Source organism: Pectobacterium punjabense, assembly GCF_012427845.1.
Classification (GTDB): domain Bacteria; phylum Pseudomonadota; class Gammaproteobacteria; order Enterobacterales; family Enterobacteriaceae; genus Pectobacterium; species Pectobacterium punjabense.
Map to the genome: position 1 here is coordinate 173,015 of NZ_CP038498.1, position 115,343 is coordinate 288,357.

General features: G+C 51.5%; 93 protein-coding genes, 9 tRNA genes, 6 rRNA genes and 2 riboswitches (2 of these 110 running past the window's edge). Of the genes, 75 read left to right on the forward strand and 33 right to left on the reverse strand.

All coding sequences use genetic code 11. The features are described 5' to 3' along the window. On the reverse strand, positions 1 to 197 hold the start of the coding sequence (cytR, locus tag E2566_RS00775) for a DNA-binding transcriptional regulator CytR (protein WP_107168696.1). Its footprint begins 847 nt before the window's first position; 197 of the gene's 1,044 nt are visible here — the first part of the coding sequence; it begins with the start codon at positions 195 to 197; its stop codon lies off the left edge, out of view. A gap of 270 nt (positions 198 to 467) precedes the next feature. Beyond that, entirely contained in the window at positions 468 to 2,666 is a 2,199-nt protein-coding gene (gene priA / locus E2566_RS00780) for a primosomal protein N' (RefSeq protein ID WP_107168697.1), read from the reverse strand. Positions 2,667 to 2,938: 272 nt separating this feature from the next. On the opposite strand from priA, the gene rpmE reads away from it, so the two are divergent. Beyond that, a complete protein-coding gene (gene rpmE, locus E2566_RS00785; RefSeq protein ID WP_010281510.1) occupies positions 2,939 to 3,154 on the forward strand; it encodes a 50S ribosomal protein L31 in 216 nt (71 codons plus the stop codon). Between the two features lie 81 nt (positions 3,155 to 3,235). Here the strand turns inward: rpmE and E2566_RS00790 are convergent, their stop codons facing one another. The 6 genes from E2566_RS00790 to metJ all read right to left on the reverse strand — a co-directional run bounded on the left by E2566_RS00790 (position 3,236) and on the right by metJ (position 7,248). Continuing rightward, the gene (locus tag E2566_RS00790) at positions 3,236 to 3,646 is read right to left on the reverse strand and encodes a type II toxin-antitoxin system HicB family antitoxin (RefSeq protein WP_107168698.1); all 411 of its coding nucleotides are present in this window, start codon (positions 3,644 to 3,646) and stop codon (positions 3,236 to 3,238) included. A 27-nt stretch (positions 3,647 to 3,673) separates the two neighbouring features. Next, positions 3,674 to 3,853 (reverse strand): type II toxin-antitoxin system HicA family toxin, encoded by a 180-nt coding sequence (locus E2566_RS00795; RefSeq protein ID WP_010281507.1) that lies wholly within the window; start codon positions 3,851 to 3,853, stop codon positions 3,674 to 3,676. Positions 3,854 to 3,936: 83 nt separating this feature from the next. Continuing rightward, complete coding sequence (locus tag E2566_RS00800; protein ID WP_107168699.1) at positions 3,937 to 4,947, reverse strand: FecCD family ABC transporter permease; 1,011 nt, start codon at positions 4,945 to 4,947, stop codon at positions 3,937 to 3,939. Then, the gene (locus E2566_RS00805) at positions 4,944 to 5,906 is read right to left on the reverse strand and encodes an ABC transporter substrate-binding protein (RefSeq protein ID WP_107168700.1); all 963 of its coding nucleotides are present in this window, start codon (positions 5,904 to 5,906) and stop codon (positions 4,944 to 4,946) included. The genes E2566_RS00800 and E2566_RS00805 overlap by 4 nt, the downstream gene beginning before the upstream one ends. A gap of 9 nt (positions 5,907 to 5,915) precedes the next feature. After that, positions 5,916 to 6,713, reverse strand: a complete 798-nt coding sequence (locus E2566_RS00810; RefSeq protein ID WP_107168701.1) for an ABC transporter ATP-binding protein — start codon at positions 6,711 to 6,713, stop codon at positions 5,916 to 5,918. 217 nt (positions 6,714 to 6,930) lie between these two features. Beyond that, on the reverse strand, positions 6,931 to 7,248 hold the full coding sequence (metJ, locus tag E2566_RS00815; protein WP_005973355.1) for a met regulon transcriptional regulator MetJ: 318 nt from the start codon (positions 7,246 to 7,248) through the stop codon (positions 6,931 to 6,933). Between the two features lie 186 nt (positions 7,249 to 7,434). On the opposite strand from metJ, the gene metB reads away from it, so the two are divergent. The 10 genes from metB to oxyR all read left to right on the forward strand — a co-directional run bounded on the left by metB (position 7,435) and on the right by oxyR (position 20,131). Further along, complete coding sequence (metB, locus tag E2566_RS00820) at positions 7,435 to 8,595, forward strand: cystathionine gamma-synthase (RefSeq protein ID WP_039281157.1); 1,161 nt, start codon at positions 7,435 to 7,437, stop codon at positions 8,593 to 8,595. A 2-nt stretch (positions 8,596 to 8,597) separates the two neighbouring features. Then, a complete protein-coding gene (locus E2566_RS00825) occupies positions 8,598 to 11,033 on the forward strand; it encodes a bifunctional aspartate kinase/homoserine dehydrogenase II (RefSeq protein WP_107168702.1) in 2,436 nt (811 codons plus the stop codon). 359 nt (positions 11,034 to 11,392) lie between these two features. Next, positions 11,393 to 12,559, forward strand: a complete 1,167-nt coding sequence (locus tag E2566_RS00830) for an ABC transporter ATP-binding protein (protein ID WP_107168703.1) — start codon at positions 11,393 to 11,395, stop codon at positions 12,557 to 12,559. A gap of 22 nt (positions 12,560 to 12,581) precedes the next feature. Beyond that, the gene (locus tag E2566_RS00835; RefSeq protein ID WP_107168704.1) at positions 12,582 to 13,715 is read left to right on the forward strand and encodes an extracellular solute-binding protein; all 1,134 of its coding nucleotides are present in this window, start codon (positions 12,582 to 12,584) and stop codon (positions 13,713 to 13,715) included. Positions 13,716 to 13,967: 252 nt separating this feature from the next. Beyond that, a complete protein-coding gene (locus E2566_RS00840; protein ID WP_107168705.1) occupies positions 13,968 to 14,807 on the forward strand; it encodes an ABC transporter permease in 840 nt (279 codons plus the stop codon). After that, a complete protein-coding gene (locus tag E2566_RS00845) occupies positions 14,804 to 15,610 on the forward strand; it encodes an ABC transporter permease (RefSeq protein ID WP_107168706.1) in 807 nt (268 codons plus the stop codon). Before E2566_RS00840 ends, E2566_RS00845 begins: the two co-directional genes overlap by 4 nt. Beyond that, positions 15,607 to 16,611, forward strand: coding sequence for a LacI family DNA-binding transcriptional regulator (locus E2566_RS00850; protein WP_107168707.1), 1,005 nt, complete (start codon positions 15,607 to 15,609; stop codon positions 16,609 to 16,611). Before E2566_RS00845 ends, E2566_RS00850 begins: the two co-directional genes overlap by 4 nt. 48 nt (positions 16,612 to 16,659) lie before the next feature. Continuing rightward, positions 16,660 to 17,421, forward strand: coding sequence for a phosphodiesterase (locus tag E2566_RS00855; protein ID WP_107168708.1), 762 nt, complete (start codon positions 16,660 to 16,662; stop codon positions 17,419 to 17,421). Between the two features lie 411 nt (positions 17,422 to 17,832). Next, positions 17,833 to 18,729, forward strand: a complete 897-nt coding sequence (gene metF / locus E2566_RS00860) for a methylenetetrahydrofolate reductase (protein ID WP_107168709.1) — start codon at positions 17,833 to 17,835, stop codon at positions 18,727 to 18,729. Positions 18,730 to 19,222: 493 nt separating this feature from the next. Further along, on the forward strand, positions 19,223 to 20,131 hold the full coding sequence (gene oxyR / locus E2566_RS00865; protein ID WP_010281486.1) for a DNA-binding transcriptional regulator OxyR: 909 nt from the start codon (positions 19,223 to 19,225) through the stop codon (positions 20,129 to 20,131). On the opposite strand, the gene sthA is transcribed toward oxyR, so the two are convergent. Continuing rightward, positions 20,123 to 21,529, reverse strand: a complete 1,407-nt coding sequence (gene sthA / locus E2566_RS00870; RefSeq protein ID WP_012772922.1) for a Si-specific NAD(P)(+) transhydrogenase — start codon at positions 21,527 to 21,529, stop codon at positions 20,123 to 20,125. The genes oxyR and sthA overlap by 9 nt on opposite strands. Before the next feature lie 210 nt (positions 21,530 to 21,739). Here sthA and fabR point away from each other — a divergent pair, with 210 nt between their 5' ends. Both fabR and E2566_RS00880 read left to right on the forward strand, forming a co-directional pair. Beyond that, complete coding sequence (fabR, locus tag E2566_RS00875; protein ID WP_010308157.1) at positions 21,740 to 22,369, forward strand: HTH-type transcriptional repressor FabR; 630 nt, start codon at positions 21,740 to 21,742, stop codon at positions 22,367 to 22,369. A 32-nt stretch (positions 22,370 to 22,401) separates the two neighbouring features. Then, complete coding sequence (locus E2566_RS00880; RefSeq protein WP_107168710.1) at positions 22,402 to 22,788, forward strand: YijD family membrane protein; 387 nt, start codon at positions 22,402 to 22,404, stop codon at positions 22,786 to 22,788. 40 nt (positions 22,789 to 22,828) lie between these two features. Here E2566_RS00880 and trmA read toward each other — a convergent pair whose 3' ends face one another. Next, on the reverse strand, positions 22,829 to 23,932 hold the full coding sequence (trmA, locus tag E2566_RS00885; RefSeq protein ID WP_107168711.1) for a tRNA (uridine(54)-C5)-methyltransferase TrmA: 1,104 nt from the start codon (positions 23,930 to 23,932) through the stop codon (positions 22,829 to 22,831). Between the two features lie 133 nt (positions 23,933 to 24,065). Continuing rightward, positions 24,066 to 24,296, forward strand: a riboswitch (cobalamin riboswitch). A gap of 66 nt (positions 24,297 to 24,362) precedes the next feature. On the opposite strand from trmA, the gene btuB reads away from it, so the two are divergent. The 12 genes from btuB (at position 24,363) to yjfF (ending at position 37,835) form a co-directional block, all read left to right on the forward strand. Then, on the forward strand, positions 24,363 to 26,240 hold the full coding sequence (btuB, locus tag E2566_RS00890; protein WP_107168712.1) for a TonB-dependent vitamin B12 receptor BtuB: 1,878 nt from the start codon (positions 24,363 to 24,365) through the stop codon (positions 26,238 to 26,240). Beyond that, entirely contained in the window at positions 26,185 to 27,042 is an 858-nt protein-coding gene (gene murI / locus E2566_RS00895; protein WP_107168713.1) for a glutamate racemase, read from the forward strand. Before btuB ends, murI begins: the two co-directional genes overlap by 56 nt. Before the next feature lie 376 nt (positions 27,043 to 27,418). Beyond that, a 16S ribosomal RNA gene (locus tag E2566_RS00900) occupies positions 27,419 to 28,939 on the forward strand. 138 nt (positions 28,940 to 29,077) lie between these two features. Further along, positions 29,078 to 29,151: transfer RNA gene (locus E2566_RS00905), tRNA-Glu, on the forward strand. A gap of 227 nt (positions 29,152 to 29,378) precedes the next feature. Further along, positions 29,379 to 32,264, forward strand: a 23S ribosomal RNA gene (locus E2566_RS00910). A gap of 130 nt (positions 32,265 to 32,394) precedes the next feature. Further along, positions 32,395 to 32,510: ribosomal RNA gene (rrf, locus tag E2566_RS00915) — 5S ribosomal RNA — on the forward strand. Together the 16S, 23S and 5S rRNA genes with 3 tRNA genes alongside form the textbook arrangement of a ribosomal RNA operon. Before the next feature lie 52 nt (positions 32,511 to 32,562). Beyond that, a tRNA-Asp gene (locus E2566_RS00920) sits at positions 32,563 to 32,639 on the forward strand. 54 nt (positions 32,640 to 32,693) lie between these two features. Beyond that, a tRNA-Trp gene (locus E2566_RS00925) sits at positions 32,694 to 32,769 on the forward strand. A gap of 439 nt (positions 32,770 to 33,208) precedes the next feature. Continuing rightward, the gene (gene ytfQ, locus E2566_RS00930; RefSeq protein WP_107168992.1) at positions 33,209 to 34,165 is read left to right on the forward strand and encodes a galactofuranose ABC transporter, galactofuranose-binding protein YtfQ; all 957 of its coding nucleotides are present in this window, start codon (positions 33,209 to 33,211) and stop codon (positions 34,163 to 34,165) included. 190 nt (positions 34,166 to 34,355) lie between these two features. Then, a complete protein-coding gene (gene ytfR / locus E2566_RS00935; RefSeq protein ID WP_107168993.1) occupies positions 34,356 to 35,876 on the forward strand; it encodes a galactofuranose ABC transporter, ATP-binding protein YtfR in 1,521 nt (506 codons plus the stop codon). Beyond that, the gene (gene ytfT / locus E2566_RS00940) at positions 35,863 to 36,873 is read left to right on the forward strand and encodes a galactofuranose ABC transporter, ATP-binding protein YtfT (RefSeq protein WP_107168994.1); all 1,011 of its coding nucleotides are present in this window, start codon (positions 35,863 to 35,865) and stop codon (positions 36,871 to 36,873) included. The genes ytfR and ytfT overlap by 14 nt, the downstream gene beginning before the upstream one ends. Further along, positions 36,873 to 37,835, forward strand: coding sequence for a galactofuranose ABC transporter, permease protein YjfF (gene yjfF, locus E2566_RS00945; protein ID WP_107168995.1), 963 nt, complete (start codon positions 36,873 to 36,875; stop codon positions 37,833 to 37,835). The genes ytfT and yjfF overlap by 1 nt, the downstream gene beginning before the upstream one ends. A 21-nt stretch (positions 37,836 to 37,856) precedes the next feature. Here the strand turns inward: yjfF and hdfR are convergent, their stop codons facing one another. Then, on the reverse strand, positions 37,857 to 38,684 hold the full coding sequence (gene hdfR, locus E2566_RS00950) for an HTH-type transcriptional regulator HdfR (RefSeq protein ID WP_107169025.1): 828 nt from the start codon (positions 38,682 to 38,684) through the stop codon (positions 37,857 to 37,859). A gap of 120 nt (positions 38,685 to 38,804) precedes the next feature. Here hdfR and E2566_RS00955 point away from each other — a divergent pair, with 120 nt between their 5' ends. Next, complete coding sequence (locus E2566_RS00955; protein ID WP_014701822.1) at positions 38,805 to 39,143, forward strand: MaoP family protein; 339 nt, start codon at positions 38,805 to 38,807, stop codon at positions 39,141 to 39,143. 57 nt (positions 39,144 to 39,200) lie between these two features. Here the strand turns inward: E2566_RS00955 and E2566_RS00960 are convergent, their stop codons facing one another. Both E2566_RS00960 and E2566_RS00965 read right to left on the reverse strand, forming a co-directional pair. Further along, positions 39,201 to 40,727 carry a YifB family Mg chelatase-like AAA ATPase gene (locus tag E2566_RS00960; RefSeq protein WP_107168996.1) on the reverse strand — a complete coding sequence of 509 codons (1,527 nt, stop codon included), beginning with the start codon at positions 40,725 to 40,727 and terminating at the stop codon, positions 39,201 to 39,203. Further along, on the reverse strand, positions 40,694 to 41,026 hold the full coding sequence (locus E2566_RS00965; RefSeq protein WP_107168997.1) for a hypothetical protein: 333 nt from the start codon (positions 41,024 to 41,026) through the stop codon (positions 40,694 to 40,696). The genes E2566_RS00960 and E2566_RS00965 overlap by 34 nt, the downstream gene beginning before the upstream one ends. A gap of 106 nt (positions 41,027 to 41,132) precedes the next feature. Here E2566_RS00965 and ilvL point away from each other — a divergent pair, with 106 nt between their 5' ends. The 6 genes from ilvL (at position 41,133) to ilvA (ending at position 47,894) form a co-directional block, all read left to right on the forward strand. Beyond that, positions 41,133 to 41,231, forward strand: coding sequence for an ilv operon leader peptide (ilvL, locus tag E2566_RS00970; RefSeq protein ID WP_071531109.1), 99 nt, complete (start codon positions 41,133 to 41,135; stop codon positions 41,229 to 41,231). Positions 41,232 to 41,371: 140 nt separating this feature from the next. Next, positions 41,372 to 43,018 carry an acetolactate synthase 2 catalytic subunit gene (ilvG, locus tag E2566_RS00975; protein ID WP_107168998.1) on the forward strand — a complete coding sequence of 549 codons (1,647 nt, stop codon included), beginning with the start codon at positions 41,372 to 41,374 and terminating at the stop codon, positions 43,016 to 43,018. A 57-nt stretch (positions 43,019 to 43,075) separates the two neighbouring features. Further along, positions 43,076 to 43,336 (forward strand): acetolactate synthase 2 small subunit, encoded by a 261-nt coding sequence (gene ilvM / locus E2566_RS00980; protein ID WP_005969103.1) that lies wholly within the window; start codon positions 43,076 to 43,078, stop codon positions 43,334 to 43,336. A gap of 24 nt (positions 43,337 to 43,360) precedes the next feature. Continuing rightward, positions 43,361 to 44,287, forward strand: coding sequence for a branched-chain amino acid transaminase (locus E2566_RS00985; protein ID WP_107168999.1), 927 nt, complete (start codon positions 43,361 to 43,363; stop codon positions 44,285 to 44,287). Between the two features lie 206 nt (positions 44,288 to 44,493). Further along, positions 44,494 to 46,344 (forward strand): dihydroxy-acid dehydratase, encoded by a 1,851-nt coding sequence (gene ilvD, locus E2566_RS00990; RefSeq protein WP_107169000.1) that lies wholly within the window; start codon positions 44,494 to 44,496, stop codon positions 46,342 to 46,344. A 5-nt stretch (positions 46,345 to 46,349) separates the two neighbouring features. Then, positions 46,350 to 47,894: a threonine ammonia-lyase, biosynthetic gene (ilvA, locus tag E2566_RS00995; protein ID WP_107169026.1), complete on the forward strand. Its 1,545-nt coding sequence runs from the start codon at positions 46,350 to 46,352 to the stop codon at positions 47,892 to 47,894. Between the two features lie 83 nt (positions 47,895 to 47,977). Here ilvA and E2566_RS01000 read toward each other — a convergent pair whose 3' ends face one another. Further along, positions 47,978 to 49,345 carry a PTS transporter subunit EIIC gene (locus E2566_RS01000; RefSeq protein WP_107169001.1) on the reverse strand — a complete coding sequence of 456 codons (1,368 nt, stop codon included), beginning with the start codon at positions 49,343 to 49,345 and terminating at the stop codon, positions 47,978 to 47,980. Between the two features lie 321 nt (positions 49,346 to 49,666). On the opposite strand from E2566_RS01000, the gene E2566_RS01005 reads away from it, so the two are divergent. Further along, a complete protein-coding gene (locus tag E2566_RS01005) occupies positions 49,667 to 50,866 on the forward strand; it encodes a starvation-sensing protein RspA (protein ID WP_107169027.1) in 1,200 nt (399 codons plus the stop codon). A gap of 6 nt (positions 50,867 to 50,872) precedes the next feature. On the opposite strand, the gene E2566_RS01010 is transcribed toward E2566_RS01005, so the two are convergent. After that, positions 50,873 to 51,586 carry a GntR family transcriptional regulator gene (locus tag E2566_RS01010; RefSeq protein WP_107169002.1) on the reverse strand — a complete coding sequence of 238 codons (714 nt, stop codon included), beginning with the start codon at positions 51,584 to 51,586 and terminating at the stop codon, positions 50,873 to 50,875. 54 nt (positions 51,587 to 51,640) lie between these two features. Beyond that, a complete protein-coding gene (argE, locus tag E2566_RS01015; protein WP_133169854.1) occupies positions 51,641 to 52,792 on the reverse strand; it encodes an acetylornithine deacetylase in 1,152 nt (383 codons plus the stop codon). A gap of 202 nt (positions 52,793 to 52,994) precedes the next feature. Here argE and argC point away from each other — a divergent pair, with 202 nt between their 5' ends. The 12 genes from argC to hemB all read left to right on the forward strand — a co-directional run bounded on the left by argC (position 52,995) and on the right by hemB (position 64,783). Further along, positions 52,995 to 53,999: an N-acetyl-gamma-glutamyl-phosphate reductase gene (argC, locus tag E2566_RS01020; protein ID WP_107169004.1), complete on the forward strand. Its 1,005-nt coding sequence runs from the start codon at positions 52,995 to 52,997 to the stop codon at positions 53,997 to 53,999. Positions 54,000 to 54,036: 37 nt separating this feature from the next. Further along, complete coding sequence (gene argB, locus E2566_RS01025) at positions 54,037 to 54,810, forward strand: acetylglutamate kinase (RefSeq protein WP_005973420.1); 774 nt, start codon at positions 54,037 to 54,039, stop codon at positions 54,808 to 54,810. A 61-nt stretch (positions 54,811 to 54,871) separates the two neighbouring features. Continuing rightward, positions 54,872 to 56,245, forward strand: coding sequence for an argininosuccinate lyase (gene argH, locus E2566_RS01030; RefSeq protein ID WP_039307274.1), 1,374 nt, complete (start codon positions 54,872 to 54,874; stop codon positions 56,243 to 56,245). A gap of 214 nt (positions 56,246 to 56,459) precedes the next feature. Beyond that, the gene (gene rmuC, locus E2566_RS01035) at positions 56,460 to 58,016 is read left to right on the forward strand and encodes a DNA recombination protein RmuC (RefSeq protein WP_107169005.1); all 1,557 of its coding nucleotides are present in this window, start codon (positions 56,460 to 56,462) and stop codon (positions 58,014 to 58,016) included. A gap of 140 nt (positions 58,017 to 58,156) precedes the next feature. Then, positions 58,157 to 58,912 (forward strand): bifunctional demethylmenaquinone methyltransferase/2-methoxy-6-polyprenyl-1,4-benzoquinol methylase UbiE, encoded by a 756-nt coding sequence (gene ubiE / locus E2566_RS01040; RefSeq protein ID WP_102116977.1) that lies wholly within the window; start codon positions 58,157 to 58,159, stop codon positions 58,910 to 58,912. Positions 58,913 to 58,924: 12 nt separating this feature from the next. Continuing rightward, positions 58,925 to 59,548, forward strand: coding sequence for a ubiquinone biosynthesis protein UbiJ (gene ubiJ / locus E2566_RS01045; RefSeq protein WP_107169006.1), 624 nt, complete (start codon positions 58,925 to 58,927; stop codon positions 59,546 to 59,548). Beyond that, complete coding sequence (gene ubiB, locus E2566_RS01050; RefSeq protein WP_107169007.1) at positions 59,545 to 61,185, forward strand: ubiquinone biosynthesis regulatory protein kinase UbiB; 1,641 nt, start codon at positions 59,545 to 59,547, stop codon at positions 61,183 to 61,185. The genes ubiJ and ubiB overlap by 4 nt, the downstream gene beginning before the upstream one ends. An 82-nt stretch (positions 61,186 to 61,267) precedes the next feature. Further along, positions 61,268 to 61,528 carry a Sec-independent protein translocase subunit TatA gene (gene tatA / locus E2566_RS01055; RefSeq protein ID WP_107169008.1) on the forward strand — a complete coding sequence of 87 codons (261 nt, stop codon included), beginning with the start codon at positions 61,268 to 61,270 and terminating at the stop codon, positions 61,526 to 61,528. Between the two features lie 3 nt (positions 61,529 to 61,531). Next, positions 61,532 to 62,125 carry a Sec-independent protein translocase protein TatB gene (gene tatB, locus E2566_RS01060; RefSeq protein WP_107169009.1) on the forward strand — a complete coding sequence of 198 codons (594 nt, stop codon included), beginning with the start codon at positions 61,532 to 61,534 and terminating at the stop codon, positions 62,123 to 62,125. A gap of 3 nt (positions 62,126 to 62,128) precedes the next feature. Continuing rightward, positions 62,129 to 62,881 (forward strand): Sec-independent protein translocase subunit TatC, encoded by a 753-nt coding sequence (gene tatC, locus E2566_RS01065; protein WP_107169010.1) that lies wholly within the window; start codon positions 62,129 to 62,131, stop codon positions 62,879 to 62,881. A 79-nt stretch (positions 62,882 to 62,960) separates the two neighbouring features. Continuing rightward, positions 62,961 to 63,743 carry a 3'-5' ssDNA/RNA exonuclease TatD gene (gene tatD, locus E2566_RS01070; protein ID WP_107169011.1) on the forward strand — a complete coding sequence of 261 codons (783 nt, stop codon included), beginning with the start codon at positions 62,961 to 62,963 and terminating at the stop codon, positions 63,741 to 63,743. Between the two features lie 17 nt (positions 63,744 to 63,760). Beyond that, a complete protein-coding gene (hemB, locus tag E2566_RS01075; protein WP_107169012.1) occupies positions 63,761 to 64,783 on the forward strand; it encodes a porphobilinogen synthase in 1,023 nt (340 codons plus the stop codon). Between the two features lie 57 nt (positions 64,784 to 64,840). On the opposite strand, the gene rfaH is transcribed toward hemB, so the two are convergent. Next, a complete protein-coding gene (gene rfaH, locus E2566_RS01080) occupies positions 64,841 to 65,329 on the reverse strand; it encodes a transcription/translation regulatory transformer protein RfaH (protein WP_107169013.1) in 489 nt (162 codons plus the stop codon). Positions 65,330 to 65,529: 200 nt separating this feature from the next. On the opposite strand from rfaH, the gene ubiD reads away from it, so the two are divergent. Further along, positions 65,530 to 67,026: a 4-hydroxy-3-polyprenylbenzoate decarboxylase gene (ubiD, locus tag E2566_RS01085; protein WP_107169014.1), complete on the forward strand. Its 1,497-nt coding sequence runs from the start codon at positions 65,530 to 65,532 to the stop codon at positions 67,024 to 67,026. 49 nt (positions 67,027 to 67,075) lie between these two features. After that, on the forward strand, positions 67,076 to 67,777 hold the full coding sequence (gene fre / locus E2566_RS01090) for an NAD(P)H-flavin reductase (protein ID WP_107169015.1): 702 nt from the start codon (positions 67,076 to 67,078) through the stop codon (positions 67,775 to 67,777). Positions 67,778 to 67,847: 70 nt separating this feature from the next. Here the strand turns inward: fre and E2566_RS01095 are convergent, their stop codons facing one another. The 7 genes from E2566_RS01095 to fadB form a co-directional block, all read right to left on the reverse strand. Further along, positions 67,848 to 68,276 carry a GNAT family N-acetyltransferase gene (locus E2566_RS01095; protein WP_205942471.1) on the reverse strand — a complete coding sequence of 143 codons (429 nt, stop codon included), beginning with the start codon at positions 68,274 to 68,276 and terminating at the stop codon, positions 67,848 to 67,850. Positions 68,277 to 68,288: 12 nt separating this feature from the next. Further along, the gene (locus E2566_RS01100) at positions 68,289 to 69,047 is read right to left on the reverse strand and encodes an amino acid ABC transporter ATP-binding protein (protein ID WP_107169016.1); all 759 of its coding nucleotides are present in this window, start codon (positions 69,045 to 69,047) and stop codon (positions 68,289 to 68,291) included. Then, positions 69,034 to 69,777: an amino acid ABC transporter permease gene (locus E2566_RS01105; RefSeq protein WP_107169017.1), complete on the reverse strand. Its 744-nt coding sequence runs from the start codon at positions 69,775 to 69,777 to the stop codon at positions 69,034 to 69,036. The genes E2566_RS01100 and E2566_RS01105 overlap by 14 nt, the downstream gene beginning before the upstream one ends. Before the next feature lie 17 nt (positions 69,778 to 69,794). Then, the gene (locus E2566_RS01110; RefSeq protein ID WP_107169018.1) at positions 69,795 to 70,625 is read right to left on the reverse strand and encodes a transporter substrate-binding domain-containing protein; all 831 of its coding nucleotides are present in this window, start codon (positions 70,623 to 70,625) and stop codon (positions 69,795 to 69,797) included. 144 nt (positions 70,626 to 70,769) lie between these two features. Then, positions 70,770 to 71,732, reverse strand: coding sequence for a glutathione S-transferase family protein (locus E2566_RS01115; protein ID WP_107169019.1), 963 nt, complete (start codon positions 71,730 to 71,732; stop codon positions 70,770 to 70,772). A gap of 299 nt (positions 71,733 to 72,031) precedes the next feature. Continuing rightward, positions 72,032 to 73,195, reverse strand: coding sequence for an acetyl-CoA C-acyltransferase FadA (gene fadA / locus E2566_RS01120; RefSeq protein ID WP_107169020.1), 1,164 nt, complete (start codon positions 73,193 to 73,195; stop codon positions 72,032 to 72,034). Between the two features lie 11 nt (positions 73,196 to 73,206). Continuing rightward, entirely contained in the window at positions 73,207 to 75,396 is a 2,190-nt protein-coding gene (gene fadB, locus E2566_RS01125) for a fatty acid oxidation complex subunit alpha FadB (protein ID WP_107169021.1), read from the reverse strand. Positions 75,397 to 75,581: 185 nt separating this feature from the next. On the opposite strand from fadB, the gene pepQ reads away from it, so the two are divergent. The 11 genes from pepQ (at position 75,582) to birA (ending at position 87,439) form a co-directional block, all read left to right on the forward strand. After that, positions 75,582 to 76,913, forward strand: coding sequence for a Xaa-Pro dipeptidase (pepQ, locus tag E2566_RS01130; protein WP_107169022.1), 1,332 nt, complete (start codon positions 75,582 to 75,584; stop codon positions 76,911 to 76,913). Continuing rightward, entirely contained in the window at positions 76,913 to 77,524 is a 612-nt protein-coding gene (locus E2566_RS01135) for an IMPACT family protein (protein WP_107169023.1), read from the forward strand. Before pepQ ends, E2566_RS01135 begins: the two co-directional genes overlap by 1 nt. A gap of 43 nt (positions 77,525 to 77,567) precedes the next feature. Beyond that, positions 77,568 to 79,019, forward strand: a complete 1,452-nt coding sequence (gene trkH, locus E2566_RS01140; RefSeq protein WP_005973457.1) for a Trk system potassium transporter TrkH — start codon at positions 77,568 to 77,570, stop codon at positions 79,017 to 79,019. Positions 79,020 to 79,040: 21 nt separating this feature from the next. Next, on the forward strand, positions 79,041 to 79,580 hold the full coding sequence (hemG, locus tag E2566_RS01145) for a menaquinone-dependent protoporphyrinogen IX dehydrogenase (RefSeq protein ID WP_107169024.1): 540 nt from the start codon (positions 79,041 to 79,043) through the stop codon (positions 79,578 to 79,580). Positions 79,581 to 79,970: 390 nt separating this feature from the next. Continuing rightward, positions 79,971 to 81,506, forward strand: a 16S ribosomal RNA gene (locus E2566_RS01150). A 73-nt stretch (positions 81,507 to 81,579) separates the two neighbouring features. Then, a tRNA-Ile gene (locus E2566_RS01155) sits at positions 81,580 to 81,656 on the forward strand. 42 nt (positions 81,657 to 81,698) lie between these two features. After that, positions 81,699 to 81,774: transfer RNA gene (locus E2566_RS01160), tRNA-Ala, on the forward strand. Between the two features lie 215 nt (positions 81,775 to 81,989). Continuing rightward, positions 81,990 to 84,881: ribosomal RNA gene (locus E2566_RS01165) — 23S ribosomal RNA — on the forward strand. Positions 84,882 to 85,011: 130 nt separating this feature from the next. Then, a 5S ribosomal RNA gene (gene rrf, locus E2566_RS01170) occupies positions 85,012 to 85,127 on the forward strand. A 318-nt stretch (positions 85,128 to 85,445) separates the two neighbouring features. Next, positions 85,446 to 86,483 (forward strand): UDP-N-acetylmuramate dehydrogenase, encoded by a 1,038-nt coding sequence (murB, locus tag E2566_RS01175; RefSeq protein ID WP_107170978.1) that lies wholly within the window; start codon positions 85,446 to 85,448, stop codon positions 86,481 to 86,483. Then, the gene (gene birA / locus E2566_RS01180) at positions 86,480 to 87,439 is read left to right on the forward strand and encodes a bifunctional biotin--[acetyl-CoA-carboxylase] ligase/biotin operon repressor BirA (protein WP_107170959.1); all 960 of its coding nucleotides are present in this window, start codon (positions 86,480 to 86,482) and stop codon (positions 87,437 to 87,439) included. Before murB ends, birA begins: the two co-directional genes overlap by 4 nt. Before the next feature lie 29 nt (positions 87,440 to 87,468). Here the strand turns inward: birA and coaA are convergent, their stop codons facing one another. After that, entirely contained in the window at positions 87,469 to 88,419 is a 951-nt protein-coding gene (gene coaA / locus E2566_RS01185) for a type I pantothenate kinase (RefSeq protein ID WP_107170960.1), read from the reverse strand. Between the two features lie 979 nt (positions 88,420 to 89,398). Here coaA and E2566_RS01190 point away from each other — a divergent pair. The 14 genes from E2566_RS01190 to shiA all read left to right on the forward strand — a co-directional run bounded on the left by E2566_RS01190 (position 89,399) and on the right by shiA (position 105,156). Next, positions 89,399 to 89,474 (forward strand) — tRNA-Thr (locus E2566_RS01190). A 15-nt stretch (positions 89,475 to 89,489) separates the two neighbouring features. Next, a tRNA-Tyr gene (locus E2566_RS01195) sits at positions 89,490 to 89,574 on the forward strand. A 130-nt stretch (positions 89,575 to 89,704) separates the two neighbouring features. Beyond that, a tRNA-Gly gene (locus E2566_RS01200) sits at positions 89,705 to 89,779 on the forward strand. A 6-nt stretch (positions 89,780 to 89,785) separates the two neighbouring features. Continuing rightward, positions 89,786 to 89,861, forward strand: a tRNA-Thr gene (locus E2566_RS01205). A gap of 107 nt (positions 89,862 to 89,968) precedes the next feature. After that, complete coding sequence (tuf, locus tag E2566_RS01210; RefSeq protein WP_014913795.1) at positions 89,969 to 91,153, forward strand: elongation factor Tu; 1,185 nt, start codon at positions 89,969 to 89,971, stop codon at positions 91,151 to 91,153. A gap of 237 nt (positions 91,154 to 91,390) precedes the next feature. Next, positions 91,391 to 91,774, forward strand: coding sequence for a preprotein translocase subunit SecE (gene secE, locus E2566_RS01215; protein WP_010285488.1), 384 nt, complete (start codon positions 91,391 to 91,393; stop codon positions 91,772 to 91,774). A gap of 1 nt (position 91,775) precedes the next feature. Beyond that, a complete protein-coding gene (gene nusG, locus E2566_RS01220) occupies positions 91,776 to 92,321 on the forward strand; it encodes a transcription termination/antitermination protein NusG (RefSeq protein WP_005970339.1) in 546 nt (181 codons plus the stop codon). Positions 92,322 to 92,483: 162 nt separating this feature from the next. Beyond that, the gene (gene rplK, locus E2566_RS01225; protein ID WP_005970337.1) at positions 92,484 to 92,912 is read left to right on the forward strand and encodes a 50S ribosomal protein L11; all 429 of its coding nucleotides are present in this window, start codon (positions 92,484 to 92,486) and stop codon (positions 92,910 to 92,912) included. Between the two features lie 3 nt (positions 92,913 to 92,915). Continuing rightward, a complete protein-coding gene (gene rplA / locus E2566_RS01230) occupies positions 92,916 to 93,620 on the forward strand; it encodes a 50S ribosomal protein L1 (protein WP_010285494.1) in 705 nt (234 codons plus the stop codon). Between the two features lie 317 nt (positions 93,621 to 93,937). Next, positions 93,938 to 94,435, forward strand: coding sequence for a 50S ribosomal protein L10 (gene rplJ, locus E2566_RS01235; protein ID WP_005970333.1), 498 nt, complete (start codon positions 93,938 to 93,940; stop codon positions 94,433 to 94,435). Positions 94,436 to 94,501: 66 nt separating this feature from the next. Then, positions 94,502 to 94,867, forward strand: a complete 366-nt coding sequence (rplL, locus tag E2566_RS01240; RefSeq protein ID WP_010285496.1) for a 50S ribosomal protein L7/L12 — start codon at positions 94,502 to 94,504, stop codon at positions 94,865 to 94,867. Positions 94,868 to 95,193: 326 nt separating this feature from the next. Continuing rightward, positions 95,194 to 99,222 (forward strand): DNA-directed RNA polymerase subunit beta, encoded by a 4,029-nt coding sequence (rpoB, locus tag E2566_RS01245; RefSeq protein ID WP_107170961.1) that lies wholly within the window; start codon positions 95,194 to 95,196, stop codon positions 99,220 to 99,222. 143 nt (positions 99,223 to 99,365) lie between these two features. Continuing rightward, the gene (gene rpoC / locus E2566_RS01250; RefSeq protein ID WP_107170962.1) at positions 99,366 to 103,589 is read left to right on the forward strand and encodes a DNA-directed RNA polymerase subunit beta'; all 4,224 of its coding nucleotides are present in this window, start codon (positions 99,366 to 99,368) and stop codon (positions 103,587 to 103,589) included. 169 nt (positions 103,590 to 103,758) lie between these two features. Further along, on the forward strand, positions 103,759 to 105,156 hold the full coding sequence (gene shiA, locus E2566_RS01255; RefSeq protein WP_107170963.1) for a shikimate transporter: 1,398 nt from the start codon (positions 103,759 to 103,761) through the stop codon (positions 105,154 to 105,156). 67 nt (positions 105,157 to 105,223) lie between these two features. On the opposite strand, the gene E2566_RS01260 is transcribed toward shiA, so the two are convergent. Next, positions 105,224 to 105,415: a DUF1127 domain-containing protein gene (locus E2566_RS01260; RefSeq protein ID WP_107170964.1), complete on the reverse strand. Its 192-nt coding sequence runs from the start codon at positions 105,413 to 105,415 to the stop codon at positions 105,224 to 105,226. Positions 105,416 to 105,588: 173 nt separating this feature from the next. Here E2566_RS01260 and E2566_RS01265 point away from each other — a divergent pair, with 173 nt between their 5' ends. Next, complete coding sequence (locus E2566_RS01265; RefSeq protein WP_107170965.1) at positions 105,589 to 107,025, forward strand: aminotransferase-like domain-containing protein; 1,437 nt, start codon at positions 105,589 to 105,591, stop codon at positions 107,023 to 107,025. A 279-nt stretch (positions 107,026 to 107,304) separates the two neighbouring features. Here the strand turns inward: E2566_RS01265 and thiH are convergent, their stop codons facing one another. The 7 genes from thiH to rsd all read right to left on the reverse strand — a co-directional run bounded on the left by thiH (position 107,305) and on the right by rsd (position 113,653). After that, positions 107,305 to 108,426: a 2-iminoacetate synthase ThiH gene (thiH, locus tag E2566_RS01270; protein ID WP_107170966.1), complete on the reverse strand. Its 1,122-nt coding sequence runs from the start codon at positions 108,424 to 108,426 to the stop codon at positions 107,305 to 107,307. Further along, the gene (locus E2566_RS01275; protein WP_107170967.1) at positions 108,423 to 109,223 is read right to left on the reverse strand and encodes a thiazole synthase; all 801 of its coding nucleotides are present in this window, start codon (positions 109,221 to 109,223) and stop codon (positions 108,423 to 108,425) included. Before E2566_RS01275 ends, thiH begins: the two co-directional genes overlap by 4 nt. 1 nt (position 109,224) lies before the next feature. Then, the gene (thiS, locus tag E2566_RS01280; protein WP_107170968.1) at positions 109,225 to 109,425 is read right to left on the reverse strand and encodes a sulfur carrier protein ThiS; all 201 of its coding nucleotides are present in this window, start codon (positions 109,423 to 109,425) and stop codon (positions 109,225 to 109,227) included. After that, the gene (locus tag E2566_RS01285; protein WP_107170969.1) at positions 109,422 to 110,201 is read right to left on the reverse strand and encodes a HesA/MoeB/ThiF family protein; all 780 of its coding nucleotides are present in this window, start codon (positions 110,199 to 110,201) and stop codon (positions 109,422 to 109,424) included. The genes thiS and E2566_RS01285 overlap by 4 nt, the downstream gene beginning before the upstream one ends. Before the next feature lies 1 nt (position 110,202). Then, positions 110,203 to 110,844, reverse strand: a complete 642-nt coding sequence (thiE, locus tag E2566_RS01290; RefSeq protein ID WP_107170970.1) for a thiamine phosphate synthase — start codon at positions 110,842 to 110,844, stop codon at positions 110,203 to 110,205. Next, the gene (thiC, locus tag E2566_RS01295; RefSeq protein WP_107170971.1) at positions 110,841 to 112,796 is read right to left on the reverse strand and encodes a phosphomethylpyrimidine synthase ThiC; all 1,956 of its coding nucleotides are present in this window, start codon (positions 112,794 to 112,796) and stop codon (positions 110,841 to 110,843) included. Before thiC ends, thiE begins: the two co-directional genes overlap by 4 nt. Positions 112,797 to 112,915: 119 nt before the next feature. Further along, a riboswitch (TPP riboswitch) is annotated at positions 112,916 to 113,069 on the reverse strand. 122 nt (positions 113,070 to 113,191) lie between these two features. After that, the gene (gene rsd / locus E2566_RS01300; RefSeq protein ID WP_107170972.1) at positions 113,192 to 113,653 is read right to left on the reverse strand and encodes a sigma D regulator; all 462 of its coding nucleotides are present in this window, start codon (positions 113,651 to 113,653) and stop codon (positions 113,192 to 113,194) included. 108 nt (positions 113,654 to 113,761) lie between these two features. On the opposite strand from rsd, the gene nudC reads away from it, so the two are divergent. Both nudC and hemE read left to right on the forward strand, forming a co-directional pair. Beyond that, positions 113,762 to 114,544, forward strand: a complete 783-nt coding sequence (nudC, locus tag E2566_RS01305; protein WP_107170973.1) for an NAD(+) diphosphatase — start codon at positions 113,762 to 113,764, stop codon at positions 114,542 to 114,544. Between the two features lie 116 nt (positions 114,545 to 114,660). Further along, positions 114,661 to 115,343, forward strand: partial view of a uroporphyrinogen decarboxylase gene (hemE, locus tag E2566_RS01310; RefSeq protein WP_107170974.1) — the 5' portion only. The gene runs 382 nt beyond the window's last position; 683 of the gene's 1,065 nt are visible here — the first part of the coding sequence; it begins with the start codon at positions 114,661 to 114,663; the stop codon falls past the right edge of the window.

A 115,343-nucleotide genomic window follows, 5' to 3' on the forward strand; every position in this document is an offset into this window, starting at 1 on the left:
TCGTTACGCTTGAGGTTGCGGTTGAGTGCGTGAGGCGAATAGCCAACGGCGATGACAGCCTGCTCGACCTTCCTGCGGGTGGTCGCAGAGACTTTTTCCGGGTTCATTAACGTTCTGGATACGGTGGCGGTGGAAACGCCCGCCTCATCCGCCACGTCTTTCATCGTCGCCGTGGTGACGCCTTTCTTCTGCTTCAACGCTTTTCTCCTTGCGTCAGCGTTAACTGGCGCTGACGGCCAGCAGAATGTTCCTGTCTGCTGACGCTCTATGATTACGGGTAATGCTGTCCGGCACGCATACTAAGGGGATGGTGCCGCGCCTCAGGATACTGCCTGCGCAGACAGTGATAACAGATTGAACGCAGGTTTTGTTGCTTAATTTGCACAGAAAATGTGATGGATATCGTGTTCTCGACGCCGATCGCAAAAATGTGTGGCAAGAAACCTGACATGGCTTAACAGGAAACGCTAACCGTCCGTGGGGTCGACATCCAGCACCCATTTCACTTTACGTGCCTGCGGCAGCGTACCGATTAGCGCCAACGATGTTCTAACCAGTTTCTGTAACAACGCTCTGGAGGGGTGCTGTAGCAGGAGTTGCCAGCGGAAGCGCCCTGCACGTTTGGGCTGTAAAGCAGGCACCGGGCCCAACAGCCAGAGTGATTCATCCCGTAGGGGGCTGGCTTCCAGTAAGTTACGCAATTGCTGGAGAAATAAGGCGGCCTGCTGATTATCATGATCGTCAGCGCGGAAGAGGATATGGCTGGTAAACGGCGGCAGAAAAACACTCTTTCGTTCGGTAAGTGCCTGACTGGCAAAGGCATCGTAGCCTTGGTGCAGCAGCGTCTGTAATAACGGGTGTTCTGGGTGGTGAGTTTGCAGCGCTACTTCGCCCGCCTTGCCTGCACGTCCTGCGCGACCCGCCACCTGAGTATAGAGCTGGGCAAAACGTTCGGCTGCGCGGAAGTCGGCGGAGAATAACGAACCGTCAACGTCCAGCAAGGCAACCAGCGTTACATCAGGGAAATGGTGGCCTTTTGCTAACATCTGTGTACCGATAAGAAGGCGTGCGCCTCCTTGTCTGACCTGCGAGAGCTGCTGCTCAAGCGCACCTTTACGGCTGGTGGTATCACGGTCGATGCGGGTGATTGGGACATCGGGAAAGAGCGGGGCAAGGCTTTGCTCTAACTGCTCGGTGCCCAGACCGACGGGTACCATATTGGTCGAGCCGCAGCCGGGGCACTGTTGTGGAACCGGACGCTGGCTGTCGCAGTGGTGGCAGCGCAACATCTTCTGGTGCTGGTGGTAGGTATAATAGTGATCGCAGCGCTGGCACTCGGCAATCCAACCGCACTCATGGCACATGACTACGGGGGCGAATCCGCGCCGATTAAGGAACAAAATAACCTGATTATCGTTCGTCAGATGGTGACGGATGCGGGTAATCAGCGGCTGAGATAATCCTGCTGTCAGCGGCAAACTTTTCAGATCGATAACGTGTTGTTTGGCTAGTGCGGCGTTGCCCGCTCTTTTGGTCAGGTTTAATCGGCGATACTTGCCGATCTGGACGTTATGCAGCGTTTCCAGTGCGGGCGTCGCTGTTCCCATCACGATCGGAATATCTTCCTCTCTGGCGCGGAAGATGGCCAAATCACGGGCGTGATAGCGCCAGCCTTCCTGCTGTTTATAGGAACTGTCGTGCTCTTCATCGATCACAATCAGCCCTAAACGGGCAAAGGGGGTAAATAGCGCCGATCGCGTCCCGATAACGATCGCGGCTTCACCGCTGCGGGCGCGTAGCCAAACGGCGAGACGTTCGCTGTCGTTGAGTGCCGAGTGCAGTACATCCACCGGGGCGTTAAACCGTTCGCGGAAGCGGGCGATAGTTTGCGGCGTCAGGCCAATTTCCGGCACTAATACCAGCGCCTGTTTGCCCTGTGCCAGTACGTTTTCCAGCACGCTGAGATAGACTTCCGTTTTGCCCGAGCCGGTGATACCCGCGAGCAGCCAGGCGGCAAAGTGGTTATCTTCGCTGCGGATAGCGCCGACGGCGGTGGCTTGTTCAGTATTCAGGCGCAAGCGGTCAGTGGCCAGGCTAAAGCTTTGACGCCAGTCATGAAGCGTTTGCTCTGCGGCCTGTAACTCGCACAGCCCTTTGCTACGCAGCGCCTGCAATGCCGTCTCTGTCAGCCCGATTTCGCTCACCTGATGACGGTAAAGCGGTGATTGAAGTAAGGCCGCCAGCGCCTGCTGCTGCTTGGCGGCGCGTTTGAGCGTGCTGAGCGGCGTCGCCCGGCCTTGCTCGGTGGCAAACCACTGCCAGAGCGGCGCGCGGTGTGCGGGTTTCCCCTGGCGCAGTAATATCGGCAACGCATGAAACAGCACTTCACCAATCGGGTAGTGATAGTACTCGACGGCCCACAGTAAAATACGCCACAGATTGGGGGGAAACAGCGGCTGTTCGTCCAGCACGTCATGCACGGGTTTTAATTGCTCAAGCGGAAGTTCGCTGGTGTCGCTCAGTGCGGTAATAATGCCGATGGCTTTACGGTTACCAAAAGAGACGCTGACGCGAGTGCCAACCTGCGGAGTCACTCCTCCTGTGGGTAGCAAATAATCGAATGTACGTGCCAGTGGCACGGGCAAAGCGACCTGAGCGACAGACATAGCTTCTCCGTGGTAGTCGACGTGATTTGCGTGGCGATCAATGACATAACCGAGCGGTCTGTATCATGCGCGACGCGGGGTGAAAATAACGCAAGGCGCTAGTGTACATGCTGAGAGGGATAATGTGTGGATGCGATTGCATCGGGGTAGCGGATTCTGTATGATCCGCCGCCATTGTGCCGTTTGCATAATGAAACTTACTTATACAACTTTCGTGTGGTGTCTGGCGGAACAGGGCTGGATAGCGACACGGCCTTAACTGAGGTTTCCCCATGAAAAAAGGTATTCACCCGAATTATTCTGCAGTTACTGTAACTTGCTCTTGCGGTAACGTGATCAAAACCCATTCTACCGTGGGTCGTGACCTGAACCTGGACGTTTGTGGCGAATGTCACCCGTTCTACACTGGCAAACAACGTGATGTTGCAACCGGTGGCCGTGTTGACCGCTTCAACAAGCGTTTCTCCGTACCAGGCGCTAAAAAATAAGTTCTACTGGCCAATTGGTACAGTAACTTTCTGCAAAGGCACCAACAGGTGCCTTTGTTGTTTCTGGTGGCTCAGTGCTGTTCATCGGGAAGACGAGATTCGCTCTAATGCCGCCTGCGCGAGAAAACCTGAGCGGCTTTTAAATTCAGGATTACTCGCCACGCAACGATCAATTCGGTCAATCAGTGATTTAGGCAGCGTGACGTTAATTTTTTCTGAACCGCCCATTAAACGCGTCACATCGATATCAACAACCGCCCACGTGTACCCAGTGTATTCTGCGCTTTTTGCCAATTGGCCTACTGACGACACGGTGGGAATATCCTGACCCATCTCGATCAGCAGTTCGATATGTCCGGTAATCGCCTCTTTAGCATTCGCGATGGCATCGTCTAGCGTATCGCCTGCAGAAAAACAGCCCGGTAGATCTGGCACTGTTACACCGTATGCGTGGGTATCGTCGCCTGCTTCAATTGCAATCGGATAAAACATAATTAAGCCTCTTCGAGTCAGCGATGATCATATTCCTGCTTGTTTCCTGATGCTTTTTACCGTGCCTATCGGTAAATCTTTCTTAGGGTGGGGGATTGTGACTAACCCCGGTTTACTAGGATGCATAAAATGGTGGTGGCTTCCGTTCACTCTTATCAGTTCCCACCCATCGGCCTTGATTTCTGCTATTAACGTCCTGCTATCCATCCCTGCACCCCGCTGCCCTTTAATACGATAAAGATAACCCCAATAACTCCAGCTGGCAATATCTCGGAGTTATTGGGGTTATTTCATCCCTGCTGACGTTTTACCAGCATCCCCAGCACGAAGATGCCACCTAATCCTGCCGTAATAATCCCGATGGGCAATTCCTGTGGTGCCAGTAGCTGTCGGCTGAGCCAATCACCGCCGCACAGCAGTATCGCACCCAGCACGGCGGTCAGCGGCAGAAGCTTCTTGTGCAGCACGCCGCTCAGCGGGCGAGCCAGATGGGGAATCATCAGGCCGATAAACCCAATCACGCCGGTCAGCGCGACTAACAGCGACGTGGCGAACGCGCAGCAGATGAAAATTTCCACCCGTACGCGAGACAGATTAACCCCCATTGAGGCCGCGGTTTGTCCGCCAGCCAGCAGCGCGTCGAGCGCACGCCAGCGCAGGGCGGTGAGGCCGAATAGCAGCAGAACGCTGAACACCGCAAAAGGTAACGTGTCCCAACGGGCAAGGCCCAGCCCGCCCAGCGACCAGAAAAGAATCGAGCTGGCGGCCCGCTGATCGCCGGAAAACACTAGATAGTTCGTCAACGCACCGAACAGAAATGAGATCGCCAATCCACAGATGATGAGGCGCTCTGCGCCCCGCGCCTGTTGCAGCAGAAACAGCACGGTCACGGCGACGGCCGATAAGAGTCCGCCACAGAAGGCCGCCATCGGCAGCGCCCAGTCACCGAGCTGCTCACCAAAGCGCGTGATGACGGCGACCGCACCCGCAGAGGCGCCGGCAGACAGGCCGAACAGAAAAGGGTCAGCCAGATCGTTACGGGTTGCCGTTTGCAAAAAGGCACCGACCATCGCTAACCCCGCGCCGCACAACGCTGCCAGCAGGCTGCGGGGAATACGCAGTTCCAGAATGATGCGTGAGGTCATCGGCGAGACGTCAGCTGACGATAACCCCACTACGCTGGCGACCTGCGTAAGAGGGATCGTCGTGCTGCCTGTCGCGATATTTAACAGCATCAGCCCAACCAGTATCAGCAGCGCGATAGCGAAGGTCGCAACATAACGTGAAGACGTTGGGCTCACTTAAAGGCATCCGGGTAAAGGGCGTGTGCCAGTTTATCGACGGCAGTGATATTCGCGGGCCCCGGTGTGAGCTCCGCATATTGCAGCTTCAGATAGCGATGCTGTCGTACGGCTGGGGTAAATTTCATCAGCGGGTGTGATTCCAAAAATTCCCTTAACGCTTCTGCGCCGTTGCCTGTCTGGTAATCCAGCAAAATAATAAAGTCAGGCTCGCGCGCTGCCACGCTTTCCCATGATGTGGAAGCCCAACTCGTTTCCATATCGTCCATCACATTCTTGCCACCCGCAGCCTCAATGATGGCGGTTGGCATGGCGAATTTCCCGCTGGTAAAAGGTTTATCTTCACCCGAGTCATACAGAAAAACTTTCTGTTTTGGCCGATTGCCGATACGGGTTTGCAGGGCGGCAAGGCGCTGTTTCCACGTGTCGATCTGTTCCTGAGCCTGTTCCTGCTTACCGAAGATTTTCCCCAGCTTCAGCAGGTCGCCATAGAGCAGATCCATAGTGGCTTGCGGACGCGGCTGTTGCTGCTCGGTGAACACGCAGCTTTCGCTGAGTACCAGCGTTTGAATACCATATTTTTGCAGCGATTGCGGTGTGACTTCTCCGCCGACTTTCATGCCGTAGTTCCACCCAGCAAAGAAGAAATCCGGATGTACAGCCAGCAGGTTTTCCAACGTCGGGTATTTTGCTGCCAGTTCAGGGATCGTGCCCTGCTGCTTGATAAAGTCTGGCGTTGCCTTATACCAGCCGGTGATTCCGGTCAGCCCGACAATACTTTTTTGCAGCCCAAGCGCAAACGCCATTTCCGCCATATTCAGGTCATGAATCACGGCGCGCTGCGGCGGTTGAGTGAAGGTTAGCGGTTGCCCACAGCTGTCGACCGTGACCGGAAAACCCGAGGCGTGTGCCCAGCACGACGTTAATGCCAGCAGTCCAGACAGAAGCGTTATTTTCATCAGGGTTCCTTAGTGCAGTTCAGGGGCTTCAAAGATGCGAATGGGGGAGCCATTTCGCGGATGCGGTACCGTAAAACTCTCCATCCCAAAGACCGATTTCACACAGTCAGGGTTCTGCGCGTGTGCAGGCGTTCCCCAGCGGAGTAGCGCACCCTGCTGCAAAACGGCGACGCGATCGGCAAAGGGCGTAATCAATGGCAGATCGTGCAATACCGCTAGCGTTGAAATACCGCGTTTTCGTACCAGAGACAGTAGCTGTGCGCGTGCTAACGGATCGAGATGGTTGGTCGGTTCATCTAGCAGCAGGAGCTGCGGCGTTTGGGCAAAAGCGCGTGCCAGCGAGGCGCGTTGACGTTCCCCGCCGGAGAGCGTACCCAGCAGGCGGTGGCGCAGTGGTAATAATCCGGTATCGTCCAGCGCTTCTTCGATGAGTTGGCGATCGTGCGCAGGTGTACTGAATCCATGGTGCGGAATCCGCCCTAAGGCGACATACTCCGCAACCCGCAGGCGCAGATCTGGGGCATCATTTTGCGCCAGAATCGCGATGCGCTTTGCCCGCTCATGACGGCTGAGTGCGTTCAGCGGTTGGCCGTTCAAATGGACATCGCCTGCTGTTGCACTAAGTTCGCTGGTCAGCACGCGTAACAGTGTGGATTTGCCGCTGCCGTTGGGGCCGATGAGTGCCAAACGTTCGCCTGTATGCATGGAAAGTGAAATATCACTGAGCCTAGGAGCCCGATTAGCGTCGGCAACGGAAACATGGTGAAGCTGTAGCAGTACGGGGCTGTTAGAGAGTGGCTCTGTCATGATGCGGCATATCATCGTCATACGTTAAAAATGATATGTTATAACATAACAAATTAAATGCAATCCCGATTCACAACATGAGCGGAAAAGGAAGTGGCTGAAAGAAGATAAGGTGGCGGGTGTTAAAGGTGCAATGGGAGGAATAAGGGTTTTCTACATAGCAAAACCCCGCCGGGAAAGGCGGGGTTTTGCGAGGAAATAGACAGCGCAAACGCGATCAGTATTCCCACGTATCCGGGTCGATGCCCATTTCACGCATGATGATTTTCGCTGCCTCAGGAATTTCATCGCTGCGCTCTTTACGCAGGTCTTCATCATTCGGTAACGGTTGACCTGTGAACGCATGCAGAAACGCTTCGCACAGCAGCTCGCTGTTGGTGGCGTGGCGCAGGTTGTTCACCTGACGACGTGTGCGTTCGTCAGTTAGTATCTTCAATACTTTCAAGGGGATAGATACTGTTATCTTCTTGACCTGTTCGCTTTTTTTACCGTGTTCAGCGTAAGGGCTGACATACTCGCCGTTCCACTCAGCCATGGGATACCTTAAAAATTAATCTAATGAAGACAGCATCTGTCATGAAATGCCACAATTCTAGCGGTTATTATGCTTATGCTCAATCTATACGCAAAGAAGTTTAGATGTCTAGATGTGTTGACGTCCATTAAAACTGCGTTTACTCTTAAGTTCCTATTTTTCAGTCTCCAGCCAGGAAAAGAGCCGATGACGCGTAAACAGGCAACGATCGCAGTCCGCAGTGGGTTAAATGATGACGAGCAGTATGGCTGCGTTGTCCCCCCCATTCACCTTTCCAGCACGTATAACTTTACCGGATTCAACCAGCCACGCGCACACGACTATTCGCGTCGCGGTAACCCTACGCGTGATGTTGTGCAGCGTGCGCTTGCCGAACTGGAAGGCGGTGCGGGTGCGGTAATGACGAGCAGCGGGATGTCGGCGATTATGCTGGTTTGCACGGTATTCCTGCGTCCCGGCGATCTGCTGGTGGCACCGCATGATTGTTACGGTGGCAGCTATCGTCTGTTTGATAGCCTGAGTAAGCGTGGTGCGTTCCGCGTTAAATTTGTCGATCAAAGTGATACCGATGCGCTTAATGCCGCATTGGCAGAAAAACCGAAGCTGGTGCTGGTGGAAAGCCCGAGCAATCCACTGCTGCGCGTCGTGGATATTGCCGCGATTTGTCAGGCCGCACGGGAAGCGGGTGCCGTCAGCGTGGTAGATAACACCTTCCTGAGCCCGGCGTTGCAGAAGCCGCTGGAACTGGGAGCCGATCTGGTCGTGCATTCGTGCACTAAATACCTGAATGGTCACTCTGATGTGGTCGCAGGTGCGGTGATCGCCAAAGATGCCGACACCATTACTGAACTGGCCTGGTGGGCGAACAATATCGGTGTAACGGGGGCGGCGTTCGACAGCTATCTGCTGCTGCGTGGCCTGCGTACTTTATCGCCGCGTATGGCGGCCGCGCAGCGTAATGCGCAACAGGTGGTTGAATTCTTACAGACGCAGCCACTGGTGAAGGCACTGTATCATCCTTCACTGCCGAACAATCCCGGCCATGATATTGCCCGCCGTCAACAATCTGGCTTTGGCGCTATGCTAAGTTTTGAACTGGATGGAGATGAAGACACTCTGCGGCGTTTTCTGGCCTCGCTGGAGCTGTTTACGCTGGCGGAATCGCTAGGTGGCGTTGAGAGCCTCATCTCGCATGCGGCAACGATGACGCATGCGGGTATGGCACCGGAGGCGCGTGCCGCAGCGGGTATCTCTGAAACATTACTGCGTATTTCTACCGGTATTGAAGACGGCGATGATCTGGTTGCCGATCTGGATCGTGCGTTTCAAGCCGCAGCCAAGAGGTAAGAATGAGTGCATTAGGAGTAGCGCCATCGGTAACAGGCCGACAACTGCATAAGTTTGGCGGAAGCAGTCTGGCCGATGTGAAGTGTTACCTGCGCGTAGCCGGTATTATGGCGGAATATAGCCATCCCGGAGATTTGATGGTGGTGTCTGCCGCAGGCAGTACCACAAACCAGCTGATTAGCTGGTTGAAACTGAGCCAGAGCGATCGTCTGTCGGCGCATCAGGTTCAGCAGGCATTACGTCGCTATCACAGTGAACTGATTGCCGGGCTTTTGCCTGTGCAAGAAGCAGAGGCATTGACTGCCCAGTTTATTCGCGATCTGGAGCGTTTGGCTGCGCTGCTGGATGGCAAGATTACGGATGCTGTCTACGCCGAGGTGGTTGGGCACGGTGAAATCTGGTCAGCTCGCCTGATGTCGGCCGTGTTGAATCATCGAGATATGAAAGCCGCGTGGCTGGATGCACGTGATTTTCTCTGCGCGGAACGTGCCGCGCAGCCGCAGGTGGATGAGGGGCGCTCCTGGCCGCTGTTGCAGCAATATCTGACGCAACACGCAGGTCAGCGTTTAGTGGTAACCGGTTTTATCTGCCGCAATGACGCGGGTGAAACGGTACTGCTGGGGCGTAACGGGAGTGACTACTCCGCGACGCAAATCGGTGCGCTGGCTGGGGTTGAACGTGTCACCATCTGGAGCGATGTCGCTGGGGTTTATAGTGCTGACCCGCGCAAAGTAAAAGATGCTTGTTTGCTGCCACTGCTGCGGTTGGATGAAGCCAGCGAACTGGCACGTCTGGCAGCGCCCGTGCTGCATACGCGTACGTTACAGCCCGTTTCCGGCAGTGATATCGACCTGCAACTGCGTTGCAGCTATCAGCCTGAACAAGGGTCGACGCGTATCGAACGTGTGCTGGCCTCAGGTACGGGTGCCAAAATTGTCACCAGTCATGATGATGTGTGCCTGATTGAAGTTCAGGTGCCTTCCGAACACGATTTCGTGCTGCTGCAAAAAGAGGTCGAACAGCTTCTGAACCGTGCGCAGTTGAAACCGCTGGCCATTGGCGCCCATCAGGATCGCAGCCTGCTGCAACTGTGCTACACCTCCGAAGTGGTGGAGAGCGCATTACAGTTGCTGACACAGGCCAACCTGCCAGTGGAGCTCAGCGAGCGTGATGGGTTAGCGATGGTGGCGATGGTCGGGGCGGGCGTAGGCAAAAACCCGCTGCACAGCCACCGTTTCTATCAGCAGTTGAAAGATCAGCCGATTGAATTTGTTCGCCAGGCCGATGATGGCATCAGTCTGGTTGCTGTTCTGCGCGTGGGTCCGACGGAGCATTTGATTCGCGGCTTGCACCATTCGCTGTTCCGCGCCGAAAAACGCATTGGTCTGGTGCTGTTCGGTAAAGGAAATATTGGTTCACGTTGGCTGGAGCTGTTTGCACGTGAGCAGAGCAACCTTTCCGCCCGTACCGGCTTTGAGTTTGTACTGGCTGGCGTGGTAGACAGTACGCGCAGTCTCTTGAACTATGACGGGCTGGATGCCAGCCGCGCATTGGCTTTCTTCGAAAGTGAAGCGCAAGAGCGGGATGGTGAAGATCTGTTCCTGTGGATGCGTGCGCACCCCTTTGATGATTTGGTCGTATTGGATGTGACAGCCAGTGAGTCGGTCGCCGATCTGTATCTGGATTTCGCCAGCTACGGCTTCCATGTCATCAGCGCCAACAAACTGGCGGGAGCATCTGGCGGCAATAACTATCGCCAGATTCGTGATGCCTTCGCTAAAACGGATCGCCACTGGTTGTATAACGCGACGGTGGGCGCAGGTTTGCCGGTCAACTTTGCTGTACGCGATTTACGGGAAAGTGGTGACAGTATTCTGGCGATAAGCGGGATTTTCTCCGGCACGCTTTCCTGGCTGTTTTTGCAGTTCGATGGCACCGTACCGTTCACCGATCTGGTCGATCAGGCGTGTCAGCAAGGGTTGACGGAGCCCGATCCGCGCGTTGACCTGTCTGGTCAGGACGTCATGCGTAAGCTGGTGATTCTGGCGCGTGAGGCGGGATATGATATCGAGCCTAGCCAGGTTCGGGTTGAGTCGCTGGTGCCGCCGGGCTGTGAACAGGGATCTGTCGATTATTTCTTCGAAAACGGCGATTCGCTGAACGAACAGATGTTGCAACGTCTGGAAGCCGCACAGGAAATGGGCTTGGTTCTGCGTCACGTCGCACGCTTCGATAGCAACGGCAAAGCGCGCGTTGGCGTTGAAGCTGTTCGTCCCGATCATCCTTTGGCTTCTCTGTTGCCGGGTGACAACGTGTTTGCGATTGAAAGCCGTTGGTATCGGGATAACCCGCTGGTTATCCGTGGTCCGGGGGCGGGACGTGATGTCACGGCAGGCGCGCTTCAATCTGACCTCAGTCGTTTGGCACAGTTGTTGTAGAACCTGTTGTAAGCGCGACATACCGTTGGCCGTCTCTTAGTCATATTTTTATGCAGACCAAGAGACGGTTTCGTGCGCCACAACCCCGCCATTTTCATGCTACCTCGTAGCAAACGCCCGAAACGGGGCGGCTCATCCTAAGCCCGCTATCTCCTCAGCATAATTTTTTACGCCGGATAGCGGCAAAACCTGCAGGGCTTTCATGTGCTTATGCATAACAGGCGTAAGAGATGGGCGTTAAAGGTATTTCCCTGTCTTCTCACCAGTCGTGTCATTGAAATGTCACGCTGACAACATGCCACTGACACGAACCCACCGCACAATCTGCGCATTGTTTGTTTATCGCGGAATGCACAGCTGTGCAAAAAACAACATCCTCTGCGGCAGCCCCGCACATTGTTATTGATCACCTACATGTTGGATACGGCACGACAGCCGTATTGAACGATATCCATCTGGAGATTGCACAGGGCGAATTCGTTGCGTTACTCGGTTCGTCGGGCTGTGGCAAGACGACGTTATTACGCACGGTTGCGGGATTCTCGTCACCGCGAGCGGGGGCGATTCGCGTTAACGGGCAGGATATGACGCAAGCGCCGCCAGAGAAACGCGGAATGGCGCTGGTATTTCAGAGCTACGCGCTGTGGCCGCATATGACGGTGGCACAGCATATTGCCTACGGACTGCGTTTGCGCCGCGTCCCGCGTGCGGAGATTGCCAGCCGTGTGGCGGAACTGGAAACCATGCTCGGTTTGACTGGCCTGAGCGCCCGTAAACCTGCGGAACTGTCCGGTGGACAGCGCCAGCGGGTTGCCTTGGGGCGCGCACTGGCGGTACGGCCCGATATTCTGCTGCTGGACGAACCGCTCTCCAATCTGGATGCCCGCATTCGCCTACAGCTGCGCGATGAGATTCGAGCGCTGCAACAGCGGCTGGGATTGACCGCGATCCACGTGACGCACGATCGCGAAGAAGCAATGGTGATGGCGGACCGCATCGTGATTTTGAATCAGGGTCGGATCATGCAGGCGGGCAGCCCGCAAGAGGTGTATCACCATCCTGCCAGTTCGTTTGTCGCGGCGTTTATGGGCGCGGAAAATCGGCTTGTGTTGGAAGCGCGCTATGACGGCGAGACGCTGATGATTCCCGGTGATGCCGAGAGTCATTCGCTGGTGCCAGCGAATACGTCGCTACCGCCCGGTGCGATAGAAGCACGTTTTCGTGCGGAAGCCGCTCGCCTTTACGATGCGGCGGACGTCCCGCTTATCCAGCCCGGTATGTTGATGCGCTATGGCACGGTACAAGCACAAAGCTACCCTGGCGGATACTGGCTGCATACGATTTCCAGCGGCACCTGGCGGATACAGGTTCATGCGTCGCACCCCTATGCCATCGGGCAGCGGGTTGCGGTGCAGATCCCTGCCGAGGCGCTATTTCTTTTCCCGCTGGCAGAAGAGACGACATCTTCGACGGCGATACCGGATACCACTTCACGTTATTCCCCGCTTCCCGGCCTGACGGCCTGATCCTGAATTGGAGACAAATGAGATGAAACGCATTTTTGCTGCAACGCTGATGATGAGTACGCCGCTGGCGGCGGTACAGGCACAGGAATTAACAGTGTTGACGGCGGGTGACCAAAACATGGTCGACTATGTCAATGAATATCTGGGGCCGCTGTTTGAGAAGCAGCATCCCGGCGTAAAAGTACGTGCCGTCGGCACCGGGCCGGGTGATGCGGGGTCGCAGAAGATTCTTGAGCGTTTCAATGCACAGCAGGCCGCCGGAGCCAAAGTCTGGGACACCGATGTGGCAGTCGTGCATGAGAAATTTGTCGGCCCTATGGTGCAAAAGGGTGACTTGCTGAAATATCGCGATGATATCGCCAGCGGCAAGCTGGTCAGCATGGCCGCAGCAGATAAAGCCATGGGGACGGATGTGAAAGGCTATGTCATGCCGATGTTCAGTAGCCAGACCGCGCTGGCCTATAACCCTGGTATGGTCGCTAACCCGCCTAAAAGCTATGACGAGATCCAGCAATGGGCAGCCGCGAATCCGAAGATGTTTGGCTATAACGGGATTAAGGGCGGTGCATCGGGCGTCAGTTTTGTGATGGGCTGGATTTACGCTTACGGCGGTGATGCACAGAAGCTGATGAACGGACCGTTTGACGAAGCGGAAGCAAAAAAATGGCAGCCAGCGTTTGAACGCCTGAAAGCCTTTAACAAGAACGTGACGCTGACGCCGGGCAATGCGGGCACGCTCGATATGTTGAGCCGTGGCGAAATCGCCATGGGACCGGTATGGGTCGATATGTTCTATTCCTGGAAAGCGAGTGGACAACTGCCAGACAATTTCAAACTGCTGCTTCCTGCACCGGGTATGCCGGGACAGCCGATGCACTATGTCATCCCTGCGCAGGCACCGAATCGTGAACTGGCTAAACAGTTTGTCGAGCTGGCAACCAGCGCCAAAGTACAAGCGGAAGGAATTGTGGAGCGTTTTAACTGGTATCCAGGGATTGATGCCAAGTACGTTCAGGCCGAGCTGAAGCCCGCTGTCTGGCGGCGCCTTTTCACGGACGTAACGCCCGATGAACTGGCGAGCAAAGGCAAGACGTTCCCTATCGCGCCTTACCACACCGCGATTTTGAACGCCTATGAGCAGGCGATGGCGAAGTAATTATACCCGTCATACTTCAAGCTGCTTGTGCGTTGGCCGCCCTTACTCACCCCAGTCACTTACCTGAGTAAGCTCCTGGGGACTCGTGCGGTTGCCGCGTTACAAGGCCATAAATGGGTCTTGCCCTAAAGGGTCAACGCTTCGCGTTGTTCAAAACGCCAACGTTTTGTCATGCAACTCGAATTATTTAGGGTATATACATTTAGTACCACAGGCGCTCTGGCGGAATGAGGCCAGAGCGCGGAGACCTTCATGTTGCAAGTATCCCAATTCTCTTCCCGACTAGCGGGGATCGCGCTTGTGCTACCCGCGCTGGCGGTGGTGGCTGTCTGTTTTATCGTACCGCTGGGGCTGTCGGTTGGGGGGGCTTTCGTCAGTCAGAATGGCGTGGGCATTGATAATTTTGTCACCGCATTAACGCTCTATCTGCCTGATATCCTGTTTACTCTGCTGATTGTGAGCCTCGCGACGCTGCTGATTGGCCTGCTGTCCGTCATGATCGGCGGCTACCTGACACTGGGGGAAAACCCGCGCATGGTGGCGCTGCTGCGCTGGGTCTATCGCTGGCCGCTGTTTATCCCGTTTATCGTGACCGGGCAAATTTTACGCACGTTTCTGGCCAAGAACGGCTGGTTGAATGGGGCGCTGGATACGCTCGGCATTGTCGATATGGCCAGCGCCAGCAATTGGTTGGACTGGCGCGGCATTGTGTTTGCTTTCGTCTGGAAACAGACGCCGTTTGTGGCGCTGTTGGTTGCGGGCGCGATGGCGTCACTGGATCGCACGATGATCGAATCTGCCCGTAACTTAGGCGCATCGCGCCTGCGTATTTTGTGTGAAATTGTGGTGCCTCAGGTTGGGCAAACGTTGCTCACTGGTCTTATTCTCTCTTTCGTCACCATGATGTCGGTACTCTCCGTGCCGATGATGATCAATGCCCAGTCGCCGACGATGCTCACCGCTAATATTGCCTTCCGCATTAACGCCTACGGCGATTATGGCGTAGCGAACGCGTTGGGAGTGATTTCGTTACTGATGACCGGCCTGTTTGCCGTGATTTATCTCCGGCTGAACATGAGGGAGAAGGCATGAAGAACGTACTGTGGTGGGTTCCGAGAATGCTGATTCTGGGGACGCTGATCTTCTTGATTTTTGGGCCATTGGCTAACCTCCTGCTGTGGTCGGTAGCGGAAAAATGGTTCTATCCTCACCTGCTGCCGAATGACTGGGGTTTTGCCTTCTGGAAGCGCGTGTTTTCGCCGCGTGGTGTGGCTTGGGAAGCGTTGGGAAATAGCGTGCTGGTTGCGGTGTTCACTGTGCTGGCTTCGCTGTCGCTGGCGATTCCGGCTGGGTATGCACTGGCGCGTCTGCCGCTGCCTGCTCGTGGATTGATACTGCTGATATTCCTGATCCCACAGGCGTTTCCGAACCTGACGGTGTACGTCAATATCGCTCGCCTGTTCTATCAATGGGGGTTAAACGGCACGTTGTTGGGGGTTGTGCTGGTTCACACGGTTCATGGATTGGTGTTTGCCGTCTGGATTGCCTCGGCGGCATTCTCGGCTGTGGGGCGTGAAATGGAACAGGCGGCACGGTCGATTGGTGCCGGGCCATGGCGTGCCTTTGTCGATATTACCCTGCCGCTGGCTATACCGGGACTGATGGCATCCGCCATCTTTGTTTTCCTCGAGTCGTTGGATGAGTTTACCGGCAGTTATTTCGTGGGTGCGCCGGATGTACAGATGATGCCGCTGTTGCTCTATACCGCAGGGGCGGGCGGTAACTATCAGATAGCCTCTATTACCGCATTGGTGCTGCTGATTCCTTCCGTTCTGTTCATGCTGGTCGTGGAGCGTTTTTTGAAGGCTGACGTCATGGCAAGGATTGGGAAATGACGGTGGGTAAACCGGGTTATGTCAGTGCACAGGATGTTGCACGTCGAGCAGGTGTATCACGCTCGGCGGTGTCCCGTAGTTTTACCCCCGGCGCAAGCGTGTCGGCTGCTACTTATGCCAAGGTCATGACTGCGGCACAGGAGCTAGGGTATCAGGTTAACGATTTGGCGCGTGGCCTCTTGGCAAACAGTAGCCGTCTGGTAGGGCTGGTGGTGACGCACCCTGAAGTTGGGTTTCGTGCCAATTTGGTTGCGGAGCTGTCGCAGGCGTTAATTCAACGTGGCTCGATTCCTGTTCTGATCAACACCAGCCATGTGCGAGAAGCGATGGCCGCAGCGCGTTCTATTTTGTTTGGCCACCGTGCGGAAGCAACGATTGTGCTTTCTGGTTCGCCGCCGAAAGAATTTGTCGAACTGGCGCAGCTAAACGGCCAGCCGCTGATTGTCATCGGGCGGCATGAACCCGCGTGTGACAGCGTACATATTGATAATGATACCGCCGCAAGGATGGCCGCAGGGCTGTTCGCCTCATCGGGCAGAACGCGTTTGGCTCTGGCTGGCGCGGCTTCGGCAACGCCCAATATCATTGAACGTGAGCAAGCGTTTTGTGATGAGGCGAATAGGTTAGGGTTGCCTGTGACCGTGGTGCGCGGTGGCGATACGGATTATGACGACGGGCTGACGGTGGGACAGACGCTGTTCTCCCTCCCGGAGCCTGCCAGACCGGACGCGGTGTTCTGTGTTAACGATTTAGTGGCGTTTGGCGTGATCGATCGCGCAAAGCAGTGTGGGCTTACCGTGCCGCAGGATCTCATGGTTATCGGCTTTGACGATATTCCGGCCGCAGGATGGGATGCCTATGCGTTGACAACGTTTCGTCAGGACCCGGCAATGATGGCGGCACAGGCGTTGGCGCTGCTTGACCGACGCCAGTCTCAGGTGCAAGAACCTGCGTGCCGAGCGAAAGTGGCTGCCCCGTTAATCCGCCGCCAGTCGGCGTAACGGTATTGTCGGGTGATAGTGCGTGGACAGTAAAAACCGAGGATAACTATGAAACTGATTCAGCTTTCCGACCTTCATTTGACCGCACAGGGCGGCCATTTACACGGTCGCGATCCCGCGCAGCAGTTGAAAGCGGCGATTGCCGATATCAATGCCCATCATCGCGATGCCGATCTGGTGGTCATCTCTGGCGATCTATCCGATGACGGCAGTGCCGCATCCTATGCGTTTCTGGCATCGGCACTGGCTGAACTACAGGTTCCCTGGCGTGTGACGATGGGAAATCACGACGATCGGGACGTGTTTTTGACCCAGTTCCCGACGCTGGTGGATGAAAACGAATTTGTGCAGAGCGTGACGACGGTAGAGGACGATTGCGTCATTCTGCTGGACTCGTTGCATGTAGGTGAAGTGGCTGGAACGCTGTGCTCCGTGCGATTGGCATGGCTTGAGCGACAGCTTCAGGCTGCGAAAGGAAAGAATGTCTTCCTGTTCCTGCACCATCCACCGATGTCGATCGGGTTGCCGGCGCTTGATGACGTTCGGTTGGCACCCGAAGTGGCAGAAGTGCTGTACCAGATATGCCACCGCTTCGGTAATGTACGACATATTTCGGCGGGGCACGTGCACCGGCCTGCCAGCGGTGGCTGGCGAGGTATCTCGTTCAGCACGATACGTGGCACCAACCATCAGTCTGCACTGCGTTTCGCGCCGGGATTTGAGGTCAGTCTGGAAGCCCCGCAGTACGCCATTTTTCTGACGACGGAAGACGGGCATACCGTACATTTTCACGATTTCCCCTGTGGCTGATGGCGTATTTCCCAGGTTATCGTGATTGCACACAAATAATGCAGAACTCTGTGGGTTTTGCTGTTATCCGGCGTAAAAAATTATGCTGAGGAGATAGCTGGCTTAGGATGAGCCGCAGGACGCGGCGAGAGCTTGCGCCACGTCGGGAACGTGCTACGAGGTAGCATGAAAATAGCAACATTATCGCGCACGAAACTGTCCCCGCGTTTCCATAACAATGTGACTACGAGACTGCGCTTTTGCGTGAAACCCATCATGAAATTTTTTCATTTACCGTGAGTAATCATCACCACCTACCAGGCTGAAAAACGTTGACTCTTTAAGCGGATTACGTCATTTTCTATATAGACGTCTAAACGTATAGACGTGTGGCGAATGATAATAACAATCACGGTCAACGGGGTAGCAGGTATGAGCTTTTTTCACGCAAACCAGCGGGAAGCGCTGAATCAAAGTCTGGCGGAATTGCAGGGACGAATTAATGTGTCGTTCGAATTTTTCCCGCCACGTACCAGCGAGATGGAAGAAACCCTGTGGAGCTCGATTGATCGACTGAGCAGCCTGAAGCCTAAGTTTGTTTCCGTGACTTATGGGGCGAATTCTGGCGAGCGTGACCGCACTCACAGCATTATCAAAACGATTAAAGAGCGTACCGGTCTGGAAGCGGCACCTCACCTGACCTGTATTGATGCCTCGCGTGAGCAACTGCGTGACATCGCGCAGGATTACTGGCAGAGCGGTATTCGTCATATTGTTGCGCTGCGTGGCGATTTGCCCCCGGAAGGCGGCAAACCGGAAATGTATGCGGCGGATCTGGTTTCCCTGCTGAAAGAGGTTGGTGATTTCGATATTTCGGTTGCCGCTTATCCTGAAGTGCACCCTGAAGCCAAAAGCGCGCAGGCTGACCTGATTAACCTGAAACACAAGATTGATGCTGGCGCGAATCGCGCTATCACACAGTTCTTTTTCGACGTAGAAAGCTATCTGCGGTTCCGTGACCGCTGCGTGGCAACGGGCATCGACGTAGAGATCGTACCGGGGATCTTGCCGGTATCAAATTTCAAGCAGCTACAAAAATTTGCCACGATGACAAACGTGCGCGTGCCGAACTGGATGACAAGCGTGTTTGACGGTCTGGATAACGACCCGGAAACCCGCAAAATGGTCGGTGCCTCTATTGCGATGGACATGGTGAAAATCCTGAGCCGCGAAGGGGTAAAAGATTTCCACTTCTACACGCTGAACCGCGCTGAGTTGAGCTACGCTATTTGCCACACACTGGGCGTGCGTCCAGAAGCGACGCGCTAAAGTAGCGCGCAAGATTTCAGGAAGAAACAAGGCTGCCACGCCGTTGCGATAGATTTAGGTATTGGAATAGCTGAATCTATGGCTTGTGGGAGCCTGGAAAGGGAGGAGTCTCAGGGATGAGATTCCTATTCGTATGTTTCGATGTGCCGTAACGGACTGAATCATTTCTTCTCTTGCTCCTTTGACTACATAAACCTTGCCAACTCCCCACATTCTCCCTCTGTTGCTTTGTGCCTATTTGTATTGTTAATCGCTCAGCCTACGCATCGTATTTCCCAGCCCCCATCACGCCTTTTTGTGTGATCGAAGAACACAAAATGCTGTCATCGTCAAATCACTTGAATACATTAGCCTGCTCGTTATAGCGTGACGGGAGGTTGCAATAAGCAGGCGCGCTTTTAGGGATATATTATTCATTTTGGATGTTGATAGGGATTATCGTTCGTTGGTATCCTATCTATCGCTGTTAGCTATCATGATAAGGAGAATAATAATGAACATTCGGGATTTAGAGTATCTTGTCGCGCTGGCAGAACATCGTCACTTTCGGCGTGCAGCAGATTCCTGCCATGTGAGTCAACCCACGCTCAGTGGACAGATTCGTAAACTGGAAGATGAACTAGGCGTGATGCTGTTGGAGCGGACCAGCCGTAAGGTCTTGTTTACTCAAGCAGGGCTGCTGCTGGTCGAGCAGGCACGCACGGTGCTACGTGAGGTCAAGGTATTAAAAGAGATGGCAAGCCAGCAGGGGGAAACCATGTCTGGGCCGTTGCATATTGGCCTGATCCCTACTGTGGGACCGTACCTGTTGCCGCAAATCATTCCGATGCTGCATCGTACCTTCCCCAAACTCGAAATGTATTTGCACGAAGCGCAAACCCATCAACTGCTCGCGCAATTGGACAGCGGCAAACTTGACTGCGCCATTCTGGCGATGGTGAAAGAGTCTGAAGCCTTTATTGAAGTTCCTCTGTTTGATGAGCCGATGAAGCTAGCGATTTATCAGGATCACCCTTGGGCGAACCGCGAACGCGTGGCGATGTCCGATCTTGCAGGTGAAAAGCTGCTGATGCTGGAAGATGGCCACTGTCTGCGCGATCAGGCAATGGGCTTTTGTTTTCAAGCTGGAGCGGATGAAGATACGCATTTCCGGGCGACTAGCTTGGAAACACTGCGCAACATGGTCGCCGCCGGAAGCGGGATTACGCTGCTACCGTCGTTGTCGGTACCGCGTGAGCGCGAGCGCGATGGCGTTTGCTATTTGCCATGTTATAAACCAGAGCCTAAGCGCACTATCGCGCTGGTGTATCGCCCCGGTTCACCGCTGCGCGGACGCTATGAGCAGCTTGCTGATACCATCCGCGAGCACATGCAAGGTTATATGGAAAACCTGTCAAAATAAGCGGTTCAATCCGTTCAGCGCCGCCACGCGGTAAGCTTCTGCCATGGTTGGATAGTTGAAGGTGGTATTAACGAAGTATTCGATAGTATTACCTTCACCTTTTTGTTCCATGATGGCCTGCCCGATGTGGATAATCTCAGCGGCGCGCTCACCAAAGCAGTGAATACCCAAAATCTGCTTCGTTTCGCGGTGAAACAGAATCTTCAAACTCCCCACGTTCATCCCAACAATCTGCGCCCGTGCCAGATGTTTGAACTGTGCCCGCCCGACTTCATAAGGCACTTTCATCGCGGTGAGCTCTTGCTCGGTTTTCCCCACGGAGCTGATTTCTGGGATGGTATAAATGCCAGTAGGAATATCTTCGATCAAATGCGCGCTGGCATCGCCTTTGATGATCGCCTGTGCGGCGAGTCGACCCTGATCGTACGCTGCCGATGCCAGGCTAGGATAGCCAATGACATCGCCGATGGCATAAATATGCGCCAGCGCCGTCTGGTACATGCTGTTGACCTTGAGCTGCCCGCGGCTGTCGGTGCTTAAGCCGATATTTTCCAGCCCCAGCGTTTCCGTGTTCCCCGTGCGCCCGTTGGCATAGAGCAGACAGTCTGCTTTCATCTTCTTGCCAGATTTCAGATTGACAATGACACCATCAGACAGCCCTTCAATACTCTCGAATTCTTCGTTGTGGCGGATAACCACGCCGTTGTTCCAGAAGTGGTAGGACAGCGCATCCGACATTTCCTGGTCGAGAAAAGCCAACAACCTATCGCGGGTATTGATGAGATCGACCTTAACGCTCAGGCCGCGAAAGATAGAGGCGTATTCGCAGCCGATAACGCCCGCACCGTAGATGATAACGTGCTGAGGTTCGTGATCGAGTTGAAGAATAGAGTCGCTGTCGTAAATACGCGGATGGTTAAAGTCGACTTCTGCCGGGTGGTACGGACGTGAACCGGTCGCAATAATGATATTCGCGGCGGTCAGCGTTTCATGGGTATTATCTGGGTAATGAACGGCAATCGTATGGGCGTCGATAAAGCTGGCTTCACCAGAGAACAGCTCACACTGATTACGCTCATAAAACCCTTGCCGCATACGGGTTTGCTGACCAATGACGCTGTCGGCATGGCGCAGGATGTCGGAGAATGAGGAGCGAATAATGCGGGAGTTGTCGCTGTAGAGGGGGTTTTGATTGAACTCGATAATACGGCTGACGGCGTGGCGGAGGGCTTTGGAAGGAATCGTACCCCAGTGGGTACAGCCGCCGCCGACATTGTAGTGGCGTTCAATCACCGCAATTTTGGCACCGTGCTTGGCCAATCCCATTGCTGCACCTTCACCGCCGGGACCGGAACCAATAACGATGGCATCATAATCGAATTGATGTTCTAGAGTCATGGTAGGTTAAACCTGTTTTTATACAAATTAATAACGCGACTGTAACATGTGCGATTGTAGCATTGACTGTGGCAGAACCCAATCATCCCTGCCTTTACTATGGAAACAGATTCTCACATTCTTAATATGGCAAACTTTGTCTCATTCTGCGGACAATAAAGTTTGCTATAGTGCCCCTCTGGAAAGGGGAGAGATCATTTGGGCAGCATAATGGGTGTCAGAGCACAACAAAAAGAACGGACCCGTCGTTCCCTTATCGAAGCTGCATTTAGCCAGTTAAGCGCTGAGCGCAGCTTTGCCAGCTTGAGTTTGCGTGAAGTTGCCCGCGAAGCGGGTATCGCGCCGACGTCCTTCTATCGTCATTTTCGAGATGTGGATGAGCTGGGGCTGACAATGGTTGATGAAAGCGGATTAATGCTGCGCCAGCTAATGCGGCAGGCTCGGCAACGTATTGCCAAAACGGGTAGTGTGATCAGGACGTCGGTTTCCACCTTTATGGAATTTATCGGTAATAATCCTAATGCCTTCCGGTTATTGCTGCGTGAGCGTTCAGGGACATCGGCGGCGTTCCGTGCGGCGGTGGCGCGGGAGATTCAGCATTTTATCGCTGAGCTGGCGGATTATCTTGAGGTGGAAAATCACATTCCTCGCAGCTTCGCAGAAGCGCAATCAGAAGCGATGGTGACGATTGTTTTCAGTGCGGGAGCAGAAGCCTTGGATGTTTCTCTGGAACAGCGTAAACAGCTGGAAGAACGGCTGGTGCTGCAACTGCGGATGATAGCCAAAGGTGCTTATTACTGGTACAGAAAAGAACACGACAGCAGCTTTACCGTGCCATAAATCCTCTATACCAACATGAGAAGGGAGAAACCATGACAGAAAAACCTCATCAAGAAAAAGGTACGCTGGTTCTGGCGCTGATTGCGGGCTTATCCGTCAACGGCGCATTTGCCGCCTTGTTCAGCAGTATTGTTCCATTCTCGATTTTTCCTCTGATTGCGTTGGTATTGTCGATCTACTGCCTGCATGAACGTTATTTGCACCACAGTATGCCGGAAGGCATTCCGATACTGGTGGCGGCTAGTTTTCTGTTGGGATTACTGATTTACAGCGCCATCGTGCGCGTCGAATATCCCGCCATTGGATCGAACTTTATTCCCTCGATCCTGTGCGTAGTATTGGTTTTCTGGATTGGCCTGAAGCTGCGCCGCAGAAAAGAAACGGATTCTGTATCCGCAGAAGAGAGCGAAACGCTGTAGCGAGTGTATTCTGGCGGGGTGACCCGCCAGTTTGTGTGCGTTACTGACGTTTTTCCAACAGTACGCCGCACTCCATATGGTGGGTGTAAGGGAATTGATCGAACAGCGCCAGACGGCGAATATCGTGGGTTTCCGATAGCGTTTGCAGGTTGCTACTCAACGTTTCCGGGTTGCAGGAAATATAAAGAATGCGCGGATACGCCTGTACCAATTTCACCGTTTCGTCATCCAGTCCGCTGCGCGGCGGGTCAACAAAAATAGTCTCACACTGGTAGCTTGTCAGGTCGATGCCCTGTAAGCGATTAAACTGGCGTACGCCCTGCATGGCCTGCGTAAATTCTTCTGCCGCCATGCGGATAATCTGCACGTTTTCTATCTGATTCGCGGCGATATTATATTGTGCCGCCGCGACGGATGGTTTAGCGATTTCGGTCGCCAGCACGCGCTCGAAGTTTCTTGCCAGCGCGAGAGAGAAATTGCCGTTGCCGCAATACAGCTCCAGCAAATCCCCTTTCGAATCCGCCGTTGCATCCAATGCCCATTCCAGCATCTGAATATTTATCGCGGCATTTGGCTGCGTGAAGCTGTTTTCCACCTGTCGATAAATCATATTCCGGCCTGCAACAGGCAGACATTCATCGACATAGTCTCGATCGAGGCAGATTTTGGTTTTCGTCGCGCGACCAATCAACTGTATACGGAACCCCTGCGCCGTCAGGCTATCGCGCAGTGCGCGGGCATGTTCCTGCCATTCTTCGTTCAGTGCGCGGTGATACAGCAGAGACACGATCACTTCGCCGCTTAGGGTTGACAGATAATCTATCTGGAACAGTTTACGGCGCAGTACGGAGTCAGGTTGGATTGCGGCAAGCAGCTCAGGCATCAGGTGATTAATCAGTTCACTGGCTGCTGGAAAGCGATCGACCCGAATGCGCTGTTTGGTTTGCTGGTCAAACATGATGTGATAAAGCTCGTCACCATCGTGCCAGATACGGAATTCGGCACGCATCCGGTAGTGGCTGACGGGAGAACGGAAGACGACAGGCTCCGGCGCGTTGAAAGGTGCCATCATTCCACGCAGACGCTCTGTTTTCTCGGCAAGCTGGTCGTCATAGTCTTCGATAGGCAGGATTTCTGGCGTCATGATTTTCTCGTCTGAACAGCGTCTAAAAGGGGGTTATTGGCCGGGAATTGTAGGGAATCCGGCCAGGAAGTCCAGTTTTGTTACGTTATTATCCTGTAGTGATATAGAAGTCTAGACTTCCGCAATTCGCGATTGTAGGATGAGCGTCCGGCCTTGTTTCACAAGTCAAAAGGGAATCCAGTGTAAATCTGGAGCTGACGCGCAGCGGTAAGGAATGCCCCGGCGATAGCATTATTATGCAGACACTGCCTTCATATTTTGAGGGTGGGAAGTCATCGCTTTCGTTGTATCCCTTACCGTTGTTTATGGTTTGTGGTAACAACGGCATCCAAGCCCGAAGACCTGCCGGAATACGTCGCAATTGGTTCTGCATATCGCGTGCTATTAACAGAGCCTGCGGCATCCTTATTATTTCTCGGATGCTTTAACAATGATTAAAAAAATTTCGCTGCTGACGGCGCTTTCTGTCACGGCATTTTCTGGCTGGGCGCAGGAAAACAGTTCATCTCTAAATTCGTCATCGGAAAAAAAAACCGATGACGTGGTGGTAACAGCAAATCGTTTCGCACAGCCGGTTTCTTCGGTGTTGGCAGCAAACAGCATTGTAACGCGAGCTGATATCGATCGCTGGCAGGCCAAGTCGCTCAATGATGTTATGCGCCGTTTGCCGGGAGTCGATATTGCTGAGAATGGAGGGCGAGGGCAGCTCGGATCGGTATTTATTCGTGGTGGAAGTGCGAGCCATGTGTTGGTACTGGTTGATGGTGTTCGTATGGCATCTCCTGGTGTAACGGGCAGTATTGATTTTAGCCAAATACCCATGTCGCTGGTACAGCGTATTGAATATATTCGCGGTCCTCGTTCAGCGGTTTATGGTTCTGACGCTATCGGCGGGGTTATTAACATTATTACTGAACGTGCCCAGGATGGCGGGGTGCTAAATGCCGGTTACGGTTCGCATGCTTACCAAAACTATGATGGCTCAGTACGTGGCCACGTGAGTGATAATACCGTAGTGAGCGTTGCAGGAAGCTATGAAGCGACTCACGGATATAATGTTTATCCTTCCTCGTCTTTGCCGGCTGATAGAGATAGTGATGGTTATCGCAGTAAATCTTTTTGGGGAGCGTTAGAACAGCGTTTTTCTGAAAGTACTTCCGGTTTTGTCCGTGCTTATGGATATGACAATAATACGGATTATGACGCTGTTTTTAGCGGTAGTAGTGATAAGCGCTATTTGAATACTCGAAATTATGATGCTGGGCTGAAATTCAACGAAGGTATATATTCCAGCCAACTCATAGCTAGCTACCAAACCTATGATGATCTTAATTTTAACGACGCTACCGGAAAATATAACGGAACAATTACGCAAATTGAGCAACGTAACTTGCAATGGGGTAACGTCTTCAATGTTGGCAATGGCAGCTTAAGTCTGGGGGCAGATTGGCGCAATGAACGCGCTGAAGCGGGAGGCATGTCTGCGTATACGAATGCTCAAAGCCGCGATAATACAGGGGTATATCTGACTACTCAGCAGCAATTTGGCTCTGTTACGCTAGAAGGCGCAGTACGTGGTGATGATAATCAACAATATGGCCGACATGGCACTTGGCAAACAGGCGCTGCATGGGAGTTTGTTGACGGTTATAGATTCGTAGGCTCTTACGGTACGGCATTTAAAGCGCCAACATTTGACAAGATATATGACACGGCATTCTCACAGGGGAACCCCAATTTATCACCTGAAGAAAGTAAGCAGTGGGAACTTGGCGTGGAAGGCTTAAGTGGTCCGGTAAACTGGCGTCTTTCTGGGTACCGAAATGAGGTTGATAATTTAATCAACTACCGTTCGATTACTCCGATGCTGGGGACATACGATAATATCGGCAAAGCGGTAATGACCGGGGCTGAGTTTACGGCCGCCTATGATACATGGTGGTTGTCGCATCAGGTAACTCTGGAGTATTTGGATGCCAAGGATAAAACGGCAGATAAAGCCTTAGCTCGTCGTGCTCATAAGAAAGCAAAGTATGAACTTTCTACGACATTGGAAAATAATATCAATGTGTCGTTGACGTGGCTTTACCAGGGAGCTCGTTCCGATACTAATTTCGATGTTTTCCCTTCGCAACCTGTCAAGCTCGGCGGATATAGTACTTGGGATCTCGCCGCATCATATCCAGTCACCTCACATCTGACAGTTCGTGGTAGAATCGCCAACCTGTTTGATAAAGATTACGAGACGGCATATGGCTACCGCACGGCAGGGCGAGAATACTATCTCACAGGAAGCTATACCTTCTAACCTGCCATCCCGCCCTACGGTTCTGGTGTTTGACTCCGGCGTAGGTGGGCTGTCTGTTTATGATGAGATCCGGCAACTCCTGCCGGATCTTCACTATATATACGCATTCGATAACGAAGCGTTTCCCTATGGTGAGAAATCACAGCAATTTATTATTGAGCGCGTGGTTGAGATTGTAAGTGCAGTTCAACAACGCCATCAGCTCGCATTGGTTGTGATTGCTTGCAATACGGCAAGTACGATTTCCCTTCCTGCTTTACGTGAACGCTTTACTTTTCCTGTCGTGGGCGTTGTCCCAGCGGTTAAACCGGCGGCTAAGCTGACGCGCAACGGCGTTGTTGGCCTACTGGCGACACGGGCAACCGTTCAACGTCCGTACACACATGAGCTGATTGCTCGCTTTGCTACGGATTGCCAGATTTTGTCATTGGGATCGTCAGAACTGGTCGAGTTAGCAGAAGCGAAATTGCAGGGGGAGCCGATCTCCATTTCTGAACTGCAAAGAATTCTGCGCCCTTGGCTGCGTTTACCGGAACCGCCAGATACGGTCGTGCTTGGGTGTACGCATTTTCCATTATTAGCAGAAGAACTGAAAATGGCCTTGCCAGATGGTACACGTCTTGTCGATTCTGGTGCTGCTATAGCTAAAAGAACAGCATGGTTGATTGCTAATCTGGATAATCCTCCACTTTCGACAGATAAAAATCTGGTTTATTGCCTGACAATTACGCCTAAGGTAGCGACTCTCTGGCCAATATTGCAGCGTTATGGCTTCGATTCGCTGGAAAAACTGCCACTTTAATCGCTTTGTGGGTGAATAGTAGACAAACGATAATTATTTTGCATTTAGCACTTGTCAGCCGCCGAGAAGTCCCTATAATGCGCCTCCACTGACACGGCAACAGCGACACGCGGTTGGGGTGACAGAAAAAGATTTAATAAAGACGGTCAGTAATGACTTGACTTTAAAGCGGATTAGCATAGTATATGCAGCCCGCGCCACCGTAGAAGTGGCACTGCTCTTTAACAATATAATCAGACAATCTGTGTGGGCACTCACAAGACCGTATCTTAACGATATAAAAGTCTTGAAGAGTGAACAACAGTAAATTCATTACGAATAAACAGTTTTAATTCTTTGAGCATCGCTGACGAGTTCAGCAAATCAAACAAATCTTAAATTGAAGAGTTTGATCATGGCTCAGATTGAACGCTGGCGGCAGGCCTAACACATGCAAGTCGAGCGGTAGCACAGGGGAGCTTGCTCCCCGGGTGACGAGCGGCGGACGGGTGAGTAATGTCTGGGAAACTGCCTGATGGAGGGGGATAACTACTGGAAACGGTAGCTAATACCGCATAACGTCTTCGGACCAAAGAGGGGGACCTTCGGGCCTCTTGCCATCGGATGTGCCCAGATGGGATTAGCTAGTAGGTGAGGTAATGGCTCACCTAGGCGACGATCCCTAGCTGGTCTGAGAGGATGACCAGCCACACTGGAACTGAGACACGGTCCAGACTCCTACGGGAGGCAGCAGTGGGGAATATTGCACAATGGGCGCAAGCCTGATGCAGCCATGCCGCGTGTGTGAAGAAGGCCTTCGGGTTGTAAAGCACTTTCAGCGGGGAGGAAGGCGGTGAGATTAATACTCTCATCGATTGACGTTACCCGCAGAAGAAGCACCGGCTAACTCCGTGCCAGCAGCCGCGGTAATACGGAGGGTGCAAGCGTTAATCGGAATGACTGGGCGTAAAGCGCACGCAGGCGGTCTGTTAAGTTGGATGTGAAATCCCCGGGCTTAACCTGGGAACTGCATTCAAAACTGACAGGCTAGAGTCTTGTAGAGGGGGGTAGAATTCCAGGTGTAGCGGTGAAATGCGTAGAGATCTGGAGGAATACCGGTGGCGAAGGCGGCCCCCTGGACAAAGACTGACGCTCAGGTGCGAAAGCGTGGGGAGCAAACAGGATTAGATACCCTGGTAGTCCACGCTGTAAACGATGTCGATTTGGAGGTTGTGCCCTTGAGGCGTGGCTTCCGGAGCTAACGCGTTAAATCGACCGCCTGGGGAGTACGGCCGCAAGGTTAAAACTCAAATGAATTGACGGGGCCCGCACAAGCGGTGGAGCATGTGGTTTAATTCGATGCAACGCGAAGAACCTTACCTACTCTTGACATCCAGAGAATTTGCTAGAGATAGCTTAGTGCCTTCGGGAACTCTGAGACAGGTGCTGCATGGCTGTCGTCAGCTCGTGTTGTGAAATGTTGGGTTAAGTCCCGCAACGAGCGCAACCCTTATCCCTTGTTGCCAGCACGTGGGAACTCAAAGGAGACTGCCGGTGATAAACCGGAGGAAGGTGGGGATGACGTCAAGTCATCATGGCCCTTACGAGTAGGGCTACACACGTGCTACAATGGCGTATAGAAGCGACCTCGCGAGAGCAAGCGGACCTCATAGTACGTCGTAGTCCGGATTGTGAGTCTGCAACTCGACTCCATGAAGTCGGAATCGCTAGTAATCGTAGATCAGAATGCTACGGTGAATCGGCCTTGTACACACCGCCCGTCACACCATGGGAGTGGGTTGCAAAAGAAGTAGGTAGCTTAACCTTCGGGAGGGCGCTTACCACTTTGTGATTCATGACTGGGGTGAAGTCGTAACAAGGTAACCGTAGGGGAACCTGCGGTTGGATCACCTCCTTACCAAGAAGATGTGTGTTAAGTGAAGTGCTCACACAGATTGTCTGATGAAAATACTGAGCAAGCGCACCTGTTGATGTAATGAGTGTTAACTCATGCTGACGCGATAGTGCCGGATTTTAATTCGGTACGGATTTTCGTGTCCCCATCGTCTAGAGGCTAGGACACTGCCCTTTCACGGCTGTAACAGGGTTCGAATCCCCTTGGGGACGCCAATCCGATAATGAGTGAAAGACATTATCATGAATATCTTAAAGATGATTCTTCGGAGTCATGTTTACGATATTGCTCTTTAACAATCTGGAACAAGCTGAAAATTGAAACATGACAGCTGAACATACATGACGGCCTTCGGGTGTGTCGTGGTGAGTCAGTCTGTCAATGAGTCTCTCAAATAATCGCAGCGCGATGATGAATCGAAAGAAACATCTTCGGGTTGTGAGGTTAAGCGACTAAGCGTACACGGTGGATGCCTAGGCAGTCAGAGGCGATGAAGGGCGTGCTAATCTGCGATAAGCGTCGGTAAGCTGATATGAAGCGTTATACCCGACGATACCCGAATGGGGAAACCCAGTGTGTTTCGACACACTATCATTATGTGAATACATAGCGTAATGAGGCGAACCGGGGAACTGAAACATCTCAGTACCCCGAGGAAAAGAAATCAACCGAGATTCCCCTAGTAGCGGCGAGCGAACGGGGAGGAGCCCAGAACCTGAATCAGTTTGTGTGTTAGTGGAAGCGTCTGGAAAGTCGCACAGTAAAGGTGATAGTCCCGTACACAAAATGCACAAGTTGTGAGTTCGATGAGTAGGGCGGGACACGTGACATCCTGTCTGAATATGGGGACCATCCTCCAAGGCTAAATACCCTGACTGACCGATAGTGAACCAGTACCGTGAGGGAAAGGCGAAAAGAACCCCGGCGAGGGGAGTGAAATAGAACCTGAAACCGTGTACGTACAAGCAGTGGGAGCCTACTTGTTAGGTGACTGCGTACCTTTGTATAATGGGTCAGCGACTTATATTCTGTAGCAAGGTTAACCGAATAGGGAGCCGCAGGAAACCGAGTCTTAACTGGGCGTTAAGTTGCAGGGTATAGACCCGAAACCCGGTGATCTAGCCATGGGCAGGTTGAAGGTTGGGTAACACTAACTGGAGGACCGAACCGACTAATGTTGAAAAATTAGCGGATGACTTGTGGCTGGGGTGAAAGGCCAATCAAACCGGGAGATAGCTGGTTCTCCCCGAAAGCTATTTAGGTAGCGCCTCGTGAATTCATCTTCGGGGTAGAGCACTGTTTCGGCTAGGGGTCATCCCGACTTACCAACCCGATGCAAACTACGAATACCGAAGAATGTTATCACGGGAGACACACGGCGGGTGCTAACGTTCGTCGTGAAGAGGGAAAAACCCAGACCGCCAGCTAAGGTCCCAAAGTCATGGTTAAGTGGGAAACGATGTGGGAAGGCATAGACAGCCAGGATGTTGGCTTAGAAGCAGCCATCATTTAAAGAAAGCGTAATAGCTCACTGGTCGAGTCGGCCTGCGCGGAAGATGTAACGGGCTAAACCATGCACCGAAGCTGCGGCAGCGACGCTTAGGCGTTGTTGGGTAGGGGAGCGTTCTGTAAGCCGTTGAAGGTGGCCTGTGAGGGTTGCTGGAGGTATCAGAAGTGCGAATGCTGACATAAGTAACGATAATGCGGGTGAAAACCCGCACGCCGGAAGACCAAGGGTTCCTGTCCAACGTTAATCGGGGCAGGGTGAGTCGACCCTAAGGCGAGGCTGAAAAGCGTAGTCGATGGGAAACAGGTTAATATTCCTGTACTCGGTGTTACTGCGAAGGGGGACGGAGAAAGCTAGGTTATCCGGGCGACGGTTGTCCCGGTTTAAGCGTGAAGGTGGGTGACTTAGGTAAATCCGGGTCATCGTTAACACTGAGGCGTGATGACGAGTCACTACGGTGATGAAGTAACCAATGCTACGCTTCCAGGAAAAGCCTCTAAGCTCCAGGTAACATCAAATCGTACCCCAAACCGACACAGGTGGTCAGGTAGAGAATACTCAGGCGCTTGAGAGAACTCGGGTGAAGGAACTAGGCAAAATGGTGCCGTAACTTCGGGAGAAGGCACGCTGGCGCGTAGGTGAAGTCCCTTGCGGATGGAGCTGAAGCCAGTCGCAGATACCAGCTGGCTGCAACTGTTTAATAAAACACAGCACTGTGCAAACACGAAAGTGGACGTATACGGTGTGACGCCTGCCCGGTGCCGGAAGGTTAATTGATGGGGTCAGCCGCAAGGCGAAGCTCTTGATCGAAGCCCCGGTAAACGGCGGCCGTAACTATAACGGTCCTAAGGTAGCGAAATTCCTTGTCGGGTAAGTTCCGACCTGCACGAATGGCGTAATGATGGCCAGGCTGTCTCCACCCGAGACTCAGTGAAATTGAACTCGCTGTGAAGATGCAGTGTACCCGCGGCAAGACGGAAAGACCCCGTGAACCTTTACTATAGCTTGACACTGAACCTTGAGCCTTGATGTGTGGGATAGGTGGGAGGCTTTGAAGTGTGGACGCCAGTCTGCATGGAGCCAACCTTGAAATACCACCCTTTAATGTTTGATGTTCTAACGTAGGCCCGTAATCCGGGTTGCGGACAGTGTCTGGTGGGTAGTTTGACTGGGGCGGTCTCCTCCCAAAGCGTAACGGAGGAGCACGAAGGTTAGCTAATCCTGGTCGGACATCAGGAGGTTAGTGCAAAGGCATAAGCTAGCTTGACTGCGAGAGTGACAGCTCGAGCAGGTGCAGCAGGTCTTAGTGATCCGGTGGTTCTGAATGGAAGGGCCATCGCTCAACGGATAAAAGGTACTCCGGGGATAACAGGCTGATACCGCCCAAGAGTTCATATCGACGGCGGTGTTTGGCACCTCGATGTCGGCTCATCACATCCTGGGGCTGAAGTAGGTCCCAAGGGTATGGCTGTTCGCCATTTAAAGTGGTACGCGAGCTGGGTTTAGAACGTCGTGAGACAGTTCGGTCCCTATCTGCCGTGGGCGTTGGAAGATTGAGAGGGTTGCTCCTAGTACGAGAGGACCGGAGTGAACGCACCACTGGTGTACGGGTTGTGATGCCAATTGCATTGCCCGGTAGCTAAGTGCGGAAGAGATAACCGCTGAAAGCATCTAAGCGGGAAACTTGCCTCGAGATGAGTCTTCCCTGGACACTTGATGTCCCTGAAGGGCCGTTGAAGACGACGACGTAGATAGGCTGGGTGTGTAAGCGTAGCGATACGTTGAGCTAACCAGTACTAATGACCCGAGAGGCTTAACCTTACAACACCGAAGGTGTTTTGTGGGTGATGAAAGACTCATAGAGAACGATATTCAGCTTGTTCGAAGATTGGTTCTGATGGTTGTGCGAGCGCGTAAGCAACGTATGACGGTTAGAATGAAACAGAATTTGCCTGGCGGCGATAGCGCGGTGGTCCCACCTGACCCCATGCCGAACTCAGAAGTGAAACGCCGTAGCGCCGATGGTAGTGTGGGGCTTCCCCATGTGAGAGTAGGGAACTGCCAGGCATCAAATTAAGCAGTAAGCCGGAGCAATCCGGTGGTTGTAAAGAAATTCGGTGGAGCGGTAGTTCAGTTGGTTAGAATACCTGCCTGTCACGCAGGGGGTCGCGGGTTCGAGCCCCGTCCGTTCCGCCACTTATTAAAAATTATGCCTGCTAATTTTAGCAGGCATAATGTTAAGAGAAATATAGGGGCGTAGCTCAGTTGGTAGAGCACCGGTCTCCAAAACCGGGTGTCGCGAGTTCGAGTCTCTCCGCCCCTGCCAGATAAAACCCTTCACGTTATCGTGAAGGGTTTTTTTTGATCTGCATTTTATGCTCGATCCTGTCTTGTATCCCTCTTCCTGATTTCTCCATTATTTATCTCTATCGAATACCTGGTTAATCTAATTCATTGTTATTTAAAAAATAAAATTCTTTAATGTCCTTCTGACAGATCGTGCTGATTTAGCTGTAAATATGCACAAAATCACCGTAATACCAGGTTGTGAACTTGCTCATCTACCTTGTTCGATATTTGAACTAAAACTATCTACAACCTGAGTGAAGAGTAAGTCGTTTTCAAAACATGCCTTCAGGTTACATTCACTTGTGAGTGATATCTGCCAACATCACATCGGTAGCGCTATAGCATAAATTTGCGGCGCTACGCTGTACCTGAAATCTGACTACGTAGCTGTAAAGCGACACAGAAGGAGTTTAAGTATGTACAGACGTTTACTGGTAGCTGTTGCTGTAAGCACGGCATTGTGCGGTGCCGTACAGGCAAAATCCTTAACTGTTGGGTTTTCCCAGATTGGTTCAGAATCAGGATGGCGCTCTGCGGAGACTAAAGTGTCAAAGCAGGAAGCAGAGAAACGTGGAATAACGTTGAAGATCGCTGATGCTCAGCAGAAACAAGAGAATCAGATCAAAGCTGTGCGGTCATTCATTGCCCAGGGCGTAGATGCCATATTTATCGCACCGGTCGTTGCCACTGGCTGGGCCCCTGTCTTACAGGAAGCGAAAGAAGCAAAAATCCCGGTTTTTCTACTTGATAGAACGATTGAAGTTAGTGATCCATCTCTGTATACCGCTGCTATCGCCTCTGACAGTGTCTATGAAGGAAAAGTAGCAGGGGAATGGCTTGTTAAAGAAGCCGCAGGTAAACCTTGTAATGTTGTTGAGTTACAGGGAACGGTTGGGGCTAGCGTAGCGATAAACCGCAAGAAAGGGTTTGCTGAAGGTATAGCTTCGGACCCGCAGATAAAAATTATCCGTTCACAATCGGGAGACTTTACTCGCAGTAAGGGTAAAGAGGTGATGGAAAGCTTTATTAAAGCTGAACAGAACGGAAAAAATATCTGTGCAGTTTATGCACATAATGATGACATGGCCATAGGTGCGATTCAGGCAATTAAAGAAGCGGGGCTAAAACCTGGCTCACAAATAAAAGTTGTCTCTATTGATGGTGTCCCTGATATTTTCAAGGCCATGATGAATGGTGAAGCTAACGCCACCGTTGAGTTAACACCTAATATGGCTGGACCTGCTTTTGATGCTTTATTAGCGATGAAGAAAGATGGAAAGCAGCCTGAGAAATTTATCCAGACAGAATCTCGTTTATTATTGTCTGACACGGCAAAGCAGGAATATGAAACCAAAAAAGATCTTGGTTATTGATATTTATAGTATGAATTCATCATTTATATAAATTTTGCTAAATACCTAGCAGAAATATGAATATGGAAAAGTAGGTTTACCCTGTTTTCTGCTCATTTAAACAAAGGAGCAGTGAATATTGTCAGCCTACTTACCATCATCTTGCTCGGGTGTGACGTGGCCTTGTTAAGTTGTCGTATAGGTGATGCTGATGGAAACGACACGGTTGTTAGATATTCGGGGCATGAGCGTTGAGTTTCCGGGGGTAAAAGCATTAGATCTGGTGGACTTCACGCTTAATCGCGGCGAGATAGTAGCGCTATTGGGGGAGAACGGTGCAGGTAAATCAACACTGATTAAGGCGCTGACTGGCGTTTATCATCGCTCATCGGGTGATATTATCCTCGATGGTATTGCGATTAATCCTGTTAATACGGCCCATGCTCAATCATTAGGTATCGGTACGGTATATCAAGAAGTTAATCTATTACCGAATCTGTCCGTTGCGGCAAACTTATTTATTGGCCGTGAACCCACACGCTGGGGCATCGTTGACCAACATAAAATCTTGCGCCAAGCCGAAGCAATATTATTGAATTATGGGTTGATGATTGATGTTAGCCATCCGCTTGACAATTATTCTATTGCAGTTCAGCAAATTGTCGCCATTGCCAGAGCTATCGATCTCTCTGCTAAAGTTTTAATTCTTGATGAGCCCACGGCAAGCCTTGATGCGAAAGAAGTCGAGATGTTGCTGGATATATTACGGAAGTTGCGCGATCGCGGAATCGGCATGATATTTGTTACGCATTTTCTGGATCAGGTTTATCGCATTAGCGACAGAATTACCGTTTTACGCAATGGGCGGCTAGCCGGGACATTACCTACTGCAGAATTACCGCGTATTGAATTAGTTCAAATGATGTTGGGACACAGTTTTGATGAAACATTATTGAAGCGGGGTAAACACAGTGACGTCTCGGGTGAGCCCATTGTGCAATTTAAACACTATGGCCGACGTGGCTCAATTAATGACTTCGATCTTTCCGTGCGTCCTGGAGAAATCGTTGGTCTGGCTGGTCTATTAGGGTCCGGCAGGACAGAAACGGCACAATTGATATTTGGCATCAATGTGTCTGACGCCGGAGAAGCCAGGGTTGATGGCAAACAAGTCAGCATTCGTACGCCGCGTGCAGCAGGGAAGCTGGGTTTTGGCTATTGCCCAGAGGATCGTAAAACTGACGGCATTGTCGGCGCAGCAACGGTACGAGAGAACATTATTCTGGCGCTTCAGGCACAGCGCGGCTGGCTGAAGCCCATTTCTTTACGTGAGCAAATCCGTATCGCTGAAAAATTTATTAGCCTGTTAGGGATTCGCACACCCAATGCTGAGCAAGAAATTCAGTATCTATCGGGAGGGAATCAGCAAAAAGTCCTGCTATCGCGCTGGCTGGCAACAGAGCCGCGTTTCTTGATTCTGGATGAGCCAACGAGAGGAATCGACGTTGGCGCACATGCCGAAATCATTCGCCTGATCGAAAGATTGTGCGAACAGGGGATGGCGCTATTGGTGATCTCTTCTGAACTGGAAGAACTGACCGGCTATGCCGATCGCATCATTGTGCTGCGCGATAGGCAACACGTTGCACATCTTGAACATAGCGAGATCTCGGTTGCCGCAGTGATGCAGGCAATCGCAGTACAAACGGGAGCGGCTGATGACAGACAATAACATCAAACCTGCCAAAAAAGTGCGCCTAACGTTTACCAAGGGCGTGCCGCAGCTTCTGGCGCTGGTCGCTATTTTGTTGATTGACAGCATGGTCGCGCCAAACTTCTTCTCCCTCCACATTCAGGATGGGCGCTTGTTCGGTAGCCTTATCGACATTCTTAACCGCGGGGCACCCGTTGCGCTGCTGGCATTAGGCATGACGCTGGTGATTGCCACTGGCGGTATCGACTTATCGGTTGGCGCAGTCATGGCGATTGCGGGAGCGACAGCCGCAACGCTGACGGCTGCTGGTCATCCACTCCCTTCCGTATTACTGGCCGCGTTATTGGTTGGCGCACTATGTGGGCTATGGAATGGTTTTTTGGTCGCGGTATTACAGATTCAGCCGATTGTAGCGACCTTAATGCTGATGGTCGCTGGTCGAGGTATTGCTCAACTGATTACCGAAGGCCAGATTATTACATTTGATAATGCAGGATTGGCTAAGTTGGGCAGTGGGACGCTGTTCTATCTACCGATGCCAGTGATGATTGCCTGCGTGGTGTTGTTAGCGCTGTGGGCTCTGACGCGTAAAACGGCGCTTGGGCTATTTATCGAATCCGTCGGTATTAATCTACGCTCCGCTCGCAATGCCGGTGTGAGTACGAAGCTGGTATTAGTCGCGGCTTATGTCATCTGCGGTGTATGCGCCGCCGTGGCAGGCGTTATCGTAACGGCAGATATCCGCGGTGCGGATGCGAATAACGCGGGCCTCTGGCTGGAATTAGATGCGATTCTGGCTGTGGTGATCGGGGGCGGCTCCCTACTCGGAGGGCGTTTTAATTTACTGCTCTCTGTTGTCGGTGCTTTGATTATCCAAAGTATGAATACCGGAATTCTGCTATCGGGCTATCGGCCGGAATTTAATCTGGTTTTGAAGGCGCTCGTCGTTCTACTGGTTTTGGTCATGCAATCTCCGCGCATTTCTTTGCATCAACTGTTTAGGAGGAAAACATAATGTTGAAACGCCACTTCCCCCTGTTGATGACGATTCTGGTATTTATTGCGGGCTATTTATTCTGTCTCAGCCAGTTTCCCGGCTTTGCTTCGACGCGAGTTTTCTTTGATTTACTGACAGATAACGCTTTTTTAGGGATCGTGGCGGTTGGGATGACGTTTGTTATTCTGTCTGGCGGGATCGATCTCTCTGTAGGATCGGTTATTGCATTTACCGGTGTGTTACTGGCCAAATTGATCGGTGTGTATGGTATTGATCCTTTCTTTGCGTTCGCAATTGCGCTGGTGATGGGAGCGATGTTTGGCGGATTGATGGGATGGATTATCGATACGCTGAAATTGCCTGCATTTATTATCACGCTGGCCGGTATGTTCTTTGTCCGGGGTATGAGCTTTATCGTTTCACAGGAATCGATTCCCATCGAGCATCCTGTCTACAGCCAACTGGCGGGTTTAGCATGGCGCATGCCCGATGGAGGGCGTTTTACCTTTCTGGCGCTGGTTATGCTGATTGTGGTGCTGATTGGGATTGTGATGGCGCATCGTACCCGTTTCGGTAACCGTGTTTATGCGATTGGCGGTAACAGCTATTCTGCAGAGCTGATGGGTGTGCCCGTTAGGCGGACGACGATTCATATATACATGCTTTCCAGTACGTTAGCGGTGCTGTCAGGCATTGTTTTTTCGCTCTACACCTCTGCGGGCTATGCTCTGGCGGCAAGTGGCGTGGAGTTGGACGCCATCGCTGCTGTTGTGATCGGCGGTACGCTACTGACCGGTGGCGTTGGAACGGTATTGGGAACGCTGTTTGGCGTACTGATTCAGGGCCTGATTCAAACGTATATCACATTTGATGGCTCCTTAAGCTCATGGTGGACAAAAATCGTCATCGGCTTCCTGCTGTTTGCTTTCATTGGGTTACAGAAAGCGTTAAGCACCTTCTGGTTAGCCAGACGTGCTTAAGTTAGTTGTGAGCAAAATAGGTCATGGATTAATCACAATAGGTGTTTTCAGTAACTGACGAATCATCGTCTGCTGATCGCTGTTTTGTAACCAAACGGCATAAAATGGGCGCACGACGGGCTGGTTGTCGCCGACTATCCTCAGATTGGTGTACGTTTGTAACCAATGGCTAGGTAAAAACGCGCAACCACCGGTTATCTCAAGCAACTGGCGGGTTAAATGGGCTGATGTTGTTGTCAGGACGGGGAGCTGCTCGCTGGCCAACAGGCGAGTCTCTTGCTGATGAAAATCGGCTCCCCATTCAAGTTTTATATAGGGTAGTTCCTGTCCGGGTGGGTGCGCTTCTGCTGCAAACAGCGAAAGGGAAAAATTGCCCAGTAGCTGGCTCGCCAATTCTTCCATTTTGGGTGGTTCAGTCGTAATCAACAGATCCAACTGGCGTTCATGGAGCTGTTTTACCAGCGAGTGGCGCAAGGCAATTCGCGCTTCTAACTGGAGCAGTGGGCGCTGTTGGTAGAGTGATTGTAGCCACGGTGTTAGATACACTTCCCATAATGAGGCAGTTGCCCCTATCGAGAGCAGACTGTGTTGCTGCGAACGTGCGACCTCTTTTTTGGCTATCTGCCAGGTACCGATAAGGCTTTCCGCATAGGGTAGAAGCCGTTCGCCGGCGGGGGTCAGACGTATATTGTTCCGATGGCGCGTGAACAGATTGGCACCAAGCTGTGTCTCTAACTGGCGAATCCGAAAACTCACCGCTGACTGCGTCAGATACAGGGATTCGGCAGCACGGCCAAAGTGTCTTGTCCTGCTGACTTCCAGAAAGGTTTTTAGTAATTCGGTGTCCACGCCCATCTCCAAAAAAATTTTGTCGTAATGATTTAAATGTTTTGTTTTACACAATGTCAAGCCTATCTAATACTCCGCGCCATAAACAACACGACCATAGAAGAATTAGGAGCGTGTAAGATGGCAGAAAGCTTCTCTACCACTCATCGTTTTTTTGATAACAAGTTCTACCCGCGTGGTTTTTCCCGACATGGCGACTTTACGATTAAAGAAGCACAACTGTTGGAACGCCACGGTTACGCGTTTAACGAACTGGATTTGGGTAAACGTGAACCAGTGACTGAAGAAGAAACATCGTTTGTTGCAATGTGTCGCGGCGAACGTAAAGCGGAAACAGAACTGGAAAAAATCTGGTCCAAATACCTGGAACGTGTCCGCCGTCCTAAACGCTTCCATACGTTGTCTGGTGGTAAGCCGCAAATGGATGCAGTGGAAGAATACACTGAAAGCGATGATTAATTAAGAATGGGGCATTAGCCCCATTTCTTTTTGGGGCAAATAATGACCGAATTTCCGCTATTCAAGGCTTTTATGGAGCTGTATAAGTAACCGATCCATGCAACGGTAGCTCAGCGCTTCGGCAAGATGCTTTCTCTCAATGTTGTCCCGATCGCCAAGGTCAGCGATCGTGCGCGCGACTTTCAATATCCTGTGCCAGGCGCGTACGGATAAGCCAAGTTTGTTCATCACTTCTTCCAGATAAGCCGCATCAGGTGGCGCTAACGTACAGTGCTTTTCTATTTCGCGCGAAGTTAGTAGTGCGTTGATTTTATTTGCCCGCTTCAGCTGTATCTGTCGTGCGATCAGTACGCGTTCGCGAATCGTCGCGCTAGTTTCCCCTTGATAGTGTTGCTGAGATAAAACGCCAGGTGGCAGTAAAGGAACCTCGATCGAAAGGTCAAAGCGATCTAAGAAGGGACCGGAGAGTTTACTGAGATAGCGCAGTATCTGTTGGGCCGGTAATCGGTTATGAATGCCTTGGTAATGCCCTGACGGGCTGGGATTCATTGCGGCGACAAGCTGAACGCGTGCCGGGTAGCACACCTTGGCTCGGGTACGGGAAATGATAATTTCACCCGATTCCAGAGGTTCTCGCAGCGAGTCTAAGACGCGTCGCTCAAACTCTGGTAATTCATCCAAAAATAGCACACCGTTGTGGGCGAGTGAGATTTCTCCGGGTTTGGGCAGCGAGCCTCCGCCTACGAGTGCCGCCATAGAAGAACTATGGTGAGGTGATCTGAAGGGTCTGGCCCGCCAGCGCGTCATGGTGGCATCAATGTTAACCAGGCTGTTGATAGCGGCGCTTTCTAACGCTTCTTCATCGCTCAATGGAGGCATCAGATTGCCTAGCCGACTCGCCAGCATCGTTTTCCCTGTTCCCGGCGGCCCTAGCAATAGCAGGTTGTGGCCACCTGCCGCCGCGATTTCCAACGCGCGTTTAGCTTGCTCCTGACCGATAATATCCTTTAGGTCTAGCGTATCTTCCCCTGTCTGTGCAAAGGACGTGATCGTGGAACAGCTGAGCAATTCCTCTTCTCCACTGAGAAAAGCACATACCTCTAGCAGATGACCCGCCATCAGCGCTTCACCCTGAGGTATCAGTGTCATTTCCCGTTTATTGTCATCTGGCAGGATAAGCTGACGGCCTGATTTTATGGCTTCCAAGGCAGCGGGAATCGCGCCATTAACGCCACGTAACGTGCCAGACAGGCCGAGCTCGCCGAGAAACTCATAGCGGCCTAGCTTTTCACCATCGATTTGTTCTGATGCCGCTAGAATCGCCAGAGCAATGGGTAGATCGTAGCGTCCCCCCTCTTTTGGCAGGTCTGCGGGAGCGAGATTGACCGTGATACGTTTTGCTGGAAATGTAAATCCGCAATTAATGAGTGCGCTGCGCACGCGATCGCGCGCTTCCTTCACGGTGGTTTCTGGTAGGCCTACCAGCGTTAAAGCGGGTAACCCGCTGCTGATGTGAACTTCGATGTAAACGCCCGGAGCTTGTACACCAATCATTGCCCGAGTATAGGTAACTGCCAATGACATGCTATTTCCCCTTTGATGATGGCTTGCATCATCTGCTGCAAGGGGGAAAAAGTAGAGACCGTTATCGCTAGCCTGCGCGGCGGCGTCATAAAATAATCTTCTGTTTCAGCAATGGATAAAATTTGTGCGTACTGCGCCGCATTTATTTGGGGAAACGGTGCTCTTAGCATTATCTGGCGATCGGCAACGCATGTTTTCATTACTCTGTTTTCTGCTGCCAGCTCATTTTTACGCCAATAGACGAAAATAATTTCGCATGCTTCTACCTTATGATTACGTTGTGTTTTTTTCCGTATCATAGGTAATGCTTACTAGTGGCAATGAAAAAAAATTGTTGTCATGGCATGTCTTACTGTGATAACTCTGTAGGCATTCGTTCGACAGAAGATTAATGAACAACCTATTATGAAAGCCCTATCTCTAGTGATTAGCCTAGTCGTGATTAGCGTGGTGGTGATTATTATCCCACCGTGCGGGGCTGCACTTGGACGAAGAATGGCTTAGAAATCAAGGCCTGATTCAAGAAAACCCCCGCACCGAAAGGTCGGGGGTTTTTTGTTGGGCGCAATCTATAACGAAAAGGAACAGAAAATGAACATTAGCATAAAATTCTGTTATTCCCATAAGATGTCGGGGAAATAACTATGAATGGAGCACAGTGGGTGGTACAAGCGTTGCGAGCGCAGGGAGTGGACACCGTTTTTGGGTATCCGGGTGGCGCAATAATGCCAGTCTATGATGCACTTTATGACGGCGGCGTAAAACACCTGCTGTGTCGCCATGAGCAAGGCGCGGCAATGGCGGCGATTGGCTATGCCCGTGCGACGGGTAACGTCGGTGTTTGTATAGCGACATCTGGCCCTGGTGCTACCAACCTGATCACCGGTCTGGCTGATGCGTTGCTGGACTCCGTACCTGTCGTGGCGATCACCGGACAGGTGGGGTCGGCGCTGATTGGCACCGACGCTTTTCAGGAAATCGACGTGCTGGGTCTGTCACTGGCCTGTACGAAACACAGTTTTCTGGTTGAGTCTCTCGAATCATTGCCGGAAGTGATGGCAGAAGCGTTCGCGATTGCCAACAGCGGTCGCCCTGGCCCTGTTCTGGTCGATATTCCTAAAGATATTCAGTTAGCTGTCGGAGATTTCATCCCGAACTTTGCGCCCGTTGCTAATGATATTGATTTCCCTGAACAAGATATCGCGCAGGCGTACGCGCTGTTAGCGAAAGTGCAAAAACCCGTGCTGTACGTTGGCGGTGGTGTTGGCATGGCGAATGCGGTTCCGGCGCTGCGCGAATTTCTGAGTGTGACGGATATTCCTTCAGTGTCGACGCTGAAAGGGCTGGGTGCCGTGGATGCCAATCATCCCTATTATCTCGGTATGATTGGTATGCACGGCACGAAGGCGGCGAACCTGATTGTGCAGGAGTGTGATTTGTTAATCGCGGTCGGGGCCCGTTTTGATGACCGTGTGACTGGCAAGCTGAATGCCTTCGCGCCTCATGCCAGCGTGATTCACATGGATATCGACCCAGCGGAGCTGAGCAAATTGCGCCACGCTAATGTTGCACTGCAAGGCGATCTGAAGGCGATATTACCTGCGCTGCAACAGCCGCTGAACGTCAGTGCGTGGCGTCAGCAGGCCACCATGATGAAGGCGGAATATCCGTGGCGTTACGATCATCCTGGTCAGGCGATTTATGCCCCCGCGTTGTTGAAAACGATCTCTGAACGCATGGATACGGATACCGTGGTCACGACCGATGTAGGTCAGCACCAAATGTGGGCTGCACAGCACATGACGTTCAGCCGTCCTGAGAATTTCATCACTTCCAGCGGTCTCGGTACGATGGGTTTTGGCGTACCCGCAGCGGTAGGTGCGCAGGTTGCACGCCCGGACGACATGGTTATCTGCATTTCCGGTGACGGTTCTTTCATGATGAACGTTCAGGAACTGGGCACTATCAAGCGAAAACGACTGCCGTTGAAGATCGTGTTACTGGACAACCAACGGTTAGGCATGGTGCGCCAGTGGCAGCAGTTATTCTTTGATGAACGCTATAGTGAAACCGATCTCTCCGATAACCCTGATTTCCTGACGCTAGCCAGTGCGTTTGATATTCCCGGCCAGCGCATTACCCGTAAAGATCAAATTGATGTCGCGCTGGATGCTCTATTTAACAGCGAAGGACCCTATTTACTGCACGTATCGATCGATGAATACGAAAATGTCTGGCCGCTGGTTCCGCCGGGTGCGGGTAATGAAACGATGCTCGATAAAACCAAATAAGCTCGACGAAACCAACTAATGGCTGACTTACACAGAATAAGTGCTGGAGACAATAGAATGACACACCACCAACTTTCGATTCAGGCGCGTTTTCGTCCCGAGGTTCTGGAGCGTGTATTGCGTGTTACCCGCCATCGCGGTTTTAAAGTTTGCGCGATGAATATGGTGCAAACCACTAATACCGATCACATTAATATTGAACTGACCGTTGCCAGCCATCGCTCTGTGGATTTATTGTCAACACAACTAAGTAAGCTGTTGGATATTGCCTGCGTTGACATTCAACCGATGACGACATCACAGCAGATCAGCGCCTAACGCAAAAGAGTAAGGAAAAAAAGAATGACAAAAAAAGCGGACTACATTTGGTTCAATGGCGAGATGGTTCCTTGGGCTGAAGCAAAAGTACACGTGATGTCGCATGCCCTGCACTATGGCACGTCAGTGTTTGAGGGCGTTCGTTGCTACAATTCACATAAGGGGCCGGTAGTTTTCCGTCACCGTGAGCACATGCAGCGCCTGCGTGATTCGGCAAAAATTTACCGCATGCCGGTCGCACAAAGTGTGGATGAGTTGATGGAAGCCTGTCGTGAAACGCTGCGCAAAAATAACCTGACCAGCGCGTATATTCGCCCACTGGTGTTTATTGGTGATGTGGGGATGGGCGTTAACCCACCAGACGGTTATAAAACCGACGTGATTATCGCGGCGTTCCCATGGGGCGCGTATCTGGGTGAAGAGGCGCTGGAGGCGGGTATTGACGCGATGGTATCGTCCTGGAACCGTGTCGCGGCGAATACCATTCCGACTGCCGCTAAAGCGGGCGGTAACTATCTGTCCTCCTTGCTGGTGGGTAGTGAAGCACGTCGTCATGGCTATCAGGAAGGGATTGCGCTGGATGTCCACGGCTATGTTTCTGAAGGTGCCGGCGAGAACCTGTTTGAAGTGAAGGACGGTATTATCTTCACGCCGCCGTTTACCTCTTCGGCTCTGCCGGGCATTACGCGCGACGCCATCATCAAGTTGGCGAAGGACGCAGGATATGAAGTGCGCGAGCAGGTGCTGTCCCGTGAGTCACTGTATCTGGCGGATGAAGTGTTTATGTCCGGCACGGCGGCGGAAATTACGCCGGTACGTAGCGTAGACGGCATTCAGGTCGGCATCGGCAAACGTGGTCCAGTGACCAAAGCCTTGCAGCAGGCATTTTTTGGCCTCTTCACGGGTGAAACCGAAGATAAATGGGGCTGGTTGGACCCGATAAATCAGTAAATTATATACCCTAACGAGTTTGAGCCGCAGGACAAAACGTTAACGTTTTGAACAACGCAGAGCGTTGACCCTTCAGGGCGAAGCTCTGCGATGAGCGAGTAATGCTAACGTACATGTAGCTTGAAATATAATGGGTATAGAGACAGACAGTCAGGCGGTGACTCGTTCCGTCATCGCCAAATTCGTAATTTTTGGAGTAATAGAGCATGCCTAAGTACCGTTCAGCCACCACCACACACGGCCGTAATATGGCCGGTGCCCGAGCCTTGTGGCGCGCCACCGGGATGACCGACAATGATTTTGGTAAACCCATTATCGCGGTGGTTAACTCCTTCACCCAATTCGTGCCCGGCCACGTGCACTTGCGCGATTTGGGGAAACTGGTTGCCGAGCAAATCGAAGCTTCTGGTGGTGTCGCGAAAGAATTCAACACGATCGCAGTGGACGACGGCATTGCCATGGGTCACGGCGGTATGCTCTATTCTCTGCCTTCCCGTGAACTGATTGCCGATTCGGTAGAATACATGGTGAATGCCCACTGTGCAGATGCGATGGTGTGTATCTCCAACTGCGACAAAATCACCCCAGGGATGTTGATGGCATCGCTGCGCCTGAATATTCCCGTGATTTTCGTTTCTGGCGGCCCGATGGAAGCGGGGAAAACCAAATTATCCGATCAGATCATCAAGCTGGATCTGGTCGATGCGATGATCCAGGGCGCAGATCCGAAAGTCTCCGATGAACAGAGCGATCAGATCGAGCGTTCTGCCTGCCCGACCTGTGGTTCCTGCTCTGGTATGTTTACCGCCAACTCCATGAACTGCCTGACTGAAGCACTGGGCCTGTCTCAGCCAGGTAACGGTTCGCTGCTGGCGACACACGCTGACCGTAAGCAACTGTTCCTGAATGCAGGCAAACGCATTGTTGGTCTGGCGAAGCGCTACTACGAGCAGGATGATGAGAGCGTGCTGCCACGTAACATCGCCAATAAAGCTGCTTTTGAAAATGCCATGATTCTGGATATCGCGATGGGTGGCTCCACCAATACCGTCCTGCACCTGCTGGCGTCAGCGCAGGAAGGCGAAGTGGACTTCACCATGACAGATATCGACAGGCTGTCACGCCAGGTTCCACATCTGTGTAAGGTGGCGCCGAGTACGCAGAAATACCACATGGAAGACGTACACCGTGCAGGCGGCGTGATCGGCATTCTTGGCGAGTTGGACAGAGCCGGTCTGCTGAACCGTGAAGTGAAGAACGTGCTGGGCAAAACGCTGCCGGAAACGCTGGAAGCTTATGACGTCATGCTGACACAGGATGAAAGTGTGAAAAGCATGTATTCCGCTGGCCCGGCGGGTATTCGCACGACCAAAGCATTTTCTCAGGATTGCCGCTGGGATTCACTGGATACCGATCGTCAGGAAGGCTGTATTCGTTCCCGCGAGTTTGCCTACAGTCAGGATGGTGGTCTGGCCGTGCTGTACGGCAATCTGGCAGAGAATGGTTGTATCGTGAAAACCGCTGGCGTGGATGAAGGTAGCCTGGTATTCCGCGGTCCGGCGAAAGTTTATGAAAGTCAGGATGATGCAGTAGACGCCATTCTGGGCGGTAAGGTGGTGGCGGGTGATGTGGTTGTTATTCGCTATGAAGGGCCGAAAGGCGGGCCGGGCATGCAGGAAATGCTGTATCCGACCACCTACCTGAAATCGATGGGGTTAGGTAAAAGCTGTGCGCTGATCACTGATGGGCGCTTCTCTGGCGGTACCTCTGGTCTGTCTATCGGCCATGCGTCTCCTGAAGCGGCCAGCGGCGGCACCATTGCTCTGGTACAGGATGGAGACATCATTGCGATTGATATTCCGAACCGTAGTATTGCGCTGGTTCTGGATGACAATGAGTTAGCGAGCCGCCGCGCAGCGGAAGAGGCGAGAGGCGAACAGGCCTGGACGCCACATAATCGTGAACGTCAGGTTTCTTTTGCGCTACGTGCGTACGCCAGCCTGGCAACCAGCGCAGATAAAGGCGCTGTGCGGGATAAAAGCAAGCTGGGAGGCTAATGCTGATGGCTGTGTCACAACCTCTTCCTGCCGCGCCGGGAGGCGCGGAGTACCTGAGGGCGATCTTGCGGTCGCCAGTGTATGAAATCACGCAGGTCACACCGCTGGAGAAGATGGAGAAGATCTCTTCGCGGCTGGGGAATGTCATTCTGGTAAAACGTGAGGACAGACACGCGGTGCACAGCTTTAAGCTGCGCGGTGCGTACGCGATGATGGCGGGTCTGAGCGATGAACAAAAATCACACGGTGTGGTAACGGCATCAGCCGGTAACCATGCGCAAGGGGTCGCGCTCTCATCCAGCAAGCTGGGGATTAAATCGCTGATTGTGATGCCGGTGGCGACAGCCGACATTAAGGTGGATGCCGTGCGTGGTTTTGGCGGGGAAGTGCTGTTACACGGCGCTAACTTTGATGAAGCCAAAGCCAAGGCGATTGAACTGTCAGAGCAGCAGCATATGACCTTTCTGCCGCCGTTCGATCATCCTGCGGTGATTGCCGGACAAGGTACGCTGGCACTGGAATTGCTACAGCAGGATGCCCACCTGGATCGCGTGTTTGTGCCAGTCGGTGGTGGTGGCTTGGCTGCCGGTGTTGCTGTGCTGATTAAGCAACTGATGCCGCAGATTCAGGTGATCGGCGTGGAGGCGGAAGATTCCGCCTGTCTGCGAGCGGCGCTGGATGCTGGGCAACCGGTCGATCTGCCACGTGTTGGGCTGTTTGCCGAAGGCGTGGCGGTGAAGCGCATCGGCAATGAAACTTTCCGCCTGTGCCGGGAATATCTGGATGACGTGATTACCGTCGACAGCGATGCAATCTGTGCGGCAGTGAAAGACCTGTTCGAAGACGTCCGTGCGATTGCGGAACCGTCTGGCGCGTTGGCGTTGGCGGGGATGAAAAAATATATCCAACAGCATCAGATTCAGGGTGAGCGTTTGGCTCATATCCTGTCTGGTGCAAACGTCAACTTCCACGGATTGCGTTACGTTTCCGAACGCTGCGAACTGGGCGAACAGCGTGAAGCCTTGCTGGCTGTGACGATCCCCGAAAAACAGGGAAGCTTCCTGAAATTTTGCCAACTGCTGGGTGGTCGCTCTGTCACTGAGTTCAACTATCGTTATGCGGATGCCAAAGACGCCTGCATTTTTGTTGGTGTGCGTTTGACGCGAGGCTATGCGGAGCGGCAGGAAATTATCGCTGAGCTTTCCGCAGACGGTTATGAAGTGGTGGATTTGTCCGATGATGAAATGGCGAAGCTGCATGTGCGCTACATGGTCGGCGGACGGCCTTCCAAACCACTACAGGAACGGCTGTACAGCTTTGAATTCCCAGAGTCACCGGGTGCGTTGCTTAAGTTCCTGCATACGCTGGGGACGCACTGGAATATTTCTCTGTTCCATTACCGCAGCCACGGCACAGATTTTGGCCGCGTGCTGGCCGCGTTCGAGTTGGATGAAGGCGATCGGGAATTCGAGCAGCACTTACAGGCGCTGGGCTATGAATGCCATGACGAAACCAATAATCCGGCGTTCCGCTTCTTTTTAGCGGGTTAAGTACGAAAGATTGGAAGAAATAAAAAACACGGCGGAATGTTCGCCGTGTTTTTTTATTGCCGTGCGGATCAGAATGTTATGGCCTATCTGGACGCTCTGACAACCAGCATGTAGGTCAGAGTAAAAGAAAGCACGATGGCGATGGCCATACCGGAGATGGCATAGCTAAAGTACGGACCGATATACGCTGGCAGGCTGAAAATACTCGACAGAATGTAGCCATATAGCCGGACACCGAAGTACGCGATGAAGGCCGAGGCAATGGAGCTGGCAATAGTGGCGGAGATAAACGCTTTTTTGTACTTGGTCAGTACGCCGAAGAGTGCAGGTTCGGTAATTCCGAGCAGCGCGGAAACCCCAGCAGATAGCACGACAGATTTGTCCTGACGGGTTTTGGCATGGAAGTAAATGGCAAATGTTGCCCCAGCAATCGCCATATTCGCCATACACATCATTGGCATCAGCATATCAAAGCCCTGATTGCTGAAATTTTGCAGCGCAATCGGCGTCATCGCGTGATGCATGCCAGTCAGGATAGCGACAGGCCGAATCGCACCGACCACGAAACCAGCAAAGATAGACGACACATCGAACAGGCTCTGAATAAACAGCGCCAGCAGTTTACCGAGGTAGATCCCGAATGGCCCGATAACCGTGAGCGACACCAGTGCGGCGATAAACAGCGTCAGCGTTGGGGTAAACACGGTTTTCAGCACCGAAGGCATGATGCGGTCGACCCAACGATGGATATAGCTCAGAGCCAGCACGGAGAAAATCACTGGGATGACGCTAGCAGCATAGTTGAACACCGGAATGGGTAGCACACCGATGAAGTAAAAGGCGCTGACCGCATTAGGGCTATTGCTGGCTAGTGCCTTCGCCGCTTCTATCAACGACGGGTACATCAGGCAGGCGGCGACAGCCGCTGCCAGATATTCGCTTGTTTTAAATATCCTGGCTGCGGAGATGGCGAGGAAGAAAGGTAAGAAATAGAACACACCGCTGGCGATCAGGTCGAGAACGATAACGGTGTCGGTTTTGGCAGAGACCACTTTCAAGGCGATCAGTCCTGCCAGCAGCCCTTTGATCATCCCTGCACCTGCGATAGCGGGCACGATAGGGCCAAATACGCCAGAAACCGTATCCATGAACAGCGAGATCAGCCCTTTTTTCTGCTTCTGCGCGTCTGGCTGTGCCGTAGCGGTAGGAGAAAGCTGCGCGTTCAACAGTTCATAATACTCATTAACCTGCGGCCCGATAATAATCTGAAATTGTTCACTCTGGTGTTGTGCACCTAATATCCCAGGCAGGTTTTTGATTGCGTCGGTTTGTACTTTACTTTCATCAATTAAATCAAACCGAAGCCGCGTCATACAGTGCCAGGCTTTATTTATATTATCGTTTCCGCCAACCAGTTTAATGATTGACTGAATAACCTCATTTTTTCCCATGGAATAAACCCCTGCATAGCACTATGTTATTTTTGGTCAAATCATTCCCGCTGATAATAAGAAACTAAAAATAAAAAAACAAACCAATAAAATATGAACTTCATCACATGATTAGGTGATTTAGGGGTTTTTGTTGCCAATAACTGATAATTGGTCTGGTTTTTTGTTTAATTTATTGGTTTTTTCAAACCAAAATAATTCTTTTAAAGAATAGGTTTACAATAAAAGAAAAAATAAGTAGAAAACAAAAAAAGAAACTGATTTTAGACTGTGTTTTTACCGGGTATGGCTATTTCGGTAAGCACATCGGAGGATATTTTTTTGTTGCCGACAATCATCACTGACATTGAATGTCTCGTTACCCGCCCCGACCGTCATAATTTAGTGACGGTGGTGGTTCATACGGATAAAGGCGTTACGGGTTATGGGTGTGCGACTTTCCAGCAACGTCCGCTAGCCGTAAAGGCGATGGTGGACGAGTACCTCAAACCGCTTTTAGTGGGAAGAGATGCTAACCATATCGAAGATCTGTGGCACATGATGATGGTCAACGCTTATTGGCGTAATGGGCCGGTTATCAACAATGCCGTTGCAGGCGTTGATATGGCGCTGTGGGACATCAAGGGTAAGCTGGCGGATATGCCGCTCTATCATCTGTTTGGTGGGAAATCTCGCGATGCGATTGCCGCTTACAGCCATGCTGCCAGCGATACGCTGGATGGACTCTATCAGGAAGTAGAACGGCTCTATGCGCAAGGCTATCGTCATATCCGCTGCCAGTTAGGGTTTTATGGTGGTAATCCTGACTCGCTGCACAGCACGCGACAGCCAACAGAGGGAGCCTATTACGATCAGGATCAGTATATGGCTAACACGCTTGCCATGTTCCGTGCTTTGCGGGAGGAATACGGCGATCGTTTCCATATCCTGCATGATGTCCATGAACGTTTATTCCCGAATCAGGCAGTACAGTTCGCTAAAGCGGTAGAAACTTATCGTCCCTATTTTATCGAAGATATTTTGCCGCCTGCACAAAATGAGTGGCTGGCGCAGATCCGCAGTCAGAGTGCGGTGCCGCTGGCGACGGGAGAGCTGTTTAACAATCCCGCCGAGTGGCAGAATTTGGTGATTAACCGTCAGGTTGATTTCATTCGCTGTCATGTCTCACAGATTGGCGGGATTACGCCAGCGCTGAAACTGGGCGCGTTCTGTCAGAACTTTGGCGTTCGGCTGGCGTGGCATTGCCCACCGGATATGACGCCTATCGGCGCGGCGGTCAATATTCACCTCAATATCCACCTGCATAACGCCGCGATTCAGGAGTTTGTCGCTTACCCGGAAAATACCTGCAAGGTCTTCCCGCAGGCGGTGGAACCGGAGAATGGCTATCTGTACCCGATTGAGCGCCCCGGTATTGGCGTTGGGATCGATCTGGACGCGGCGCGGCAGTTCCCTGTCGTCTATCGTCCACATGAATGGACGCAGAGTCGCCTGCCGGATGGCACGATGCATACGCCTTAAGCCGCATTACGGCGACTGGCGAAAGGCCAAATTATCGAGATTTAAGGGGATGACGTAGGTACAGGTGTAGTTGATGTCGATGATATCGCTTGATTCGTACACGCGGCCGCCCTGTAAAATGCCGCGATTCAGAATGTGCATCGCCGCCGTACCTTTCTTGCAACCCAGTAGCTCAGCCTGTGCTTTCGTGACGTTAACTGCCTGATAATGTGTCAGATAGTGTGAAATCGCATAGCCCTTGCTGAGCACATACTGCTGAATAGAACCTTCAATAATCTTCTGACTCATTTCCGGGAAGTCTGCGGCAGGCATTTTAGAGATCTCGATCTGTACTTTGCGGCTATCGACATAACGTAACCGACTGAATTCCCAGATGAACGCATTTTCACCGATCGCAAATACCTGCTGCTCCTCTCGATTCGGTAGCCGTTTATGTAGGCTAAGCAGGCGAGATGAAATCTGAGTAAATTTCTTTTCGGTAATCGAGTTATAAACCAGCGGGTTACTGCGAACACCCTGATTAATAAAGTTACCAGAACCTTGCACCATATTGATCGCGCCGATACTGGCAAGTTTTTCCAGCGCCTGACGAATAGTGAAGCGCGACACGCCGTATTCTTCCGCCAGCTGGCGCTCTGGCGGCAGTTTTTCTGGGAGCGGATCGGTGTGCTGATAGATTTTGCTCAGTAAATCCTGCGCGATGAAATCTTTCTTTTTCATGGGCGGTCTCAAAATGGCCTTGCCAGCGTGGCTGATAAGGCCGCTTGCGTTGGATCAGTGGTGGCAGAAGTGATGAATAACCTGCGAAATCAGTTCCCGCGTCGGTTTGATAAACGCAGTATCAATGTATTCATCTGGCTGGTGCGCCTGCTCGATCGATCCAGGTCCCAGAACCAGCGTCGGACACAACGTCTGAATAAACGGTGCCTCGGTACAGTAGTTCACGATTTCCGTTTTCGTCCCCAGCAGATTCTCCACGACCGATATCAGACGGTGATCCGGCGGGCACTCATAGCCGGGAATCGGCGGATGCAGTTCGCTGACGGTCAACCGACCCGGCCAGCGTTGGCTAACAGGCTCAAGCGCTTCAGACAGCAGTCCATCGAGATCGTTAAGCGTAATACCCGGCAGCGGACGAATATCCATATGCAGTTCACAGCAGCCGCAGATACGGTTAGCGGCATCGCCGCCGTGAATGTGACCAAGGTTCATTGTGGGATAAGGAATGTGGAAAATCGGGTTGTGATAGCGTTCCTGTAGCGTGTTACGCAGTACCAGCAAGTGGGAAATCGCTTCGTGCATCAGCTCAATCGCGTTCACGCCGCGCGAAGGATCGCTGGAGTGGCCGGACTGTCCCTGAATACGGATCGCGTTGGACATGTGGCCTTTGTGCGCCCGCACCGGTTGCAGCGAGGTCGGTTCGCCGATGATGGCGCAGTCTGGGCGAATCTGCGTGGATTCGGAGAAATACTTGGCGCCTGCCATGGTTGTCTCTTCATCGGCAGTTGCCAGCACATAGAGCGGCTTCGTGAGCTTGGTGGGATCGATATCACGCAAGGCATCCAGGATAAAGGCAAAGAACCCTTTCATATCCGCTGTACCCAAGCCGTACAGCTTGTTGTCGTGTTCAGTCAGCGTGAAGGGGTCGCGCGTCCAGCGGCCATCGTCGAACGGGACGGTGTCGGTGTGCCCTGCCAACAATAAGCCACCTTTTCCTTCACCAATCCGCGCCAGCATATTAAATTTATTGAGGGTGCCTGGCACCGGTTGGACTTCCACATGGAAGCCGAGATCGCCGAACCAGCCTGCCAGCAGGTTGATTAAGGTATGATTACTTTGATCGAGCGCGCTGTCGGTGGCGCTGATGGACGGTGTGGCGATCAATGCCCGATATAGCTCAATAAAAGGGGGTAAATTCATCTTCACTGTTGACAGCCTCTGGTTAGGATAGTATCAATATTCATGCATTTATTTTGAATAAAAATACAATAATGCTCGGCGAAAGGAAACCCAAAGGTGCGGCGATGACGATTCGTCACTTTCACTGAGTTTCGCGGGTGAACAGCGTACCGACGCTGGTGAACCCTGTTACCTGTTCCATAGATGAATAAGAAGGTATACGGACCCCATGCTGAATACGCTGATTGTTGGTGCAAGTGGTTATACCGGCGCTGAGCTTGCGCTCTACCTGAACCGTCACCCACAGATGAACATAACCGCTTTGATGGTTTCTGCGCAAAGTGTCGATGCAGGAAAATTGATTTCAGATTTACATCCGCAGCTCAAAGGCATCATTGATGTACCGGTAAAACCGCTGACCGATGTTGAAGAAGCGGCGAAAGGCGTGGATGTCGTTTTTCTGGCGACCGACCATAAAGTCAGCCACGATCTGGCCCCGGTTTTTCTGGCGGCAGGCTGCACTGTTTTTGATTTGTCCGGCGCGTTCCGCGTACAGGATGCCGAATTTTATCGCCGCTATTATGGCTTCGAACATCAGCATCCTGACTGGCTGGCAAAAGCGGTTTACGGGCTGGCCGAATGGCGCGCGGAAAGCGTAAAACAGGCACAGTTGATTGCCGTACCGGGTTGTTATCCAACGGCTGCGCAACTGGCGCTGAAACCGTTGCTGGATGCGCAATTATTGAATCCGGCTCAGTGGCCAGTGATTAATGCCGTCAGCGGCGTGAGTGGAGCAGGACGTAAAGCGTCGATGACCAACAGTTTCTGTGAAGTCAGTCTGCAACCATACGGTATTTTCAACCACCGTCATGAGCCTGAAATTTCAACACACCTCGGCACGCCAGTGATCTTCACGCCGCATTTGGGCAACTTCGCTCGTGGCATTCTGGAAACCATCACTTGTCGCCTGCAACCGGGCGTAACCCAGCAGGATGTCGCCGAAGCTTATCACAACGCTTACCACGATAAGCCGCTGGTTCGCCTGTATGATAAGGGCGTCCCGGCGCTGAAATCCGTTGTCGGCCTGCCGTTCTGCGATATCGGCTTCTCGGTTGACGGTGAGCACCTGATCGTGGTGGCAACCGAAGATAACCTGCTGAAAGGCGCGGCGGCACAGGCTGTGCAATGCATGAACATTCGTTTTGGTTTCCCTGAAACTCAATCGTTAATTTAATCACTATTGGTCCCGACATTTCGAGGCGCGAAGCATAATGAATCCGTTAATTATCAAGTTAGGTGGCGTTTTACTGGATAGCGAAGAAGCGCTGGAGCGTCTGTTTACCGCGCTGGTGGCTTACCGTCAGGAGCATCAGCGTCCGCTGGTGATTGTGCACGGTGGCGGTTGTCTGGTAGATGACCTGATGAAGAAACTGTCGCTACCTGTCGTGAAGAAAAACGGTCTGCGCGTCACGCCTGCCGATCAGATCGACATCATCACTGGTGCGTTGGCGGGCTCCGCTAACAAAACCCTGCTGTCATGGGCAAAGAAGCATGATATCAACGCGGTCGGCTTGTGCCTGGGCGATGGCGGCAGCACGACGGTCACGCAGCTCGATGAGTCTTTGGGCTTTGTGGGTAAAGCGGAAGCGGGATCGCCTGCGCTGCTGAACACGCTGTTGTCTGCGGGCTATCTGCCCGTCGTCAGCTCCATCGGGATTACGGCACAGGGCGACCTGATGAACGTCAACGCCGATCAGGCGGCGACGGCGCTGGCGCAAACGCTGGGTGCGGATTTAATCCTGCTGTCTGACGTGAGCGGTATTCTGGACGGTAAAGGCCAGCGTATTGCCGAAATGACGGCAGAGAAAGCCGAGCAACTGATTGCTCAAGGCATCATCACCGATGGCATGATTGTTAAAGTTAATGCCGCGCTGGATGCCGCGCGTGCGCTAGGGCGTCCGGTTGATATCGCTAGTTGGCGTCATGCTGAGCAACTGCCTGCGCTGTTTAACGGCGTGGCGATTGGTACACGTATTCTGGCGTAAGTCGTTTCTGGGTATGGCATGATGCCATACCAACATGAATTAAATTCTGGGAGTAATCGTTATGGCTTTGTGGGGCGGTCGGTTTAGTCAGGCAGCAGATCAGCGTTTTAAACAATTTAATGACTCACTGCGGTTTGATTACCGTCTGGCGGAACAGGACATCGTTGGCTCGATCGGCTGGTCGAAAGCGCTGGTGACGGTCAATGTGCTCAGCGAGCAGGAACAGCAACAACTGGAACAGGCGCTGAATGCACTGCTGGTTGAGGTACAAGCCGATCCTGAGATGATCCTGCAAAGCGATGCAGAAGACATTCACAGTTGGGTTGAACTGCGCCTGATTGAGAAAGTCGGTGATTTGGGCAAAAAACTGCATACCGGTCGCAGCCGTAACGATCAGGTCGCAACCGACCTGAAGCTGTGGTGCAAGGCACAGATTGCAGAGCTGCTGCTGTCAGTACGCCAACTGCGTCAGGCGCTGGTCACGACGGCAGAAGCCAATCAGGATGCTGTAATGCCGGGTTATACCCACTTGCAGCGTGCACAGCCGGTGACGTTTGCACACTGGTGTCTGGCCTATCATGAAATGCTGGCACGTGATGAAAGCCGTCTGGAAGATACGCTTAAGCGTCTGGATGTCAGCCCGCTGGGCTGTGGCGCGCTGGCGGGAACGGCTTATCCGATTGACCGTGAGCAACTGGCTGGCTGGCTGGGATTTGCCTCGGCAACGCGCAATAGTCTGGATACGGTTTCCGATCGCGATCATGTACTGGAACTGCTGTCTGATGCTTCGATCGGGATGATCCACCTGTCACGTTTTGCCGAAGATCTGATCTTCTTCAACAGCGGTGAAGCGGCGTTCGTTGAGCTGTCTGACCGTGTGACATCAGGTTCTTCCCTGATGCCACAGAAGAAAAACCCGGATGCGCTGGAGCTGATTCGCGGTAAATGCGGTCGCGTACAGGGCGCGTTGACCGGCATGATGATGACGCTGAAAGGCCTGCCGCTGGCGTATAACAAAGACATGCAGGAAGATAAAGAAGGGCTGTTTGACGCGCTGGATACCTGGCACGACTGCCTGATGATGGCGGGTCTGGTGCTGGAAGGTATTCAGGTTAAACGTCCACGCTGTAAAGAAGCCGCTGAGCAAGGCTACGCGAACTCGACAGAGCTGGCGGATTATCTGGTTGCGAAAGGCGTTCCGTTCCGTGAAGCACACCATATCGTGGGTGAAGCGGTGGTGGAAGCCATTCGTCAGGGCAAAGCGTTGGAAGCACTGCCGCTGGCTGATCTGCAAAAATTCAGCGCCGTGATTGGCGATGACGTGTACCCGATTTTGGCACTGCAATCCTGTCTGGATAAGCGTGCTGCACAAGGTGGCGTATCACCACAGCAGGTTGCTAAAGCGATTAGTGATGCGAAGCAGCGCTTAGCTTAATTCGCCCACCTCTGTTCTCCCAGCGTGGTGTTCCGCGTTGGGGGAATTCCACCGTTATCACTCTGATTCTTCTGCAAATTATCATCTATCCATTTTCATATGGAATGCGGCTCGCATTTTTCTGCTCAGTGTCTTCCCCGCCGGAATTGTTTCTGGACATCCATACAGTATCATTTTACCTTGACCGACAGCGTGAAAGGCCTGCGGAGGCAAAGTGGATATCAGCATATTTTATGGTTTAGGCGGTGGTGTGGTGGGCCTGCTGATCGGGTGGTTGATTGCCAGCCTGATTCATCAGCAGAAGCTGTCACAGCATGATACCGAGCAACGGCTGCTAGCACAGACATTACAGCAAACCCAACAGTCGCTCAGCGAACAACAGCAGGTAAAGCAGCAGGATGAACAGCGGCTGCGGCAAAACGAATTGGAATTGCGTACGGTTCACGCGCAGCTTTCTGCCAGTCATGAAAAACTGCAACAGTTTGGTGAACTCCGTACCGAGTGCGGGCAGCTCAATCAGGAACTGCGAACGCTGCGTGAAATCAATAGCGCGCAGGAAGCCGAACTGCGCGAAGTCACCATTCGTCTGGAAGAAACCCGGATGGCGGCGGAAGAAAAGCAGCGATTGCTGGCAAACAGTGAACAGCGGCTGACGACGCAGTTTGAGAATCTGGCGAACCGAATTTTCGAACACAGCGGACGCAAGGTGGATGAGCAAAATAAACAGAGTCTGGATAAGCTGTTGATGCCGCTGCGTGAGCAACTTGATGGATTTCGCCGTCAGGTGCAGGATAGTTTTGGCGCGGAAGCGCGCGAGCGTCACACGTTGGCGCACGAGATCCGCAATCTGCAACAGCTGAACGCGCAGATGGCACACGAAGCCATCAACCTGACGAAAGCGCTGAAAGGGGACAATAAGACGCAGGGGAACTGGGGCGAAGTTGTGCTAAGCCGTGTGTTGGAAGCCTCTGGCCTGCGCGAAGGGTATGAGTATCAAACTCAGGTCAGTGTGCAAACGGGGACAAATAGCCGCCTGCAACCCGATGTCATCGTGCGTTTACCGCAGGGCAAAGATGTCGTGATCGATGCCAAGATGTCGCTGGTGGCCTACGAACGCTATTTCAATAGTGATGATGATGTAGAACGTAGTTCGGCGCTGAATGAACATTTGCTTTCCGTTCGCAGCCATATTCGGCAGTTGAGCAGCAAAGATTACCAACAGCTTCCAGGGCTGCGTTCGCTAGACTACGTGCTGATGTTTATTCCTGTCGAACCCGCTTTTCTGGTTGCTATCGATCGCCAGCCTGAATTGATCAACGAAGCGCTGAAGAACAATATTATGCTGGTCAGCCCGACCACGCTGCTGGTGGCATTACGCACCATCAACAATTTATGGCGCTATGAACAACAGAGCCGCAACGCACAGCAGATCGCCGAAAAAGCCTCACGGCTATACGATAAACTGCGGTTGTTTGTGGATGATATGGAAGCGCTAGGGCAGAGTCTGGATAAAGCGCAGGGCACTTATCGTCAGGCGATGAATAAACTTTCGTCTGGGCGTGGTAACCTTATTGGCCAGGCTGAGGGGTTTCGCGCGCTGGGCGTTGAAATTAAACGCACGATCAGCACCTCATTGGCTGAAAAAGCAACGGCCCATGAGCATGCTGAACGCGATGGATTACTCGGCTCTACCGCATCCGACGCGGATTCACCGACCGTCAAAATGGAAGGTGAAGAAGGGCGGCCGCCGCACAGGCAGCTTGAATTATGACGGTATAAATAGGTATGGATTTCGCGGGCTTGGCACCTACGCTATGCGAAATTAGTGCAGTGGGGTTTTTATCCGGGTCTGGTACACTCTTACCATTAATGGGTAGACCCGAAATTTGACTGAAATAGTAGGCGGATAAGATGGCAAGTGAGCAGGAGAATACGGCCGACTTTGGTTTTCGGACTGTCGCCAGGGATGAAAAAGAAGTCATGGTGGCTGAGGTTTTTCATTCTGTAGCCGCAAAGTATGACCTGATGAATGACCTGATGTCTTTTGGTATCCACCGTATCTGGAAGCGTTTCACTATTGAATGTAGTGGGGTAAGACGTAACCAGCGCGTTCTGGATCTTGCCGGAGGGACAGGAGATTTAACCGCTAAATTCTCCCGCATGGTTGGTGAGGGTGGTGAGGTCATTCTGGCGGACATCAACGCATCAATGCTGAAAGTCGGCCGCGAGAAACTGCGTAACAAAGGCATTATCGACAACATCAACTACGTGCAGGCCAATGCAGAAGCGCTGCCGTTCCCCGATGATTTCTTCGACTGCATTACCATCTCTTTTGGTCTGCGCAACGTGACGGACAAAAACAAAGCGCTGCGCTCCATGTACCGCGTTCTGAAGCCCGGTGGCCGGTTGCTGGTGCTGGAGTTTTCCAAGCCGATAATTAAACAACTGAGCACCGTTTACGATGCGTATTCATTTCATATCCTGCCGAGGATTGGCGAAGCCGTGGCGAGTGATGCCGGGAGCTACCGCTATCTGGCGGAATCCATCCGCATGCATCCCGATCAGGAAACGCTGAAAGGGATGATGAGCGACGCCGGTTTTGACAGCGTTAACTATTTCAACCTCACGGGTGGAATCGTTGCGCTGCACCGTGGGTTTAAATTCTGATTGGAAATGCCAATGCTGATAACGTCTTTTCTGACAGCTACGCTGGAAACTGCGCTGAATCAGCTGCTTTTTCAAGATACCGTTTCTTGTGATCGAAGCATGAAGTCAGCACGTCAGCGCTTACAGGGGAAAACACTCCAGATCGCGCTGGCTGAACTGGATGTTCCCTTGGTGCTGGTGTTTAGCGAACAGCGGCTGGATGTTGTCAGCCAGTGGGGAGAATTGGCTGATTGTCGTCTGCAAACACGCGTTCCGGTTCTGATGAAGTTACGCGATCGTCAACAGCTATCATCGCTGATGCGCAGTGGTGAACTGGTTATTGAAGGTGATATTCAAGTCGTTCAACAGTTCATCGTGCTGTGCGATCTGGCGGAGTTCGATCCAGCGGAATGGTTGTCCCCTTATCTGGGCGACATTGTTGCTCAGGGGCTTAGCCAGACTGCACAGAAAACCCTGGATTTCCTGAAGCGGTCATTACATCAGCAGCAACATTTCTTGTCCGAGACGTTAACGGAAGAGTGGCGACTGGCTCCGGGGAAACTGGAAAATGCTTGGTTCCATGAGGAAATTGTCGCGCTGGATAAATCCGTCGATGCGTTGTTCGAACGACTGGCGAAACTGGAGGCTTTACGATGACGCCCGGTGAATTACGCCGCCTCTACAGTATTGTACGTGTGTTGCTGAGCTATGGTCTGGATGAACTCATTCCTAAAATGCGTTTGACGTTTCCGCTGCGAGCGGGGCGTCGCCTGCTGTTCTGGCTACCTAATCGTCACCGCAATATGCCTTTAGGGGAACGCCTGCGTTTGGCGCTTCAGGAACTGGGGCCGGTGTGGATTAAATTCGGGCAAATGATGTCGACGCGCCGCGATCTGTTTCCACCCGCTATCGCCGATCAGTTAGCGATGTTGCAGGATAAGGTTGAACCGTTTGATGGCAAACTAGCGCGTGAGCAAATTGAGCTGTCGATGGGGGGAATCCCTCTTGAAGAGTGGTTTGACGATTTTGATATCAAACCGTTGGCCTCCGCCTCGATTGCGCAAGTTCATACCGCTTGCCTGAAAAGTACGGGAAAAGAGATCGTTATCAAGGTGATCCGCCCGGATATTTTGCCTGTCATCAAGGCAGATATGCGCCTGATGAAACGTCTGGCTGGCTGGTTGCCCCGCCTGTTGCCGGATGGTCGCCGTCTGCGCCCGCGCGAAGTGGTACTGGAATACGAAAAAACGTTGCTTGATGAGCTGAACCTGCTGCGAGAAGCAGCTAATGCCATCCAACTACGGCGTAATTTTGATAACAGCCCAATGCTGTATGTGCCGGAAATTTATTCGGATTATTGCAGCGAAAGCATGTTGGTCATGGAGCGCATCTACGGTATTCCTGTTTCTGATGTCGAGGCGCTACAGGCCAATGGCACGGATATGAAATTACTGGCAGAGCGTGGCGTTCAGGTTTTCTTTACGCAGGTATTTCGCGACAGCTTCTTCCATGCGGATATGCATCCCGGCAATATCTTTATTAGCTACGAGCACCCGGAAGATCCGCAATACATCGGTATTGATTGCGGTATCGTCGGTTCGTTGAATAAAGAAGATAAGCGCTATTTGGCCGAGAATTTTATCGCTTTTTTCAACCGTGATTATCGCAAAGTCGCCGAGCTGCATGTCGATTCAGGCTGGGTGCCGGCGGACACCAATGTGGCAGATTTTGAATTTGCTATTCGTACCGTCTGTGAGCCGATCTTCGAGAAGCCGTTGGCGGAAATTTCGTTCGGCCATGTATTATTGAATTTGTTTAATACGGCGCGTCGCTTCAATATGGAAGTTCAGCCTCAGCTAGTATTGCTGCAAAAAACGCTGCTATATATTGAGGGCGTTGGTCGGCAGCTTTATCCGCAGCTCGATCTGTGGAAAACGGCCAAGCCGTTTCTGGAGAGCTGGTTGAAGCAGCAGGTCGGTTTACCTGCGGTTTTCCGGGCGCTAAAAGAAAAGGCACCGTTCTGGGCTGAGAAATTGCCGGAGCTTCCCGAACTCTTTTATGATGGGCTGCGTCAGCATAAGATGTTAAAGCAAAGCGTCGATAAGCTGGCACATGAGCTGAAAACGCAGCATGCTCGCCAAGGGCAGTCACGATATCTTTTGGGTATTGGCGCAACGCTACTAATCAGTGGTACGTTGTTGCTAATCAGCGGTGTTGAAGCCGATATGGTTCCCGCAGGGTTGATGGCAGCAGGAATAGTTGCCTGGATTATCGGTTGGCGTCGCACTCGTTGAAGCAGATCATGATGTACGCCAGAATTACCCGATATAATAACGAGAATTCTGTCGTTCCCCTTTTTGAAAAGAGGTAAATGTTATGGGTGGTATTAGTCTCTGGAACCTGCTGATTATTGCAGTTATCGTCATCTTACTGTTCGGCACTAACAAGCTGAGAACGCTGGGTTCAGATTTGGGCGCGTCAATCAAAGGTTTTAAGAAAGCGATGGGGGACGATCAGCCGTCCACTAGCGCAGACAAAACGCAGCCAGATGCCGATTTCGCTACCAAGTCTATCACTGACAACCAATCAGACGTTAAGCAGGGCGACACGAAGAGCCAGCATAAAGAGCAGGTGTAAGCTGTGTTCGATATCGGTTTTGGTGAATTGCTATTGGTGATGGTTCTTGGCCTGATTGTTCTCGGGCCAGAACGATTACCCGTCGCCGTCAGGACGGTTGCAAGCTGGATTAGGACGCTGCGTTCGCTGGCGTCTACGGTTCAGAATGAACTGTCGCAGGAGCTGAAACTCCAGGAGTTTCAGGAAAGCCTGAAGAAAGTCGAAAAAGCCAGTTTGCAGAATCTTTCGCCTGGGTTGAAAGCCTCAATGGATGAACTCAAAGAGGCAGCAGAAGCGATGAAGCGTGGCTATACCGAGACACCGTCGCTGCAAAAATCAGATGACCACCAAAAATCGGATGGGCATAGCGCAGCGATGGAACCGCAACACAATACCCCGCTGAACGATCCCGAAGCGGCCTACGACGGGGTGATTGAAGCGGAAACCGCAGTACGTCCAGCAGACAGCCAGCCTAAACCTGAAAACGGTGCTGCTGTTGAACATCACCATGATGGTCGCAATGCCACGGGTGATGAAGCTGTCGGCAACGATAATGTCAAACCTGAGCAGTCCCAGTCTTCTGCTGTTTCTGCCCGTCAACCGAGTGATAGTCGTTAGTTTATGGCCGATGAAGATACTCAACCGCTAATTAGCCACCTGATTGAGCTACGCAAGCGGCTACTGAACAGCATTATCTGTGTGCTGGCGGTATTTGTTGTGCTGGTGTTCTTTGCCAATGACATTTACCAAGTGGTTTCTGCACCACTCATTGAGCAGTTACCTGCTGGTGCTAGCATGATCGCGACTGATGTCGCTTCGCCTTTCTTTACGCCGATAAAGCTGACGATGATTGTCTCAGTGTTTGTCGCCGCGCCGCTGGTGCTCTATCAGGTGTGGGCGTTTGTCGCTCCTGCTCTATATAAACACGAGCGTCGCTTAATGATGCCGTTGCTGGTATCCAGCAGCCTGCTGTTTTATTCGGGCATGGCGTTTGCGTACTTTGTGGTGTTTCCGCTAGCGTTCGGCTTTTTCGCGAAAACGGCACCCGTTGGCGTGTTGATTGCAACCGACATCAATAACTACCTCGATTTTGTTATGGCGCTGTTCATGGCGTTTGGCGTATCGTTTGAGGTGCCGGTTGCCATTGTACTGCTCTGCTGGAGTGGTGTGGTGACGCCAGAAGACCTAAAGAAAAAGCGGCCTTATATTTTGGTGGGCGCATTCGTTGTCGGGATGCTGCTGACGCCGCCGGACGTTTTCTCACAGACGCTACTGGCGATTCCGATGTACCTGCTGTTTGAAATCGGTGTGTTCTTCGCGCGGTTTTATGTTGGTAAAGGCCGAAGAGCTGAAACCGAGGAGCCATCGCCGTAACGTACGGTCTCCTGCGGTAGGATGGTAAAATGACCTCTCTTTGAGAGGTCTTATTTTTTTATTCGCCAGAGTGATAGTCATGTTTGATATTGGTGTCAACCTAACCAGTTCCCAGTTTGAAAAAGACCGGGAACAGGTCGTCATCCGGGCAAAACAAGCGGGTGTTAGTGGCATCTTGATCACGGGAACCAATGCTCAGGAAAGCCATCAGGCAATGTTGCTGGCGCAAGCCTATCCCGATTACTGCTGGTCAACGGCAGGTGTTCATCCGCATGATGCCAGCCAATGGGATAGCGCTATCGCTGAACAGATTCATCAAATGGCAAACGCGGCTTGTGTGGTTGCCATTGGTGAATGCGGGTTGGATTTCAACCGTAACTTTTCTACTCCAGAGGAGCAGGAACGCGCATTCAGCGAACAGTTAGCGATAGCGGCTGAGCTGTCCATGCCGGTTTTTCTTCACTGCCGTGACGCCCATCTCCGCTTTATTTCCCTATTGAGGCCATGGCTGAATCAGTTACCTGCCGCTGTGGTTCACTGCTTTACCGGTAATCGCCACGAGTTGGATGAGTGTCTTGCGGCGGGGCTGATGATCGGCATCACGGGTTGGGTTTGCGATGAGCGCCGCGGGCTTGAGTTACGCGCCTTATTACCACATATTCCCGCCGATCGGCTGTTGGTGGAAACCGACGCACCTTATCTGTTACCCCGGGACTTACGCCCTAAACCCGCATCCCGTCGTAACGAACCCTGTTATCTGCCTCATATTATTCGCCAGATTGCGGAGTGGCGTGGAGAAGATGCCACATGGCTGGGACAGACAACAGATGAAAATGCCCGCCGGGTTTTCCGGCTGGCTTGATTCAGGAGAATAATGACATGAGCAATGCTTTTCCCGGCACGTTCCCTGGCCGACGTATGCGCCGCATTCGCCGCCATGATTTCAGCCGTCGCCTTGTTGCTGAAAATCAACTGACAGTGAATGACTTGATTTATCCCGTTTTCGTGATGGAAGGGACAAATCATCGTCAGGAAGTTCCCTCAATGCCGGGGGTATACCGGATGACTATTGACGTGCTTCTGAAAGAAGCTGAAGAGCTCGCTAAGCTCGGCGTTCCGGTGCTGTCACTGTTCCCCGTCGTTGAGGCGGATAAGAAATCACTCTATGCCGAAGAAGCCTATAACCCGAATGGCCTGGTTCCGCGCACGATCCGCGCATTGAAAGATGCTGTCCCTGAACTGGGCTTGCTGACGGATGTGGCGCTCGATCCCTATACCACTCATGGGCAGGATGGGATTATTGATGACGAAGGCTATGTGATTAATGACGTCACCAAGGAAATTTTGGTGCGTCAGGCGTTGTCTCACGCTGAAGCTGGAGCAGAAATTATTGCCCCTAGCGATATGATGGATGGTCGCATCGGTGCTATTCGCGACACCCTTGAAGCGCAAAAGCTGATCAATACCCAGATCATGGCGTATTCAGCTAAATATGCATCGTGTTATTACGGGCCTTTCCGTGATGCTGTGGGCTCTGCGGGTAATCTGAAAGGTGGAAATAAGAAAACCTACCAGATGGACCCGGCCAATAGCGATGAAGCCTTGCAGGAAATCGCGCAGGACTTGCAGGAAGGTGCGGATATGGTGATGGTCAAACCGGGAATGCCTTATCTGGACGTGGTTCGTCGTGTCAAAGACACGTTCGGCGTGCCGACGTTTGCGTATCAGGTCTCTGGTGAGTATGCGATGCACATGGCCGCGATTCAGAACGGTTGGTTACAGGAGCAACCTGTCGTGATGGAGTCGCTGTTGTGCTTTAAACGGGCGGGGGCAGATGGCGTGCTGACCTACTTCGCTAAGCGTGTCGCACAGTGGTTACACGATCAGCATATGCAACGCTAAGCCTATTCTCATCCGGCGTGGTATAAACGCGCCGGATAGGATAAGGGCGGTGCTGGGCTAGGATTTACGAAACTCTCGGTTATCTATACTGTGTTTGACCTGCTTGTTTAGCATATTCAGCAATAGCATTGAGCGGGCTTCACCATCAGGTTCAGTGTAGATAGCTTGAAGGCCAGAGAAGACACCATCGGTTATCACTACGCTATCACCGGGCTGTGGCGTCAACGGGTCAAGGATTTCCTGCATAGGGCGAAGTGATAATTCATCGATCACCTGCTGCGGAATGATCGCCGGTAGTGCGCCAAATCGCACAAAATTACTCACCCCCCGCGTTGCGCTGATGGTGGTGGTGTGAATGCGTTCGGGGTCGAATTCCACAAACAGGTAGTTTGGAAATAGCGGCTCACACACTTCCGTTCGCTTTCCTCGAACGATTTTATCCAACGTGATCATCGGGCTCACGCAGATGACTTCCTGACGTTCCAGGTGTTCTTTTGCTCGCAGCAGTTGACCGCGTTTACAATATAGTAAGTACCAGGCTTCCATAATTTCGCAGACTTATGATTCCGACGAGCAAGCATAACAAAAGCGAGCAAGGATAAAAAATTTTCGGCGGATATTTTTGTTACCACACTATGACGAATGGATTCTTGATGGTGATTGGATTCTTGCCATAAATAGGCATTGCGGGAAGCGACAGGCTGGCGAAGAGACTTTATAATAGCCAGAACGATAGACTGCCCCCGATGAATAGCATGAAATACCGTGACTTACGCGAATTCCTCTCACTGCTGGAAGAGAGAGGGGAGTTGAAACGCATTACCCAGCCCATCGATCCCTACCTTGAAATGACGGAAATTGCCGACCGGACGCTGCGTGCGGAAGGTCCCGCTCTCCTGTTTGAGAACCCCAAAGGCTATGACATGCCGGTGCTGTGCAATTTATTTGGCACGCCGAAACGTGTTGCATTGGGAATGGGACAGGAAGAGGTCAGCGCATTGCGAGACGTAGGCAAACTGCTGGCATTTTTGAAAGAGCCTGAGCCGCCGAAAGGGTTCCGCGATCTGGTAGATAAAATGCCGAAGTTTCGTCAAGTACTGAATATGCCGACGAAGCGGCTGTCTTCTGCGCCGTGTCAGGAACAGATTTGGCAAGGTGATGATGTTGATCTACGTCGGATTCCGGTGATGCAGTGCTGGCCGGAAGATGCTGCGCCGCTGATTACCTGGGGGCTTACCGTGACGCGCGGGCCGCATAAAGAGCGGCAGAATCTGGGGATCTATCGCCAACAGGTGCTGGGTAAAAACAAACTCATTATGCGCTGGCTATCGCATCGCGGCGGCGCACTGGATTTTCAGGAATGGTGTCAGGAAAATCCGGGGCAGCGTTTTCCAGTCGCCGTCGCGCTGGGGGCTGACCCCGCGACGATTCTCGGTGCGGTGACGCCCGTCCCTGACACGCTGTCAGAATATGCCTTTGCGGGCTTATTGCGTGGGCATAAGACTGAAGTGGTGAAGTGCCTGTCGAATGATTTAGAAGTCCCCGCCAGTGCAGAAATTGTGCTGGAAGGCTATATTGAGCCTGGAGAAATGGCGGCAGAGGGGCCGTATGGTGACCATACCGGCTATTACAATGAGGTCGATCACTTTCCGGTCTTTACCGTCACGCACATTACTCAACGCCAAAATGCCATTTATCACTCGACTTACACGGGGCGTCCGCCGGATGAGCCCGCGGTACTGGGCGTGGCGTTGAATGAAGTTTTCGTACCGATCCTGCAAAAGCAGTTTCCTGAGATTGTCGATTTTTATTTGCCACCGGAGGGTTGCTCTTACCGTCTGGCGGTCGTTACCATGAAGAAACAGTACGCGGGTCATGCTAAACGCGTCATGATGGGCGTCTGGTCTTTTTTACGCCAGTTCATGTATACGAAATTTGTTATTGTTTGCGATGACGACGTTAACGCACGCGACTGGAAAGACGTGATATGGGCGATCACGACGCGTATGGACCCGGCACGCGATACGGTATTAGTGGAAAATACGCCGATAGACTACCTTGATTTCGCCTCGCCGGTTTCTGGCCTGGGTTCCAAAATGGGTCTGGATGCCACCAATAAATGGCCTGGCGAAACGCAGCGTGAGTGGGGACACCCCATTAAGAAAGACCCGCAGGTTTGTGCCCGCATTGATGAAATATGGGACGAGTTGGCCATTTTTAGCGACAGAGCCCCCCAGCGTTAACGGCTGCTCTGTTCTCAGTTTTGCTTTTATGACCCTATAGAGGGAATGCATGACAACATTGAGCTGTAAAGTGACTTCGGTCGAAGCCATAACCGATACGGTTTATCGCGTTCGTTTGTTACCTGAAGCGCCTTTTTCCTTTCGGGCTGGCCAATATTTGATGGTGGTGATGGGGGACCGAGATAAGCGTCCTTTCTCACTGGCATCAACCCCGATGGATAAAGATTTTATTGAGTTACATATTGGGGCGTCCGAACTGAACCTTTACGCGATGGCCGTGATGGAACGTATTCACAAGGAAAAAGCCCTGACGGTCGATATTCCGCATGGCGAAGCTTGGCTGCGAGAAGAGAGCACGCGACCGCTGGTATTGATTGCAGGCGGAACCGGGTTTTCGTATGTGCGTTCTATTCTGCTGACCGCGCTGGCGCAGCAACCTGAGCGCGATATCTCCATTTACTGGGGTGGACGTGAATCCCAGCACCTGTATGACTTAACGGAGCTTGAGGGTTTTGCGGCTAAGCACCCGACTTTGCGTGTGGTGCCGGTCGTTGAACAGCCGGAAGAAGGGTGGGATGGTAGAACAGGCACCGTTCTGAGTGCGGTTTTGCAGGATTATGGCTCGCTGGCGGAACAGGATATCTACATTGCTGGGCGTTTTGAGATGGCAAAAATTGCGCGTGAGCGTTTTTGTAACGAGCGCGGGGCGTTGGCGGCTCACATGTTCAGCGATGCATTTTCGTTTATTTAACGCCACCCTATTTATTTGGCTCGACCATATTGTATCGTTAGCCCTGTCACCGGACGGGCTAACGTCGACACTAAATAAAATCCAGAGCCGTTAACTCTTCCAGACTCTCCTCACGGTATTTTGCCATTCCGGTTTTCATGCGTCTGAAGCCAACATGTTCATACAGGCTGATGGTTTGGGGATGGGTGTATAAAATAATATTGCACTGTGCGACCGTATCAACCAACGCTTGAATGAGCCGTTTCCCCAACCCCTGTCCGTGATAGCGTTCATCAAGCGCGATATTATAAATAGCTGCCTGACAAACGCCGTCCGAGAGGGTTCGTCCCACGCCGATCAGCAAGTCCTCATCGAACAGAAAGACAACGGAGAAGCTGTTTTTGAAGATTTTCTCCTGTGTGGCCGCATTGTCATCACTTAAATCGTAAAAAGCCAGCAGGTCAGCAACGCGCTGCCAGGGAATGTTATTGGTCGTTGTCTCTACTCTGATAGACATCATCGTGTTCTCGTGTCAGATGGTATATTCCGGTTCGTAACGTTTGTAGTAGCGAGAAAGAAATGCTTTGGTTCTCTCCATTTGTGGGCGCTCAAAAACCTGCTGTGCCGTACCGTCCTCAATGATTTTTCCTTTCTCCAAAAACAGTACGCGGCTGGCGACCTGACGAACAAACTCCATTTCATGAGAAACGATCACCATGGTATTGCCCGCCTGCGCAGCCTGTTTAATGACATCCAACACCTCGTCAACCAATTCTGGATCGAGCGCAGAGGTGGGTTCATCCAGCAGTAAAAGCTGCGGTTCCATCGCCAACGCTCTGGCGATCCCTACGCGCTGTTGTTGTCCACCAGACAGCTGCTTTGGGTAATACGCCTCCCGGTCAGGAAGGCCGACATTATTGAGTTGTTGTCGCGCGATTTGCTGTGCTTTTTCTTTAGGATACTTTTTGACGATCAGTAACCCCTCCATGACATTTTCCAGCGCTGTTTTTTGTTGAAACAGGCTAAATTGCTGAAAAACCATCGCTGTGTTTTGCCGGAGCGTAATACGTTCTCGTTGATTCATGTTGGCCAAATTAAAAAGGTGGCCGTTGAGTGTCATTTCCCCTGACTCCGGCTGCTCTAGCACGTTAATACAGCGAAGTAGCGTCGATTTACCTGAACCTGATGAACCGATAATCGCCACGACATCGCCTTTTTTTATGGTCAGGGAAATGTCGTCCAGAATGACGTTGTTGTGAAACGTCTTCGATAAATGCTTAATCTCGAGCATAACGTTTTTTTCCTGACGTAATCGGCGGGGTATCTGGGACAGAAATCGTGGTTTCAACCCGTTTGATGATTTGCTCAATAATAATCGTTAGCGCCCAGTAGATGAGTGCCAGAGAGATATACACTTCAAAATAGCGATAGCTGCTGCTGGCGAGGATTTTCCCCTTGGCGGTCAGATCGATTACCGAGCAAACAAATGCCAATGACGTTCCTTTGAGCAGGCTAATCAGCGTGTTACCAAGCGTGGGTAAGGCCACAATAAACGCATTGGGCAGCGTGACACGACGTAATACTTGAAGTGGCGTCATGCCGAGCGACTGGGCTGCTTCGATCTGTTTTTTATCCACCGACAGCATGGCTGCGCGAATACTCTCGGAATTGTAGGCGGCTTCATTCAGGGAAAATGCCAGTAACACAAAGAGTATGGATGGGATGTCATTAACGTTGTAATCCGTCTGGTTGTAGTAATTGTAATATTTCAATAGAACGGGAATACCGTAATAGGAAAGATACAGTTGTACAATGAGTGGTGTTCCTCGCATGAACGAGACAAATACGCCAACGGCCGGGTTAAGGAACACGATCTTTCTGATACGAATGGATGCAATAATAAATCCCAGTATCACACCAATAATCATAGATATTGCCGTGATTGCTAATGTAACGGGTAAATATTCAAGCAGTGCTGGAATTTGAGTAAAAACCAGTTTGATGTCGAAGATATTTGGCATTCAAAATGAATCCTGTGTCATTTAGGCGCGTAATCCCCGTTGAAATACTTTTCGCTGATTTTTGATAACGTACCATCAGCGCTTAACTGTTTTATTTGTGCATTAATATCATTCAGAAGTTGTTCGCCTGCTTTACCTTTCGCAATCAAAAAGTAGCTGTAAGGGGAGCCGATCCGCTGGCTGTCTTCCTGACTGAGGGGAATGACGTTCAGCTTTAACTTGTGTTCCAGGATATATTGCTCCAGCATCGATTTATCAATCAGAGCGAAATCTGTTTTTCCATTTTCCAAATTTTGTAAGGAGACGAGTAAGTCGGCTTCGGTGTAGTGCAACTTGACGGGGTTGTCTTTATGTTGCTGATTGAATTTCTCCAATGCAGTTGTGAAATTGATACCGGGGTTTACTTCCGTAGATTTTCCCAATAAATCGTTGAAAGTATGGATTGAGTTATTCTTTTCTGGCGTTGCAATCACAAACTGATTTTCAAAGATAGGCTGAGAAAAGAAATATTTTTCTTTTCGTTCTGGGTTATCGGCGAAGTTATTGGCACCGAGTTGAAAACGGTCAGCATCCAACCCTGCTAAAATTGAGGTGAATTCGGTCGTGACGAACGACACTTTATACTGTGGCAAATGGTTAAAGATGGCTTTTGCTACATCAATATCGTAGCCGACGAGCTGGTTATCTTTATCAAAATAGGTAAACGGACGTGGGTCAGCGCTTGTTGCGATGGTAATAGATTTTGCTGTAGCTGCCTGGGCGTCATGAGCATTGAAATAACCGGTGACTATCGTGCTCAAACCTAAAAGTAATGCAGGCAAGGTGCTTATAGTGAGGCGTGTTTTCATTATTGATAATCCTGTGTGAAATGATAAGAAAAATGACGATCCCGCTTGCTGCGGTGTTGTATGCCCGCAGGTAGTGATAAACGAATCGGTAAAGCTCCACATCGGCTGCCAATGCGGAGCGAGGTGTACCAAGGAAAAAAGGAATCAAGCGCGGTGATGGGGCGTATGCCAAATCGATACATCGGGTCCTTTTGCCAGAATCTGATAAGGGTTAAAACTGATGTCGCCCAGATGGTAGCCGCGTTTAATCGCTTCGAAGTCGGTGGTATCGCCGAATCCCGGCGTTTGGTAAAGGTCGCGGGCGTAAGCCCACAGATTGGGGAAGTCGATCAGGCGGTTGCGGTTTGCGCGGAAAACGCTGTAATAGGCAACGTCAAAACGGGCGAGCGTAACGTATAACCGAATGTCGGAATCTGTAATTTGGTTACCGAACAGGTAACGCTGCGAACCCAAACGCGTTTCCAGTTCATCCAAACGTAGGAAAAGCGTGTCCCATGCGTTTTCATAAGCTGCCTGTGAATGGGCGAAGCCTGCTTTGTAAACGCCGTTATTGATGTCATTAAAAATCACATCATTCAGCGCATCAATTTCGGCACGCAGCGATTCTGGATATAGATCGGGTGCGTCTGGTTTGTGAAAAGGTTTAAAGGCGGTTTCAAAGTAGTTGGTTAACTTAAAATAATCGTTATTGACCACAATGCCTTGTTTAACATCGACGACGGTTGGAACGGTCGCTCGGCCAGTGTAATTCGCGTCACTTTTGGCATAGATTTCTGGTAAATAACGGATACCCAGTACAGGATCTACGCCGCCTTCATCCAGAGAAAATTCCCAACCCTGTTCGGTCCTTACGGGATTAGCAGTACCAAGGCTGATAACGTTTTCCAGACCTAGCAAAGTACGGACGATTACCGCACGATGCGCCCACGGGCAGACGGGGGACCACAATAAACGATAGCGATCCTTTTCGACGGGCAAATCGCCCGGCTGCTCGCCGAATGGCGTCGTAAAGCGATTTTTTTGCCGAACAAATGCGCCATTCTGGGCAATCTCGTGTGCCTCTTCAGAGGTAGCGATGTGCCCGACTTCTGCCACGGTGGTACTCATAATATTTTCCTTAATAAAAAATGAGAGACAGAATTCACTATTATTCAGTGTGAATTTAAAAGGTGATGTTTACTGTTTTTGAATTATGCGCGTTATAAAAAATGAAGTTAAATTCATAAAATGGATATTCTTATTAGGAAATTACAGCGTGTTATTTTTTTGATAATTGGAGGAGGCTATTAATGCATTATTTTGATAATAAGATGGGTAATGTTTCAGATGCGGTGCCGTGACGCGGCGGAAAGTATTATCTGCGTATTAAATGTCCCTCGCCGCAGTGACGAGGGACATAGGTAGACTTAAAGGCGTTCAAACACGGTTGCAATACCCTGTCCCAAGCCGATACACATCGTCGCTACGCCAAACTGAACGTCGCGGCTTTCCATCAGATTAATCAACGTAGTGGAGATGCGCGCCCCTGAGCAGCCGAGCGGGTGACCCAACGCAATCGCGCCGCCGTTTAGATTGACCTTTTCATCGAGCTGTTCCAGCAGCCCCAGATCGTTAATGCAGGGTAACGTCTGGGCAGCGAATGCTTCATTCAGTTCAAAGATGCCGATATCGGCCAGACTCAATCCCGCTCGCTTCAGCGCCAGTTTTGTCGCCGGGACGGGGCCGTAACCCATAATCGACGGATCGCAGCCCACCACGGCCATTGCTCTAATACGAGCCCGTACCGGTAAGCCTAACGAGGCTGCACGGGATTCGCTCATGATCAACATGGCTGATGCGCCATCGGACAACGCTGAGGACGATCCGGCTGTCACTGTGCCGTTAACTGGATCGAAGGCCGGTTTGAGTGCTGCAAGGCTATCGACGGTGGTATCCGGGCGAATGACTTCATCATAATCGAAGCGTTGCAGCACGCCGTCTGCATCATGCCCTGCCGTGGGGATGATTTCGTGGCGAAATGCGCCAGATTGAGTGGCGTTGTAGGCTCGCAGGTGTGAGCGGGCGGCGAACTGATCTTGCATATCGCGACTAATATTGTGCATACGTGCTAGCATTTCGGCCGTCAGCCCCATCATACCCGCCGCTTTGGCTATAGTGCGGCTCAGTCCCGGATGAAAATCGACGCCATGATTCATCGGCACATGTCCCATATGTTCAACGCCACCGATTAAGCAGACATTCGCATCGCCAACCATAATCGCGCGGGCAGCATCGTGGAGCGCCTGCATAGAAGAACCACAGAGTCGGTTAACCGTTGTAGCCGGTACGCTCATCGGGATTTCAGCCAGCAAAGCCGCGTTGCGAGCCACATTGAAGCCTTGCTCCAGCGTCTGTTGCACACATCCCCAGTAGATATCGTCGATCTCGTGGGCGTCTAGCGCGGCGTTACGGCTTAATAAGCTACGCATCAGGTGTGCGGACAGGTCTTCTGCTCTCACCTGACGGAAGGCGCCGCCTTTGGATCGCCCCATCGGCGTGCGTACGGCATCAACAATCACTACCTTTTCCATATTTCCTGCCCTCATGCCGGTTGTCCGTGGGAAACGTCCGCGTGTGGCGCGACCGATGGGTAATAGCCTTCATTGCTTCTGGCTTTTTGCTGCAAGCCGTCTGGCACCTGATAGATTGCGCCGAGGTGCGCCAACTGCTGCGCCATCTCGACATAACGTCCGCTTCCCAATGTGTCCAGATAGCGGCAGGCTCCGCCGTGGAAGGGAGGGAAACCTAATCCGTATACCAGCGCCATGTCTGCTTCAGCCGGGCTGGCGACGATACCTTCTTCCAGACAGCGCGCGACTTCATTAATCATCGGGATCATCATGCGAGCGATAATCTCTTCTGCACTGAACGTTTTTTTCGGTTGGCTGATGTCGTTAAGAAGCACATCTACAGCGTCATCCTGTTCTTTACGCTGTTTCCCCTTGCTATCCGTTTGATAACGATAGAAGCCCTGACCGTTTTTCTGCCCAAAGCGCTGATGTTCAAACAACGCGTCGATCGCATCGCGATAATCTTTCGCCATCCGCTGTGGAAATCCTTCTGCCATTACTGCTTGCGCATGGTGAGCGGTATCAATACCGACAACATCGAGCAGATAGGCCGGGCCCATCGGCCAGCCGAATTTCTTCTCCATGACATTATCGATCTCGCGGAAATCGGCTCCGTCTCTGAGTAGTAAGCTGAATGCCGCAAAGTAGGGGAACAGCACTCGATTCACGAAGAATCCGGGGCAGTCGTTTACAACAATCGGCATTTTGCCCATCTTGCTGGCGTAAGCCACCACGCAGGCGATGGTGCTGTCACTGGTTTTAGGGCCGCGAATAATTTCGACCAATGGCATGCGGTGTACCGGGTTGAAGAAGTGCATACCGCAGAAATTTTGCGGCCGTTTTAACGAGGCAGCCAGTGTAGTAATGGGAATCGTTGAGGTATTCGAAGCCAGAATCGTACTTTCGCTAATGTGCGATTCGGTTTCTGCGAGTACGCTGGCTTTGATTTTCGGGTTCTCAACTACGGCCTCAACCACGATATCGGTGCGCTCGAACCCAGCGTAATTCAGCGTTGGCTGAATACTGGCCAGAATCGTCGCCATTTTCATTCCGTCCAACTTGCCTCGTTCCATCTGCTTATTCAGGAGCTTGGCTGCTTCATTCATCCCCAGCGCGAGCGGCTTCTCGTTGATATCTTTCATCCGAATCGGCACGCCTTTGAACGCAGATTGATAGGCAATACCGCCGCCCATAATCCCTGCCCCTAGCACGGCGGCCTGCTGCGGTACGGATGCTTCGCCAACCAGTTTCTTCGCTTTACCTTTAACATATTGATCGTTTAGGAAAATGCCGACGAGGGCGCGCGCTTCATTTGAGCGAGCCAGTTGAACGAAGTGCTGCGTTTCGAGCTGCAATGCGTCATCTCGCGTCATGGTTGCAGCGGCTTCGATGGTTTTGACCGCTAACATCGGTGCGGGATAATGCTTCCCGGCAGTTTGTAGCACCATCGCTTTGGCGGTGGTAAAGCTCATCATGGATTCAATTTTATTGAGCTTCAGCGCTTCAAGTTTCGGGCGTCGATAACCCTGCCAATCCAATTCGCCCTTTATGGCCTGCTTTAACATCTTGATGGCAGCGGGAACCAGTTTGTCATTGGTCACCACGGCCTGCACCAGTCCTACTTTTAAAGCATCAGCTGCGCCGATGTCTTTACCCGCGGCGATAATCTCCAGCGCGCTGTCAGCCCCCAGCAGGCGCGGTAGCCTAACGGTGCCACCAAAGCCCGGCATGATCCCGAGTTTAGTCTCAGGCAAGCCGATGCGCGCATCTGGCGTGGCTAAGCGAAAATCGGTTGCGAGTACGCATTCACAACCGCCGCCCAATGCATAGCTATTAATCGCGGACAGTGTGGGAACGGGTAAATCCTCAAGACGGTTGAAAATACGGTTGGCGAAGACAAGCCACTCATGCAGCTTCTCTGCCGGTGCGGCAAAAAGAGACAGGAATTCCGTGATATCGGCACCGACAATAAATGCAGGTTTGTCTGAACGTAGCAGTAAGCCCTTCAGGTTTGGCTGTTCCGCCAGAACGTCCAGCGCTTTACCTAGGCTGGCAACTGTGCGGGTATCTAGCTTGTTTACGGAGCCAGGGGCAGAAAATACCAGCTCGGCAATGCCGTCCTCAAGCCAGTTCAGGTAGAGGGATTCACCTTGATAAAGCATGTTTATCTCCGCTGTTTGTGTGTGTGATCTGGTATGACCAGATAAGCGGATTGTGGTTTTAATGTTAATTTTTTGCAAACGAGAGATTAATTTTTTGCCGAATCGATCACAAAGCACCGGACGCTGCCCTTGGGACATGCCTGTGTTAAAATGGAGGGATCATGTCGTGACGTACAAGGATACTCATGGAAAAGCTGGCTTCTTTATATCATCACCATCTGGCGACGCTGCAAGCACGTGCTCAGACGGTTTTAGCGCGCCATCAGCTTGACGCATTACTGATTCACTCTGGTGAGCTGTTGACCGTTTTTCTGGACGATCACGACTATCCTTTTAAAGTTAACCCGCAATTTAAAGCCTGGGTGCCCGTCACGCAGGTGCCGAACTGCTGGCTATGGATTGACGGCGTTAACCCGCCAAAACTGTGGTTCTACTCACCGGTGGATTACTGGCATAACGTTGCACCGGTTCCCGAGAGTTTTTGGACTGAAGAAATTGATATTACCGTGCTGCGGAATGCCGATGATATTGGGCAGTTGCTTCCGTCGCAGCGTGAACGTGTTGCCTATATCGGCTACGCACCACAGCGTGCGCAGGATTTGGGGATTCGTGCAGACAATATTAATCCTCAGGGCGTGCTGGATTATCTGCACTACCACCGCGCTTATAAAACCGATTACGAGCTGGCCTGCATGCGTGAAGCGCAGAAGACGGCGGTGATCGGTCATCGGGCTGCACATGAAGCGTTTCTCTCTGGCATGAGCGAGTTCGATATTAATCTGGCGTATCTGACGGCTACTGGTCATCGGGATATCGATGTGCCTTACGGCAATATCATCGCGCTCAATGAACATGCGGCGGTGCTGCACTATACCCAGTTAGATCATCAGGTGCCTTCCGATGTCCGCAGCTTCCTGATTGATGCGGGTGCCGAATATAACGGCTATGCCGCCGATCTGACGCGTACCTATTCTGCGCAGAGTGATGGCGCATTTGCCCTGCTGATTAAAGATCTCAATCAGGAAATGCTTTCATTGATTGATACCATTCAGGCAGGAGTGCGCTATAGCGATTACCATATTCAGATGCATCAACGGATTGCGAAGCTGCTTAAATCACATCAACTGGTGCGTGATATCAGCGAAGAAGCCATGGTGGAGCAGGGGATGACATCGCCTTTCCTGCCGCACGGTCTTGGCCACCCGCTGGGCTTGCAGGTGCATGATGTCGCCGGGTTTATGCAAGACGATCGCGGCACACATCTGGCGGCACCGTCGCAGCATCCTTATCTGCGTTGTACTCGCGTGCTTGAACCCGGCATGGTCATGACGATCGAACCGGGCATTTACTTCATCGAATCCTTGCTTGCTCCGTGGCGTGAGGGTGAATTGAGTCAGCACTTTGATTGGCAAAAAATCGATGCGTTGAAACCGTTTGGTGGTATTCGTATCGAGGATAATATTGTCATTCATGACGGGCGCGTGGAGAACATGACGCGCGACCTGAATCTGGCCTGATGCAAGCGTATCCCATTCTTACTGTGCCTGTGAGCTTCAGTGAAGAAATAAAGAAAAGCCGTTTTACGACGATCCTGGCAGCAACGCCGGGAATCGACGCGGCAAAAGCCTTTATCCAGCGCGTCAGGGAAGAGCACGCCTCGGCGGGGCACCACTGCTGGGCGTTTGTTGCGGGCGCGCCTGACGATTCTCAGCAGCTTGGTTTTTCTGACGATGGCGAGCCGTCCGGCACAGCGGGTAAACCGATGCTTTCGCAACTAATGGGAAGCGGTATCGGTGAGATTACGGCGGTGGTGGTACGCTACTATGGCGGTATCCCGCTAGGTACTGGCGGATTAGTGAAGGCCTATGGCGGTGGTGTTCAGCAAGCGCTGAAGCTGGTATCGCTGCAAGAGAAAGTCTTGCAAAAAGAGTATGGCTTACAATGTGATTATGCGCTGTTGCCCCAGGTAGAATCACTGATCTTTCAGCTTGGCGGAAAAGTGCTGCATAGCGAGTATGGCGTGGACGTCGTATTGCGGTTCTCTCTTCCCATCAGGGGAACCGAGGAAGCGGCAACGAAATTGCGTGATTTAAGTCGCGGTGCGTTGCATTTATTGCCGATTCTATAATAATCCCAGCGCTTTTTTATGAATCATTAAGGAATTCCCTGCGATGCACTTGCGCGCCATAACCCGTATTGTCGGCCAGTTGGTTATCCTTTTTTCCGGGACGATGGTTATTCCTGGACTGGTGGCGTTAATTTACCGTGATGGCGCAGGCCGGGCGTTTACGCAGACATTTATTGTCGCGCTGGCTATCGGCATTATGCTGTGGCTACCAAACCGTAAACAGAAGCATGAGCTGAAATCTCGTGAAGGGTTCCTGATTGTTGTCCTCTTCTGGACGGTGCTGGGAAGTGTCGGCGCACTGCCTTTTCTGTTTGCCGAACATCCTAATCTGGGCGTAACGGATGCTTTCTTCGAATCGTTCTCAGGGCTAACGACAACGGGGGCAACCACGCTGGTTGGGCTAGACTCACTGCCTAAAGCCATCCTATTTTATCGACAGATGCTGCAATGGTTTGGCGGGATGGGGATCATCGTACTTGCTGTTGCTATCCTGCCGATTCTTGGTGTCGGTGGGATGCAGCTTTATCGTGCAGAAATGCCGGGGCCGTTGAAGGAAAACAAAATGCGCCCGCGTATCGCTGATACAGCGAAAACGCTGTGGCTGATTTATCTCTTACTCACGATTGCCTGTGCTGTCGCGCTGTGGCTGGCTGGTATGCCGATATTTGATGCAATTGGGCACAGCTTCTCTACGGTGTCGGTCGGCGGGTTCTCTACCCACGATGCCAGTATTGGTTACTTCAACAGCCCAACGATTAACACTATCATCGCAATATTCCTGCTGATTTCTGGCTGTAACTTTGGTTTGCACTTTGCTCTGCTGAGCGGCCGTAGCCTGAAGGTATACTGGCGTGACCCAGAGTTCCGCATGTTCATTTTTGTTCAACTGTCGCTGGTGGCCGTGTGTACGATCGTCCTGTGGTTCCACCATGTTTATGACAGTGGGATGCAGACGATCAATCAGGCATTTTTTCAGGTTGTCTCCATGGCGACAACGGCGGGGTTTACGACGGATAGCATTGCATCGTGGCCACTTTTTCTGCCGGTTTTGCTTCTGTGCTCTGCGTTTATTGGCGGGTGTGCGGGTTCAACCGGGGGCGGTCTGAAAGTGATCCGTATCCTGCTGCTTTTCTTACAAGGATCGCGTGAGCTTAAGCGTTTAGTGCATCCAAATGCGGTTTACACCATTAAGCTGGGTCATCGGGCGCTGCCAGAACGTATTCTTGAAGCCGTGTGGGGATTCTTTTCCGCATATGCACTGGTTTTTATTGTCAGCATGCTGGCTGTCATTGCGACAGGCGTTGATGATTTCTCCGCGTTTGCCGCGGTCGCTGCCACATTGAATAATTTGGGGCCGGGCTTGGGCGTCGTCGCTGAGAATTTCACTTCAATGAATGATACGGCGAAATGGATTCTGATACTGACAATGCTGTTTGGTCGTTTGGAAGTCTTCACACTTTTAGTACTGTTTACGCCAACCTTCTGGCGGGAATAGTCCTCATAAGGATAAAGAACAATGAAAGCTTTGATCGTGTTTTCGAGTCGAGATGGGCAAACCAGAGCGATTGCCTCTTCTATTGCGAATACGCTGAAAGGAACCTTGGAGTGTGATGTTGTTAACGTGCTCAATGCGAATGATATCGATCTGGCTCAATACGACCAGGTACTTATTGGCGCGTCGATTCGGTACGGGCGCTTTCATCCAGCGGTAAATCAATTTATCCATAAGCATCTGGCTTCTCTGCAACAATTGCCTAGCGCATTCTTCTCAGTGAATCTCACTGCACGTAAACCAGAAAAGCGCACGATACAAACCAATGCCTATACGCGTAAGTTTCTGCTGAATTCCCCTTGGCAGCCAGATTTGTGTTGTGTGTTCGCGGGTGCTCTGCGTTATCCGCGTTATCGTTGGTTCGATCGGGTAATGATTCAACTCATTATGCGTATGACGGGCGGCGAAACGGATAGCACGAAAGAAATTGAATACACGGACTGGCAACAGGTTGCCCGTTTCGCACAGGATTTCGCGCAATTAACGATGAAAAATCCGGCATAACGCCGTCTTTTAATACGCTTTGCTGAAAAAATCCTCACTCAGAAATTATTTTGCATTTAGCGCTTGTCAGCCGCCGAGAAGTCCCTATAATGCGCCTCCACTGACACGGCAACAGCGACACGCGGTTGGGGTGACAGAAAAAAGATTTAATAAAGACGGTCAGTAATGACTTGACTTTAAAGCGGATTAGCATAGTATATGCAGCCCGCGCCACCGTAGAAGTGGCACTGCTCTTTAACAATATAATCAGACAATCTGTGTGGGCACTCACAAGACCGTATCTTAACGATATAAAAAGTCTTGAAGAGTGAACAACAGTAAATTCATTACGAATAAACAGTTTTAATTCTTTGAGCATCGCTGACGAGTTCGGCAAATCAAACAAATCTTAAATTGAAGAGTTTGATCATGGCTCAGATTGAACGCTGGCGGCAGGCCTAACACATGCAAGTCGAGCGGTAGCACAGGGGAGCTTGCTCTCTGGGTGACGAGCGGCGGACGGGTGAGTAATGTCTGGGAAACTGCCTGATGGAGGGGGATAACTACTGGAAACGGTAGCTAATACCGCATAACGTCTTCGGACCAAAGAGGGGGACCTTCGGGCCTCTTGCCATCGGATGTGCCCAGATGGGATTAGCTAGTAGGTGAGGTAATGGCTCACCTAGGCGACGATCCCTAGCTGGTCTGAGAGGATGACCAGCCACACTGGAACTGAGACACGGTCCAGACTCCTACGGGAGGCAGCAGTGGGGAATATTGCACAATGGGCGCAAGCCTGATGCAGCCATGCCGCGTGTGTGAAGAAGGCCTTCGGGTTGTAAAGCACTTTCAGCGGGGAGGAAGGCGGTGAGATTAATACTCATCGATTGACGTTACCCGCAGAAGAAGCACCGGCTAACTCCGTGCCAGCAGCCGCGGTAATACGGAGGGTGCAAGCGTTAATCGGAATGACTGGGCGTAAAGCGCACGCAGGCGGTCTGTTAAGTTGGATGTGAAATCCCCGGGCTTAACCTGGGAACTGCATTCAAAACTGACAGGCTAGAGTCTTGTAGAGGGGGTAGAATTCCAGGTGTAGCGGTGAAATGCGTAGAGATCTGGAGGAATACCGGTGGCGAAGGCGGCCCCTGGACAAAGACTGACGCTCAGGTGCGAAAGCGTGGGGAGCAAACAGGATTAGATACCCTGGTAGTCCACGCTGTAAACGATGTCGATTTGGAGGTTGTGCCCTTGAGGCGTGGCTTCCGGAGCTAACGCGTTAAATCGACCGCCTGGGGAGTACGGCCGCAAGGTTAAAACTCAAATGAATTGACGGGGCCCGCACAAGCGGTGGAGCATGTGGTTTAATTCGATGCAACGCGAAGAACCTTACCTACTCTTGACATCCAGAGAATTTGCTAGAGATAGCTTAGTGCCTTCGGGAACTCTGAGACAGGTGCTGCATGGCTGTCGTCAGCTCGTGTTGTGAAATGTTGGGTTAAGTCCCGCAACGAGCGCAACCCTTATCCTTTGTTGCCAGCACGTAATGGTGGGAACTCAAAGGAGACTGCCGGTGATAAACCGGAGGAAGGTGGGGATGACGTCAAGTCATCATGGCCCTACGAGTAGGGCTACACACGTGCTACAATGGCGTATACAAAGAGAAGCGACCTCGCGAGAGCAAGCGGACCTCATAAAGTACGTCGTAGTCCGGATTGAGTCTGCAACTCGACTCCATGAAGTCGGAATCGCTAGTAATCGTAGATCAGAATGCTACGGTGAATACGTTCCCGGGCCTTGTACACACCGCCCGTCACACCATGGGAGTGGGTTGCAAAAGAAGTAGGTAGCTTAACCTTCGGGAGGGCGCTTACCACTTTGTGATTCATGACTGGGGTGAAGTCGTAACAAGGTAACCGTAGGGGAACCTGCGGTTGGATCACCTCCTTACCAAGAAGATGTGCGTTAAGTGAAGTGCTCACACAGATTGTCTGATGAAAATAACGAGCAGAAATACCTTAATAGGCTTGTAGCTCAGGTGGTTAGAGCGCACCCCTGATAAGGGTGAGGTCGGTGGTTCAAGTCCACTCAGGCCTACCAACTCTTCCATGAGTGGTATCTAAGGTAACTGTAAGTAGCGATGGGGTTATAGCTCAGCTGGGAGAGCGCCTGCCTTGCACGCAGGAGGTCTGCGGTTCGATCCCGCATAGCTCCACCATAACTACTCGTTATGATAAAAACATCAGAGTGTACCTGTTTGGGTGCACTGCGATGTTTTGCTCTTTAACAATCTGGAACAAGCTGAAAATTGAAACATGACAGCTGAACATACATGACGGACTTCGGGTGTGTCGTGGTGAGTCAGTCTGTCAATGAGTCTCTCAAATAATCGCAGCGCGATGATGAATCGAAAGAAACATCTTCGGGTTGTGAGGTTAAGCGACTAAGCGTACACGGTGGATGCCTAGGCAGTCAGAGGCGATGAAGGGCGTGCTAATCTGCGATAAGCGTCGGTAAGCTGATATGAAGCGTTATACCCGACGATACCCGAATGGGGAAACCCAGTGTGTTTCGACACACTATCATTATGTGAATACATAGCGTAATGAGGCGAACCGGGGAACTGAAACATCTCAGTACCCCGAGGAAAAGAAATCAACCGAGATTCCCCTAGTAGCGGCGAGCGAACGGGGAGGAGCCCAGAACCTGAATCAGTTTGTGTGTTAGTGGAAGCGTCTGGAAAGTCGCACAGTAAAGGGTGATAGTCCCGTACACAAAAATGCACAAGTTGTGAGTTCGATGAGTAGGGCGGGACACGTGACATCCTGTCTGAATATGGGGACCATCCTCCAAGGCTAAATACTCCTGACTGACCGATAGTGAACCAGTACCGTGAGGGAAAGGCGAAAAGAACCCCGGCGAGGGGAGTGAAATAGAACCTGAAACCGTGTACGTACAAGCAGTGGGAGCCTACTTGTTAGGTGACTGCGTACCTTTGTATAATGGGTCAGCGACTTATATTCTGTAGCAAGGTTAACCGAATAGGGGAGCCGCAGGGAAACCGAGTCTTAACTGGGCGTTAAGTTGCAGGGTATAGACCCGAAACCCGGTGATCTAGCCATGGGCAGGTTGAAGGTTGGGTAACACTAACTGGAGGACCGAACCGACTAATGTTGAAAAATTAGCGGATGACTTGTGGCTGGGGTGAAAGGCCAATCAAACCGGGAGATAGCTGGTTCTCCCGAAAGCTATTTAGGTAGCGCCTCGTGAATTCATCTTCGGGGTAGAGCACTGTTTCGGCTAGGGGTCATCCCGACTTACCAACCCGATGCAAACTACGAATACCGAAGAATGTTATCACGGGAGACACACGGCGGGTGCTAACGTTCGTCGTGAAGAGGGAAACAACCCAGACCGCCAGCTAAGGTCCCAAAGTCATGGTTAAGTGGGAAACGATGTGGGAAGGCATAGACAGCCAGGATGTTGGCTTAGAAGCAGCCATCATTTAAAGAAAGCGTAATAGCTCACTGGTCGAGTCGGCCTGCGCGGAAGATGTAACGGGCTAAACCATGCACCGAAGCTGCGGCAGCGACGCTTAGGCGTTGTTGGGTAGGGGAGCGTTCTGTAAGCCGTTGAAGGTGGCCTGTGAGGGTTGCTGGAGGTATCAGAAGTGCGAATGCTGACATAAGTAACGATAATGCGGGTGAAAACCCGCACGCCGGAAGACCAAGGGTTCCTGTCCAACGTTAATCGGGGCAGGGTGAGTCGACCCTAAGGCGAGGCTGAAAAGCGTAGTCGATGGGAAACAGGTTAATATTCCTGTACTCGGTGTTACTGCGAAGGGGACGGAGAAAGCTAGGTTATCCGGGCGACGGTTGTCCCGGTTTAAGCGTGAAGGTGGGTGACTTAGGTAAATCCGGGTCATCGTTAACACTGAGGCGTGATGACGAGTCACTACGGTGATGAAGTAACCAATGCTACGCTTCCAGGAAAAGCCTCTAAGCTCCAGGTAACATCAAATCGTACCCCAAACCGACACAGGTGGTCAGGTAGAGAATACTCAGGCGCTTGAGAGAACTCGGGTGAAGGAACTAGGCAAAATGGTGCCGTAACTTGGAGAAGGCACGCTGGCGCGTAGGTGAAGTCCCTTGCGGATGGAGCTGAAGCCAGTCGCAGATACCAGCTGGCTGCAACTGTTTAATAAAAACACAGCACTGTGCAAACACGAAAGTGGACGTATACGGTGTGACGCCTGCCCGGTGCCGGAAGGTTAATTGATGGGGTCAGCCGCAAGGCGAAGCTCTTGATCGAAGCCCCGGTAAACGGCGGCCGTAACTATAACGGTCCTAAGGTAGCGAAATTCCTTGTCGGGTAAGTTCCGACCTGCACGAATGGCGTAATGATGGCCAGGCTGTCTCCACCCGAGACTCAGTGAAATTGAACTCGCTGTGAAGATGCAGTGTACCCGCGGCAAGACGGAAAGACCCCGTGAACCTTTACTATAGCTTGACACTGAACCTTGAGCCTTGATGTGTAGGATAGGTGGGAGGCTTTGAAGTGTGGACGCCAGTCTGCATGGAGCCAACCTTGAAATACCACCCTTTAATGTTTGATGTTCTAACGTAGGCCCGTAATCCGGGTTGCGGACAGTGTCTGGTGGGTAGTTTGACTGGGGCGGTCTCCTCCCAAAGCGTAACGGAGGAGCACGAAGGTTAGCTAATCCTGGTCGGACATCAGGAGGTTAGTGCAAAGGCATAAGCTAGCTTGACTGCGAGAGTGACAGCTCGAGCAGGTGCGAAAGCAGGTCTTAGTGATCCGGTGGTTCTGAATGGAAGGGCCATCGCTCAACGGATAAAAGGTACCCGGGGATAACAGGCTGATACCGCCCAAGAGTTCATATCGACGGCGGTGTTTGGCACCTCGATGTCGGCTCATCACATCCTGGGGCTGAAGTAGGTCCCAAGGGTATGGCTGTTCGCCATTTAAAGTGGTACGCGAGCTGGGTTTAGAACGTCGTGAGACAGTTCGGTCCCTATCTGCCGTGGGCGTTGGAAGATTGAGAGGGGTTGCTCCTAGTACGAGAGGACCGGAGTGAACGCACCACTGGTGTACGGGTTGTGATGCCAATTGCATTGCCCGGTAGCTAAGTGCGGAAGAGATAACCGCTGAAAGCATCTAAGCGGGAAACTTGCCTCGAGATGAGTCTTCCCTGGACACTTGATGTCCCTGAAGGGCCGTTGAAGACGACGACGTAGATAGGCTGGGTGTGTAAGCGTAGCGATACGTTGAGCTAACCAGTACTAATGACCCGAGAGGCTTAACCTTACAACACCGAAGGTGTTTTGTGGGTGATGAAAGACTCATAGAGAACGATATTCAGCTTGTTCGAAGATTGGTTCTGATGGTTGTGCGAGCGCGTAAGCAACGTATGACGGTTAGAATGAAACAGAATTTGCCTGGCGGCGATAGCGCGGTGGTCCCACCTGACCCCATGCCGAACTCAGAAGTGAAACGCCGTAGCGCCGATGGTAGTGTGGGGCTTCCCCATGTGAGAGTAGGGAACTGCCAGGCATCAAATAAAACAAAAGGCTCAGTCGAAAGACTGGGCCTTTTGTTTTATCTGATGTTTGTCGGTGAGGGCTCTCTGGAGTAGGACAAATCCGCCGGGAGCGGATTTGCACGTTGCGTGGCAACGGCCCGGAGGGGGGCGGGCAGGACGCCCGGCATAAACTGCCAGGCATCAAACAAGTGGAAAGCCCCTGTCGAAAGACAGGGGCTTTTTGCTATAGGAATTTAGAGGATTTACACCTTTCGGTTGGTAAAAGGCCGCCAGTATCTTACGTAGATCAGGTAGACTACGTGATATCTAAATTAGTCGGTATTTCTATCATGGCGCCAAGCGTTATTTCATTGAAGTCTCATAACTCTTTTTCATTACCTGTTTCTGCATCTTCAATTACGATTGCGGATACTAAGGATAAATTGATTGAAGGGTGGCGCATCGCCAGTGAATCTCAAGAACCAGTTTTATTACTAGGAGAAGGGAGTAATGTCCTTTTTCTGGAAGATTTTTTAGGCACAATTCTGTTAAATCGGCTCAAAGGTATCGATATTCGCGAAGAAAGTGATGGCTGGTACCTTCATGTCGGTGCTGGTGAAAATTGGCATCAATTGGTTGAATATACGCTTAAATGTGGCATTACTGGGTTAGAAAATTTAGCGTTAATTCCCGGATGTGTGGGGTCTGCACCGATACAGAATATTGGTGCGTATGGTGTCGAGTTACAACATGTCTGTGATTACGTTGAATTATTGGATCTAAAAGAAGATAAAACGATGCGTCTTACTGCTGAGGCATGCCAATTCGGTTACCGTGAAAGCATATTTAAGCATCAATATCGTTCTGGGTTTGCTATTACTGCAGTAGGGTTTTTTTTAAAGAAAGAGTGGAACCCAATACTGAGTTATGGTGATTTGGCCAAACTGAATCCTGAGACTGTCACGCCGCAGCATGTCTTTGATTCTGTATGCCATATGCGCCGAAGCAAACTCCCAGATCCAATAGTGACAGGTAATGCAGGTAGCTTCTTCAAAAATCCTATAGTTACACAGCAGCATGCTAAAGCTATTCTACGAGAGTATCCAAATGCACCTCAGTATTTACAAGCTGATGGCAATGTTAAATTGGCCGCTGGATGGTTAATCGACCAGTGCAAGCTTAAAGGGTTTCAACTTGGTGGCGCAGCTGTTCACGAGCGACAGGCATTAGTTCTCATCAATAAAGGCGATGCAGTAAGTTCAGACATTGTCGAATTAGCTCGTTATGTCCGTAATCAAGTTGATGCAAAGTTCTCTATACTGCTGGAACCTGAAGTCCGCTTTATTGCTGCGTATGGTGAGGTCAATGCTGTCGAGGTATTATCATGAAAGATATTACGGTCCCCCTTAAATTAGTTAAGATTCTCTCTGATGGCGAATTTTATTCCGGTGAAGTTCTGGGTGAAATGATGGGGATGAGCAGAGCCGCTATTAATAAACATATTCAAACTATACGTGACTGGGGTATTGACGTTTTCACTGTAACGGGAAAAGGTTATTCTTTACCGGCACCAATGCAACTATTAGATAAAGAAGCCATCCTAAAACATCTACCAGAGGGTGGAGTGACGGTTTTACCTGTCGTTGATTCTACTAATCAGTACATTTTAGAACGATTAGGTACATTATCCTCCGGTGATGCATGCCTTGCTGAATACCAGCAATCTGGTCGTGGCCGTCGTGGTCGGCAATGGTTTTCACCCTTTGGTGCGAATTTATATTTGTCCTTATATTGGCGTCTGGAACAGGGGCCTGCTGCTGCGGTTGGAGTCAGTCTGGTAATCGGCATCGTCATGGCTGAAGTGCTACATAAGCTTGGCGCTGATGGTGTGCGGGTCAAATGGCCTAATGATTTATATCTAAAAGATCGAAAGTTAGCTGGTATTCTTGTTGAATTGACGGGGAAAACGGGTGATGCTGCTAACTTAGTAATTGGAGCTGGTATTAATTTACAAATGAGGGAGCCAACTCCAGATACGATTAATCAAGGTTGGATAAATTTACAAGAAGCTGGTATAGGCATTAATCGCAACACACTTGCTTCGACTCTTATTTCTGAATTAAGAAACTCTTTGGCTGTCTTTGAGCTCGAGGGCCTTGAACCATTTATTTCCAGATGGGAAAAATTGGATAATTATTTTAACCGCTCAGTTCGTTTGATTATCGGAAACCGTGAAATACATGGAGTAGATCGTGGAATAGATCGCCAGGGGGCGTTATTATTAGAAAGTGACGGTTTGATTACACCATATATTGGTGGTGAAATTTCTCTGCGCGGTGCATAAAAATGGGGGCTAGCCCCATTTTTATATATTTATTTTCTTAATCGAACAGATTCAATGGCGTGATTAGCACTTTTAGTCATAATAAGGCTAGCTCTTTCCCGAGTGGGTAGAATATTTTCTTTTAAATTAAGTCCGTTAATCTCTTTCCATAATTGAGATGCGATACCAACAGCCTCTTCTTTCGTCAATTTCGCATAGTTATGGAAATATGAATTTGGATTTGAGAATGCACCTTGCCTGAATTTCAGGAAACGATTTATATACCATGTTTGAAGCAGTGTTTCAGGTGCATCGACATAAATAGAAAAATCCACAAAATCAGAAACAAAAACCCTATGTGGATCATGTGGATAATCCATTCCACTTTGTAAGACGTTTAAGCCTTCCAATATTAAAATATCAGGTTGTTCCAACACTTTATTATTATTAGGAACAATATCATATGTCAGATGAGAATATGTTGGTGCCGTAACTTGATGCGTCCCTGATTTTATATCAGAAACAAATTTCACTAGGCTATGCATATCATATGATTGCGGAAATCCTTTTTTCTTCATCAAGTCGCGTTCTTTTAGCACTTTATTTGGATGAAGAAATCCATCGGTTGTAATTAGCTCTACACTGCGATGCTCTGGCCAGCGGCTCAATAATGCTTGAAGGACACGGGCCGTGGTGCTTTTTCCTACTGCAACACTACCTGCAATGCCAATTATATAAGGTATTTTTTGGCCATCAGTCCCTAAGAACTGCTCAAGTACAGCCTGACGACGTAAGTTAGAGCTGATATAAAAATTGAGTAGGCGAGATAATGGCAGATAAATTTCTGCGACTTCGTCTAATGAAAGATCTTCATTTATCCCTTTTAGCTTAATGATCTCTTCTTCTGTCAGTGTTAACGGAACAGAATCGCGCAAGGCGGCCCATTGGCTGCGGTTAAATTGTAGATATGGCGTGGCCAAAGATTGCTCTCTATTGCTCATAAGTCGTGTTCTGCCTGCTTAACAGGTAAGAAAAGGGACTTCTAGCCTAGCGAGGAAAGCGGGCTGTTAGCTTAGCCAACGCAATGATCGCTGCACCTTCTCTTGTGTAATAAATTTTTGATAATGGGCAGGTTAACACTTTGCTGATAGAAATAAGAAGAGAAAATCGGTTCTGTGGTAGATGCTTTTGTGTTTGTACAGCGAGGGTCGCTAGCCGACACTTACTTTACCTAAACCATTCCCAACAACGATACGCTTATAATGGATGTAGTCCGCGTGTGTAGTGGCTACTAGGTGTGCAAGCATAGTCTAGAATTCTCTCGCATGACGATATCCTAGATCGGTAGAAAGCCTCCGCAGGAGACGTGCTTTAGTGTCTAAATAGAATAACTCCCTCTGTTGGAAAGGTGTACTTTGAACTGCATGAGCAGTCGACTTACCTCTGCCTTCCTTGCTCTGCTGCGGACGAAGGACTTTTGGATTGCAGCTCTGTTTTTCCATTTGGTTTTTTGACACCGCCCTAAACGTGCATTTTCGATGATACGCTCGTCGTCACGTGCTATCCAATAGAAGCACGTTTTCTACGGTGTCTTTGGTCAGTTCCTCGGGATAGATGAGTTAGGTTGCTGTATTGAGTTGAATTATTTTCATCGTATTTTTCGCTCGACTGAAACTGATGTCTAGCCAAACAAAATGTATTCCAAGCCTATCCGCTTCGGAAAGCGAACAAAATAGCATCTGTTAATGCGGAGTCTGCTCTCCTAAAGGGAAAAAATGTATTTGTGAGGCAGATAAATGGTGGTGAGTTTGGTGACGACATCCTCATTTTGCCGGGCGAATTTGGTGGTTCTTTGTGCAAATTATTACTCTTACTCTAGATTTATGGCTTGATTTGGATAAAATCTAAGCGATAGCGCATTTTACGCAATTTTTTTGTTGCATCGAGCGTTCTGTCTACCTAGAATGCGCAGCACTTGAAGCCGGCTTAGCTCAGTAGGTAGAGCAACTGACTTGTAATCAGTAGGTCACCAGTTCGATTCCGGTAGCCGGCACCATCAAGTACACAATCAGGTGGGGTTCCCGAGCGGCCAAAGGGAGCAGACTGTAAATCTGCCGTCACAGACTTCGAAGGTTCGAATCCTTCCCCCACCACCAAATTCAATCCTGGTAACAGGATACTCGATACGGTAGTAAGACTGAGCCGGATCGACGAAGGCGGGGTCTATAAAATCTTATTCCTCAACTTCAAAATCTACAGAAAAATTAGGTAGCCGAGTTCCAGGATGCGGGCATCGTATAATGGCTATTACCTCAGCCTTCCAAGCTGATGATGTGGGTTCGATTCCCACTGCCCGCTCCAAGATGTGCTGATATAGCTCAGTTGGTAGAGCGCACCCTTGGTAAGGGTGAGGTCGGCAGTTCGAATCTGCCTATCAGCACCACTTCCTTTTCCTCCTCCTGATTTTCTTTCTGTGAATAAATTCAGCAAGCTATCGCTTGGTTGATGTGGTGATACCACCGATTTATCCGTGTCTTAGAGGGACAATCGATGTCTAAAGAAAAATTTGAACGTACAAAACCGCACGTTAACGTCGGTACTATCGGCCACGTTGACCATGGTAAAACAACGCTGACCGCTGCAATCACTACCGTTCTGGCTAAAACCTACGGTGGTAACGCGCGTGCATTCGACCAGATCGATAACGCGCCAGAAGAGAAAGCACGTGGTATCACCATCAACACGTCTCACGTTGAATACGATACCCCGTCTCGCCACTATGCGCACGTTGACTGCCCAGGACACGCCGACTATGTGAAAAACATGATCACCGGTGCTGCCCAGATGGATGGCGCGATCCTGGTTGTTGCTGCGACTGACGGCCCAATGCCTCAGACTCGTGAGCACATCCTGCTGGGTCGTCAGGTTGGCGTTCCTTTCATCATCGTGTTCCTGAACAAATGTGACATGGTTGATGACGAAGAGCTGCTGGAACTGGTTGAGATGGAAGTGCGTGAGCTGCTGTCTCAGTACGACTTCCCAGGCGACGATACCCCAGTGGTTCGTGGTTCTGCTCTGAAAGCGCTGGAAGGCGAAGCTGAGTGGGAAGCAAAAATCATCGAACTGGCAGAGCACCTGGATTCTTACATCCCAGAACCAGAGCGTGCAATTGACAAGCCGTTCCTGCTGCCAATCGAAGACGTATTCTCCATCTCCGGTCGTGGTACTGTTGTTACCGGTCGTGTAGAGCGCGGTATCGTTAAAGTCGGTGAAGAAGTTGAAATCGTTGGTATCAAAGATACGGCGAAATCTACCTGTACTGGCGTAGAAATGTTCCGCAAACTGCTGGACGAAGGTCGTGCAGGCGAGAACGTTGGTGTTCTGCTGCGTGGTATCAAGCGTGAAGAAATCGAGCGTGGTCAGGTACTGGCTAAGCCGGGTTCAATCAAGCCGCACACTCAGTTCGAATCTGAAGTGTATATCCTGAGCAAAGATGAAGGCGGCCGTCATACTCCGTTCTTCAAAGGCTACCGTCCTCAGTTCTACTTCCGTACAACTGACGTAACGGGCACCATCGAACTGCCAGAAGGCGTAGAGATGGTAATGCCGGGCGACAACATCAAAATGGTTGTTACCCTGATCCACCCAATCGCGATGGACGACGGTTTGCGTTTCGCCATCCGTGAAGGCGGCCGTACAGTAGGCGCGGGCGTTGTTGCTAAAGTTATCGCTTAATCGCTGATAACATTTGACGCGACACGCGATAAAAGGGCATCATTTGATGCCCTTTTTCTACGCTGTCATGGTAGAACCTATCTCATCAGCGATTGTGAGATATAATCATTGGTGAGATAGGCTCTGTAGATACGGCGTAAATACCGAATTATTCGTTTTACAGAACATCTTTCGGTTTGGTTGCCCCGTGGTTGCGGGGCAAAGTTATTTGTCTGAATCATTGTGACAGGTTGGTTTATGAGTGCGAATACCGAAGCTCAGGATAGTGGGCGTGGCCTGGAAGTGATTAAGTGGCTAGTAGTAGGTGCCTTACTGGTTGTTGCGATTGTTGGCAATTATTATTACCGCGAATTTAGTCTTCCTCTGCGTGCATTGGCTGTTGTTATCCTGATCGCCGCTGCCGGTGGTGTGGCACTGCTGACCACGAAAGGCAAAGCAACCGTAGCGTTTGCTCGCGAAGCGCGTACCGAAGTGCGCAAAGTAATTTGGCCGACTCGTCAGGAAACGTTACACACCACGTTAATCGTTGCCGCGGTGACTGCCGTGATGTCACTGATTTTGTGGGGGCTGGATGGTATTCTGGTCCGTCTGGTATCGTTTATCACTGGCCTGAGGTTCTAAGATGTCTGAAGCTCCAAAAAAACGTTGGTACGTCGTTCAGGCGTTTTCTGGTTTTGAAGGTCGCGTAGCACAATCCCTGCGTGAGCATATCAAACTCCATAATATGGAAGAGCTGTTTGGCGAAGTCATGGTTCCTACTGAGGAAGTCGTTGAGATCCGTGGTGGCCAGCGTCGCAAGAGCGAACGCAAGTTTTTCCCTGGTTATGTTTTAGTACAGATGGTGATGGAAGATGCTAGTTGGCATCTTGTACGCAGCGTACCTCGTGTTATGGGGTTCATTGGCGGCACATCTGACCGTCCTGCCCCAATCAGTGATAAAGAAGTGGATGCGATTATGAATCGTCTCCAGCAGGTTGGCGACAAGCCTCGTCCGAAAACGCTGTTTGAACCGGGTGAAATGGTTCGTGTTAACGATGGTCCATTTGCCGACTTTAACGGTGTTGTTGAAGAAGTAGACTATGAGAAGAGCCGCCTGAAGGTGTCTGTTTCTATATTTGGTCGTGCGACACCTGTTGAACTAGACTTTGCTCAGGTCGAAAAAGGCTAATTGCCTGATAAGATTTGCTGAAAATAGCGACTTGCCTATGGCGCGAAATTAACCTATAATTTCGCGCCTTTTGTTTTTCAGTGGCCTCAATGGCGACTGAAGCGTAATACAAACCACGGGGAGCCTTTCACTAGGCGCTATTACCCAATCGAGGAAAGTTAAATGGCCAAGAAAGTACAAGCCTACGTCAAGCTGCAAGTTGCAGCTGGTATGGCTAACCCGAGCCCACCAGTAGGTCCGGCTCTGGGTCAGCAAGGTGTTAACATCATGGAATTCTGTAAGGCGTTCAATGCTAAAACTGAAAGCCTTGAGAAGGGTCTGCCGACTCCGGTTGTTATTACCGTTTATTCTGACCGTTCTTTCACCTTCGTTACCAAAACGCCTCCAGCAGCTGTTCTGCTGAAGAAAGCGGCTGGTATCAAGTCTGGTTCCGGCAAGCCGAACAAAGACAAAGTAGGTAAAGTAACGAGCGCTCAGGTTCGTGAAATCGCAGAAACTAAAGCTGCGGACATGACTGGTTCTGATGTAGACGCCATGGCGCGTTCTATCGCAGGTACTGCTCGTTCCATGGGCCTGGTAGTGGAGGATTAATAAATGGCTAAGCTGACCAAGCGCATGCGCGTGATCCGTGACAAAGTTGATGTAACTAAACAGTATGACATCAACGAAGCTGTTGCTCTGCTCAAAGAGCTGGCCACTGCTAAGTTCGTAGAAAGTGTAGACGTTGCTGTTAACCTCGGCATCGATGCACGTAAATCTGACCAAAACGTTCGTGGTGCAACCGTTCTGCCTCATGGTACTGGTCGTTCTGTTCGTGTTGCTGTCTTCACCCAAGGTGCAAACGCTGAAGCGGCTAAAGCTGCTGGCGCTGAGTTCGTGGGTATGGAAGATCTGGCTGATCAGATCAAAAAAGGCGAAATGGGCTTTGACGTTGTTATTGCTTCTCCAGATGCAATGCGCGTTGTTGGTCAATTGGGTCAGGTTCTGGGTCCACGTGGCCTGATGCCAAACCCGAAAGTGGGTACTGTAACCCCTAACGTTGCTGAAGCAGTTAATAATGCTAAAGCGGGTCAGGTTCGTTACCGTAACGACAAGAACGGCATCATCCATACCACTATCGGTAAGGTTGATTTCGATTCTAACAAACTGAAAGAAAACCTGGAATCTCTGCTGATTGCGCTGAAAAAAGCAAAACCATCTCAGGCGAAAGGCGTGTACATCAAGAAAGTTAGCTTGTCTACCACTATGGGCGCTGGCGTTGCCATCGACCAGAGCGGTTTGAACGCTGCTGCTAACTAATAGCTTTTGTTCCGCTTTACTCGGGTGTGGGATTTACCTATAATTTTACGCCCGTTGTTCCTGAAGTGGATCGACGCAAGAATTTTTCGGTTGGAGCCTGGCCTATCCAGGCCTCCGTCCAAGACCGCAGGTGTTTCGTAAGAAACTTAATTCTCCTGCGTAGACGGTGACAGAGCCTAAATAACGTTTTTCTTTTTTATAAAGAATAATTTTTTACTGGATTCTGCTCACCGTGTTTCAACGCTTATCTCTAATTTTGGCGATAAGTGAAGTGAGTTCCGGAGAGTTTCTCCGGCTAAATCCAGGAGCAAAAGCTAATGGCATTAAATCTTCAAGACAAACAAGCAATTGTTGCTGAAGTCAGCGAAGTAGCCAAAGGTGCGCTGTCTGCGGTTGTTGCGGATTCTCGTGGCGTTACCGTTGATAAAATGACCGAACTGCGTAAAGCAGGTCGTGAAGCTGGCGTTTACATGCGTGTTGTTCGTAACACCCTGCTGCGCCGCGTCGTTGAAGGCACTCAATTTGAATGCCTGAAAGACACGTTTGTTGGTCCGACCTTGATTGCATATTCTTTGGAACACCCGGGCGCTGCTGCTCGTCTGTTCAAAGAGTTCGCGAAAGCAAATGCAAAATTTGAGGTCAAAGCTGCAGCCTTTGAAGGTGAGCTGATCCCGGCGGCTCAAATTGACCGTCTGGCAACGCTGCCGACTTACGAAGAAGCACTGGCACGTCTGATGTCGACCATGAAAGAAGCCGCTGCCGGCAAATTGGTCCGCACTCTGGCTGCTGTTCGCGATGCAAAAGAAGCTGCGTAATAGCACTTTCTTTTCTAACGTACTTGCTAACGTATAAACTATTTCTGATTCTTAGGAACAATTGTTATGTCTATCACTAAAGATCAAATTCTGGAAGCAGTAGCAGCTATGTCTGTAATGGATGTTGTTGAGCTGGTTTCTGCTATGGAAGAAAAATTCGGTGTTTCTGCTGCTGCTGCTGTAGCTGTTGCTGCTGGCCCAGCTGAAGTTGCTGAAGAAAAAACTGAGTTCGACGTTGTGCTGAAAGCTATCGGCGCTAACAAAGTTGCTGTAATCAAAGCTGTTCGCGGCGCAACTGGTCTGGGCCTGAAAGAAGCCAAAGATCTGGTTGAATCTGCTCCAGCAGTTCTGAAAGAAGGCGTGAGCAAAGATGACGCTGAAGCACTGAAGAAATCACTGGAAGAAGCTGGCGCAGAAGTTGAAGTTAAATAAGCCAACCTTTCAGGTTGCAGCCTGATTTATTAGGCTGATGGCTGGTGACTTTTTAGTCACCAGCCTTTTTGCGCTGTAGGGCATCAATGGGATTTCACACTGTTTAGCCATTGATTTCCCAAATATTTTTTTCTATTGACGACTTAATATACTGCTTTCCAGCATAGGTTCCTTGCCTAAGCAAGAGCAATGAAATGGTTTAAGAGTAATAGAAAGACGTATTACGGAAAGTTCTCTATTTTCCGACCAACATAAATAGTGTTGCATGAACTGTCCTTGTTAGGGCAGACAGAGTGGTTCGACTTGTCAGCTAGCTGAGGAACCCTATGGTTTACTCCTATACCGAGAAAAAACGCATTCGTAAGGATTTTGGTAAACGTCCACAAGTTTTGGACATACCTTATCTCCTTTCTATCCAACTTGACTCGTTCCAGAAATTTATCGAGCAAGACCCGGAAGGTCAGTACGGTTTGGAAGCTGCATTCCGTTCTGTTTTCCCTATAAAAAGCTATAGCGGCAATTCAGAGCTGCAATACGTTAGCTATCGCTTGGGCGAACCCGTATTTGACGTTAAAGAATGTCAAATCCGCGGCGTCACGTTCTCTGCGCCGCTGCGCGTTAAACTGCGCCTGGTGATCTACGAGCGCGAAGCGCCTGAAGGCACCGTTAAAGACATCAAAGAACAAGAAGTGTACATGGGCGAGATTCCGCTCATGACCGATAACGGCACCTTCGTGATCAACGGTACTGAGCGTGTAATCGTGTCTCAGTTGCACCGTAGCCCAGGTGTGTTCTTCGATAGCGACAAAGGTAAAACCCACTCTTCAGGTAAGGTGCTGTATAACGCACGTATTATTCCTTACCGTGGTTCCTGGTTGGATTTTGAATTTGATCCGAAGGATAACCTGTTTGTCCGTATCGACCGTCGTCGTAAATTGCCTGCGACCATTATCCTGCGCGCGCTGGGTTACTCCACCGAACAGATTCTGGATCTTTTCTTCGATAAAATTGTCTATGAAATCAATGGCAATAAATTGCAGATGGATCTGGTCCCTGAGCGCCTGCGTGGTGAAACCGCGTCGTTTGATATCGAAGCGAACGGTAAAGTTTATATCGAAAAAGGTCGCCGTATCACTGCGCGTCATATCCGTCAGTTAGAGAAAGACGGTATTGAGCGCATTGAAGTGCCTGTTGAATATATTGCTGGCAAAATATTGTCCAAAGATTATATCGATGAGAGCACTGGCGAACTGATCGGCGCAGCCAACATGGAGCTGTCGCTGGATCTGCTGGCGAAGCTGAGCCAATCCGGCCACAAGCGTATTGAGACACTGTTCACCAACGATCTTGATCATGGTGCATACATGTCTGAAACCGTGCGTGTCGATCCGTCAAACGATCGTCTGAGCGCGCTGGTTGAAATCTATCGCATGATGCGTCCTGGTGAGCCACCAACGCGTGAAGCAGCGGAAACGCTGTTTGAGAACCTGTTCTTCTCTGAAGACCGCTACGATCTGTCTGCGGTTGGCCGTATGAAGTTCAACCGTTCTCTGCTGCGTGACGAGATCGAAGGTTCCGGTATCCTGAGCAAAGATGACATCATCGAAGTGATGAAGAAGCTCATTGATATCCGTAACGGTAAAGGCGAAGTGGATGATATCGACCACCTCGGCAACCGTCGTATCCGTTCTGTCGGCGAAATGGCTGAAAACCAATTCCGCGTTGGTCTGGTGCGTGTGGAGCGTGCTGTAAAAGAGCGTCTGTCTCTGGGCGATCTTGATACGCTGATGCCACAGGACATGATCAATGCCAAGCCGATTTCGGCTGCCGTGAAAGAGTTCTTCGGTTCAAGTCAGCTGTCACAGTTTATGGACCAGAACAACCCATTGTCCGAGATTACGCACAAACGTCGTATCTCTGCATTGGGCCCAGGCGGTCTGACGCGTGAGCGTGCTGGCTTTGAAGTTCGTGACGTACACCCTACTCACTATGGTCGTGTTTGTCCTATCGAAACGCCGGAAGGTCCAAACATCGGTCTGATCAACTCCCTGTCCGTTTATGCACAAACCAACGAATACGGTTTCCTTGAAACCCCATATCGTCGCGTGCGTGACAACGTGGTTACGGATGAGATCCATTACCTGTCTGCGATTGAAGAAGGTAACTTCGTTATCGCCCAGGCAAACACCAATTTGGACGAAGAAGGCCGCTTCATCGACGAACTGGTTACCTGCCGTAACAAAGGTGAGTCCAGCTTGTTCAGCCGCGATCAGGTTGAATATATGGACGTTTCCACACAGCAGGTGGTTTCCGTCGGTGCATCTCTGATTCCGTTCTTGGAACACGATGACGCCAACCGTGCTCTGATGGGTGCGAACATGCAACGTCAGGCCGTTCCGACTCTGCGCGCCGATAAGCCGCTGGTTGGTACCGGTATGGAACGTGCCGTTGCGGTTGACTCCGGTGTAACTGCCGTAGCCAAACGTGGTGGTACAGTACAGTACGTAGATGCATCCCGTATTGTAATCCGCGTTAATGACGATGAAATGTATCCGGGCGAAGCCGGGATCGACATCTATAACCTGACCAAATATACCCGTTCGAACCAGAATACCTGCATCAGCCAGATGCCATGTGTGTCTCTGGGTGAGCCGGTAGAACGTGGTGACGTTTTGGCAGATGGCCCGTCCACCGATCTGGGTGAGCTGGCGCTGGGTCAGAACATGCGCGTGGCATTTATGCCATGGAATGGTTACAACTTCGAAGACTCCATCCTCGTTTCCGAGCGTGTGGTTCAGGAAGATCGCTTTACGACCATCCACATTCAGGAACTGGCCTGTGTGTCTCGTGACACCAAGTTAGGGCCTGAAGAAATTACTGCGGACATCCCGAACGTGGGTGAAGCAGCACTTTCTAAACTGGATGAGTCCGGCATCGTTTATATCGGTGCTGAAGTCACCGGCGGTGACATTCTGGTTGGTAAAGTAACGCCGAAAGGTGAAACCCAACTGACGCCAGAAGAGAAACTGCTGCGTGCGATCTTCGGTGAGAAAGCGTCTGACGTTAAAGACTCTTCTCTGCGTGTACCAAACGGTGTTTCCGGTACGATTATCGACGTGCAGGTCTTTACCCGCGATGGCGTGGAAAAAGACAAACGTGCGTTAGAAATCGAAGAAATGCAGCTGAAGCAGGCTAAGAAAGACCTGACTGAAGAGTTGCAGATTCTGGAAGCGGGTCTGTTTGGACGTATTCACGCAGTGCTGGTTTCTGGCGGCGTAGAAGCTGACAAACTGGACAAACTGCCGCGCGAGCGCTGGTTGGAACTGGGTCTGACTGATGAAGATAAGCAGAATCAGTTGGAACAGCTTGCAGAACAGTATGATGAGCTGAAGCACGAGTTTGAGAAAAAACTCGAAGCTAAGCGCCGTAAAATCACCCAAGGCGATGATCTTGCACCGGGCGTGCTGAAAATCGTTAAGGTTTATCTGGCTGTTAAGCGTCAGATCCAACCGGGTGACAAGATGGCAGGTCGTCACGGGAACAAAGGTGTTATCTCCAAGATCAACCCGATCGAAGATATGCCTTACGATGAGAACGGTACGCCGGTCGATATCGTACTGAACCCGCTGGGCGTACCTTCACGTATGAACATCGGTCAGATTCTGGAAACCCACTTGGGTATGGCTGCAAAAGGTATCGGCGAGAAAATCAACGCCATGCTTAAGCAGCACGAAGAAGTGACCAAGCTGCGTGAGTTTATCCAGAGAGCCTACAATCTGGGCGACGATGTGCGTCAAAAAGTCGACCTGAGTACTTTCTCCGACGAAGAAGTTATGCGTCTGGCTGAAAACCTGAAGAAAGGTATGCCAATTGCAACGCCGGTATTCGATGGTGCAAAAGAGAAAGAAATCAAGGAACTGTTGCAGATGGGCGGTATCCCTACCTCCGGTCAGATTACCCTGTACGATGGACGTACCGGTGAGCAATTTGAGCGTCAGGTTACAGTGGGCTACATGTACATGCTGAAACTGAACCACTTGGTTGACGATAAGATGCATGCCCGTTCCACCGGTTCTTATAGCCTGGTTACTCAGCAGCCGCTGGGTGGTAAGGCGCAGTTCGGTGGTCAACGCTTCGGTGAGATGGAAGTGTGGGCGCTGGAAGCTTATGGTGCAGCTTATACCCTGCAAGAAATGTTGACCGTTAAGTCTGATGACGTGAACGGCCGTACCAAGATGTATAAGAACATCGTGGATGGCAATCATCAGATGGAACCAGGCATGCCGGAATCCTTCAACGTATTGTTGAAAGAAATCCGCTCGCTGGGTATCAACATCGAGCTGGAAGAAAAGTAATACCAGCTCGCTGTATTGCTGGCATTCGTCATAGGGACACCTGAACGTTGTTTTTAACGGCAATGTTGTTTTTAACAGCTATGTTGTTTTGAACAGCATTAGTTCAGGTGTCTATCAGGTCTAACTCCGACAGGAGCCAATCCGTGAAAGACTTATTAAAGTTTCTGAAAGCGCAAACTAAAACCGAAGAGTTTGATGCGATCAAAATTGCTCTGGCTTCGCCAGACATGATCCGTTCGTGGTCTTTTGGTGAAGTTAAAAAGCCAGAAACCATCAACTACCGTACGTTCAAGCCTGAGCGTGACGGCCTTTTCTGCGCCCGTATCTTTGGGCCGGTAAAAGATTATGAGTGCTTGTGCGGTAAGTATAAGCGCCTGAAACACCGTGGTGTTATTTGTGAGAAGTGCGGCGTTGAAGTAACCCAAACTAAAGTACGTCGTGAGCGTATGGGTCACATCGAGCTGGCTTCTCCAACTGCGCACATCTGGTTCCTGAAGTCACTGCCTTCCCGTATCGGTTTGCTGTTAGATATGCCGCTGCGTGATATTGAGCGTGTGCTTTATTTTGAATCTTATGTCGTGGTTGAAGGCGGCATGACCAACCTTGAGCGCCGTCAGATCCTGACTGAAGAGCAGTATCTGGATGCGTTGGAAGAGTTTGGTGATGAATTCGACGCGAAAATGGGCGCCGAAGCGATCCAGGCTCTGCTGAAGAACATGGATCTGGAGCAGGAATGCGAGCAGCTGCGTGAAGAGCTGACCGAAACTAACTCCGAAACCAAACGTAAAAAACTGACCAAGCGCATTAAGCTGCTGGAAGCGTTCGTACAGTCTGGTAACAAGCCAGAGTGGATGATCCTGACCGTTCTGCCGGTACTGCCGCCAGATCTGCGTCCGTTGGTTCCGCTGGATGGTGGTCGTTTTGCGACTTCCGACCTGAACGATCTGTATCGTCGCGTGATCAACCGTAACAACCGTCTGAAACGCCTGCTGGATCTGGCTGCGCCAGATATCATCGTGCGTAACGAAAAACGTATGTTGCAGGAAGCGGTTGATGCGCTGTTGGATAACGGCCGTCGCGGTCGCGCGATCACCGGTTCTAACAAACGCCCTCTGAAATCTTTGGCCGATATGATCAAAGGTAAACAGGGTCGTTTCCGTCAGAACCTGCTCGGTAAGCGTGTTGACTACTCCGGTCGTTCTGTAATCACCGTTGGTCCATACCTGCGTCTGCACCAGTGTGGTCTGCCGAAGAAAATGGCACTGGAACTGTTCAAACCGTTCATCTACGGCAAGCTGGAACTGCGTGGTCTTGCTACCACCATTAAAGCTGCCAAGAAAATGGTTGAGCGCGAAGAAGCCGTCGTATGGGATATCCTGGACGAAGTCATCCGTGAACACCCGGTACTGCTGAACCGTGCACCAACACTGCACCGTTTGGGTATCCAGGCATTTGAACCGGTACTGATCGAAGGTAAAGCGATCCAACTGCACCCGTTGGTTTGTGCGGCATATAACGCCGACTTCGATGGTGACCAGATGGCTGTACACGTACCGTTGACGCTGGAAGCCCAGTTGGAAGCGCGTGCGTTGATGATGTCGACCAACAACATCTTGTCCCCTGCGAATGGTGAGCCAATCATCGTTCCTTCTCAGGACGTGGTATTGGGTCTGTATTACATGACGCGTGACTGTGTTAACGCCAAAGGCGAAGGCATGGTGCTCACGGGTCCTAAAGAAGCTGAACGTGTTTATCGTGCCGGTCTGGCCTCTCTGCATGCGCGCGTTAAAGTGCGTATTACAGAAGAGATCAAGAGCATCGAAGGCGATGTTACGCATCAGACGTCGATTATTGATACGACTATCGGCCGTGCCATCCTGTGGATGATCGTACCGAAAGGTCTGCCGTACTCGATCGTTAACCAGCCTTTGGGCAAGAAAGCGATCTCCAAAATGCTGAACACCTGTTACCGCATTTTGGGTCTGAAGCCGACGGTTATCTTCGCTGACCAGACTATGTACACCGGTTTTGCTTACGCGGCGCGCTCTGGTGCTTCCGTAGGTATCGATGACATGGTTATCCCGGAGAAAAAAGCCGAGATTATCGAAGAAGCAGAAACCGAAGTTGCCGAGATTCAGGAGCAGTTCCAGTCTGGTCTGGTTACCGCGGGCGAACGCTATAACAAAGTGATCGATATCTGGGCAGCGGCGAACGAACGTGTTGCGAAAGCGATGATGGAAAACCTGTCCGTTGAGGATGTGGTTAACCGTGATGGCGTGGTTGAGCGTCAGGTTTCTTTCAACAGCATCTTTATGATGGCCGACTCCGGTGCGCGTGGTTCTGCGGCACAGATTCGTCAGTTGGCGGGTATGCGTGGTCTGATGGCGAAACCAGATGGTTCCATCATCGAGACACCAATCACCGCAAACTTCCGCGAAGGTTTGAACGTACTCCAGTACTTCATCTCGACGCACGGTGCGCGTAAAGGTTTGGCGGATACCGCACTGAAAACGGCAAACTCCGGTTATCTGACTCGTCGTCTGGTTGACGTTGCACAGGATCTGGTTGTGACCGAGGACGATTGTGGTACCCATGAAGGTATCATGATGACGCCGGTTATCGAGGGTGGTGATGTTAAAGAACCACTGCGTGAGCGCGTACTGGGTCGTGTAACGGCTGAAGACGTGATCAAACCGGGCACCGCGGACATTCTGGTTCCACGTAACACGCTGCTGAACGAGCAGTGGTGTGACATGTTGGAAGAGAACTCCGTTGACGCTGTTAAAGTACGTTCAGTTGTAAGCTGCGAAACCGACTTTGGCGTGTGCGCCAATTGCTACGGTCGCGATCTGGCTCGTGGTCATATCATCAACAAAGGTGAGGCTATCGGGGTTATCGCGGCACAGTCCATCGGTGAGCCAGGTACACAGTTAACCATGCGTACGTTCCACATCGGTGGTGCGGCATCGCGTGCGGCTGCTGAGTCCAGCATTCAGGTGAAAAACAAAGGTAGCCTGAAACTGAGCAACGCGAAGTTCGTTATGAACAGCAACGGTAAACTGGTTATTACTTCACGTAATACCGAACTGAAACTGATCGACGAATTCGGACGTACTAAAGAAAGCTATAAAGTGCCTTATGGTGCGGTGATGGCGAAGGGTGACGGCTCAGAAGTTAGCGGTGGCGAAACTGTCGCAAACTGGGACCCGCATACCATGCCTGTGGTGACCGAAGTGAGCGGTTTCATCCGCTTTGCTGACATGATTGACGGTCAAACCATTACTCGCCAGACCGACGAACTAACTGGTTTGTCTTCTATCGTGGTTCTGGATAGCGCAGAGCGTACTGGTAGCGGTAAAGACTTGCGTCCAGCACTGAAAATCGTTGACGGTAAAGGTGAAGATGTACTGATTCCTGGTACTGATATGCCAGCTCAATACTTCCTGCCGGGTAAAACGATTGTTCAGTTGGAAGATGGAGTGCAGATTGGTGCCGGTGATACATTGGCGCGTCTCCCTCAGGAATCCAGTGGTACCAAGGATATTACCGGTGGTCTGCCACGCGTAGCCGACCTGTTCGAAGCACGTCGTCCGAAAGAGCCGGCGATTCTGGCAGAGATCAGCGGTATCATTTCCTTCGGTAAAGAAACCAAAGGTAAACGCCGTCTGGTAATTTCTCCGTTGGATGGCAGCGATGCTTACGAAGAGATGATTCCGAAATGGCGTCAGCTCAACGTGTTCGAAGGTGAAGTGGTGGAACGTGGTGACGTTGTTTCCGACGGCCCAGAGTCTCCGCACGATATCCTGCGTCTGCGTGGCGTGCATGCAGTAACGCGTTATATCACCAACGAAGTTCAGGAAGTTTACCGTCTGCAAGGCGTTAAGATTAACGATAAACACATCGAAGTTATCGTTCGTCAGATGTTGCGTAAAGGCACCATCGTTGACGCGGGTAGCACGGAGTTCCTGGAAGGCGAACAGGCAGAAGTCTCTCGCATCAAGATTGCCAACCGTCAGTTGGAAGCGGATGGTAAGATCACGGCAACGTACAGTCGCGATCTGCTGGGTATCACCAAAGCATCTCTGGCGACCGAGTCCTTCATTTCTGCGGCATCGTTCCAGGAAACCACTCGCGTACTGACCGAAGCTGCTGTCGCAGGTAAACGTGATGAACTGCGTGGTCTGAAAGAGAACGTCATCGTGGGTCGTCTGATCCCAGCGGGTACGGGTTATGCGTACCATCAGGATCGTATGCGCCGCCGTCAGGCAGGCGAAGCACCTGTCGTGCCTCAAGTGAGTGCCGATGAAGCTTCTGCTAACCTGGCCGAACTGCTGAATGCAGGCTTTGGTAGCAGCGACGACGAGTAAGTCTCTTTACGCTGCACTACCATGCGGTAAATAACAAAAACCCCGACTATCATGGTCGGGGTTTTTTTATGGTTGATTCCCTGCGGATGACCCGTCGTAAATGACGTAAGCATGTCTTCCTGAAATTTTTTGTTGTACAGTAGTGTAAAGTAAATAGAACGGAACCAACATGGACACCTCAACTACGCCAACCCTTTCACAGCCTGGCGGCTCATTACCTCATCAGGATGATTCACTTTCCTCTGATAAAACCCTACAAACACAGTCGGAAAGCCATTCTCAGCACCGAGCAAAGCGCGCAGCCTGGGGCAGTTTTGTGGGTGCCGTTGTTGATTGGTACGATTTTTTGCTGTACGGAATTGTTGCCGCCCTTGTATTTAATACCGAATTTTTCCCGCAGGTCAGCCCAACGATGGGGACGCTGGCGGCATTTGGTACGTTCGGTGTTGGTTTCCTGTTCCGACCGCTAGGCGGCATGGTGTTCGGCCACTTCGGCGATAAGCTGGGCCGTAAACGAATGCTGATGATCACGGTCTGGATGATGGGTATTTCTACTGCGCTGATTGGTCTGTTGCCGTCGTTTGATTCGATTGGCTGGTGGGCACCGGTGCTGTTGGTTACGCTGCGGGCAATTCAGGGCTTTGCGGTTGGTGGTGAATGGGGTGGTGCGGCACTGTTGGCGGTAGAGAATGCGCCGAAGAAGAAGAAAGCCTTTTACAGCAGCGGCGTACAAGTTGGCTTTGGGGTTGGATTGTTACTAGCTACTGGGTCGGTATCGGTGGTAAGCAATTTGACGACCAATGAAGAATTTACCACCTGGGGCTGGCGTCTGCCGTTCTTATTCAGCCTGATTCTGGTGGCTATCGCCTGGTGGGTGCGCAACGGGATGGATGAGTCTCAGGAGTTTGAGGCGAATAAAACCTTGGGAGAAAGAGCAAACAAGCTGCGTTCGTTCCCGATTATGGAAGCACTACGCCAGCATCCGAAAGCCTTTCTACTGATTATTGCGTTACGGCTTGGTGAACTGTTGACGATGTATATCGTCACGGCATTTGCACTCAATTACTCCACCACCCATCTTGGGCTATCGCGGGATATCTTTCTGAATATCGGGCTGCTGGTGGGGGCGATCAGCTGCGTGTCTATTCCTTTCTTTGCTTATCTGGCGGATAGCTTTGGCCGTCGTCGCATTTATGTGACTGGTGCGTTGATTGGTGCCGTGAGTGCGGTGCCATTCTTTATGGCGCTGGAAAGTCACAACACGCTGCTGATTCTGTTCTTTGCTATCATGCTGGCGAATGCTGCTCACGATATGATCGTTAGCGTACAGCAGCCGATGTTTACCGAGTTATTTGGTACGGCGTATCGCTATAGTGGGGCTGGCGTGGGTTATCAGGTTGCCAGCGTGGTCGGCGGCGGGTTTACGCCTTTTATCGCTGTTCTGCTGGTGCAGTTTATGGATGGCTCATGGCACGCGGTGGCGGCCTATCTTGCCATTGGCTGCTTACTGTCAGCCGTTGTCGGGATGCGGATGAAAGCACCCGCAGACAATACGGTACCTCACTAACCTCTTTACCTTGCCGATACAGATGCACTATCTGTATCGGCGATATCTCTACTTTTTTGTTGTTATGTTATCTGAACCGATCGAGATCGCTTCGTTTCAGCCCGATGTCTTTGAGCCCCTCATCGCTCATATCCCGCAGTATCTTCAGCGTTTGCACCCTTACTCGCCAGGCTTTCCACAGGCGGTACGGTAAAATAAGCATGAGCCAGAACGGTGACTCGCGGAACGGTTTTTGTGATCGATTCTCATGAAATTCCATATTTTCCCCCTCGCCAGTGAATGAACGCTATGATGAGGCGAAAGGTATTTTCAATACAGATGCAAGAAATCCATTTTTTTAGCATACAGATTGTGTGATATTGCATCTGAATGGTGATTTTTATTTGAATCTGTACTGGTTACTGTGATGAATCATGATGGAGAGTGATACTGATGACGCGTTATCAACACCTTGCCGGGCTGTTAGAGCAGCGGATTGAACAAGGGTTATATCAAAGCGGGGAACGTCTGCCTTCCGTTCGGGCACTCAGTACAGAACATGGTGTGAGCATCAGTACCGTACAGCAGGCCTATCATCTGCTGGAAACCCGACAGCTGATTATGCCGCAGCCGCGTTCGGGATATTTTGTCACGCCGCGTAAGGCAACGCCGCCTGTACCTGCGCTGACGCGTCCTGCTCAGCGCCCAGTTGAGATCACACAGTGGGAATCGGTACTGGAACTGGTGAACGTGCGTTTGGAAACGAACGTGCTGAAGTTTGGTAGCGGAATGCCTGATGTGAGCCAGCCTACCATCAAGCCGCTGTGGAAAGAGATGGGTCGCCTTTGCCAATATCAGGATGCCCGGGTTTTACAATATGACAGCGTATATGGCGTGCCCGCGCTGCGTGAACAGATCGCTCGTCTTACCGTCGATTGCGGCTGCCAACTGACGCAAGATGATATTGTGGTCACGACTGGATGTCAGGAAGCCTTATTTGTTGCCGTTCGCGCGGTTTGCCAGCCCGGAGACATCGTTGCTGTCGAGTCACCTGCTTTTCCGGGTACGATGCAGATCCTTCGTGGGCTGGATATCAAAGCGATCGAGATCCCAACCGATTCAGTGACGGGGATCAGTCTTGAAGCGTTAAGACTGGCGTTGGATCAGTGGCCAATCAAAGCCGTGCTTCTGGTGCCGAGCTGTAACAATCCGCTTGGCTTCATCATGCCTGACGCCCGCAAGCAATCTCTGGTGACGCTGGCGCAGCACTTTGATATCGCCATTATTGAAGATGATGCCTATGGTGAATTGGCCTATGAATATCCGCGTCCCCGCGCCATAAAGTCGTTTGATGAAGATGGACGCGTATTGTTGTGCAGCTCATTTTCAAAGAATCTGGCACCCGGTTTGCGCGTGGGTTGGATCGCCCCGGGGCGCTATCTGGAGCGGGTGATTCATACAAAGTACATCAGCACGGGATCGACGGTGGTACAGCCTCAGCTTGCCGTGGCAGAATTTATTCGTCAGGGACACTATCAGCCTCACTTACGTCGGATGCGCGCCCAATACAAAGCTAATCTGAGTACGTTTACCTGCTGGGTGCGCGAGTATTTTCCGTCCAATATTTGTGTTAGTCGTCCGCAGGGAGGATTCCTGATGTGGATTGAGCTGCCTGAATATTTTGATTCACTCAAGCTCAGCCGTGAGGTCAGAAAAGCGGGCATACAGATCGCCGCCGGTTCGCTATTTTCCGCTTCAGGGAAATACCGCAATTGTATTCGACTTAATTATGCCAATCGCTTTACGGAAGAGATGAGGGAAGGGCTGCGCATTGTGGGTAGTGAAATCGCGAAGATGATGCACACTTTTCCTGACCAGAACGTAACCTGATTATTGTTAAGGAAGGGCCGATACGGGTAAGGATAAGCCCCGTATCGGCGGGTTGATGTGCAGAACCGATAAGTGGCAAACGGCTCCGGTCAACAGGCTTAGTAATAACGCTCAGGCTTGCCAACGACGCTACTGTATTCTTTACCGAAAGCCGTGACGATAGGCCGGATTTCATGTTGCGAAGCGCGATCCTGAGAATGTTGCCTTCCATGTAATTCTCATTTCGGCCTGCGAACCGCCTCCCAAATCATACGTATCGCTGTCTTATCTGTTCAGTAACTATCTGCCCAAATAACCGTCCCAGTCTTTCCAGACCGGCTGGAGGCCTGCGCGTACGATGGCCTGCGCGACGTCTTCAGGACGCCGTGAATCATGCGGCGAGAACTGTTCCAGTTCGGGGTGATTGTCGGCGTAGCCACCCGGCTGGGTTTTGGAAAATGCGCTGACATTGTTAATCGCAATGGGAATCGCATGGTCGCGAAAGAAAGGGGACTCGCGCGTGGAAAGCGATAACTCAATATCCGGTGACAGTAATCGAAATGCACAAATCACCTGCATGAGCTGTGCTTCATCCATTAACGACGCTGGTTCAATGCCGCCTGCACAAGGGCGCAGGCGAGGGAATGAGATAGAGTAACGGCTCTGCCAATAGCTCTGCTGTAAGTGCAGCAGGTGTTCCGCCACCATGTAGCAGTCGGTGCGCCAGCTATTGGACAGACCGATTAAGGCACCTAGCCCGATCTTGTCGATCCCTGCACGGCCCAGTCGATCCGGTGTGGCAAGCCGCCAGTGGAAATCCTGCTTTTGTCCTTTTAGATGGTGCAACTGGTAGGTCGCCGGATGATAGGTTTCCTGATAGACCATCACACCATCCAGCCCCAGCGTTTTCAACTCGGCGTACTCCTCCTGCGACAGTGGTTGGACTTCGATCATCAACGAACTGAAGAGTGGCCGAATCAGTGGAAAGACGCGACGAAAATAATCCACCCCCACCTTGCGTTGGTGTTCGCCGGTCACGAGCAGCAGGTGCTCAAATCCGAGTTCCTTGATAGCGGCGCATTCACGTAAGATTTCTGCCTCATCCAGCGTTTTACGCTTGATGTGGTTGCTCATCGAAAAGCCGCAGTAGGTGCAGTCGTTAGAACACAGGTTGGACAGGTACAGCGGGACGTAGAAACTCACCGTATTGCCGAAACGCTGTCGGGTGAGCTGCTGCGCCCGCTGGGCTAGCGGTTCCAGATAGGCGCTGGCGGCCGGTGAAAGGAGCGCCATAAAATCGTCACGCGTCAGGTGTGGGGCAGTGAGCGCCCGTTCAACATCCTGTGCGGTTTTGCCGTTGATGCGTAGCGTCAGGTCATCCCAGTCGAGCTGTTCCCAGACGGTTTGAAAGTCGATGCTCATTTTGCCGCACCTTCCGCTTGCCGATCTTCCATTTGTCGATGTAGAAAACCGGTGAGCGGGCTGGTGGCGCTGGCGACGAACTGCTTACTTCCCAGACCGGCCTGACGCGCAAGGCCACCAGCATCGACTGCTAACCGGAAGGCGCGCGCCATCGCCACAGGGTCGCGGGCAACGGCAATTGCTGTATTGACCAGCACGCCATCGGCTCCCATTTCCAGGGCGTCGGCTGCCTGGCTTGGGGCACCAATCCCTGCATCGACAATCACTGGAACACGCGCCTGTTCGATGATGATGCGAAGAAAATCACGTGTTTGCAGCCCCTGATTGGAGCCAATCGGCGCGCCGAGAGGCATCACTGCTGCGCAGCCGACCTCTTCCAGACGCTTGCACAGTACCGGATCGGCCCCACAGTAGGGCAGCACCGTGAACCCTTCTTTGACCAACTGTTCCGCAGCCTTCAGCGTTTCGATGGGATCAGGCAGCAGATATTTCACATCGGGGTGAATTTCCAGCTTCAGCCAGCGGGTGCCTAGCGCTTCACGCGCCAGTCGGGCAGCAAAAATAGCTTCGTCAGCGGTTTTGGCGCCCGACGTATTTGGCAGCAGCTTAATACCGAGCTGGCGTAGCGGGGCGAGAATAGCGTCGTTTCCGCCGTTTAGGTCAACGCGTTTCATCGCCATGGTAACTAACTGGGAGCCGGAAGCCTCAAGTGCCGCCAGCATCAGTTCTGGCGTGGCGAATTTCCCGGTTCCGGTCAGCAGTCGTGAAGTGAATATCGTATCGGCAATGTGCAGCATGTCATCCTCCCGCGATGGCTTGAAAAAGCAAAATATCATCACCGTCCTGCACCTGATGCTGTGACCAGGTAGCATGCGGGATAATGGTCTGATTGATAGCCAGCGCCGTGCCGGGCTGGAGCCGGTTTATCTGGTTCAGCAGCGCCTCAACCGTGATGGCCTCTGGGAATTCAAAGGGCTCATCATTCAGCGTGATTCTCATGCTGCCCCCCCGCATACCGGGCAATGAGGCGCACGTGTGAGTTGGAGCGTGTTCCAGCTCTGCTGTTTGCCATTGAACATTCTCAGCTTGCCATCCAGCGCAGACGGCATACCAGCCAGCAGCTTTATCGCTTCCAGCGCCTGAAGCGTGCCAATTACGCCGACCACCGGCCCCAGCACGCCTGCGGTACGGCAGTTGCGCTGTGGTTCGGTTGTATCGGGATACAGGCAGGCGTAGCAGCCAGCGTGATAAGGCGGCGTGAAGACCGCGAGCTGACCGCTGAAACCGACGGCGCTACCGCTGATCAGCGGTTTGCCAGCATCCACGCAGGCGACGTTAACCGCATGGCGGGTTGTCATGTTGTCGCTGCAATCCAGCACTAAATCGACGCGGCTAACGGCGCTGTGTAACGCCTCACCGCTGAGCCTTTCGGTAATCGCAATCGCTTCTGAATGTGAATTTAACGCCTGTAGCTGACGTTGTGCCAACACCGCTTTGGGTTTGTCGGTATCGCTGGTGCGATACAGAATCTGGCGTTGCAGGTTGCTGATGTGCAGTGCGTCATCGTCGGCAAGCAGCAGCGTGCCAATCCCTGCGGCCGCCAGATAGAGCGACGCGGGAGCACCCAGCCCACCTAGACCCACCAGCAGAACGCGGGCGGCTTTGAGCTTCTCCTGACCGTCTGGGCCAATATCTTCCAGCATCAACTGACGGCTGTAGCGCATGAACTCGCTATCGCTCAGTCCGGCAGACGTTGGATGGGGATGCGTTACCATGTTATGCCTCCCGTCCTTCAATCATCCTCAGCAGCGTTGCGGTTGCTTGCCGCCAGTCTGCTGCCTGCGTAATGGCGCTGACGACGGCAATACTGCCGACGCCCGTTTTCAGCACCGCAGGTACTTTGTCGATGCTGATGCCGCCAATCGCCACGGTGGGAAAACGGCCTTGCAGATCGGCGATGTGTCGGCTCAGTTCGGCCAGCCCCTGCGGTGCCGATGGCATGTCTTTGGTTTGCGTAGGGAAAATATGCCCCAGCGCGATGTAGGACGGGTTGATCGCCACCGCACGTGCCAGTTCACGATCGTCGTGTGTGGAGACGCCTAAGCGCAGGCCTGCTTGTTTAATCGCGACCAGATCGGCGGTATCCAGATCTTCCTGGCCCAGATGTACGCCGTACGCTTGATGTTTTACGGCCAATTTCCAATAGTCGTTGATGAAGAGCTGCGCCTGATAGTGCCGACCCAATGCGATCGCTTGGATCACATCGGCTTCGGCCTGTTCATCAGACCGATCTTTGATTCTTAGCTGGATCGTTTTCACCCCTACACTGAGCAGGCGTTCAATCCATTCCACGCTATCGACAACGGGATAGAGCCCCAGCCGCTGTGCTGTTGGGGCAAAAGGCGTTGAGTCCGTCATTGGTTTTCCTCGGCTGGCAGGCTGGTGGCGCTGTGATAAAGCTCGCTGCCGCGAGAACGGAATTCCTGTGACATCTGCGCCATGCCAACTTCAATCGGTTTGGCTTCTGCTTCCTGTTTCGCGGCGTAATCGCGCACTTCCTGTGAGATTTTCATCGAGCAGAATTTGGGGCCGCACATGGAACAGAAGTGGGCGACTTTGCCAGATTCCTGCGGCAGTGTTTCATCGTGGTAGGCGCGTGCCGTTTGCGGATCGAGAGCCAGATTGAACTGATCTTCCCAGCGGAATTCGAAGCGCGCTTTCGACATAGCGTTGTCACGGATCTGCGCACCGGGATGACCTTTCGCCAGATCGGCGGCGTGGGCGGCGATCTTGTAGGTAATCAGCCCTTGTTTGACGTCTTCTTTGTTCGGCAAGCCAAGATGCTCTTTCGGCGTCACGTAGCAGAGCATCGCGCAGCCGAACCAGCCGATCATGGCGGCACCGATGCCGGAGGTGAAGTGATCGTAGCCTGGTGCGATATCGGTGGTTAATGGGCCGAGCGTATAGAACGGTGCTTCATGGCAGTGCTCCAGCTCTTCGGTCATGTTGCGGCGGATCATCTGCATCGGAACGTGGCCGGGGCCTTCGATCATCACCTGTACGTCATATTCCCAAGCAATCTTAGTCAGCTCGCCTAACGTATGCAGCTCGGCAAATTGCGCCTCGTCGTTGGCATCTTGAATGGAGCCGGGGCGTAAGCCGTCACCCAGTGACAGCGCGACGTCATAAGCGGCACAAATTTCACAGATTTCACGGAAGTGCTCGTACAGGAAGCTCTCTTTGTGATGTGACAGGCACCACTTCGCCATAATAGAACCGCCGCGTGAGACGATGCCGGTCAGGCGTTTGGCTGTCATCGGAACGTAGCGCAGCAGGACACCCGCGTGGATGGTGAAATAGTCCACGCCCTGTTCCGCCTGTTCCAGCAGCGTATCGCGGAACATTTCCCAGTTCAGGTTTTCCGCCACGCCGTTCACTTTTTCCAGCGCCTGGTAGATCGGTACGGTTCCGATGGGGACGGGGCTGTTGCGCAGAATCCACTCGCGGGTTTCGTGAATATAGCGGCCGGTTGAGAGATCCATCACCGTATCTGCGCCCCAACGGGTAGACCAGACCAGCTTTTCCACCTCTTCTTCGATGGAGGAGGTCACGGCGGAGTTGCCGATATTGGCGTTAACCTTCACCAGAAAATTGCGACCGATAATCATTGGCTCTGACTCGGGGTGGTTGATGTTGGAAGGAATAATGGCGCGACCGGCGGCCACTTCCTGACGGACAAATTCCGGCGTGATGTTCTCCGGCAGGAGAGCGCCAAAACTTTGCCCCGGATGCTGCTGGCGCAGTACGTCGGTGCGAATGCGTTCGCGTCCCATATTTTCGCGAATGGCGATAAATTCCATTTCCGGGGTAATGATCCCCTGTCGCGCATAGTGGAGTTGGGTGACGCGTTTACCTGCTTTGGCACGCAGCGGTCGTGGCAAATGCTCAAAACGCAGATGATCCAGACCGGCATCCGCTAGGCGCTGCTGGGTGAAATCGGAGCTGACGCCAGATAGCGCCTCGGTGTCGTGACGTTCTGCAATCCAGCTGGCGCGCAGCTTCGCTAGCCCAACGCGGACATCGGGTTGCGCAGCGGGATCGCCATAAGGCCCTGACGTATCGTAAACCGGGATCGGCTCATTGGGCTCGTATTGGGGATTGTCTTTGCTGCCGCCGAGTCGCGTCGGGCTGAGCTGAATTTCACGCATCGGTACGGCGATGTCGTCGCGCGAGCCTGCAAGGTAAATGCGTTTGGAATTGGGAAAGGCGGTTCCCTGTAAGGTTTCAATAAACTGTTGGGCGGCGGCGCGTTGTTCACGGCGGCCTGATTTGGACAGCATTGGTTCTGTAGACAAGGGTTCTGTAGACATAGCAAGTTCCTGTAAGACGTAAAGGGAAGATTGCTTGTCTGGAGCCGGAGGGAGTAATAATGATATCGAGTTTTAGCGTGGGTATGTGCAAATACGCAGCCTTGGGCTCAATCTCAATGAGGTGCATTACTCTTGTTCCCTTCGCAGGTATTAACCCGATCAGGTTCCGCGGATCCCGAATTAACGGTCTCAGCCTGTGCGCTCATAGGTTTCGTAAAACGATTGATTTCGTAAAACAAAACACGAGCACGCTAGGCACTCCGACAAGATTTGCCCGTCTGTTAAACGGGTCAATAAAACCCCTACACTGTATGACGGCAAAACGCGGATGTCAAAGCGTGCCGCTTTTGCCTGTACAGCGCGTGGTGATGTTCTTAAATAACGTCAAATGACGGTTAGTTGTCGTAAACCTGCCTGATCATGTTGTCTTCTAACGTAAAACGCTCTTCTAATGCTTCACCGACGCTGGAAAGTGCCTGCTGGAATTCGATGCAGTTATCATGGTCGATGGCGGCTGCCAGATGGCTATCGTAAAACGTCATGATTTGCTGCGTATTGTTTTGCAGGGCGAGGTCGAGCTGGGTGGAAAGCGCCAATACTTGTTCGCTGTGGGTCGCTGCTTCATGCAGCATTTTTTCGTATAAATGAAAGTGGCCAGTAGAAAGATAGTCCACCAGATTCTGGCAAAAATTATCCAATGCCTCTTCATCCAAAAGAGAAAGCGCTTCCTTGTTCGGCTTGATGCCGACCAGATGATAGTAAGCCACCAGAAGCTGCTTACGCGCTTGTAGCCATTGGTCGATTAACGCATTATTGCCACCAACGTATTCAGTCAGACTTTGTAGCTGGTTTAGCATTGTTGACTCCGTGAACGGTAAGAAATAACTGAAATCCCAGTTATAAAACTTATGTAATCACTCTGAATGTAAAATGCCAGTGAAGTGGCAGTGGAGCAATAAAAAGATATGGAACAGACGCTAAAAGGTGATGAAACCGGCTGGTGGATAGTTAGCGATGCGATACAAATCTGGCTACCCCAAGGAGAATTACCGCGCGGAACGGCGACGGCGTGGTCGTTGCAGGGGAAAGTGGCTCGTCAAATCGGTGAATGGCAAGGGCAGCCTGCCTGGCTGGTTTGCCAAGGGCGGGATACGGGCATGGCATCCGTTCGCCAACTGCTCGATCAAGACGCGGGCTTATTCCAACTGGCGGGGCGAGGCGTACAGCTGGCTGAATTCTATCGCTCCCATCGCTTTTGTGGTTACTGCGGCCATGAAATGGTGCGGAGCAAGACGGAACTGGCGTGCTTATGTCACCACTGCAAGGAACGTTATTATCCGCAGATCGCGCCCTGCATCATCGTCGCAATTCGGCGTGGCAAGGAGATTTTGCTGGCGCAGCACAACCGACATCGTGGAAACATGTATACCGTGCTGGCGGGGTTTGTGGAAGTGGGCGAAACGCTGGAACAGACTGTCGTACGTGAGGTAATGGAAGAAAGCCACATTCAGATAAAAAACCTGCGTTACGTGAGTTCTCAGCCTTGGCCATTCCCTCATTCGCTGATGATGGCGTTTACAGCGGATTATGCGGGTGGAGAAATCAAGCACGATCCGAAAGAGTTGCGTGACGCGGGCTGGTTCCGCTATGACCAACTTCCGCAGTTGCCTCCGCTGGGCACCGTGGCGCGTCGACTTATCGAAGATACGGTGGTGTTGTGCCGTGCTTATCACGAGAACGAAGGCTGACGTGGTACTATTTGCGCTATTAATGTATTGGTTTCATAACACGTTCGTTTTATAACGCATCCGCTTCATCACATCTATCTGGTGTAGAACCGCCGTGAGGCCGAAAGGAAGAGAACATGACCGACCTGAAAAACGATCGCTATTTGCGGGCGTTATTGCGCCAACCTGTTGATGTCACCCCAGTGTGGATGATGCGTCAGGCGGGGCGTTATCTACCAGAATATAAGGCAACGCGTGCGCAGGCGGGTGATTTTATGTCACTGTGCAAAAATGCAGAGCTGGCGTGTGAAGTCACGTTACAACCTTTACGGCGCTATGCGCTGGATGCGGCGATCCTGTTCTCCGATATCCTGACTATCCCTGATGCGATGGGCTTAGGACTTTATTTTGAAGCCGGGGAAGGCCCACGCTTCCACTCTCCCATCACCTCTCATGCCGATGTCGTTAAACTGCCTGTTCCCGATCCAGAACAGGAACTCGGTTATGTGATGAACGCGGTGCGAACGATCCGTAAAAATCTCGCCGGTGCAGTGCCGCTTATCGGTTTCTCGGGCAGCCCGTGGACGCTGGCGACCTATATGGTGGAAGGCGGTAGCAGCAAAGCGTTTACCGTCATCAAGAAAATGATGTTTGCTGAGCCTAAAACGCTACACCTGTTGCTGGATAAGCTGGCGGATAGCGTCATTCTTTATCTCAACGCGCAAATTCGTGCTGGTGCGCAGGCCGTGATGGTATTCGATACCTGGGGTGGCGCGCTGAGCGGGCGCGACTACAAAGAGTTCTCCCTGCGTTACATGCA

Excerpts from the sequence above, each read along its gene's own strand:
- priA (WP_107168697.1), bottom strand. The coding sequence starts at position 2,666 with ATGTCTGTCGCTCAGGTCGCTTTGCCCGTGCCACTGGCACGTACATTC.
- rpmE (WP_010281510.1), top strand. The coding sequence starts at position 2,939 with ATGAAAAAAGGTATTCACCCGAATTATTCTGCAGTTACTGTAACTTGC.
- E2566_RS00790 (WP_107168698.1), bottom strand. The coding sequence starts at position 3,646 with ATGTTTTATCCGATTGCAATTGAAGCAGGCGACGATACCCACGCATAC.
- E2566_RS00795 (WP_010281507.1), bottom strand. The coding sequence starts at position 3,853 with ATGGATAGCAGGACGTTAATAGCAGAAATCAAGGCCGATGGGTGGGAA.
- E2566_RS00805 (WP_107168700.1), bottom strand. The coding sequence starts at position 5,906 with ATGAAAATAACGCTTCTGTCTGGACTGCTGGCATTAACGTCGTGCTGG.
- E2566_RS00810 (WP_107168701.1), bottom strand. The coding sequence starts at position 6,713 with ATGACAGAGCCACTCTCTAACAGCCCCGTACTGCTACAGCTTCACCAT.
- metJ (WP_005973355.1), bottom strand. The coding sequence starts at position 7,248 with ATGGCTGAGTGGAACGGCGAGTATGTCAGCCCTTACGCTGAACACGGT.
- metB (WP_039281157.1), top strand. The coding sequence starts at position 7,435 with ATGACGCGTAAACAGGCAACGATCGCAGTCCGCAGTGGGTTAAATGAT.
- E2566_RS00825 (WP_107168702.1), top strand. The coding sequence starts at position 8,598 with ATGAGTGCATTAGGAGTAGCGCCATCGGTAACAGGCCGACAACTGCAT.
- E2566_RS00835 (WP_107168704.1), top strand. The coding sequence starts at position 12,582 with ATGAAACGCATTTTTGCTGCAACGCTGATGATGAGTACGCCGCTGGCG.
- E2566_RS00840 (WP_107168705.1), top strand. The coding sequence starts at position 13,968 with ATGTTGCAAGTATCCCAATTCTCTTCCCGACTAGCGGGGATCGCGCTT.
- E2566_RS00845 (WP_107168706.1), top strand. The coding sequence starts at position 14,804 with ATGAAGAACGTACTGTGGTGGGTTCCGAGAATGCTGATTCTGGGGACG.
- E2566_RS00850 (WP_107168707.1), top strand. The coding sequence starts at position 15,607 with ATGACGGTGGGTAAACCGGGTTATGTCAGTGCACAGGATGTTGCACGT.
- E2566_RS00855 (WP_107168708.1), top strand. The coding sequence starts at position 16,660 with ATGAAACTGATTCAGCTTTCCGACCTTCATTTGACCGCACAGGGCGGC.
- metF (WP_107168709.1), top strand. The coding sequence starts at position 17,833 with ATGAGCTTTTTTCACGCAAACCAGCGGGAAGCGCTGAATCAAAGTCTG.
- oxyR (WP_010281486.1), top strand. The coding sequence starts at position 19,223 with ATGAACATTCGGGATTTAGAGTATCTTGTCGCGCTGGCAGAACATCGT.
- sthA (WP_012772922.1), bottom strand. The coding sequence starts at position 21,529 with ATGACTCTAGAACATCAATTCGATTATGATGCCATCGTTATTGGTTCC.
- fabR (WP_010308157.1), top strand. The coding sequence starts at position 21,740 with ATGGGTGTCAGAGCACAACAAAAAGAACGGACCCGTCGTTCCCTTATC.
- E2566_RS00880 (WP_107168710.1), top strand. The coding sequence starts at position 22,402 with ATGACAGAAAAACCTCATCAAGAAAAAGGTACGCTGGTTCTGGCGCTG.
- trmA (WP_107168711.1), bottom strand. The coding sequence starts at position 23,932 with ATGACGCCAGAAATCCTGCCTATCGAAGACTATGACGACCAGCTTGCC.
- btuB (WP_107168712.1), top strand. The coding sequence starts at position 24,363 with ATGATTAAAAAAATTTCGCTGCTGACGGCGCTTTCTGTCACGGCATTT.
- murI (WP_107168713.1), top strand. The coding sequence starts at position 26,185 with ATGGCTACCGCACGGCAGGGCGAGAATACTATCTCACAGGAAGCTATA.
- ytfQ (WP_107168992.1), top strand. The coding sequence starts at position 33,209 with ATGTACAGACGTTTACTGGTAGCTGTTGCTGTAAGCACGGCATTGTGC.
- ytfR (WP_107168993.1), top strand. The coding sequence starts at position 34,356 with ATGGAAACGACACGGTTGTTAGATATTCGGGGCATGAGCGTTGAGTTT.
- ytfT (WP_107168994.1), top strand. The coding sequence starts at position 35,863 with ATGACAGACAATAACATCAAACCTGCCAAAAAAGTGCGCCTAACGTTT.
- yjfF (WP_107168995.1), top strand. The coding sequence starts at position 36,873 with ATGTTGAAACGCCACTTCCCCCTGTTGATGACGATTCTGGTATTTATT.
- E2566_RS00955 (WP_014701822.1), top strand. The coding sequence starts at position 38,805 with ATGGCAGAAAGCTTCTCTACCACTCATCGTTTTTTTGATAACAAGTTC.
- E2566_RS00960 (WP_107168996.1), bottom strand. The coding sequence starts at position 40,727 with ATGTCATTGGCAGTTACCTATACTCGGGCAATGATTGGTGTACAAGCT.
- E2566_RS00965 (WP_107168997.1), bottom strand. The coding sequence starts at position 41,026 with ATGATACGGAAAAAAACACAACGTAATCATAAGGTAGAAGCATGCGAA.
- ilvL (WP_071531109.1), top strand. The coding sequence starts at position 41,133 with ATGAAAGCCCTATCTCTAGTGATTAGCCTAGTCGTGATTAGCGTGGTG.
- ilvG (WP_107168998.1), top strand. The coding sequence starts at position 41,372 with ATGAATGGAGCACAGTGGGTGGTACAAGCGTTGCGAGCGCAGGGAGTG.
- ilvM (WP_005969103.1), top strand. The coding sequence starts at position 43,076 with ATGACACACCACCAACTTTCGATTCAGGCGCGTTTTCGTCCCGAGGTT.
- E2566_RS00985 (WP_107168999.1), top strand. The coding sequence starts at position 43,361 with ATGACAAAAAAAGCGGACTACATTTGGTTCAATGGCGAGATGGTTCCT.
- ilvD (WP_107169000.1), top strand. The coding sequence starts at position 44,494 with ATGCCTAAGTACCGTTCAGCCACCACCACACACGGCCGTAATATGGCC.
- ilvA (WP_107169026.1), top strand. The coding sequence starts at position 46,350 with ATGGCTGTGTCACAACCTCTTCCTGCCGCGCCGGGAGGCGCGGAGTAC.
- E2566_RS01000 (WP_107169001.1), bottom strand. The coding sequence starts at position 49,345 with ATGGGAAAAAATGAGGTTATTCAGTCAATCATTAAACTGGTTGGCGGA.
- E2566_RS01010 (WP_107169002.1), bottom strand. The coding sequence starts at position 51,586 with ATGAAAAAGAAAGATTTCATCGCGCAGGATTTACTGAGCAAAATCTAT.
- argC (WP_107169004.1), top strand. The coding sequence starts at position 52,995 with ATGCTGAATACGCTGATTGTTGGTGCAAGTGGTTATACCGGCGCTGAG.
- argB (WP_005973420.1), top strand. The coding sequence starts at position 54,037 with ATGAATCCGTTAATTATCAAGTTAGGTGGCGTTTTACTGGATAGCGAA.
- argH (WP_039307274.1), top strand. The coding sequence starts at position 54,872 with ATGGCTTTGTGGGGCGGTCGGTTTAGTCAGGCAGCAGATCAGCGTTTT.
- ubiE (WP_102116977.1), top strand. The coding sequence starts at position 58,157 with ATGGCAAGTGAGCAGGAGAATACGGCCGACTTTGGTTTTCGGACTGTC.
- ubiJ (WP_107169006.1), top strand. The coding sequence starts at position 58,925 with ATGCTGATAACGTCTTTTCTGACAGCTACGCTGGAAACTGCGCTGAAT.
- ubiB (WP_107169007.1), top strand. The coding sequence starts at position 59,545 with ATGACGCCCGGTGAATTACGCCGCCTCTACAGTATTGTACGTGTGTTG.
- tatA (WP_107169008.1), top strand. The coding sequence starts at position 61,268 with ATGGGTGGTATTAGTCTCTGGAACCTGCTGATTATTGCAGTTATCGTC.
- tatC (WP_107169010.1), top strand. The coding sequence starts at position 62,129 with ATGGCCGATGAAGATACTCAACCGCTAATTAGCCACCTGATTGAGCTA.
- tatD (WP_107169011.1), top strand. The coding sequence starts at position 62,961 with ATGTTTGATATTGGTGTCAACCTAACCAGTTCCCAGTTTGAAAAAGAC.
- hemB (WP_107169012.1), top strand. The coding sequence starts at position 63,761 with ATGAGCAATGCTTTTCCCGGCACGTTCCCTGGCCGACGTATGCGCCGC.
- rfaH (WP_107169013.1), bottom strand. The coding sequence starts at position 65,329 with ATGGAAGCCTGGTACTTACTATATTGTAAACGCGGTCAACTGCTGCGA.
- ubiD (WP_107169014.1), top strand. The coding sequence starts at position 65,530 with ATGAATAGCATGAAATACCGTGACTTACGCGAATTCCTCTCACTGCTG.
- fre (WP_107169015.1), top strand. The coding sequence starts at position 67,076 with ATGACAACATTGAGCTGTAAAGTGACTTCGGTCGAAGCCATAACCGAT.
- E2566_RS01095 (WP_205942471.1), bottom strand. The coding sequence starts at position 68,276 with ATGATGTCTATCAGAGTAGAGACAACGACCAATAACATTCCCTGGCAG.
- E2566_RS01100 (WP_107169016.1), bottom strand. The coding sequence starts at position 69,047 with ATGCTCGAGATTAAGCATTTATCGAAGACGTTTCACAACAACGTCATT.
- E2566_RS01105 (WP_107169017.1), bottom strand. The coding sequence starts at position 69,777 with ATGCCAAATATCTTCGACATCAAACTGGTTTTTACTCAAATTCCAGCA.
- E2566_RS01110 (WP_107169018.1), bottom strand. The coding sequence starts at position 70,625 with ATGAAAACACGCCTCACTATAAGCACCTTGCCTGCATTACTTTTAGGT.
- E2566_RS01115 (WP_107169019.1), bottom strand. The coding sequence starts at position 71,732 with ATGAGTACCACCGTGGCAGAAGTCGGGCACATCGCTACCTCTGAAGAG.
- fadA (WP_107169020.1), bottom strand. The coding sequence starts at position 73,195 with ATGGAAAAGGTAGTGATTGTTGATGCCGTACGCACGCCGATGGGGCGA.
- fadB (WP_107169021.1), bottom strand. The coding sequence starts at position 75,396 with ATGCTTTATCAAGGTGAATCCCTCTACCTGAACTGGCTTGAGGACGGC.
- pepQ (WP_107169022.1), top strand. The coding sequence starts at position 75,582 with ATGGAAAAGCTGGCTTCTTTATATCATCACCATCTGGCGACGCTGCAA.
- E2566_RS01135 (WP_107169023.1), top strand. The coding sequence starts at position 76,913 with ATGCAAGCGTATCCCATTCTTACTGTGCCTGTGAGCTTCAGTGAAGAA.
- trkH (WP_005973457.1), top strand. The coding sequence starts at position 77,568 with ATGCACTTGCGCGCCATAACCCGTATTGTCGGCCAGTTGGTTATCCTT.
- hemG (WP_107169024.1), top strand. The coding sequence starts at position 79,041 with ATGAAAGCTTTGATCGTGTTTTCGAGTCGAGATGGGCAAACCAGAGCG.
- murB (WP_107170978.1), top strand. The coding sequence starts at position 85,446 with ATGGCGCCAAGCGTTATTTCATTGAAGTCTCATAACTCTTTTTCATTA.
- birA (WP_107170959.1), top strand. The coding sequence starts at position 86,480 with ATGAAAGATATTACGGTCCCCCTTAAATTAGTTAAGATTCTCTCTGAT.
- coaA (WP_107170960.1), bottom strand. The coding sequence starts at position 88,419 with ATGAGCAATAGAGAGCAATCTTTGGCCACGCCATATCTACAATTTAAC.
- tuf (WP_014913795.1), top strand. The coding sequence starts at position 89,969 with ATGTCTAAAGAAAAATTTGAACGTACAAAACCGCACGTTAACGTCGGT.
- secE (WP_010285488.1), top strand. The coding sequence starts at position 91,391 with ATGAGTGCGAATACCGAAGCTCAGGATAGTGGGCGTGGCCTGGAAGTG.
- nusG (WP_005970339.1), top strand. The coding sequence starts at position 91,776 with ATGTCTGAAGCTCCAAAAAAACGTTGGTACGTCGTTCAGGCGTTTTCT.
- rplK (WP_005970337.1), top strand. The coding sequence starts at position 92,484 with ATGGCCAAGAAAGTACAAGCCTACGTCAAGCTGCAAGTTGCAGCTGGT.
- rplA (WP_010285494.1), top strand. The coding sequence starts at position 92,916 with ATGGCTAAGCTGACCAAGCGCATGCGCGTGATCCGTGACAAAGTTGAT.
- rplJ (WP_005970333.1), top strand. The coding sequence starts at position 93,938 with ATGGCATTAAATCTTCAAGACAAACAAGCAATTGTTGCTGAAGTCAGC.
- rplL (WP_010285496.1), top strand. The coding sequence starts at position 94,502 with ATGTCTATCACTAAAGATCAAATTCTGGAAGCAGTAGCAGCTATGTCT.
- rpoB (WP_107170961.1), top strand. The coding sequence starts at position 95,194 with ATGGTTTACTCCTATACCGAGAAAAAACGCATTCGTAAGGATTTTGGT.
- shiA (WP_107170963.1), top strand. The coding sequence starts at position 103,759 with ATGGACACCTCAACTACGCCAACCCTTTCACAGCCTGGCGGCTCATTA.
- E2566_RS01260 (WP_107170964.1), bottom strand. The coding sequence starts at position 105,415 with ATGGAATTTCATGAGAATCGATCACAAAAACCGTTCCGCGAGTCACCG.
- E2566_RS01265 (WP_107170965.1), top strand. The coding sequence starts at position 105,589 with ATGACGCGTTATCAACACCTTGCCGGGCTGTTAGAGCAGCGGATTGAA.
- thiH (WP_107170966.1), bottom strand. The coding sequence starts at position 108,426 with ATGAGCATCGACTTTCAAACCGTCTGGGAACAGCTCGACTGGGATGAC.
- E2566_RS01275 (WP_107170967.1), bottom strand. The coding sequence starts at position 109,223 with ATGCTGCACATTGCCGATACGATATTCACTTCACGACTGCTGACCGGA.
- thiS (WP_107170968.1), bottom strand. The coding sequence starts at position 109,425 with ATGAGAATCACGCTGAATGATGAGCCCTTTGAATTCCCAGAGGCCATC.
- E2566_RS01285 (WP_107170969.1), bottom strand. The coding sequence starts at position 110,201 with ATGGTAACGCATCCCCATCCAACGTCTGCCGGACTGAGCGATAGCGAG.
- thiE (WP_107170970.1), bottom strand. The coding sequence starts at position 110,844 with ATGACGGACTCAACGCCTTTTGCCCCAACAGCACAGCGGCTGGGGCTC.
- thiC (WP_107170971.1), bottom strand. The coding sequence starts at position 112,796 with ATGTCTACAGAACCCTTGTCTACAGAACCAATGCTGTCCAAATCAGGC.
- rsd (WP_107170972.1), bottom strand. The coding sequence starts at position 113,653 with ATGCTAAACCAGCTACAAAGTCTGACTGAATACGTTGGTGGCAATAAT.
- nudC (WP_107170973.1), top strand. The coding sequence starts at position 113,762 with ATGGAACAGACGCTAAAAGGTGATGAAACCGGCTGGTGGATAGTTAGC.